The organism is Variovorax sp. ZS18.2.2 (assembly GCF_024701975.1).
In the GTDB taxonomy this organism is placed as follows: domain Bacteria; phylum Pseudomonadota; class Gammaproteobacteria; order Burkholderiales; family Burkholderiaceae_C; genus Variovorax.
Map to the genome: position 1 here is coordinate 287093 of NZ_JANLNM010000007.1, position 85166 is coordinate 372258.

At 67.1% G+C, this 85166-nt stretch carries 80 protein-coding genes (1 of these 80 cut by a window edge); 44 read left to right on the top strand and 36 right to left on the bottom strand.

The features are described 5' to 3' along the window. The 4 genes from NU688_RS25045 to NU688_RS25060 form a co-directional block, all read left to right on the top strand. A protein-coding gene (locus NU688_RS25045; protein WP_257863527.1) for an ABC transporter permease crosses the window boundary here: on the top strand, positions 1–287 show its 3' portion. It extends 514 nt beyond the left edge of the window; only the last 287 of its 801 coding nucleotides appear in the window; its start codon lies off the left edge, out of view; it ends in the stop codon at positions 285–287. Continuing rightward, positions 277–1338 (top strand): ABC transporter ATP-binding protein, encoded by a 1062-nt coding sequence (locus NU688_RS25050; RefSeq protein WP_257863528.1) that lies wholly within the window; start codon positions 277–279, stop codon positions 1336–1338. Before NU688_RS25045 ends, NU688_RS25050 begins: the two co-directional genes overlap by 11 nt. After that, positions 1335–2192 carry a phosphodiesterase gene (locus NU688_RS25055; RefSeq protein ID WP_257863529.1) on the top strand — a complete coding sequence of 286 codons (858 nt, stop codon included), beginning with the start codon at positions 1335–1337 and terminating at the stop codon, positions 2190–2192. Before NU688_RS25050 ends, NU688_RS25055 begins: the two co-directional genes overlap by 4 nt. Before the next feature lie 63 nt (positions 2193–2255). Then, entirely contained in the window at positions 2256–3917 is a 1662-nt protein-coding gene (locus NU688_RS25060; protein WP_257863530.1) for a Na/Pi cotransporter family protein, read from the top strand. A gap of 55 nt (positions 3918–3972) precedes the next feature. On the opposite strand, the gene NU688_RS25065 is transcribed toward NU688_RS25060, so the two are convergent. From NU688_RS25065 to NU688_RS25085, 5 genes are all read right to left on the bottom strand, one after another. Continuing rightward, positions 3973–4287 (bottom strand): hypothetical protein, encoded by a 315-nt coding sequence (locus tag NU688_RS25065; RefSeq protein ID WP_257863531.1) that lies wholly within the window; start codon positions 4285–4287, stop codon positions 3973–3975. Positions 4288–4432: 145 nt separating this feature from the next. Then, positions 4433–5431, bottom strand: a complete 999-nt coding sequence (locus NU688_RS25070; RefSeq protein ID WP_257863533.1) for a bile acid:sodium symporter family protein — start codon at positions 5429–5431, stop codon at positions 4433–4435. Positions 5432–5620: 189 nt separating this feature from the next. Then, positions 5621–6019: a response regulator gene (locus NU688_RS25075; protein ID WP_257863534.1), complete on the bottom strand. Its 399-nt coding sequence runs from the start codon at positions 6017–6019 to the stop codon at positions 5621–5623. 128 nt (positions 6020–6147) lie between these two features. Then, positions 6148–7131: a quinone oxidoreductase gene (locus NU688_RS25080; protein WP_257863535.1), complete on the bottom strand. Its 984-nt coding sequence runs from the start codon at positions 7129–7131 to the stop codon at positions 6148–6150. Positions 7132–7189: 58 nt separating this feature from the next. Further along, positions 7190–8326, bottom strand: a complete 1137-nt coding sequence (locus NU688_RS25085) for a hypothetical protein (protein ID WP_257863536.1) — start codon at positions 8324–8326, stop codon at positions 7190–7192. Between NU688_RS25085 and NU688_RS25090 the strand changes: the two genes are divergently transcribed. Further along, positions 8325–9239, top strand: a complete 915-nt coding sequence (locus NU688_RS25090) for a DMT family transporter (protein WP_257863537.1) — start codon at positions 8325–8327, stop codon at positions 9237–9239. The genes NU688_RS25085 and NU688_RS25090 overlap by 2 nt on opposite strands. A gap of 33 nt (positions 9240–9272) precedes the next feature. Here NU688_RS25090 and NU688_RS25095 read toward each other — a convergent pair whose 3' ends face one another. Genes NU688_RS25095 through NU688_RS25115 form a run of 5 tightly spaced genes read right to left on the bottom strand, consistent with a single transcriptional unit; the run spans position 9273 to position 15406 of the window. Further along, complete coding sequence (locus NU688_RS25095) at positions 9273–10979, bottom strand: DUF5672 family protein (protein WP_257863538.1); 1707 nt, start codon at positions 10977–10979, stop codon at positions 9273–9275. 29 nt (positions 10980–11008) lie between these two features. Continuing rightward, entirely contained in the window at positions 11009–11803 is a 795-nt protein-coding gene (locus NU688_RS25100) for an SDR family oxidoreductase (protein WP_257863539.1), read from the bottom strand. Positions 11804–11814: 11 nt separating this feature from the next. After that, the gene (locus NU688_RS25105; protein WP_257863540.1) at positions 11815–12780 is read right to left on the bottom strand and encodes a DMT family transporter; all 966 of its coding nucleotides are present in this window, start codon (positions 12778–12780) and stop codon (positions 11815–11817) included. A gap of 21 nt (positions 12781–12801) precedes the next feature. Next, positions 12802–14415, bottom strand: a complete 1614-nt coding sequence (locus tag NU688_RS25110) for a gamma-glutamyltransferase family protein (protein ID WP_257863541.1) — start codon at positions 14413–14415, stop codon at positions 12802–12804. A gap of 13 nt (positions 14416–14428) precedes the next feature. Next, entirely contained in the window at positions 14429–15406 is a 978-nt protein-coding gene (locus NU688_RS25115; RefSeq protein WP_257863542.1) for a tripartite tricarboxylate transporter substrate binding protein, read from the bottom strand. A gap of 97 nt (positions 15407–15503) precedes the next feature. Here NU688_RS25115 and NU688_RS25120 point away from each other — a divergent pair, with 97 nt between their 5' ends. Then, positions 15504–16427: a LysR family transcriptional regulator gene (locus NU688_RS25120; RefSeq protein WP_257863543.1), complete on the top strand. Its 924-nt coding sequence runs from the start codon at positions 15504–15506 to the stop codon at positions 16425–16427. 48 nt (positions 16428–16475) lie between these two features. Here the strand turns inward: NU688_RS25120 and NU688_RS25125 are convergent, their stop codons facing one another. From NU688_RS25125 to NU688_RS25155, 7 genes are all read right to left on the bottom strand, one after another. Beyond that, a complete protein-coding gene (locus NU688_RS25125) occupies positions 16476–17987 on the bottom strand; it encodes a tripartite tricarboxylate transporter permease (protein WP_257863544.1) in 1512 nt (503 codons plus the stop codon). Between the two features lie 7 nt (positions 17988–17994). Continuing rightward, complete coding sequence (locus tag NU688_RS25130) at positions 17995–18483, bottom strand: tripartite tricarboxylate transporter TctB family protein (RefSeq protein ID WP_257863545.1); 489 nt, start codon at positions 18481–18483, stop codon at positions 17995–17997. A gap of 110 nt (positions 18484–18593) precedes the next feature. Continuing rightward, the gene (locus tag NU688_RS25135; RefSeq protein WP_257863546.1) at positions 18594–20390 is read right to left on the bottom strand and encodes a GspE/PulE family protein; all 1797 of its coding nucleotides are present in this window, start codon (positions 20388–20390) and stop codon (positions 18594–18596) included. After that, the gene (locus NU688_RS25140; RefSeq protein WP_257863547.1) at positions 20387–21169 is read right to left on the bottom strand and encodes a spermidine synthase; all 783 of its coding nucleotides are present in this window, start codon (positions 21167–21169) and stop codon (positions 20387–20389) included. Before NU688_RS25140 ends, NU688_RS25135 begins: the two co-directional genes overlap by 4 nt. Positions 21170–21173: 4 nt before the next feature. Further along, entirely contained in the window at positions 21174–21701 is a 528-nt protein-coding gene (locus tag NU688_RS25145) for a DNA-deoxyinosine glycosylase (RefSeq protein WP_257863548.1), read from the bottom strand. 86 nt (positions 21702–21787) lie between these two features. Further along, complete coding sequence (locus NU688_RS25150; protein WP_257863549.1) at positions 21788–22246, bottom strand: hypothetical protein; 459 nt, start codon at positions 22244–22246, stop codon at positions 21788–21790. A gap of 130 nt (positions 22247–22376) precedes the next feature. After that, the gene (locus NU688_RS25155; protein WP_257863550.1) at positions 22377–23237 is read right to left on the bottom strand and encodes a TatD family hydrolase; all 861 of its coding nucleotides are present in this window, start codon (positions 23235–23237) and stop codon (positions 22377–22379) included. Positions 23238–23325: 88 nt separating this feature from the next. On the opposite strand from NU688_RS25155, the gene NU688_RS25160 reads away from it, so the two are divergent. The 4 genes from NU688_RS25160 to NU688_RS25175 are packed head-to-tail and all read left to right on the top strand — an operon-like array spanning position 23326 to position 27389. After that, positions 23326–24330 carry a S1C family serine protease gene (locus NU688_RS25160; RefSeq protein ID WP_257863551.1) on the top strand — a complete coding sequence of 335 codons (1005 nt, stop codon included), beginning with the start codon at positions 23326–23328 and terminating at the stop codon, positions 24328–24330. 20 nt (positions 24331–24350) lie between these two features. After that, positions 24351–25376, top strand: a complete 1026-nt coding sequence (locus tag NU688_RS25165) for a MoxR family ATPase (protein WP_257863552.1) — start codon at positions 24351–24353, stop codon at positions 25374–25376. Next, on the top strand, positions 25357–26355 hold the full coding sequence (locus NU688_RS25170; RefSeq protein WP_257863553.1) for a DUF58 domain-containing protein: 999 nt from the start codon (positions 25357–25359) through the stop codon (positions 26353–26355). Before NU688_RS25165 ends, NU688_RS25170 begins: the two co-directional genes overlap by 20 nt. Further along, complete coding sequence (locus tag NU688_RS25175) at positions 26352–27389, top strand: VWA domain-containing protein (protein WP_257863554.1); 1038 nt, start codon at positions 26352–26354, stop codon at positions 27387–27389. Before NU688_RS25170 ends, NU688_RS25175 begins: the two co-directional genes overlap by 4 nt. 1 nt (position 27390) lies before the next feature. Here NU688_RS25175 and NU688_RS25180 read toward each other — a convergent pair whose 3' ends face one another. Then, entirely contained in the window at positions 27391–27966 is a 576-nt protein-coding gene (locus NU688_RS25180) for a TetR/AcrR family transcriptional regulator (RefSeq protein ID WP_257863555.1), read from the bottom strand. A 132-nt stretch (positions 27967–28098) separates the two neighbouring features. On the opposite strand from NU688_RS25180, the gene NU688_RS25185 reads away from it, so the two are divergent. After that, on the top strand, positions 28099–28902 hold the full coding sequence (locus tag NU688_RS25185) for an SDR family oxidoreductase (protein ID WP_257863556.1): 804 nt from the start codon (positions 28099–28101) through the stop codon (positions 28900–28902). Here NU688_RS25185 and NU688_RS25190 read toward each other — a convergent pair. Both NU688_RS25190 and NU688_RS25195 read right to left on the bottom strand, forming a co-directional pair. Next, the gene (locus NU688_RS25190) at positions 28884–29534 is read right to left on the bottom strand and encodes a TetR/AcrR family transcriptional regulator (RefSeq protein ID WP_257863557.1); all 651 of its coding nucleotides are present in this window, start codon (positions 29532–29534) and stop codon (positions 28884–28886) included. The genes NU688_RS25185 and NU688_RS25190 overlap by 19 nt on opposite strands. Positions 29535–29599: 65 nt before the next feature. After that, a complete protein-coding gene (locus NU688_RS25195) occupies positions 29600–30202 on the bottom strand; it encodes a phenylacetic acid degradation protein PaaY (RefSeq protein ID WP_257863558.1) in 603 nt (200 codons plus the stop codon). 149 nt (positions 30203–30351) lie between these two features. Between NU688_RS25195 and NU688_RS25200 the strand changes: the two genes are divergently transcribed. From NU688_RS25200 to NU688_RS25290, 19 genes are all read left to right on the top strand, one after another. Further along, positions 30352–31155: an enoyl-CoA hydratase-related protein gene (locus NU688_RS25200; protein WP_257863559.1), complete on the top strand. Its 804-nt coding sequence runs from the start codon at positions 30352–30354 to the stop codon at positions 31153–31155. Between the two features lie 3 nt (positions 31156–31158). Further along, positions 31159–31602: a hydroxyphenylacetyl-CoA thioesterase PaaI gene (paaI, locus tag NU688_RS25205; RefSeq protein WP_257863561.1), complete on the top strand. Its 444-nt coding sequence runs from the start codon at positions 31159–31161 to the stop codon at positions 31600–31602. 19 nt (positions 31603–31621) lie between these two features. Continuing rightward, entirely contained in the window at positions 31622–32932 is a 1311-nt protein-coding gene (paaK, locus tag NU688_RS25210; RefSeq protein ID WP_257863563.1) for a phenylacetate--CoA ligase PaaK, read from the top strand. Between the two features lie 28 nt (positions 32933–32960). Next, complete coding sequence (locus tag NU688_RS25215) at positions 32961–35405, top strand: penicillin acylase family protein (protein WP_257863564.1); 2445 nt, start codon at positions 32961–32963, stop codon at positions 35403–35405. A gap of 44 nt (positions 35406–35449) precedes the next feature. Continuing rightward, positions 35450–36457 (top strand): 1,2-phenylacetyl-CoA epoxidase subunit PaaA, encoded by a 1008-nt coding sequence (gene paaA, locus NU688_RS25220; RefSeq protein ID WP_257863566.1) that lies wholly within the window; start codon positions 35450–35452, stop codon positions 36455–36457. Continuing rightward, positions 36454–36753, top strand: coding sequence for a 1,2-phenylacetyl-CoA epoxidase subunit PaaB (paaB, locus tag NU688_RS25225; protein ID WP_013539788.1), 300 nt, complete (start codon positions 36454–36456; stop codon positions 36751–36753). Before paaA ends, paaB begins: the two co-directional genes overlap by 4 nt. A gap of 21 nt (positions 36754–36774) precedes the next feature. Then, complete coding sequence (gene paaC / locus NU688_RS25230) at positions 36775–37554, top strand: 1,2-phenylacetyl-CoA epoxidase subunit PaaC (RefSeq protein ID WP_257863568.1); 780 nt, start codon at positions 36775–36777, stop codon at positions 37552–37554. Then, the gene (paaD, locus tag NU688_RS25235; RefSeq protein WP_257863569.1) at positions 37551–38078 is read left to right on the top strand and encodes a 1,2-phenylacetyl-CoA epoxidase subunit PaaD; all 528 of its coding nucleotides are present in this window, start codon (positions 37551–37553) and stop codon (positions 38076–38078) included. Before paaC ends, paaD begins: the two co-directional genes overlap by 4 nt. Before the next feature lie 10 nt (positions 38079–38088). Further along, on the top strand, positions 38089–39174 hold the full coding sequence (gene paaE / locus NU688_RS25240) for a 1,2-phenylacetyl-CoA epoxidase subunit PaaE (protein WP_257863570.1): 1086 nt from the start codon (positions 38089–38091) through the stop codon (positions 39172–39174). A gap of 158 nt (positions 39175–39332) precedes the next feature. Then, entirely contained in the window at positions 39333–40481 is a 1149-nt protein-coding gene (locus NU688_RS25245; RefSeq protein ID WP_257863571.1) for an ABC transporter substrate-binding protein, read from the top strand. Positions 40482–40660: 179 nt separating this feature from the next. Beyond that, positions 40661–41689 (top strand): branched-chain amino acid ABC transporter permease, encoded by a 1029-nt coding sequence (locus tag NU688_RS25250; RefSeq protein ID WP_206177578.1) that lies wholly within the window; start codon positions 40661–40663, stop codon positions 41687–41689. Continuing rightward, entirely contained in the window at positions 41686–43587 is a 1902-nt protein-coding gene (locus NU688_RS25255; protein ID WP_257863572.1) for a branched-chain amino acid ABC transporter ATP-binding protein/permease, read from the top strand. The genes NU688_RS25250 and NU688_RS25255 overlap by 4 nt, the downstream gene beginning before the upstream one ends. Then, the gene (locus tag NU688_RS25260) at positions 43584–44333 is read left to right on the top strand and encodes an ABC transporter ATP-binding protein (protein ID WP_257863573.1); all 750 of its coding nucleotides are present in this window, start codon (positions 43584–43586) and stop codon (positions 44331–44333) included. The genes NU688_RS25255 and NU688_RS25260 overlap by 4 nt, the downstream gene beginning before the upstream one ends. 23 nt (positions 44334–44356) lie before the next feature. After that, positions 44357–46408: a phenylacetic acid degradation bifunctional protein PaaZ gene (paaZ, locus tag NU688_RS25265; protein ID WP_257863574.1), complete on the top strand. Its 2052-nt coding sequence runs from the start codon at positions 44357–44359 to the stop codon at positions 46406–46408. Continuing rightward, on the top strand, positions 46408–47166 hold the full coding sequence (locus NU688_RS25270; RefSeq protein WP_257863575.1) for an SDR family NAD(P)-dependent oxidoreductase: 759 nt from the start codon (positions 46408–46410) through the stop codon (positions 47164–47166). Before paaZ ends, NU688_RS25270 begins: the two co-directional genes overlap by 1 nt. 30 nt (positions 47167–47196) lie before the next feature. Next, entirely contained in the window at positions 47197–47757 is a 561-nt protein-coding gene (locus tag NU688_RS25275) for an isoprenylcysteine carboxylmethyltransferase family protein (protein ID WP_257863576.1), read from the top strand. Positions 47758–47780: 23 nt separating this feature from the next. Continuing rightward, entirely contained in the window at positions 47781–48056 is a 276-nt protein-coding gene (locus tag NU688_RS25280) for a hypothetical protein (RefSeq protein ID WP_206177572.1), read from the top strand. A 53-nt stretch (positions 48057–48109) separates the two neighbouring features. After that, positions 48110–48913, top strand: coding sequence for a CPBP family intramembrane glutamic endopeptidase (locus NU688_RS25285; protein WP_257863577.1), 804 nt, complete (start codon positions 48110–48112; stop codon positions 48911–48913). Between the two features lie 138 nt (positions 48914–49051). Next, complete coding sequence (locus NU688_RS25290) at positions 49052–49522, top strand: hypothetical protein (RefSeq protein ID WP_257863578.1); 471 nt, start codon at positions 49052–49054, stop codon at positions 49520–49522. 120 nt (positions 49523–49642) lie between these two features. Here the strand turns inward: NU688_RS25290 and NU688_RS25295 are convergent, their stop codons facing one another. Further along, the gene (locus tag NU688_RS25295) at positions 49643–50251 is read right to left on the bottom strand and encodes a flavin reductase family protein (protein ID WP_257863579.1); all 609 of its coding nucleotides are present in this window, start codon (positions 50249–50251) and stop codon (positions 49643–49645) included. A 117-nt stretch (positions 50252–50368) separates the two neighbouring features. Here NU688_RS25295 and NU688_RS25300 point away from each other — a divergent pair, with 117 nt between their 5' ends. Further along, positions 50369–52000, top strand: coding sequence for a SulP family inorganic anion transporter (locus NU688_RS25300; protein WP_257863580.1), 1632 nt, complete (start codon positions 50369–50371; stop codon positions 51998–52000). Between the two features lie 54 nt (positions 52001–52054). Continuing rightward, positions 52055–52993, top strand: a complete 939-nt coding sequence (locus NU688_RS25305; RefSeq protein ID WP_257863581.1) for a class I SAM-dependent methyltransferase — start codon at positions 52055–52057, stop codon at positions 52991–52993. Here the strand turns inward: NU688_RS25305 and NU688_RS25310 are convergent. Further along, positions 52968–53924 carry a helix-turn-helix domain-containing protein gene (locus NU688_RS25310; RefSeq protein ID WP_257863582.1) on the bottom strand — a complete coding sequence of 319 codons (957 nt, stop codon included), beginning with the start codon at positions 53922–53924 and terminating at the stop codon, positions 52968–52970. The genes NU688_RS25305 and NU688_RS25310 overlap by 26 nt on opposite strands. A gap of 184 nt (positions 53925–54108) precedes the next feature. Between NU688_RS25310 and NU688_RS25315 the strand changes: the two genes are divergently transcribed. The 6 genes from NU688_RS25315 (at position 54109) to NU688_RS25340 (ending at position 60116) form a co-directional block, all read left to right on the top strand. Next, a complete protein-coding gene (locus tag NU688_RS25315) occupies positions 54109–55299 on the top strand; it encodes an amino acid ABC transporter substrate-binding protein (protein WP_257863583.1) in 1191 nt (396 codons plus the stop codon). Between the two features lie 4 nt (positions 55300–55303). Further along, positions 55304–56182: a branched-chain amino acid ABC transporter permease gene (locus NU688_RS25320; RefSeq protein WP_257863584.1), complete on the top strand. Its 879-nt coding sequence runs from the start codon at positions 55304–55306 to the stop codon at positions 56180–56182. Next, entirely contained in the window at positions 56179–57114 is a 936-nt protein-coding gene (locus NU688_RS25325) for a branched-chain amino acid ABC transporter permease (protein ID WP_257863585.1), read from the top strand. The genes NU688_RS25320 and NU688_RS25325 overlap by 4 nt, the downstream gene beginning before the upstream one ends. After that, positions 57107–57859 (top strand): ABC transporter ATP-binding protein, encoded by a 753-nt coding sequence (locus NU688_RS25330; protein WP_257863586.1) that lies wholly within the window; start codon positions 57107–57109, stop codon positions 57857–57859. Before NU688_RS25325 ends, NU688_RS25330 begins: the two co-directional genes overlap by 8 nt. Positions 57860–57920: 61 nt before the next feature. Continuing rightward, positions 57921–58631, top strand: a complete 711-nt coding sequence (locus NU688_RS25335; protein ID WP_257863587.1) for an ABC transporter ATP-binding protein — start codon at positions 57921–57923, stop codon at positions 58629–58631. Between the two features lie 33 nt (positions 58632–58664). After that, a complete protein-coding gene (locus tag NU688_RS25340; RefSeq protein ID WP_257863588.1) occupies positions 58665–60116 on the top strand; it encodes an aldehyde dehydrogenase in 1452 nt (483 codons plus the stop codon). Between the two features lie 14 nt (positions 60117–60130). On the opposite strand, the gene NU688_RS25345 is transcribed toward NU688_RS25340, so the two are convergent. From NU688_RS25345 to NU688_RS25385, 9 genes are all read right to left on the bottom strand, one after another. After that, on the bottom strand, positions 60131–60466 hold the full coding sequence (locus NU688_RS25345; RefSeq protein ID WP_257863616.1) for a DUF3325 domain-containing protein: 336 nt from the start codon (positions 60464–60466) through the stop codon (positions 60131–60133). A 4-nt stretch (positions 60467–60470) separates the two neighbouring features. Beyond that, positions 60471–62150 carry a PepSY domain-containing protein gene (locus NU688_RS25350; RefSeq protein WP_257863589.1) on the bottom strand — a complete coding sequence of 560 codons (1680 nt, stop codon included), beginning with the start codon at positions 62148–62150 and terminating at the stop codon, positions 60471–60473. Positions 62151–62174: 24 nt separating this feature from the next. Beyond that, a complete protein-coding gene (locus NU688_RS25355; protein ID WP_257863590.1) occupies positions 62175–62471 on the bottom strand; it encodes an iron uptake protein in 297 nt (98 codons plus the stop codon). Positions 62472–62580: 109 nt separating this feature from the next. After that, on the bottom strand, positions 62581–63210 hold the full coding sequence (locus NU688_RS25360) for a hypothetical protein (RefSeq protein WP_257863592.1): 630 nt from the start codon (positions 63208–63210) through the stop codon (positions 62581–62583). Then, positions 63210–64796, bottom strand: a complete 1587-nt coding sequence (locus tag NU688_RS25365; protein WP_257863593.1) for a VWA domain-containing protein — start codon at positions 64794–64796, stop codon at positions 63210–63212. The genes NU688_RS25360 and NU688_RS25365 overlap by 1 nt, the downstream gene beginning before the upstream one ends. Further along, positions 64793–66037, bottom strand: coding sequence for a toxic anion resistance protein (locus NU688_RS25370; RefSeq protein WP_257863594.1), 1245 nt, complete (start codon positions 66035–66037; stop codon positions 64793–64795). The genes NU688_RS25365 and NU688_RS25370 overlap by 4 nt, the downstream gene beginning before the upstream one ends. Before the next feature lie 20 nt (positions 66038–66057). After that, the gene (locus NU688_RS25375) at positions 66058–67182 is read right to left on the bottom strand and encodes a hypothetical protein (RefSeq protein ID WP_257863595.1); all 1125 of its coding nucleotides are present in this window, start codon (positions 67180–67182) and stop codon (positions 66058–66060) included. Between the two features lie 69 nt (positions 67183–67251). Further along, positions 67252–68544 (bottom strand): aminotransferase class V-fold PLP-dependent enzyme, encoded by a 1293-nt coding sequence (locus NU688_RS25380; protein WP_257863596.1) that lies wholly within the window; start codon positions 68542–68544, stop codon positions 67252–67254. A gap of 4 nt (positions 68545–68548) precedes the next feature. Then, positions 68549–69451, bottom strand: coding sequence for an amino acid ABC transporter substrate-binding protein (locus tag NU688_RS25385; protein WP_257863597.1), 903 nt, complete (start codon positions 69449–69451; stop codon positions 68549–68551). A gap of 144 nt (positions 69452–69595) precedes the next feature. On the opposite strand from NU688_RS25385, the gene NU688_RS25390 reads away from it, so the two are divergent. Together NU688_RS25390 and NU688_RS25395 are read left to right on the top strand one after the other, a co-directional pair. After that, on the top strand, positions 69596–70522 hold the full coding sequence (locus tag NU688_RS25390) for a LysR family transcriptional regulator (protein ID WP_257863617.1): 927 nt from the start codon (positions 69596–69598) through the stop codon (positions 70520–70522). Between the two features lie 234 nt (positions 70523–70756). Beyond that, complete coding sequence (locus NU688_RS25395) at positions 70757–73930, top strand: GH92 family glycosyl hydrolase (RefSeq protein WP_257863598.1); 3174 nt, start codon at positions 70757–70759, stop codon at positions 73928–73930. A 41-nt stretch (positions 73931–73971) separates the two neighbouring features. Here the strand turns inward: NU688_RS25395 and NU688_RS25400 are convergent, their stop codons facing one another. After that, positions 73972–74538, bottom strand: coding sequence for a shikimate kinase (locus NU688_RS25400; protein WP_257863599.1), 567 nt, complete (start codon positions 74536–74538; stop codon positions 73972–73974). Between the two features lie 287 nt (positions 74539–74825). Here NU688_RS25400 and NU688_RS25405 point away from each other — a divergent pair, with 287 nt between their 5' ends. Next, complete coding sequence (locus NU688_RS25405) at positions 74826–76355, top strand: FAD-binding protein (RefSeq protein ID WP_257863600.1); 1530 nt, start codon at positions 74826–74828, stop codon at positions 76353–76355. 18 nt (positions 76356–76373) lie between these two features. Beyond that, positions 76374–77633 (top strand): beta-propeller fold lactonase family protein, encoded by a 1260-nt coding sequence (locus NU688_RS25410; protein WP_257863601.1) that lies wholly within the window; start codon positions 76374–76376, stop codon positions 77631–77633. 51 nt (positions 77634–77684) lie between these two features. Here NU688_RS25410 and NU688_RS25415 read toward each other — a convergent pair whose 3' ends face one another. Beyond that, complete coding sequence (locus NU688_RS25415) at positions 77685–79931, bottom strand: hypothetical protein (RefSeq protein WP_257863602.1); 2247 nt, start codon at positions 79929–79931, stop codon at positions 77685–77687. A 573-nt stretch (positions 79932–80504) separates the two neighbouring features. Between NU688_RS25415 and NU688_RS25420 the strand changes: the two genes are divergently transcribed. Both NU688_RS25420 and NU688_RS25425 read left to right on the top strand, forming a co-directional pair. Then, positions 80505–81311: a nuclear transport factor 2 family protein gene (locus tag NU688_RS25420; RefSeq protein WP_257863603.1), complete on the top strand. Its 807-nt coding sequence runs from the start codon at positions 80505–80507 to the stop codon at positions 81309–81311. Then, positions 81298–81603 (top strand): antibiotic biosynthesis monooxygenase, encoded by a 306-nt coding sequence (locus tag NU688_RS25425; RefSeq protein ID WP_257863604.1) that lies wholly within the window; start codon positions 81298–81300, stop codon positions 81601–81603. The genes NU688_RS25420 and NU688_RS25425 overlap by 14 nt, the downstream gene beginning before the upstream one ends. A 78-nt stretch (positions 81604–81681) precedes the next feature. Here the strand turns inward: NU688_RS25425 and NU688_RS25430 are convergent, their stop codons facing one another. From NU688_RS25430 to NU688_RS25440, 3 genes are all read right to left on the bottom strand, one after another. Then, entirely contained in the window at positions 81682–83160 is a 1479-nt protein-coding gene (locus NU688_RS25430; RefSeq protein WP_257863605.1) for an amidohydrolase family protein, read from the bottom strand. Further along, a complete protein-coding gene (locus NU688_RS25435; RefSeq protein WP_257863606.1) occupies positions 83157–84074 on the bottom strand; it encodes a MurR/RpiR family transcriptional regulator in 918 nt (305 codons plus the stop codon). Before NU688_RS25435 ends, NU688_RS25430 begins: the two co-directional genes overlap by 4 nt. A 10-nt stretch (positions 84075–84084) precedes the next feature. Next, a partial coding sequence (locus tag NU688_RS25440; protein ID WP_257863607.1) for an alanine racemase occupies positions 84085–85166 on the bottom strand: 1082 nt, incomplete at its 5' end.

An 85166-nucleotide genomic window follows, 5' to 3' on the forward strand; every position in this document is an offset into this window, starting at 1 on the left:
CCAACTTCCGCCAGCGCTTCATGGGCATCCTCGTGCCGGCCGTGTTCCCGGCCATCGTGGCCGGCAGCCTGATGGTGTTCACGCTCTCTGTGGGCGAATTCAACCTCACCTGGATGCTGCACACGCCGCTCACCCGTACGCTGCCCGTGGGGCTGGCCGACAGCTACGCCTCGATGCGCATCGAGGTCGGATCGGCCTACACGCTGGTCTTCTTCGCAGTGATCCTTCCCGTGCTGTGGGGCCTGCAGTACCTTGCCAATTTGATGCAGAAACGCCATGGAACTTGAACGCATCCCCATCGACATCGCGAACTGCGCGAAGACCTACGCCGACGGCACGCGCGGCCTGCAAGCCACCGACCTGCACGTCGAGGCCGGCGAGGTGCTCGCACTGCTTGGCCCCTCGGGCTGCGGCAAGACGACGTTGCTGCGCCTGATCGCGGGGCTGGAAGCGCCCGATGCGGGCAGCCGCATCGTCTTCGGCGACCAGGACGTGACGCAGCGCCCGGTCGAGCACCGCGGCGTGGGCATGGTGTTCCAGAGCTACGCGCTGTTTCCGCAGATGACGGTGGCGGCCAATATCGGCTATGGCCTCCGCATCCGCGGTGTGTCGCCCGATGAAGAGAAGCGCGCCGTGGGCGAACTGGTCGACCTCGTGCGCCTGAACGGACTGGAGAACAAGCGCCCCGCCGAACTCTCCGGTGGCCAGCGCCAGCGCGTGGCCCTCGCGCGCGCCGTGGCCGTGCGCCCGCGCGTGCTGCTGCTGGACGAACCGCTGGCGGCACTCGACGCCAAGCTCAAGGAGTCGCTGCGCGACGAACTCGCCGAGCTGCTGCGCCGCCTGCACATCACCGCCATCCACGTGACGCACGACCAGCAGGAGGCGCTCGCCATCGCCGACCGCCTCGCCGTAATGCGTGCCGGCCGCATCGTGCAGGTGGGCCGCGGCGAAGACCTGTACCGCGCGCCCGCGCACCCCTTCGTCGCGGAGTTTCTCGGCAGGGTCAACCGGCTGGAGCGCGCGCCCGAGGCCATCGCGCAAGGCGTTGTCCGACTCGGCGGAAGCACCCTGCCTTGCCCGCCCGCGTGGCGGAGCCATGCGATGCTGTTGGTGCGCCCCGAAGACGTCGAAGTGAGCGCACCCCGGCCCGACTGGGGCGCCGCCACCGTCGAGCGCCGCACCTTCCTCGGCGACCGCGTGCAGCTTCAGCTGCGCGTGCAAGACCAGCCCCTGCTGGTGGCCGACGTGGGACGCGACAACCCCTTCGGTCCGGGCGATCCGGTGGGCCTTCGCGTCCACCCCGATCGCCTGATGACGTCGCAGGAGCCCAGTGCATGACGACAACAGCAACGCAAGACACTTTTCTGGTCCAGCTGACCGACCTCCATATCCGTGAGCCGGGCCGGTTGGCCTATGGCCGCATCGACACCGCGCCGTATCTCCAGCAAGCCGTGCAGTCAGTGCTCGCCCTGCCGCAGCAGCCCGATGCCGTCGTGATCACTGGCGACCTGACCGACTTCGGCCGCGCCGCCGAATACGAACACCTCGCGCGCCTGCTGGCGCCGCTCACCATGCCGGTCTACCTGATGCCCGGCAACCACGACGACCGCGACCAGTTGCGTCGGAGCTTTCCCGGCCATGCGTATCTCGGCAGCGGCGACGACACGGACGGCTTCATCCAGTACGCGGTGCGCGTCGGCGCGCTGCGGCTGCTGACGCTCGACACCTGCGTGCCCGGCGCGAGCCACGGCACGCTGTGCGAAAAGCGCCTGGGCTGGCTCGAAGCCCAGCTCGACGCCTGCCGCGGCGAACCCGTCGTGGTCGCGATGCACCACCCGCCCTTCACGACACTGATCGGCCACATGGACGATATCGGCCTGCTGCAAGGCGCCGACGCGCTCGAAGCGCTGATCGCGCGCCACCCCTATGTCGAGCGCGTGATCTGCGGTCACCTGCACCGCGCCATCGATGTGCGTTTCGGCGGCACCGTCGCGTCGACTTCACCGGCACCGGCGCACCAGGTCTGCCTCGACCTGGCGCCCGGCGCGGCCTCGGCCTGGACGCTGGAGCCACCCGCTTTCCGCGTGCATGCCTGGTCGCCTCGCAGCGGCCGCCTCGTCACCCATCTGGCGGCCTCCGGCCGCTTCGAAGGCCCTTTCCCCTTCCACGACAACGGAGCGCTGATCGACTGAGTTGCCACTTGTGGAAAATGGGGTCGAAACGAACCAAAACGAAAAGGACAGAACCCGACACCCATGAAGCATCTCCTGAATCTGCTCGCGGCCGTCGCACTGCTGGTGTGGGGCACCCATCTGGTTCGCACCGGGGTGCTGCGCGTGTTCGGCGCCAACCTGCGCAAGATCCTCGTGCAGAGCATGCGCAATCGTTTCACGGCCGCCCTCTCGGGCATCGGCGTGACGGCGCTGGTGCAGTCGAGCACCGCCACCTCACTCATGACCTCGTCCTTCGTCGGGCAGGGCCTGGTCACGCTGCCGGCGGCGCTGGCGGTGATGCGGGGAGCCGACGTGGGCACGGCGCTGATCTCGGTGCTGTTCTCGGCGGACCTGTCATGGCTCTCGCCGATGTTCATCTTCGTGGGGGTGGTGCTGTTCATCACGCGCTCGGCCACCGTGGCGGGCCGCGTGGGGCGGGTGCTGATCGGCCTGGGGTTGATGCTGCTGGCGCTGCAGCTGGTGGTGGAAGCCACCGAGCCTCTGTTTTCCTCGCCCGCCGTGCGCGCACTGCTAGCGTCGCTCAACAGCGACGTGCTGCTGGAGATCACCATCGGTTCGGTGCTGGCGATCGTGGCCTATTCGAGCCTCGCGGTGGTGCTGCTGGTGGCGGCCATGGCCACGTCGAACGTGGTGCCGCTGGACGTGGCGCTCGGCCTCGTGCTCGGCGCCAACCTCGGCAGCGGCCTGCTCGCGGTGCTGACCACGGCCAAGTCGGCGGTGTCGGTGCGGCAGGTCACGGTCGGCAACCTGCTCTTCAAGGCGCTGGGCGTGGCGGTCGTCGCGCCCTTCATCGGCCTGTGGATCCGCTACGTGCAGCCCGAGCTGCCGAACCAGACGCACGGCGTGGTGCTGTTCCACCTGGCCTTCAACGTCGTGATCAGCATCGGCTTCATCGGCCTCACGCAATGGGTTGCGAAGCTGGTGACGCGGATGTTGCCCGTGCCGCAGCAGCCCGCCGGCACCAGCCGACCGCACCACCTCGATCCGTCGGCGCTTTCCACGCCGTCGCTCGCGATTTCGAATGCGGCACGCGAAGCGCTGCATCAGGCCGACATCGTGGAGACCATGCTGATCGGCGTGCTCGACGTGATCCGCAACAACGACACGCGGCTGTCGCAGGAGCTGCGGCAGCTGGACGACACGGTGGACGAGCTGTACTCGGCCATCAAGTACTACATGACGCGCATCTCGCGCGAGGCGCTGGGCGAAGAGGAAAGCCGGCGCTGGACGGACATCATCAGCTTCACGATCAACATGGAGCAGATCGGCGACATCATCGAGCGGGTGATCATCGATGTGGAAGACAAGAAGATCAAACCGCAGCGCAATTTCTCGGAGGCCGGGATGGCGGAGATCGTCGAGCTGCATGGGCGGCTTGTGGCCAACCTGCGGCTGAGCATGAGCGTGTTCCTGAACGGGAATGTGCGGGATGCGCAGAAGCTTCTTGAAGAGAAGGCGCGGTTCCGCGACTTGGAGCGGGCCTATGCGACGACTCATCTGGACCGGTTGTCGGACCGGACCACTCTCAGCATCGAGACGAGTTCGCTGCACATCGACCTGATCAGCGATTTGAAGCGGATCAATTCGCACATCTGCTCCATTGCCTATCCGATCCTGGAGTCGGCTGGGGCTCTGGCGCCCAGCCGGCTGCGCGAATCGCGGCTTGGGAAGATCGAGAGCTAGTCTTCTTGGAGCCTGAGGCCGGGCCTCACCCGGCGGGCTGACCCGCTTGCGCGCGCTAGATCTCCCACAGGGACTGGTAGTTCGTGATCGGGCGCTCGAACTGCACGCCAATGGCTACGAATTCAGATGCCAGGGCCAGCATCGGCGCCAAGGTTTCCATTTGCTTCGCATCATCGAGCGTTGCCCAGACGCTGATGTTGACCATGGTGTTCGAAGCTGGGTCGGCGCCCGCCCAGAAATGAAGGCGGCCTTGCAACGCCTTGATGGCAGGAACCAGCGATGCCTGTGCCTGCTCCAGCCTGTCGCGAACCGTCGCGTAGTTTTCGGCCGGGAAAGCGCCGCGGGAAAGTCTCAACACGGGTAATTGCATGTGAACATCTCCTGCATGTTTGAACCGTTGGCACAACCCGGCAACCGGTTAAATCGTATTCGAATTGGGTCAGGATTTGGGCCCACTTTTGGGCGCGCTGCCCGCGCAAGCCACCCGCCGGAGGGAGGCCCGGGCTCGACAAAACCTACTCGGCTGTCTTCAAGACCGCAGTGCCAACCCGTCCCCGCCGCGCATACCGCTGGGCCAGCACAGCGCAAACCATCAGCTGCATCTGGTGAAACAGCATCAAGGGCAACACGATGGCCCCCACAGCGTGCGAGGGAAACAGCACTTTCGCCATAGGAATCCCACTGGCCAGGCTCTTCTTGGAGCCGCAAAAGACGATGGTGATCTCGTCCTCCCTGTCGAATCCCAGCTTGCGCGCCATCAGCGTCGTCAGGGCCAACGCAAGCCCCAGCACCACCGCGCAGGCCACGAGCAAGCCGACCAGCGCGTGCGCAGGCACCTGCCGCCAAAGCCCCTCGATCACGGCCGCACTGAACGCCGTGTAGACGACCAGCAGGATCGACCCCTGGTCCACGAACTTCAGCACCGCCGCACGACGCTGGATCCATTTGCCGATCCACGGCCTCAGCAGATGCCCCACCAGGAACGGCACCATCAACTGCAGCAGGATGCGCCCGATCGACCCCAGCGACGAACTCGCATGACCGCCGTTCGGCAGCACCACGAGATTGACCAGCACCGGCGTGATGAACACCCCCAGCAGCGTCGACGCCGACGCACTGCAGATCGCCGCCGGCAGGTTCCCCCGCGCCATCGCCGTGAACGCAATCGCCGACTGCACCGTGGCAGGAAGCACGCAGAGGTACAGCACCCCGGTGTAGAGCTCGGGCGTCATCAACGGCAGCAGCAACGGCTTGAGCGCCAGCCCCAGCAGCGGAAACAGCACGAAGGTGCTGCCGAACACCAGCAGGTGCAGCCTCCAGTGCGTGATGCCGTTCATGATCGCCTCGCGCGACAGCTTGGCGCCGTGCAGGAAGAACAGAAGGCCGATGGCGACGGTCGTCACCCGTTCGAAGATGTGCGCTACATCGCCGCTCGCGGGCAGCAGGCTGGCCAAGGTGACGACAGAGAGAAGCGCGAACGTGAAGTTGTCAGGAAGAAAGCGGGAGCGGGACATGACGGGAAAAGCGCGCCCCACGACGCGACCCGTGCGGCAAACAGCAGATTCAGCAGATGGATGAGTGATTTCCGCGCATGAATCTCGTCGCCAATTTGCGGAGCCCGGCGCGTGCTCCTCGCGCCCTGTAGAGAGTGATTTTCGGCGAAGACCCGCATCGCCTGCCGGCCGGCGCCCGAATGCCCCGCCTCAGTGTGCAGTCGGCGAGCTGAACCGCTCCTGACGGCGGCGCTGGCAGTAGTCGATCAGGTCGTCGATCTCGGTGGCCTTGTCGAACACGGCGTCGGCGCCCAGGTGCGCGCACTTGCGCCGGATCTCGGGCGTCGCGTAGTTGCTGAGCACCACGATCTTCTGCGCCGGGTTGCGTTGGCGGCAGGCCTCGAGCACCCGGAAACCGGTGCCGTCCTTCAGGAACAGATCGACGATGGCCAGGTCCCACAGCGCCGGGTTGCGCGTGAGCCAGTTCGAACCTTCGGCCTCCGTCTCGGCCTCGCCGACCGGATCGACACGGGCCACCTCGCGCAGCGTGCCCACCAGGCTCTCGCGGATGGTGGGGTTGTCTTCGACGATGAAGGTGCGAATGTTCATGACCGGCTTGCCTCCTTGCTTAGGGCACAGCCTACAAAGTGCACTCGTCACAAGTCGAAGGCATGACACCCCACCGCGGGTAGGACAAGACTGGCTGCACGGCCGCGCTCACTATCCAACCCCGAGTTTCAGAGCGTGAGGATCGTGCAGCCCGTGGTCTTGCGCGCTTCCAGGTCGCGGTGCGCCTGCTGCACGTCGGCCAGGGCGTAGCGCTGGTCGATCGGGATCTTCACCGCGCCGCTCGCGACCACCGCGAACAGATCATCCGCCATCGCCTGCGTGGCTTCGCGCGTGGCGATGTGGGTAAAGAGCGTGGGCCGCGTCACGTAGAGCGAGCCCTTGGAGGCCAGCGTGCCCAGGCTGATCGGCGGCACCGGGCCCGAGCCGTTGCCGAAGATCGCGAGCAGGCCGAAGGGGCGCAGGCACTCGATGGAGCCCTCGTAGGTGTCCTTGCCCACCGAGTCGTACACCGCCTTCACGCCCTTGCCGCCGGTGATCTCCTTCACGCGGGCCGCGAAGTTCTCGGTGCTGTAGTTGATGGCATGCGCCGCGCCGTGGTCGAGCGCGAGCTTGCACTTGGCGTCGCTGCCGGCGGTGCCGATCAGCTGCAGGCCCAGTGCCTTGGCCCACTGGCAGGCGATGAGGCCGACACCGCCGGCCGCCGCGTGGAACAGGATGAAGTCGCCGGGCTGCAGGCCTTCGGCGGGCAGCGTCTTCTTGAGCAGGTACTGCGTGGTCAGGCCCTTGAGCATCATGGCTGCGCCGGTCTCGAAGGAGATGGCGTCAGGCAGCTTGCAGACGGTCTTGGCCGGCATGACGCGCGCCTCGCAGTAAGCGCCGGGCGGCTGGCTCGCATAGGCGGCGCGGTCGCCTGCCTTCAGGTGCACGACGCCCTCGCCCACCGCCTCGACCACGCCCGAGGCCTCCATGCCGAGCTGCAACGGCATCTGGAACGGATAGAGCCCGCTGCGCTGGTAGGTGTCGATGAAGTTCAGGCCCACGGCCTTGTGGCGGATGCGGATCTCGCCGGGGCCGGGGTCGCCGACTTCCACGTCGACGATCTTCAGTTCTTCGGGGCCGCCATGGCGGTCGATACGGACAGCTTTGCTCATAGAGTGATTCTCGGAAAGGAGGGTGGAGCGGACAGTAGCGAAAAAACCGGCCCGGGTCTCAGGCAGGGATTTTCAGCGCGTCGTTCAGAAAATCGCGGTACCGGTCGGCCAGGTCGGCGTTCGTCTGCGCCAGCACGAGGTGGAGGAAATCGATGGTGTTCTCCAATGTGAGCCAGTCGTTGTTCAGGATGACCGTGGTCAGTTGCCGCAGGACCTCGCCCTCGATGCCGAGCGCGGGCAGATCGCTCTGCTGAAGCTGCGCGATCGCGATCTTGATGTTCGTCTCGAACACGAACTGGGCACAGGCCTGGCGCCCGGTGGCATCCGCCACCGGCGAATATTTCCCGAGAAAGAAGCAGGCCCCTTCGGCTGCGGTGAACAGCAGTTGCAGATGGCTCACGATCGGCGGCAAGCCCAGCGCCGCGTAGTGGGCGATGGAGTCGTTGCCGCCCGTCTCGTGCATCCCCTCGGCCGCATACAGGATCTGGCCGACCGCGGCGTTGCGCACGCTGCCGCTGCAGACCATCGCGTAGCTGAACCACCAGTCGTGAAATGGCGCCTCGATCGGGCACGCATTCAGGAAGGCGACCGTGCCTTCGAGGTTGCGCTTCCTGAAGACCGAATAGAACAACAGGTTGTAGCCACCCCAGCAGTTGTGGTTCTCGACCAGCCGCTCGACAGGCGAGGCCTGGTCGAGCTGCGGTGACGTCTGGGGCACCGTCAGGATGGACCCGCCCTTGTTGACGATGTACGAGGTGTAGGCGGCAGAGACGCCGGGGTCTTGCCGCAGGATCTCGTGCGCGCGCACCATGTAGTCGTCCGAGATGTAGTCGTCGTCGGCATGGAACATCAGGATTCCGGAGGCCGACTTTCCGAACAGGTCCAGCAGGTTCATCTGCCCGGAGATGCGCTGCGGCCGGCAATGGATGTCGATCAGCTCGGGGCTCCATTCGGCCAGGCGCCAGAGGAATTCGTGCTTCTGCGGGTTCTGGCTGTTGTCGCCGATGATCAGGCGCATGCGCCCTTCGCTGCCCGCCACCAGGGCCGCCAGCCCGGCCAGCACGCGGCGGGCCTTCGCGTCGTTGCGGTAGGTGGGGACCAGGATGGTCAGCGCGTCGGAAGTCATCTGCGTGATCGTGCCACGTTTGGCGCCGGCCGAAGCATGCCCGCGATGCCCGTTAGAGTCGGCGTCCATGCAGACACAGCGCCTCACGCCCCTCACCGTTTTCCTGCTGATCGTGCCGCCGCTGCTGTGGGCCAGCAATGCCGTCGTTGGCCGGCTGGTGCGCGAGCTGGTGTCGCCGCTGACGCTGAACTTCGTGCGCTGGGTGATCGCGTTCGTGCTGCTGCTGCCGTTCGCGGCATCGGTGCTGCGCAGCGACAGCCCGCTCTGGGCGCACTGGAAGCGCTACGCCGTGCTCGGCCTCCTGGGCATCGGCCTGTACAACGCCTTCCAGTACCTCGCGCTGCAGACCTCCACGCCGATCAACGTCACGCTGGTGGGCTCCAGCCTGCCGCTGTGGATGCTCGCCACAGGCACGCTCTTCTTCGGCGCGCGCGTCAGCGGGCGCGAGATCGCGGGTGCGCTGTTGTCGATGCTCGGCGTGCTGCTGGTGCTGAGCCGCGGCGAGTGGCGGCAGTTGCTCGGGCTGCGGCTGGTGCCGGGCGACCTGTACATGATCGCCGGCACCATCGCCTGGGCTTTCTACAGTTGGTTGCTGGCACGCACGCATGAGCCGAAGCAGGTGCGTCAGGACTGGGCCGCCTTCCTGATGGCGCAGCTGGTGTTCGGCCTCGCGTGGTCGGGCGCGCTGGCTGCCGGCGAGTGGACGCTGACCGATGCCCACATCGACCTCGGCTGGCCGCTCGTCGCCGCGATGGCGTTCATCGGCATCGGCCCCGCGGTGGTGGCTTATCGCTGCTGGGGCACCGGCGTGCAGCGCGCGGGGCCGCAGGCGGCGAGCATCTTCATGAACCTCACGCCGCTGTTCGCGGCGTTGCTGTCGGCGGCGTTCCTGCGCGAGGCGCCGCACTGGTATCACGGTGCGGCGTTTGTGCTGATCGTGGCCGGCATCGCGGTGGCGTCGCGGCCCCGAACCAGCGCTTGACCGCACTGCCGGCATGCCGCGCTCGCCGCAGCATCAAGCGGCGGGTTCGATGAACAGATGGCTCAGGCTCGGCTGCGATAGCAACCAGACCGGCGCGTTCTCGCGCTCCACGATGCGCCAGACGAATCCGGGCCGGCTGAAAAGATCACCGCCTGCAGCCACGAGCGCCGGGATATCCATCGATTCGAGGAATGCCGCCGTGTTGTATTCCTGGTGCGAGAAGGCACCTATCTTGCGCCGCACCGCTGCATCGTCCATGAGAAAGGAGAGATGCCACCCGGCCCCGCGGATGATGCACGCAGGTACGGCGCCACGACTCACCTCATAGCGCAGGCGATCCGGCGTGGTGGTTGCCAGCCGCGCACCCGTGGCGGCCACCCCCCAGACAGCCACGGCTTCCGGCCCCTCGACGTTGCAGTAATTGGCATAGAAGTAATACATGTCGAGCACGAACCCGTAGGTGTCGAGCGTGCGCTCGTCGCGCATGCGCTTCACCACGGTGGCACGGGGTATCTCGTCCACGTCGCACATCAGGATCAGATCATCGGGCCCGGCGTCGTGCAGACCTCTCAGCACCGCATTGCGCTGGAAAGTCTCGCGCGACCACGCGTCGCCTTCGAGCGGGAGATCGTCGACGACCACGTGCCGGATTCTCGGCAGGAAACGCGCAATGCGCGGATCGCTCGGGTCGAAGCTCACCGGCTTTTCGAGCCCGCTGAAAGTGCGAGTTCCCTCGACGATCACAAACCAATCGACGACCTCGTCTAGCTCGTGCAGCCGGATCGCCAGCACATCGGCCTCACCGTTGTAAAGAGCGCAGTCGTACACCCTGCGCGGCGCGGCATCCGGTGCCACGGGCTCGGGCGCGAACTCGATGCGGTAGCCATTGCGCTCGAACATCTGCAGGATGTCGCGCTCGCCATACCAGGCATCGAGCTGCGACAGCGGAATCAGCGAACGCAGCGTGAGCGGCGAAAGGCTCGCCAGTTGCCGCACCTTCGCGTGATGCCCGAACAGCAGCATCGCGTTGTAGCCGTGGTGCAGCTGCGGCCCCGCGTGTTCGATGGAGAAGCTGCGCGCCATTTCCAGCGGCGCAAAGCGCATGCCGACCGCTTCGAGCGCGGGACGCAACACGCCGCTGAGCTGCACGTCCTCGAGCAGCGCGTTGTGCTGCCAGTGCATCTTCAGCGGATCGCCTTCCACCGCATCGGGCGGCGGAATCTCGACGCGGATGTGCGGGTGGTCGACCAGCGCCCGCATGAAGCGCCGGCTGCGCAGGCTGAAGCCGCCGTTCTGGATTGGCGTGACGACGTGGCCGGGCTTCTGCAATTCATCGGCCCACTCGAAGCGGTTGCGCCAGTATGTGCCTTCCGGCGTGTCGATCTTCGCGAGATGGATCGGTGCGCCGATGTAGTCGAAGTCCAGGAATTCGTCGCGCCAGTTGTCCGCATTGACGACCCAGCCGTCTTCCTGCACCACCAGCGCGAATTCGGTCTGCACCACGCGCCAGAGCGCGAACATCATGAACCAGCCGTACTCGTGGTAGTTCAGCGACGCGATCGGCACATGCGCAATGCCCGGTGCCAGGTTGGCGGGCGCCTGCGGGCTGCACAGCAGCGCACGCGCACCGGGCATTTGTGCCTGGCTGTGCTGCAGCGCCATCGCCGCGCCGCGCGCGTCGGGCAGCCCGGTGACCGACACCAGCGTTATTTTTTTGAAAGACCTGTTGTTGTTGCTCACGATGCGCCTCCCTTCGCCCGTGAGCCCGCTCAGTACGTGCCGGGGTAGGCGCCGCCGTCGGCCAGCACGTTCTGGCCGGTCATGTAGCCGGCCTGCAGACTGCAGAGAAACGCGCAGATGGCGCCGAACTCGGCCGGTGTGCCGAAGCGCTTGGCGGGAATGTTCTTCTTGCGGGCTTCCCACACGGTGTCGAAGTCCTGGCCGGTCTTCTGCGCCGCGCCGGCCATCGTGCCCTTGAGGCGATCGGTGTCGAAGGAACCGGGCAGCAGGTTGTTGATGGTCACGCCCTGTGCCGCGATGGCCGTGCGCGCCACGCCGGCCACGAAGCCGGTGAGGCCGCTGCGCGCGCCGTTCGAGAGGCCGAGGATGTCGATGGGCGACTTCACCGAGCTCGAGGTGATGTTCACGATGCGGCCGAAGCCACGCTTGGCCATCCCATCGACCGTCGCCTTGATGAGCTCGATCGGCGTGAGCATGTTCGCGTCGACCGCCTTGATCCAGGCCTCGCGGTCCCAGTTGCGGAAGTCGCCGGGCGGCGGGCCACCGGCATTGGTGACGACGATGTCGAAGTCATGGCCCAGCGCGAACACGGCCGCGCGGCCGGCTTCGGTGGTGATGTCGGCCGCCACGTGCTTGACGAACGGAGCGCCCGATGCGCTTGCCGCTTCAGCCAGCTTCTTCGCAGCCGCTTCCAGCACCTCGGCGCCGCGCGCCACGATCACCACGTTGACGCCTTCGCGCACCAGCGCCTCGGCGCAGCCGTAGCCCAGCCCCTTGCTCGCGCCGCACACCAGCGCGGTCTTGCCCGCAATGCCCAGATCCATGTTTGTTGCTCCTAACGTGCAGGGGCTTCGCGCCCCTTGCGTGTGAAAACGAAGATGCCCGCAATCACGAGCACCGTGCCGGCCGCGATCCATGCGGTGAACGGCTCATCGAGTATGACCACCCCCATGAGGATGGTCGACAGTGGCCCGATCATGCCGGTTTGCGCCGCCACCGCGGGGCCGATGCGCTCGATGGCCATCATGACCATCAGGACAGGCACCGCCGTGCACACCGTGGCGTTGAGCACCGACAGCCAGATGACCTCGGGCGCGAGCTGCATTGCCACACTGATGGGCCGCGTGAGCACGAACTGCAGGATGCACAGCACGCAAGCCACCGTGGTGGCCAGGCCCACGAGCCGCAGCGACCCGAGCCGCTTGACGAACTCGCCGCTGTAGACGAGGTAGCCCGCGTAGCTCACCGCGCTCAGGAACACGAGGAACGCGCCCCAGGCCGCCGCGCCGCCGCCCTTGCCGCCGCCACCAGTCCAGAGCTCGTGGCCGAACACCAGCAGCACACCGGCATAGCTCACGACCATGCCCAGCACCTGCGGGCGCGTGGCGCGCCGCCGGTACAGCAGCCAGCCGAACAGCAGCACCAGCGTGGGGTTGAGATACAGGATCAGCCGCTCGAAGCTGGCCGAGATGTAGGCCAGCCCCGCGAAGTCGAGAAAGCTCGCGAGGTAGTAGCCCGAGAAGCCCAGGCCAACCACACCGAGCCAGTCTCGAAAGGTGAGCGCCGGCTTGCCGCGCCCCGCCCACCAAGCCATCACCGCGAACAGCGGCAGCGCAAAGAGCATGCGCAGCATGATGAGCGTGATGGCGTCGACGCCGTAGCGGTAGGCCAGCTTGACGATGATCGCCTTGCCGCTGAACGCGATGGCGCCCAGCGAGGCGAGGATGAGGCCGGGCGCAATGCTCTTTGCGCCGTCTGGGGAAGAAAGGGGGATGCCGGTCTGTGCGGCGGTCTTGGTCATCCCCCGATCATCGCGCGCCCGTTAAAACCCTGCCGCCACGCCGTCGCGGCGCGGGTCGCTCGCGGCCACGTAGCCCTCGACCGACGGGTCGCCCGCGCGCCAGATGAACTGGCCGGCACCGAAGTCCTGGTAGGAGTCGTCGATCACGTCCAGGTGATGGCCCAGGTCGCGCAGGCCCTGCACGGTGTTCGGGTTCATCGCGGCCTCGACGTTGATCTCCAGCCCCGCATTGAAGCGCCAGCGCGGTGCATCGCAGGCGGCCTGCGGGTTCTGCTTGTAGTCGAGCATGCGCACCAGCGTCTGCATGTGGCCCTGGGGCTGCATGTTGCCGCCCATCACGCCGAAGCTCATGACCGGCTGGCCGTCCTTGGTGAGGAAGGCCGGAATGATCGTGTGGAACGGCCGCTTGCCCGGCGCCACCACATTCGGGCTCTCGGCCTTCAGGCTGAAGCCATGGCCGCGGTTCTGCAGGCTGATGCCGAATTCGGGCTCCACGCAGCCCGAGCCGAAGCCCATGTAGTTGCTCTGGATGAAGCTCACCATCATGCCGCTCTCGTCCGCCGCGGTGAGGTAGATGGTGCCGCCCTTGACGGGGTTGCCGGCCTTGAAGTCCTGTGCCTTCTTCACGTCGATGAGGCGGGCGCGGGAGGCGAGGTAGGCGTCGTCGAGCAACTGCTCGGTGGTCACTTCCATCGTCTTGCGTTCCGACACGTAGCGGTACACATCGGCGAAGGCCAGCTTCATCGCTTCGATCTGCAGATGCTGCGATTGCACCGAGTCGACCGGCAGCGAGGCGATGTCGAACTTCTCGAGGATGCCGAGCGCGATCAGCGCTGCGATGCCCTGGCCGTTCGGCGGAATCTCGTGCAGCGTGTGACCGCGGTAGTCGCGCGAGATCGGCTTGACCCACTCGGGCTGGTAGGCCGCGAGGTCGGCCACCGTGAGCGAGCCGCCCTGCTCTTTCGAAAACTTCGCAAGCGCCTCGGCGATCTCGCCGGTGTAGTAGGCCTCGCCCTTGGTCCGGGCAATGGCCTTGAGCGCACGCGCCGCCGCGGTGAAGCGGAACAGCTCGCCCACCTCGGGCGCGCGGCCCCAGGGCAGGAAGGTCTGGGCAAAGCCGGGTTGCGAACCCAGCAGCGGCGTGGCCGCGGCCCACTTGCCCTGCACCACCGGCGGCACGAGATAGCCGCGCTCGGCGATGTCGATGGCCGGTGCCAGCAGGTCGGCGAACGGCAGCTTGCCGAAGCGCTCGCTCATCGCGACCCAGCCGCGCACCGCGCCCGGCACCGTGACCGAGTCGATGCCGCGCATCGGCGGCGTGGCGGCGTCGGCGCCGTACTTGGCCTTGAAGTACTCGGGCGTCCAGGCCTTGGGCGCCGGGCCCGAGGCGTTCAGGCCGTGCAGTTCCTTGCCGTCCCACAGGATGCAGAAGGCATCGCTGCCGAGGCCGTTGCTCACGGGCTCGACCAGCGTCATGACGGCCGCCGTGGCGATGGCCGCATCGACGGCATTGCCGCCCTGTTGCAGGATGCGCAGCCCCGCTTGCGAGGCGAGCGGGTGCGAGGTCGACACCACGTTGCGCGCGAAGATCGGGATGCGGGTCGAGAGGTAGGGGTTGTTGAAATCGAAGTTCATTTCGGTGCTCTCGTTATTCGTTGGTGATCTTGCGTTCGACCACGATTTTTTTCCATTTGGCGGCGTCGATGGCCACCATCTTCGCGAACTGTTCGGGCGTGCCTGCAACGGCGGGCTCGATGCCCAGGCGCGCAAGCTTGTCCTTCACTTCCGGATCGGCAAGGGCTTCGTTCGCCGCCTTGTTGACGCGCGCCACGATGTCGGCCGGCAGGTTCTTCGGGCCGTAGAAACCAAACCAGGTGTTCGACTCGTAGCCCGGCAGCGTGTCGGCAATCGGCGGGAGTTCGGGTGCGAGCGGCGAGCGCTTGAGCGTCGTCACGCCCAGGGCGCGAAGGCGGCCATCGCGCACATGCGGCATGCCGGTGGGCAGCGAATCGAACAGCACGTCGATCTTGCCGCTGATCAGGTCGGGAATGGCGAGCGCCGTGCCCTTGTAGGGAATGTGCGTCACGAACACGTCGGCCTGCGCCTTGAAGAGCTCGGCCGTGAGCTGCACGATGGTGCCGTTGCCGCTCGATGCGTAGTTGAGCTTGCCGGGGTTCTTCTTCGCGTAGTCGATCCACTCGCGCACGGTCTTGGCGGGCGAGGTGACCGGCACCAGCATGATGCTGGGCGCATCGCCCACATGGCCGATGGGCGTGAAGTCGCGCACCGTGTCGTAGGGCAGTTTCTGCATCACGGCCGGGCCGATCGAATGCGTGCTGGTGGTGGCCAGCAGCAGCGTGTAGCCGTCGGCCGGCGCCTTGGCCGCCTGGTCGGAGCCGATGGCGCCGCCGGCGCCGGGCTTGTTGTCGATGATCAGCTGGGTGCCGAGCTTCTCGCCCATCTTCTGCCCGAGCGTGCGCGCGAAGAGGTCGGTGGCGCCGCCCGCGGGGAACGGCACGATGAGGCGGATCGGCTTGTTCGGGTACCCCTGGGCCAGGCTGGCGGACGACGCGGCCATGCACAGCAGCGCAACGGCGGCCCCTTGCAGGAACTGGATTCTTTTCATGGTGCTGGATTCTGGCCCCGTGGAGAAACCTCGCATGCTATGCAGCCGCCGCGCATCAAGCCAGATAATTCGGCTTATTCAACTATGAGCGCTGCTTATGACAAAGAACGCCACGGAAGAGGTCTCGCTGCAGCAGCTGCGGGCGCTGGCCGCGGTTGCCGAATCGGGCAGCTTCACGCTGGCGGCGGAGAGCCTGCAGCTCACGCAGCCGGCCATCAGCCACCTGGTCAAGCGCATGGAAGAGCAACTCGGGCAGCCGCTGATCGTGCGGGGCCGCCGCATCCAGCTCACGAGCGCGGGCCAGGTGATGGTCGAGACGGCCGTGCGGGCGCTGCGGATGATCGACGAGTCGGTCGGCGCCTGCCGCTCGCAATCGCAGCTGCGCGAGGGGCGCGTGGTGCTGGCCGTGGGCCACCTCACGGCAGGCGCCCTGCTGCCGCCGATGCTCGGCCGCTTCTCGCAGAAGCACCCGACGCTCGCGACCACGCTGCTCGACAGCACGGCCGAGCAGATGATCTCGCGCATCCTTTCACAGGAGGCTGACCTGGGCTTCGGCTCCGACATCGGGCAGAAGCACTCGGAGCTGGCGACCGAGCCGCTGTTCACCGAACGCATGGCCCTCTTCGTGCGCGACGACCATCCGCTCGCGCAACGCGTGGTCGTCGATGCGAAGCACCTTGACGCGCTGCCCTTCATCCACGTCAACCCCGACGCCAACATCTGGCGCGCGGTGAGCCGCCAACTGTCGAGCGTGGCGAACGTGTACCCGCAGGTGGTGCATCACGTGTCGATGCTGTCAACGGCCTTCGGTCTCATCCAGGCAGGCGCGGGCGTGGCGCTGCTGCCGCGCTATGTGGAAGTGCTGATGCCCGGCAACCTGCGCGCGGTGGCGGTGACGCGTCCCACGCTCGAATACCCGGTCGTCGCGGTGCGGCTGGCCAAGCATCCGCTCAGCCCGGCCGCGCTGGCCTTCCTGGCGATGGCACGGCAGCACATGAAGCCGCCGCGCGCCAGCAAATGAAAACGGCGCCCGAAGGCGCCGCTTTTCCAAAGAGAGCCGAAGCCCCGTTTATTCCTCGACGAAGGCTTCCTCGCGCTTCGACTTCACCGCAGGCAACAGCACGATCACCAGCAGCAATGCAGCCGCAGCCAGCAGGCTCGCGGAGATCGGACGCGTGACGAACACGCTCCAGTCGCCACGCGACAGCAGCAGCGAGCGGCGCAGGTTCTCTTCCATCATCGGCCCGAGGATGAAACCCAGCAGCAACGGCGCAGGCTCGCAACCCAGCTTGAAGAAGGTGTAGCCCACCAGACCGAAGATGCCCACCATCCAGATGTCGAAGGTGTTGTTGTTGGTCGAGTACACGCCGATCGCGCAGAACAGCACGATCGCCGGGAACAGGAACTTGTACGGCACCGACAGCAGCTTGATCCACATGCCGATCAGCGGCAGGTTCAGGACGATCAGCATCGCGTTGCCCAGCCACATCGAGGCGATCAGGCCCCAGAACAGCTCGGGGTTGCTGGTCATCACCTGCGGACCCGGCTGGATGTTGTGGATGGTCATCGCACCCACCATCAGCGCCATCACCGCGTTGGGCGGAATGCCCAGCGTCAGCAGCGGGATGAAGGAGGTTTGCGCACCGGCGTTGTTGGCCGACTCGGGAGCCGCCACGCCGCGGATGTTGCCCTTGCCGAAGGGCACTTCGCCCGGCTTCAGCTTGGTCTTCTTCTCGATCGTGTAGGCCGCGAAAGCCGCCAGCAGCGCACCGCCGCCGGGCAGGATGCCCAGCGCAGAACCCAGCGCCGTGCCGCGCAGAACGGCAGGCACCATGCGCTTGAAGTCTTCCTTGGTCGGGAACAGGCCCGAGACCTTGGCGGTGAACACTTCGCGCTCGTCGTCGGGGCGCGAGAGGTTGGCAATGATTTCGCCGTAACCGAACACGCCCATGGCGATGGCCACGAAGCCGATGCCGTCGGTGAGTTCAGGAATGTCGAAGCTGTAGCGCGCGACACCCGAGTTCACGTCGGTACCAACCAAACCCAGCAGCAGGCCCAGGACGATCATCGCGATGGCCTTGAGCAGCGAGCCCGAAGCCAGCACCACGGCGCCGATCAGGCCCAGGATCATCAGCGAGAAGTACTCGGCAGGGCCGAACTTGAAGGCCAGCTCGGTCAGCGGCGGCGCGAAGGCGGCCAGGATCAGCGTGCCGACGCAACCTGCGAAGAACGAGCCGAGGCCCGCTGCCGCAAGCGCCGGACCCGCACGGCCCTTGCGCGCCATCTGGTAGCCGTCGATCACGGTCACCACCGAGGACGATTCGCCCGGCAGGTTCACCAGGATGGCGGTGGTCGAACCGCCGTATTGCGCGCCGTAGTAAATGCCGGCCAGCATGATCAGCGCCGAGACGGGCGGCAGCGCATACGTGGCGGGCAGCAGCATCGCGATGGTCGCGACCGGGCCGATGCCCGGGAGCACGCCGATCAGCGTACCCAGGATGCAGCCGGCCAGGCAGTACAGCAGGTTGGTGAACGTGAACGCGACACCAAAGCCCAGAGAGAGGTTGTTGATCAGATCCATTTTTTTCTCAGCCCGTGATGAAGGTCGGCCAGACCTGGATCTGCAGCTTGAGCGCCCAGATGAATGCAACGTAGCTGCCAATGGCAAGCACCGTGGCCAGGATCAGCACGGTCGGCAGCTTGAACTCGTGGCCCGCGAGGCTGGAGATGAGCACCAGCGCATAGATCGCGATGATCATTCCCATGGCCGGCACGCCCAGGCTCGGCAGGCCGCCCAGCAGGATGCCGAACGCGAGGTTGGCGCCCAGGATGAACACCACCTGCTTCCAGGCCCACTTGCCGATCTTTTCACCGTCGGTGGTTTCAACGGTGAGGCCGCTGAACATGATCCCGAGGCCGATCAAGGACATGAGGATGCCGAGCATCAGCGGGAAGTAACCAGGACCCATGCGGGCGCCGCTGCCCACGCTGTAGGTGGTGGCGCCCCAGGCGAACCCCACACCCACGACGGTGAACATCAGTCCCGAGAAAAAGTCTTTCTGACTTTTGATTTTCACGAACAGTCTCCTCGAACAAGTTTCGATGCGGGATTGTCCGGTCAGCTTGCGGTCAGGCGGATGTGGATTTCACTAACCGAACGGTTAGGGTTAACCCAAATGGCAACACATCACTCCAGGGGTGGCGTGGCGCTCAGCACCTCTTCGACGGTGGTCACGCCCTCAGCCACGCGCAGTGCGCCGGCCAGGCGCAGGGGCCGCATGCCGTCGATCACGGCCTGGCGCCGGAGGCCCGTGAGGTTGGGCTCCTTGGTGACCTTGTCCTTGAAGGGCTCGGTCACGCTCAGCAGTTCGTACAGGCCCATGCGGCCCATGTAGCCCGTCATGCGGCAATCGACGCAACCCACCGGCTTGTAGGCGCGCACCGAGCCCGTGATCTGCCAGGGCTTGACGATGGCCTCGAGGCTTTCGCGCGTGACCGTGTCGTCGGGCTGCTTGCAATGCGGGCACAGCGTGCGCACCAGCCGCTGCGCGAGCACGCCGAGCATCACGGCGGTGATGAGGTACGACGGCACGCCCAGTTCCATCATCCGCGTGATGGCGCTCGGCGCATCGTTGGTGTGCAGCGTGCTGAACACGAGGTGGCCGGTGAGTGCGGCCTGCACCGCCATCTCGGCGGTGGCGAGGTCGCGGATTTCGCCGACCATGATGATGTCCGGGTCCTGCCGCATCAGCGCGCGCAGGCCCTCGGTGAAGCCGAAGTCCAGCTGCGGCTGCACCTGCGTCTGGTTGAACGAAGGCTCGATCATTTCGATCGGGTCTTCCACCGTGCTCACGTTCACTTCTTCGGTCGCCACGCGCTTCAACGTGGAGTACAGCGTGGTGGTCTTGCCCGAGCCCGTCGGGCCGGTCACGAGGATGATGCCGTTGGGCCGCGTGACGAGCTGTTCCCAGCGCTGCGCATCGTGCTGCGCGAAGCCCAGCGCATCGAGGTCTTTCACCGCGGTGTCCGGGTCGAAGATCCGCATCACCATCTTCTCGCCGAAAGCGGTCGGCAAGGTCGACAGGCGCATTTCGACTTCGTCGCCGCGCATGTTGCGGGTCTTGATGCGGCCGTCGAGCGGACGACGCTTCTCCACCACGTCCATGCGGCCCAGCAGCTTGATGCGCGCGACCATCGCGTTCATCACGCCCATGGGCATCTGGTAGGCGGGGTGCAGGATGCCGTCGATGCGAAAGCGGATCACGCCCTGCTCGCGGCGCGGCTCCAGGTGGATGTCGCTTGCGCGCTGGTCGAAGGCGTACTGCCAAAGCCAGTCGACCACCTGCACCACGCTCTGGTCGTTGGCGTCGAGCTGCTTGTTGCTCTTGCCCAGCTCCACCAGCTGCTCGAAGCTCGCGCCGCCGGTGTTGCCGCCGGCCTTCTGCGCGGCGCGCACCGACTTGGCGAGCGCGAAGAACTCGGCCGTATAGCGCTGGATGTCGGTGGGGTTGGCCACCACGCGCCGCACCGTGCGCTTGGACTGGCGCTCGACCTCGGAGATCCAGTCGGTGAGAAAGGGCTCGGCCGTGGCCACCACCACCTCGTTGGGCAGCACCTGCACCGGCAGCACCTTGTGGCGCTCGGCGTAGGCCGCGCTCATGGTGTCGGCCACCTTGCCCACGTCGACCTTCAGCGGATCGATGCGCAGGTAGGTGAGGCCGGCGCGGCCGGCGAGCCATTGCGTGAGGGCTTCGAGGTCGAGCGGCTTGTTGTCGCTCTCGCGCGTCATCGCCACGTTGGCCAGGCGAACCAGCGGCGCCTGGCGGCTCTCGGCCTGCGCGCAGCGCGCGATGGTGCGCTTGGCCTCCATCGGGGAAATGACACCGTCGGTGGCCAGCCATTCGATCAGGCGGCGCAGGTCGAGCGGGCCTTCGTGGCGGGCGCCCAGGGGGGCGGGGGCGGAAACGGCGGGAACAGCGCTCATGAGCCGGCAGGTCGGGTGATGGAAGTATTCAGGGGCTTGAACACCCGCAGCCACTTCGGCGCGGGCAGACTCCAGCGAGTCTGGATCGTTTGCGCGCGCTCGGCAAGCACCTCGCGCTTCGGACGGCTCGGCGTGCGCTGCGCCAGCACCACCGTGTTGCCTTCGCGCGTCGGCTTGAAGGCCCAGACGGCGTCGGCGCCGAACGCGGCGGCGATCTTCTCCAGGCTGCGCTCGTAGCTCGAGGAGCGGCCGAAGAGGTTGACCGTCATGCAGCCGTCTTCGGTGAGCAGCGCGCGGCAGTCGGCGTAGAAGTCTTCGCTGTCGAGCACCGGCGCGGCGGCTTCATGGTCGTACAGGTCGACCTGCAGCGCATCGACGGTGCCGTGCCACTCGGGCTTGCGGATCTCCACCGCGGCATCGGCGATCACCACGCGCAGCTTCGGATCGTCGGCCGGCAGCTTGAACCAGCCGCGGCAGGCCGACACCACCTGCGGATTGAGCTCGACCGCCGTGGTGCGCATGCGCAGCGTCTTGCGGCTGAACTTGGTGAGCGTGGCGGCGCCGAGGCCCAGTTGCATTGCGTGGCGACTGGCGACGGTCTTGCCGTCGACGAACAGCAGCCAGGCCATCATGCGCTGCACGTATTCGAGTTCGATCTCGAACGGCGCATCGAGCTTCATCGAGCCCTGGACCCATTCGGTGCCCAGGTGCAGATAGCGGATGTCGCCCCAGTCGGAAAAATTGACTTCGGGAAGGACGGGGGTGGTGCGCGTGGCCATCGGATCAGGTGAGTTTGTGGGCGTCGAAGACCTCGCGCCAGGCCGCGAGCTTGCGCTCGAAGCGCCACGACGCATTGGCGGGACTGGTGGAAGGCAAGGAGTAGACCGGCACGCCGAGAGTGCGCGTGTGGCGTGCGTGCTTGAAGCTCTCGCCGCCGTTGTGCGCAATGGCGGCGAGCTTCGGCAGCTTCAGGCCGGCGATGTCGTTCGCGACCGGTGCGCGAATCGCCGAATCGAGGCTGCCTTCGCGTTCGCAGGCCGCGTACACGTCCCACACGCCCAGGCCGCGATCGAGCAGCCACGCCTTCTTCTTTACGTAGCTGTCTGCGCCAGTCGGCAGCGGGTGGTCGGGCCAGACGGCTTGCAAGATCTTCCAGAACTGGTTTTGGGGATGCGCATAGTACTGCTGCTGTTCGAGCGAGCGCACACCCGGAAAGCTGCCGAGGATCAGCACGACGGTGGCGGGCGAGACGATGGGCGCGAGGCCTGTGAGCACCAGGGTGTCGGGGTCGGGTGCGGCGGATCGGTTCATGGGCTGCATCTTGGCACTGTCGACGCCCACAAAAAAACCCGCCGAGGCGGGTTCTTTCGAGAGCGAGGACCGGAGCCCCGGCTTGCTTACTTCTTGGCGGCTGCGTTCTCCGCGGTGCCGGGGATCTTCTCGCCGATGGCAGCACCGGTGCTGCGCATGCCGTCGGCCGTCTTGTGGCCGGCAGTCTCAACGGCGTCGCCGGTCTTCACGGCTGCGTTCTTCGTTGCAGTGGTCGCCTTCTTGGTGGTTTTCTTGGTCGCGCTCCAGGCCTTCTTGGTGCCGCGCTCGGTCGCGTTCGCGGCCTTCTTGGTGGTGCTCTTGGTGGCGTCCCAGGCCTTCTCGGCGCCGGCTTCGGTGGCGTTCACCGCCTTCTTGGTGGTGTTCTTGGTGGCGTCGTAGGCGTCCTTGCCGGCTTCCTTCACCTTCTCGGTGGTGGTGGGTTCGGCCGTGGCGGGGGCTGCGGTCTGCGCCACGGCGGACACGCCGATGGAGGCGAGCGCCAAGGCGAGCACGACAGGCATGGTGCGAACAAAAGATGTTGTCATGGAAGACTCCTTTTTGAGTGGAATGTTGGAGTGACGGACTTGCCACTGTGCAAGCAACGCCCCTTCGAACTTCAAGGATGACAGCAAAAAGTCGCCCCATGCCGCCCCAACCGCAACTCGGGACCTTGGCCTACGCGGGGTGCGGCGCGCGCTCCGACAAGGCCATCAGACTTTCGAGCTTCGGCAGCGTTTCGACCGCATTCCGGGTGGTGGCTTCGGCCAGCGCATCGATGCCGATGCCGCGCAGTCCGGCCACCACTTCGGCGATACGCGGCAGCTCGCCCGGCTCGTTGCGGCCCTGCGCTTCACCGGCATCACGTTGCGCCTGCGTGCGGTAGAGCCAGTGCGGCTGGATGTCGGGCGCATCCGTCTCCATCACGATCGCGGCCAGCGGCAAGGTGGCCGCGAGCCGCCGCAACTGCAGCGCGCGCTCGAAGGTCACCGCGCCGCCGAAGCCGAGCCTGAGCCCGAGCTCGATGCAGGCGTTGGCCTGTTGTTCGCTTCCATTGAACGCGTGCGCAATCCCTTGCCATGGCCGTCCGCCCGCCGTCTGCCGCAAATGCTTGAGCACCTTGTCGACCGAACGCCGCACATGGATGAGCACGGGTAACCCGTGCTTGCGTGCCAGTTGCAACTGAGTGTGAAAAAAACGCTCCTGCTTCGGGCCGTCCAGGCCTTCGACGAAGTAGTCGAGCCCGATCTCTCCGACCGCCACGAGCCGTGGGTCGCCCTGCCGCGCGGTCAGTTCCGCATCGAGCACTTCGAGGTCGGCGTCCTCCGCCTGGCCCGTACAAAGTGGGTGGATGCCCAGCGCGTAGGCATCGCCCTGCTTGTGCGCCAGCTCGCGTACGGTTTCGAAGTTGAAGACGGCCACGGCCGGAATCACGCACAGGGAAACCCCTTGCGCCGCGGTGCGGGCGCGGATCTGCGGCATCTCCGCACCGAATTCGGGCGCGTCCAGGTGGCAGTGGGTATCGACAAACGAAGCCATCGCGCCATGATGCCCGAAGGGATGCGCAGGCGCGGAAAGCGTGCTACTGTGAACTCCTTCACGCGTCTTTTTTGCCGGAGGTTCTCCGATGCGCAGGCCCGCTTTCTACAGCCGTTCGCCCCGCACGCCGCCGCCGGCCGCAGAACAAGCGGCCGATCTGGCGGATGCCGCGGCATCGCCGGACACGGCAGGCGCAGGTGGCGCCGTGCAGCCACCGCTGGCCCACGCCGGCTGGCAACCCGGGCGCAAGAGCTTCGCCCTCCTCCTCGTGCTGTGCGCGGCGCTGGTCACCGGCGGCACCGTGTGGTGGCCGCGCCAGGGCAAGGCGATCACGCAGAAGGACATCGATGCAGCGGTGCTGCGCACGATGCAGACCGCCACCCTCCCCTCGCCCGCCGCAAGAGCGGCCGACATCATCCGGCCCTCGGTCGTTCGCGTGGTGGGCTACGGCACCGAGAAGGCCACGCCCGAGGCCAAGACCCAGAAGCGCGGCCGCAACATGGCCAAGGGCAAGCCGCCCGAAGCGCCGCTCGACGGCACGGCGCCCGGCGAAGTCGAACGCGGCGTCGGCACCGGCGTGGTCATCGTCGACAAGGGCGTGATCCTGACCAACCTGCACGTCGTCGCAGGCGCCGAGAAGATCAAGGTCACCTTCGCCGACGGGCTCGAAGCGGTGGCCGTCATCACCGGCGTGCAGCCCGAGAACGATCTGGCGGTGCTGCAGGCGCAGAAGATTCCCGACGACCTGATCCCCGCCGCGATGCGCTCCACCGCCGACCTGCGCCCTGGCGACCAGGTCGCGGCCGTGGGCTTTCCGTTCGGCATCGGGCCTTCGGTGTCGGCCGGCGTGGTGTCGGGCCTGAAGCGCTCGTTCCGCTCGCCCGAGGGCAAGCAGGAGCTGGGCAACCTGATCCAGTTCGATGCGGCCGCCAACCCCGGCAACTCGGGCGGCCCGCTCATCAACATGGACGGCGAGGTGCTGGGCATCGTCACCGCCATCCTCAACCCGACGCAGCAGCGCACCTTCATCGGCATCGGCTTCGCGGTGCCCATCGAGAACGCGGCCTCTGCGGCAGGTTCGCCGCCGTTCTGATTTCTTCGAAAGCCCTTCGCATGAGCACAGAGAACCCGACCTCCTCCTCCTTTTCCACGGCGCCTGCCACTGCCGAGCTGATGGAGCAGATCCTCTACGAGGTCAAGCGCGTGGTCGTGGGCCAGGACCGCTTTCTCGAGCGCGTGATGGTCGCGATGCTCGCGGGCGGCCACCTGCTGGTCGAAGGCGTGCCGGGCCTGGCGAAGACGCTCACCATCAAGACGCTGGCCGAGACGGTGCGCGGCCAGTTCAAGCGCATCCAGTTCACGCCCGACCTGGTGCCGGCCGACCTGGTCGGCACGCGCATCTACAACCAGAAGACGGGCGAGTTCAGCACCTCGCTGGGCCCCGTGTTCGCCAACCTGCTGCTGGCCGACGAAATCAACCGCGCGCCGGCCAAGGTGCAGAGCGCGCTGCTCGAGGTGATGCAGGAGCGCCAGGTCACCATCGCCGGCGAAACGCACAAGGTGCCGCGCCCCTTCCTCGTGATGGCGACGCAGAACCCCATCGAGACCGAAGGCACCTACCCGCTGCCCGAGGCGCAGGTCGACCGCTTCATGATGAAGGTGCTGGTCGACTACCCGAGCGACGAGGAAGAGTTCGTCATCGTCCAGCGCGTGATCGGCCCGCCGGTGGAGGCCCGCCCGGTCGCCACCACCGACCAGCTGGCGGCGCTGCAGGCCGAAGCGCGGCGCGTGTACGTCGACCCCTCGCTGATCCAGTACGCCGTGAAGCTCGTCTCGGCCACCCGCACGCCCGAGAAGCACGGCCTGAAGGACATGCGCCGCTTCATCACCTTCGGCGCGAGCCCGCGCGCCAGCATCAGCCTCACCGAGGGCGCGCGTGCGCTTGCGCTGCTGCGCGGCCGCAGCTATGCGCTGCCGGAAGACATGACCGCGCTGGTGGCCGATGTGCTGCGCCATCGCGTGACGCTTTCCTACGAAGGCCTGTCGGAAGGCCTGACGCCCGACAGCCTGATCGAGAAGATCATGCGGGCCATCCCCGCTCCACCCAAACCGCTCGAACATGAAAAGCTGGTGGCGTAAGGCCCCCGCGGCCGCGAACGACGAACGGCTCGCAGCGGAAGCCGGTGGGGCCGAACGTGCGCTGCGGCGGCTCGAATGGACGGTCATCCGCCGCCTCGACGGCCTGCTGCAGGGCGACTACCGCACGCTGATGCGCGGCAGCGGGCTCGACCTGGCAGACCTGCGCGAATACCAGCACCACGACGACGTGCGCCACATCGACTGGAACGTCACCGCACGGCTGCAGACGCCGCACGTGCGCGTCTTCACCGAAGACCGCGAGATGGCCGCCTGGTTCGTGCTCGACCTGAGCCGCTCGGTTGACTTCGGCTCGGGCCTGAAGGCCAAGCGCGAGATCTCGGCCGGCTTCGTCGGCGTGCTCGCGCGACTGCTCACGCGGCATGGCAACCGGGTCGGCGCGCTGGTCTACGGCAACGACCTCGAAGCCGTGATCCCGCCGCGCAGCGGCCGGCGCCATGTGCTGCACCTGCTGCACGCGATGGAGCGCCGTGCCGACAAGGCGGACGGCCCCGCGCAGAAAGGCATGACCCGCCTGGACGACCTGCTGAAATCCGCCGCAACGCTGATGCCCCGCCGCTCCACCGTCTTCGTGGTATCCGATTTCCTCAGCGAACCCGGCTGGGAACGCCCGCTCGGGCAGCTGGTGCAACGGCATGAAGTGATCGCCGTGCGCCTCTTCGATCCGCTCGAACTCGAACTGCCCGACCTCGGCCTCGTGCCGCTGCGCGACGCCGAGACCGGCGAGCAGCTCTGGGTCGACACCCACGATGCCGGTTTCCGCAAGCGCTTTGCGCGCCTGGCCACCGAGCGCGAGGCGGCGCTGCGCGCCTCGCTCGCCAAGGCCGGCGTCGACGCCCTGGAGCTTTCGACCAGCGACGATCTGGTGGAAGCCATCGTTCGTTTTGCCGACCTGCGCAAGCGCCGTACGCGCGTCGGCGGAGGGTCGGTCCCGGGCAGCGTGAAGGCGGTGGCAGCATGACTTTTCTCTGGCCTCAATTCCTCTGGTTGCTGGCGGCCTTGCCGCTGCTGGTGTTGCTCTATATCTGGCTGATCCGCCGCAAGAAGAAGCTGGCAGTGCGCTATGCGAGCCTCTCGATCGTGCGCGAGGCCATGGGCGCCGGGCAAAGCTTCAGGCGCCACGTTCCGCCCTTGCTGTTCCTGCTGGCCATGGCCGCGATGCTGGTGGCCGCGGCGCGGCCGATGGCGGTGGTGATGCTGCCCTCGAACCAGCAGACCATCATCCTTGCGATGGACGTCTCGGGCAGCATGCGCGCGGCCGACGTGCTGCCCAACCGGCTGGTGGCGGCGCAGGAAGCGGCCAAGAGCTTCATCAAGGACCTGCCCCGAACCGTGAAGGTGGGCATCGTCGCCTTCGCGGGCAGCGCACAGGTGGCGCAGTTGCCCACCACCAACCACGACGACCTGGTGACCGCCATCGACAGCTTCCAGCTGCAGCGCGCGACCGCCACCGGCAACGCCATCGTGGTGTCGCTGGCCACGCTGTTCCCCGATGCCGGCATCGACGTCGAGCAGTTCAGCGCGCCGAGTCGCCAGCGCGGCACGCCGATCGACCAGACCGAGAAGAAGCTCAAGGACTTCACGCCCGTGGCGCCCGGCTCCTTCACCTCGGCCGCGATCATCATGCTGACCGATGGCCAGCGCACCACCGGCGTCGATCCGCTCGATGCGGCCAAGGCCGCGGCCGACCGCGGCGTGCGCATCTACACGGTGGGCGTGGGCACGGTCGATGGCGAAACCATCGGCTTCGAAGGCTGGTCGATGCGCGTGCGGCTCGACGAGGAAACGCTCAAGGCCGTCGCCAACAAGACCAATGCCGAATACTTCTACGCGGGCACCGCGAACGACCTGAAGAAGGTCTACGAAACGCTGAGTTCCAAGCTCACCGTGGAGAAGAAGGAAACGGAAATCTCGGCGCTGTTCGCGCTCGGCGCGGCGGTGCTCACGCTGCTGTCGGCGGGGCTGTCGCTGCTCTGGTTCAACCGGATTCTGTAGCTCAGGCTTTCGGCGCGGACTGCAGGCCGGCCAGCACCTCGCGCAGGATTTCTTCGGACAAGGCCTCGTCTTCCACGGCGCGGGCCAGCACCACGCCGCCGTACATCGACGCCAGCATGCGGATCGCATCGCCCCGGGCGTTCTTCTTCGTGCGCCACGGAAAATTTTTGGTGAAGCGGTCGATCACCGACTTGAGATAGGTCGTCAGCGGCACGCTGATGCCCCCGCTGCTCTGCGTTCCCGACTGCGCCGCGAACGCCGCCACGAGGCAGCCATCGGCGCGGCCGTCGCGGTGGTCGGGGCTCAGGTAATCACGCACATAGGCGCGCATGCCTTCGGGCGTTTCGCCGGCCGCATCGAGGTCGGCGAGCGCGGCGTTCCCGGAGTGGTCGATGCACGCCGCCATCAGCGCCTCTTTCGAGTCGAAGTGGTTGTAGAAGGGCCCGTGCGTGAGGCCCGTGGCTTTCATGATCTCGCTCACGCTCACGCCGTCGAAGCCGCGCTCCTTGAAGAGGCGCGAGGCCTCGGCAAGGATCTTCTGGTGCTTTTCGGCGGTTTCTGCTGCGGGGTATCGCATGTGACCTCTTTCTGTTCCGGGGTACTTCAGGACCTCGATTGACGTTAAGCATGATACTCATCATGCTTCGCCACTTCAAACATGATGGTCATCATGCTTTGAGTCAAACAATTACTTTTGAATGGATTCCCAATGAGCGAACAAGCAACCCTCGGCACCGCCGTCGTCACAGGCGCATCGGCCGGCCTCGGCAAGATCTACGCGGACCGCCTGGCCCGCCGCGGCCACGATCTCGTGCTGGTGGCGCGCCGCACGGACCTGCTGGAAGAAGTCGCAGCAGCCCTCCGCGCCAAGTACGGCGTGAAGGTGCAGACGCTGGCGGCCGACCTGGCCGCTGCCGGCGACCTCGAGCGCGTCGTCAAGGCCGTGTCCACCGATGCCTCGATCACGCTCCTGGTCAACAACGCCGGCCTTTCGACGCTCGCGCCCGTCGCGCAGACCACGACCGCACAGCTGCAAAGCATGCTCGACGTGAACATCAACGCCCTCGCGCAGCTGAGCCACGCCGCGCTGACCGCCTTCAAGGCGCGCAACCGCGGCACGCTGGTGAACATCGGCTCGGTGCTGGGCTTCCACACGCTGCCGATCAGCAGCATCTACAGCGGCACCAAGGCCTTCGTGGTCGCGTTCACGCGCGGGCTGCAAGACGAAGTGGCGGGCACCGGCGTGAAGGTGCAACTGGTGCTGCCAGCGGCGACGGCTACCGACATCTGGGAACTCTCGGGCGTGCCGATGTCGGCACTGGCCGAAGGCACGATCATGGCGGCCGAAGACTGCGTGGACGCCGCCCTGGCCGGCCTCGACCTGGGCGAGCCGATCACGCTGCCGTCGGTGAACGAGGCGAGCCTGCTCGCGACCTTTGTCGATGCGAGCGCCAAGCTGTTCGGCGCCTCGCAGACCAGCAAGCCGGCGACGCGCTACCTGGCGACGGCCTGATCGGGTTCAGTCTCGGCCTTGGTCGTCGCGTAGTCCGGTGACTTCACAGCGCCGATGCCACCCAGGAACAGATCGGCCACGATCGGCGCAATCGCCGCGTGGTCGAGTTTTCCGCCGGGCTTCATCCAGGTGAACATCCAGTTGATCATGCCGAACAGCAGCATGGTCAGCGGCTTGGCGAGGTCGTCGCTCGGCGCGCCGGGCCGCAGCGCCGACACCGCGCGCGCGAAGCCCGCGACCACCTCGCGCTCCTTGTCGAGCACGCGTTCGCGGTCTTCCTCTTCGAGAAAGCGCACGTCGTCGGTCAGCACGCGGTGCGCGTCCTGCGCGCCGGCGTATTCCTCGACGATGCGGTAGATGAAGCGGCGCAGGCGCTGTTCATCGGTGTGCGTCGAGGCCTCCTCTTCGGCCACCAGCGCCGCCAGCTTCGACACGTGCGTCTCGGCGATGCTGATGAGGAGGCTGCTCTTGTCCTTGTAGTAGTGATAGAGGGTGGCCTTCGAGAGGTTGCAGGCCTCGGCCACCTGGTTCATCGACGTGGCGGGATAGCCCCGGCGCGCGAACAGCTGGGCGGCCTGCGCGAGGATCAGTTCGCGCTGGTCGTCGTAGGTGGCGGATCTTCCACGCGGCATCGGGTCAGGTTCCTGGATGAATGGGTTGAGGGCAGTGCGTGATCTTGCATGAAGCGAGCAGCGGGTCAGCCGCGCCGCGTGGCAATGAGCGAACGCACGTCGGTGGCCGGCAGGCGCGGACGGTCCGCTTCCATCTCGGCGAGCGGCGCCACTTCGCGCAGGCTCTCCAAGCTGCGCACCGTGAGCGCCTGGTACACGTGCGTGCCTTCGAGCTTCCAGGCGATTTCATCGTCGCTGAGCTCGCGCTTGACCTTCGCCGGAATGCCCGACACCAGCGAACGCGCCGGCACCTTCATGCCGGCCGGAACGAAGGCGCAGGCAGCCACGATGGCCTTCTCGCCGATCTCGGCCTCGTCCATCACCACCGCATTCATGCCCACCAGCGCATCGCGCCGCACGATGCAGCTATGCAGGATCGCGCCGTGGCCGATGTGGCCGTTGACCTCCACCACCGTGTCGTTGTCGGGAAAGCCGTGGATGCAGCAGTGGTCCTGCACGTTGGAGCCCTGCTCCAGCACGATGCGGCCGAAATCGCCACGCAGGCTCGCGCAGGGGCCGACATAACAGTTCGGGCCGACGATCACGTCGCCGATCAGCACGGCGCTGGGGTGCACGTACGCACTCGGGTCGACAACGGGAATCACGCCGTCGATGGAATAGCTGGGCATTCGGTCGGTCTCCTTTTTTCGGGGTCTCAGGGTTTGCCCTGAATCAACCCACTTGTGCAGCGATTGAGGTCGATCCTAAAATCAACCGAACGGTCGGTCAATAGTGTTTGCGAGCCGATTCGTACCCACACAAGGATGAGAGACACCCCATGTCGGAACCTTTAGTTCTCACCAGCAACGCCGGAGCGGTGCGCACGCTGAGCCTCAACCGCCCCGCGGCGCTCAACAGCTTCACGACGCAAATGCATGCGGAGTTGATGGCCGAGCTCGAACTCGCAGCCGGGGACGACAGCGTTCGATGCGTCGTTCTCACCGGCGCCGGGCGCGCCTTCTGCGCCGGGCAAGACCTCGCCGATCCCGCCGTCGCACCCGACCCCACGCCCGGCGCCGCGCCCAAGGACCTGGGCCGCATGATCTCCACTTATTACGCCCCGCTGGTCGCACGCCTGCGCTCGATGCCGGTGCCGGTGGTCGCAGCCGTCAACGGCGTTGCCGCCGGAGCGGGCGCCAACCTCGCGCTGTGCTGCGACCTCGTCGTGGCCGGCCGCTCGGCCAGTTTCATCCAGGCCTTCACCAAGATCGGCCTCGTGCCCGACACCGGCGGCACCTGGCTGCTGCCGCGCCTCGTGGGCCCGGCGCGCGCGCTCGGCATCGCGCTGCTCGGCGACAAGCTCCCCGCCGAAGAGGCCGCACGCATCGGCCTGATCTGGCAGTGCGTGGACGACGCGGCGTTGCCCGACACCGCCGCCGCGCTCGCCTCGAAGCTCGCCGCCATGCCGACCCGCGCCCTCGTCGCCACCCGTCAGGCCATGGCCGCTGCGCAGAACACAGACCTCGATACGGCCCTGGCCGAGGAAGCCCGCCTGCAGCGCGAGATGGGCAACGCCAACGACTACCGCGAAGGCGTCGAAGCCTTCCGCGCCAAGCGCGCGCCCGTGTTCAAGGACCGCTGAGCCATGACCGAATCCACCCGCACGCCCCAGCAGACGGCCGAGTACGTCCGCGACGGCATGCTCGCCAACGACAACGCCACCAACGGCCTGGGCATGCGCATCGTCGAGGTCGGCCCCGGCCAGGCCACCATCGAGATGCGCGTTCGCCCCGACATGCTCAACGGCCACGCCACCTGCCATGGCGGCTTCATGGCCACGCTGGCCGACTCGACCTTCGCCTTCGCCTGCAACTCGTACAACGAGCTGACCGTGGCCTCGGGCTTCTCGATCGACTTCATCGCCCCCGCGCGCGAAGGCGATGTGCTCACCGCGCGCTGCCACGAGGTCTCCAAGGCCGGCCGCACCGGCGTGTACGACACCGAAATCACCAACCAGCGCGGCGAGCGCATCGCGATGTTCCGCGGCCGTTCGTACACCGCCAAAGGCCGCCCCGCCGTCCCTGCCTGAAGAAGAGACAAGACCCACCATGACCGCCCGACACCCCGCCCCCGGCGAACTCGACCCCATCGAAACCGCGAGCCGCGACGAGATCGCCGCGCTGCAGCTCACGCGCCTGCGCGCCACGCTGCAGCGCGCCTACGACAACGTGCCGCACTACCGCAAGGCCTTCGATGCGAAGGGCGTGCATCCGGACGATCTGAAGTCGCTCGCCGACCTGTCGAAGTTTCCGTTCACGGTGAAGAGCGACCTGCGCGACAACTACCCCTTCGGCATGTTCGCCGTGCCGCGCGAAAACGTGGCGCGCATCCATGCCTCGTCGGGCACCACCGGCAAGCCGACCGTGGTCGGCTACACGCTCAAGGACATCGACACCTGGGCCAACCTCGTCGCCCGCTCCATCCGCGCGGCGGGCGGCCGGCCCGGCGACATGGTGCACGTGTCGTACGGCTACGGCCTCTTCACCGGGGGCCTGGGCGCGCACTACGGCGCCGAACGCGCGGGGTGCACGGTCATCCCCATGTCGGGCGGCCAGACCGAGAAGCAGGTGCAGATCATCCAGGACTTCAAGCCGAACATCATCATGGTCACGCCCAGCTACATGCAGGTGATCATCGAGCAGTTCGAACGCCAGGGCCTGAGCGCCAAAGACAGCTCGCTCAAGATCGGCATCTTCGGCGCCGAGCCGTGGACCGAGGCGATGCGCCGCGACATCGAGGCCAAGGCCGGCATCGACGCGGTCGACATCTACGGCCTCTCCGAAGTGATGGGCCCCGGCGTCGCGAGCGAATGCGTCGAGAGCAAGGACGGCCCCGTGATCTGGGAAGACCACTTCTACCCCGAGATCATCGACCCCGAAACCGGCGAGCTGAAGGCCGACGGCGAAGAAGGCGAACTGGTCTTCACGTCGTTGAGCAAAGAGGCGATGCCGATCATTCGCTACCGCACACGCGACCTCACGCGCCTCCTGCCGCCCACCTCGCGTTCGTTCCGCCGCATGGGCAAGATCGTCGGGCGCAGCGACGACATGATGATCATCCGCGGCGTCAACGTCTTCCCCACGCAGGTGGAAGAAATCGTGCTCGCGCACAAGTGCCTCTCGGGCCTCTACCAGGTGCACGTGAGCCGTGCCGACAAGCTCGACCAGGTCGAGGTGCACTGCGAGCTCAACCCCGCCGACGCCGCTTCGGCGGACCGCACCGCCATCGGCGAATGGGTGCAGCACCGCGTGAAGACGCTCATCGGCATTTCCACGCGCGTGGTGGTGCACGCGCCCAACGAGATGGAACGCACCCAGACCGGCAAGGCGCGCCGCGTGATCGACACGCGTCCGCGTTGAACCCATCGCCTCCTACAAAAAAACCTCGATGACATTGAATTTCCGACCGATCGCCCTCGCCTGCATCGCCCTCGCGCTGGCCGGCTGCGCCGCCACGACGCCTGCGCCCGGCGGCAAGGTCACGATCAAGCGCGATGCCTACGGTGTGCCGCACGTGTATGCCAACGACGTGCGCGGCCTGTTCCACGGCTTCGGCTACGCGGTCGCCGAAGACCGCCTGTTCCAGATGGAGATGGCCCGCCGCGCGGTGCTCGGCACGGTCTCCGAAGTGATGGGCCCGGCCTACGTCGCGCTCGACAAGGGCAGCCGCGCCGGCTTCACGCCCGAATCCATCCGCGCGCAAATGGCCCGCCTGTCGCCCGACGACAAGGCGATCTTCGATGGCTATGCCGCGGGCTTCAATGCGCGCGTCAACGAAGTGCTGGCGGCACAGGCGACCCTGCTGCCCAAGCAATTCAACGACGCCGGATTCAAGCCGAAGGCCGATTGGACAGGCTACGACGTGGCCATGATCTGGGTCGGCACCATGGCCAACCGCTATTCGAACGTGAGCAGCGAAGTCGCCAACCTGCGCCTCTTGGAGCAACTGCGCAAGGCCCGCGGCGATGTCGCCGGCCGCCAGCTGTTCGACCAGATCCGCTGGGTGGAAGATCCGCTCGCGCCCACCACCGTGCCGCGCACCGGCGCGCGCGCCCAGGCTGCCGTGCAGCAACCGGCCGGCGACGACGCCGTCGCGCGCCTGGCCCCCGTCTCGCCCGAACTGCTGGTCGCGCGCAACGACATCGACGCGGCCCAACGCGGCGTGGCCGAGCCGTGGACCCGCCCGATCGCCAGCAACCTCTGGATCGCCGGTCCGTCGAAGACCACCGACGGCAGCACCGTCTTCATCAACGGCCCGCAGTTCAACTGGTTCAACCCGTCCTACGTGTTCGGCATCGGCCTGCACGGCGCCGGCTTCGACGTGACGGGCAACACGCCGTTCGCGCACCCGGTCGTGCTCTTCGGCACCAACGGCAAGATCGCCTGGGGCGCCACCGCCGGCCCGCTGGACGTGAACGACATGTACCAGGAGAAGCTCAACCCGGCCAACCCGCACGAGTACCAGTTCAACGGTGCGATGCGCGCGATGAGCAAGCGCACCGAAGTCATCAAGGTCAAGGGCCAGCCCGACCAGAGCGTGGACGTGTACGCCACCGTGCACGGCATCGTCACCAACTTCGACCTGCCCAACGGCACCGCCTATTCGATGAAGCGGAGCTGGGACGGCTACGAACTCGAATCGCTGCTCGGCTGGATCCACTCGATGCAGGCGAAGAACTGGGACCAGTGGCTGGCGCAGGCCTCGCGCGTGGCCATCACCATCAACTGGTACTACGCGGACACCGAGGGCAACATCGGCTACGTCTCGCCCGGCCGCCTGCCGATCCGCCCGGCCACACAGGACATCCGCTTGCCCGCCGTGGGCGACGGTTCGATGGAATGGCTCGGCATCCGCCCCTTCAGCGAAGACCCCAAGACCTTCAACCCGGCGCAGGGCTACGTCGCCAACTGGAACAATCAGTCCGCACCAGGCGCGGTGAGCGACGGCGGCAACTATTCCGTGGTCGACCGCGTGCGCGAATTCACCGCGCGCCTGGAGGCCAAGCCGAAGCTCACGCCGGACGAACTGTGGGCGCTCAACCGCACCACCGCCTACGCCGACACCAACGCGCGCTACATGGTGCCCTTTGCCATCGAGGCCACGCGCAACCTGCCGGCCGCCGACCCGGCGCGCCGTGCGGCGCAGATGCTGGCCGACTGGAACGCCCTCAACGAAGACCCGGCCGAACGCGGCGTCTACGACAGCCCCGCCACCACGCTGATGATGAACTGGCTGCCCATCCTCTACAAAAAGGTGCTGGCCGACGACCTGCCGCCCGAGGTGTTCGCGGCCTATGCGGGCAACGGCTATGCGGGCGACACGCAGGTGGCCAGCATCCGCCCCGGCAACGGCATGAAGCTGGTCTACAACGCATTGCTCGGCGCCAGGGCCGGCGTGCCGCAGACCTACGACTTCTTCAATGGCGAAGACAAGAACGCGGTGCTGCGCGCCACGCTCACAGAGGCCATGGCCGAACTGGCGAAGCGCTACGGCAGCGACACCGCGAAATGGCGCACGCCGGTCGTCAGGCACGCCTTTCTCACCAGCAACTTCATCGGCGCGCCGCAGGCGGGTGCCGACGAACTGCTGACATTGCCGAGCTTCATGAACCGGGGCTCGCAGAACGACAAGGTGGTGCTCGGTGCGCGCGGCGTCACGCTGTGCACCGCCGCGCCGCCCGGCCAGAGCGGCTTCGTCGCGCCCGATGGCCGCAAGTCGGCGCACTACGCCGACCAGATGACGCTCTTCAAGGACTTCCGCTGCAAGAGCGAGGCGCTGACGCCCGCCGACGTGGACCGCCAGGCCGAATCGACCAAGCAGCTGAGCTACTGACCGCAGCCCGGCACACCACCCATTCACCCGCAAGGAGAACCACGATGTACACGCAAGCCATGGACACCATGGGCAAGGACGCAGGCGACGGCAAGAAGGCCGTGCGCTCCGCCGAGGAGATGCGGCTCGAGGAGCGCTTCGACGCGCAGATCGATGCCGGCGACTTCATCGAAGCCAAGGACTGGATGCCCGAGCACTACCGCAAGACGCTGGTGCGCCAGATCAGCCAGCACGCGCACTCCGAGATCGTCGGCATGCTGCCCGAGGGCAACTGGATCAGCCGCGCGCCCACGCTGAAGCGCAAGGCCATCCTGTTGGCCAAGGTGCAGGACGAAGGCGGCCACGGCCTCTACCTGTATGCCGCCGCCGAGACGCTGGGCACCTCGCGCGACCAGATGTTCGATGCACTGCACAGCGGCAAGGCCAAGTACAGCTCGATCTTCAACTACCCCACGCTCACCTGGGCCGACATGGGCACCATCGGCTGGCTGGTCGATGGCGCGGCCATCATGAACCAGGTGCCGATCTGCCGCTGCTCGTACGCACCGTATGCGCGCGCCATGATCCGCATCTGCCGCGAGGAGAGCTTTCACCAGCGCCAGGGCTACGAAGCCCTGCTCACCATGATGACCCACGGCACCGACGCGCAGAAGGCGATGGTGCAGGACGCGGTCGACCGCTGGTGGTGGCCCTCGATCATGATGTTCGGCCCACCCGACGACCAGTCGCCCAACTCGGCGCAGTCGATGCGCTGGGGCATCAAGCGCTTCAGCAACGACGAGCTGCGCCAGAAGTTCATCGACGCCGCCGTCGAGCAGGCCGCCATCCTCGGCGTGACCCTGCCCGACCCCGACCTGAAGTGGAACGAAGAGCGCCAGGCGCACGACTTCGGCACGATCGACTGGAGCGAGTTCTGGCGCGTGGTGGGCGGCGACGGCCCCTGCAACCGCGAGCGCCTGCAGGCGCGCGTCGACGCCTGGGATGACGGCGAATGGGTCCGCGAAGCCGCGATGGCCCACGCCAACAAACAACCAATGAAGGAGGCCGCATGAGCGCCGATACGACCAAGCAAGAATGGCCCCTGTGGGAAGTGTTCGTGCGCAGCAAGGCGGGCCTGGACCACAAGCACTGCGGCAGCCTGCACGCGGCCGATTCGAAGATGGCGATCCAGATGGCGCGCGACGTGTACACGCGCCGCCAGGAAGGCAGCAGCATCTGGGTGGTGCGCTCCGAGCAGATCGTGGCGAGCGATCCGGGCGAGAAGGACATGTACTTCGATCCGGCGGAAGACAAGGTCTATCGCCATCCGACCTTCTACGCGCTGCCCAAGTCCGTGGACCACATGTGAGCGGCCATTGACGGGACCATCATGCAAGCATCGATCGAACTGAACCGCACGCCCGCCGTGCAATACCTGCTGCGCATCGGCGACACGTGCCTGGTGCTTGCGCAGCGCCTGGGCGAATGGTGCGGGCACGCGCCCGTGCTGGAGGAAGACATCGCGATGGCCAACATCGCGCTCGACCTCGTCGGGCAAGCGCGCGGCCTGCTCACGCATGCCGGCAAGCTCGAGGGAGAGGGCCGTGAGCACGACGAAGACCAGCTCGCGTACCTGCGCAACGAGCGCGACTACTTCAACCTCACGCTGGTCGAGCTGCCGCGCGGCGACTTCGCCTTTGCCGTGCTGCGCAACACCATGGTCGCCACGCTGCTCAAGCTGCTGTGGCAACGCCTGGCCGCATCGAGCGACGCCGAAGTGGCCGCGATCGCCGGTAAGGCCGTGAAGGAAGCGCGCTACCACCAGCAGCACTCGGCCGACTGGGTCGTGCGCCTGGGCGACGGCACCGACGAATCGCGCCGCCGCACCGAGAAGGCGTTGAAGCAGCTCTGGCTCTACGTGCCCGAACTCTTCGAGAGCGATGCGGTGGACGCTGAAGCCAGCGCCAGCGGCCTCGGCCCGGCATGGAGCGAACTGCGCGAGCCCTGGCTCGCCGAGATGCAGCAGGTGCTCGACGCGGCCGGCCTCGCGATGCCACAGGAAGCCGCGTTCCGCAGCAACGGCAAGCAAGGCGTGCACAGCGAACACATGGGCTACATCCTCACCGAGATGCAGCACCTGCAGCGCAGCTTCCCCGGAGGCGTGTGGTGAACACCGTGGTGGCATCGCGCGTCGATGCGGCGTGGGCCGTGCTGCACACCGTGCTCGACCCCGAGGTGCCGGCCGTGTCGGTCTGCGACCTGGGCATCGTGCGCGAAGTGATCGAGCATGACGACGGCCTCGAGATCGTGCTCACGCCGACCTACTCCGGCTGCCCCGCGACCGAAGCCATCGAACACGACGTGCTGGCCGCCATCGAACAGGCCGGCCTGGGCCGCGCACGCGCCACGCTGCGCCGCGCGCCCGCATGGAGCAGCGACTGGATCAGCGACGAAGGCCGCGCCAAGCTCAAGGCCTATGGCATCGCCCCGCCGGCCCATCTCACGCCCGAAGTCGCGGCCAACACCGCGATGCCGATCAAGCTCTTCGGCCGCATCGCCGGCGAACGCATCGCCTGCCCGCGCTGCGCGAGCGAGCGCACCGAGCGCCTGTCCGCTTTCGGCTCTACCGCCTGCAAGGCCCTCTATCGCTGCATGGCCTGCCGCGAACCTTTCGAACATTTCAAGCCGATCTAAGGCGCCCCCGATGAGTACCCTTTTCCACCCCCTGCGCGTGAAGGCCATCGAGCCCGATACGCACGAGGCCGTCATCGTCTCGTTCGAGGTGCCGGCCGACCTGCAGGAAGTCTTCGGCTTCACGCAGGGCCAGTACCTCACCTTGCGCCATGACATCGACGGCCAGGACCTGCGCCGCTCCTATTCGATCTGCGCGGGCCTGGACGACGGCGAGCTGCGCGTCGGCGTGCGCAAGGTGCGCGGCGGCGTGTTCTCCAACTGGATCAACGCGAGCCTGCAACCGGGCGACACGCTGCAGGTGATGGCGCCGCAAGGCCGCTTCTTCGTGCCGATCGAGCCGGCTTCGGCCCGGCACCACGTCGGCATCGCGGGCGGCAGCGGCATCACGCCGATCCTCTCGATCATGAAGACGGTGCTGGCGCGCGAACCCGCGAGCCGCTTCACGCTGATCTACGGCAACCGGCAACTGCAGTCCACGATGTTCAAGGAAGAAATCGAGGACCTGAAGAACCGCTACATGACGCGCCTCGTGCTGCTGCACGTGTTCTCCGACGAGCACACCGATTCGCCGCTGGGCTTCGGCGTGATGAACCGCGAGAAGATCGGCGAGTTCCTGCAGTCGGTGGTGCCCGCGAAACGCATCGACCACGTCTACGTGTGCGGCCCGTTCCAGATGAACGACGAGGCCGAGGCCGCGCTGCTCGCGGCCGGTGTGCCCGAGGACCGCATCCACATCGAACGCTTCGGCGTGGCCTTGCCCTCGGCCACGCAGGTCGGCGCCGTGGTGCACGAACCGCAGCCGGGCGATGCCAAGCAGGCCCGCATCACCATCGTGCGCGACGGCCTGCAGCGCGAGATCACTTTCACCGAAGGCCAGCCCAGCATCCTCGACGCCGCCTCGGCCGCCGGCCTCGAAGTGCCGTTCTCGTGCACCTCGGGCGTGTGCGGAACCTGCCGCGCCAAATGCGTGGACGGGGAAGTCCGCATGGAAAGAAACTTCGCGCTCGACAAGAATGAAGTGGCCGCCGGGTTCGTGCTGACCTGCCAGGCCCACCCCCTCACCGAGCGTGTCACCCTGTCCTTCGACGAGCGCTGAATATGAAGCACACCCCCAGGCTTGCCCACTGCGTGTGGCCTCCTACCCCCTCGCCGGGGGCAACGCCAGCGGCCCGGCGAAGCCGGTTCCGCGGCATTTCTCGATAGGCCCCAGCGCTTTTTTGCAACCACCATTAACCAACCCAGAGACAAGCCCAAATGAAATTCTTCTTCAAGCCCCTTCTGATCGCCGCGCTGTGCGCCACCGCCGCCGCGGCCTGGGCCGACGTCAATGTCGGCGTGACGGTGTCGGCCACCGGCCCGGCCGCCTCGCTCGGCATTCCCGAGAAGAACACCATCTCGCTGATGCCCAAGACCCTCGGGGGCCAGAAGATCAACTACATCGTGCTCGACGATGCCTCCGACACCACTGCGGCCGTGGCCAACACCCGCAAGCTGATCGCCGAGAACAAGGTCGACATCGTGCTGGGCTCCACCACCACGCCCAACTCGCTCGCGATGATCGACGTGGTGAGCGAAGCCAAGGTGCCGATGATCTCCATCGCCGCCTCGGCTCGCATCATCGAGCCGATGGACGCCAAGAAGAAGTGGGTCTTCAAGACGCCACAGAACGACATCATGATGTCGCTCGCCATCGCCGAGCACATGGCCGCCAACGGCGTGAAGACCGTCGCCTACATCGGCTTCTCCGACGCCTACGGCGAAGGCTGGTCGGAAGAATTCGCCAAGGCTGCGGCACTCAAGAAGATCACCGTGGTTGCCAACGAGCGCTTCTCGCGCAGCGACACCTCGGTGACCGGCCAGGCGCTGAAGATCATGGCCGCCAAGGCCGATGCGGTGCTGGTCGGGGGCTCGGGCACGCCGGCCGCGCTGCCGCAGAAGACGCTCAAGGAGCGCGGCTACACCGGCAAGATGTACCAGACGCACGGCGTGGCGAATGCCGACTTCCTGCGCGTGGGCGGCAAGGACGTGGAAGGCACCTTCCTGCCGGCCGGCCCGGTGCTCGTGGCCGACCAGCTGCCCGCCAGCAACCCGGTGAAGAAATCAGCCATGACCTATGTGACTGCCTACGAGGCCGCGTACGGCAAGGGCACGGTCTCGACCTTCGGCGCGCACGCCTGGGACGCCGGCCTGCTGATGAGCTCGGCCGTGCCGGTCGCGCTCAAGAAGGCACAGCCGGGCACGCCTGAATTCCGCGCCGCATTGCGCGATGCGCTGGAGCAGACCAAGGATGTGTCGGGCGCGCACGGCGTGTTCAACATGACCGAGAAGGACCATCTGGGTCTGGACCAACGCGCCCGCGTGATGGTGAAGATCGAAAACGGCGCCTGGAAATACCAACCCTGATGTCTTTGCCTTGCTCCCTCCCCCTCTGGGGGAGGGCTGGGGTGGGGGCACGACGGCATTGACGTACGCGCAGCCGTGACTGCGGGGACCGCCCCCATCCCAACCTTCCCCCAAAGGGGGAAGGAGCCATGCGGTGCAGCGACTGATTCGATAAACGGGCCAAGCCCGAAGGTTTTCTTATGGATTTGCAGATCGCCCTGTTGTTGGGGCAGGACGGCATCGTCAACGGTGCCGTCTATGGATTGATGGCGCTCGCGCTCGTGCTGGTGTTCTCGGTCACGCGCGTCATCTTCATTCCCCAGGGCGAGTTCGTCGCCTTCGGGGCCCTCTCGATGGCCATGCTGCAGGCCGGCCGCGTGCCGGCCACGCTGTGGCTGCTGCTCGCGCTCGCGGTGATGGTGCTGATCGTCGAGTTCTGGCGCTGGAAGCGCGGCGCGGTGGTCGACTGGGCCTCGGCGCTCGCCTGGTGCGTGGTGCTGCCGCTGGCTGCCGCCGCGCTGGTGCTGCTGCTCAAGCCCACCTCGATGGCGGGTCAGACGCTCACCACGCTGATCCTCATCATGCCGCTCGGCCCCCTGCTCTATCGGCTGGCCTACCGGCCACTGGCGGATGCCAACGTGCTGATGCTGCTGATCGTCTCGGTCGCGCTGCATGGCGTGCTGGTCGGCCTCGGCCTGCTGTTCTTCGGCGCCGAGGGCTCGCGCACCACGGCCTTCTCGGACGCGCGCTTCGACATCGGCGGCATCCCGGTCAGCGGGCAATCGCTGGTGGTGGTCGGCGTCACGCTGCTGCTGGTGATCGCGATGTTCCTGTTCTTCGGGCGCTCGATGGTCGGCAAGGCATTGCGCGCCACCGCCATCAACCGCGTCGGCGCACGGCTCTCGGGCATTCCGACCGAACTGTCGGGTGACCTGAGCTTTGCGCTCGCGGCGCTGATCGGTGCGGTGTCGGGCCTGCTCATTGCGCCCATCACCACCGTGTACTACGACACCGGCTTCCTGATCGGCTTGAAGGGCTTCGTCGCGGCCATCGTCGGCGGGCTCGCGAGCTATCCGCTGGCGCTGGTCGGCGCGCTGCTGGTGGGGCAGCTCGAAGCCTTCGCCTCCTTCTGGGCCAGCCCGTTCAAGGAAGTGCTGGTCTTCACCCTGATCATTCCCGTGCTGTGGTGGCGTTCGCTGCGCAGCCATCATGTGGAGGACGAGGAATGAGCCCGTCTTCGAACCCTGTCGCTGTGAATGCGCCGCCCGCCGGCAAGCCGCTGGTCACGCCGCGCCAGCTCACCCTGATCTTCGTCGTCGCGCTCGCGCTGGCCTGGGGCTTCCTGCCCGAGTTCACCGTGTCCGTGCTGAGCAACATCGGGCTCTATGCGCTGGTCGCAGCCGGGCTGGTGATGCTCACCGGCGTGGGCGGCATGACCTCCTTCGGCCAGGCCGCCTTCGTCGGCATGGGCGCGTACGCCACCGCGTGGATCTGCACCTCGCCCACCGCCGCCGCATGGCTGGGCGGCGCGGTCAGCCCCGCATTGCTGCCATGGGCCGGCCTGCTGCTCGGCCTCGCCTTCACCTTCGCGCTGGCCTGGGTGCTGGGCGCAGTCACGCTCAAGCTGCAGGGCCACTACCTGCCGCTGTGCACCATCGCCTGGGGTTTGAGCCTCTACTTCCTGTTCGGCAACATGGAGTTCCTGGGCGGGCAGACCGGCATCACGGGCGTGCCGCCACTGGTGGTCGCCGGCGTGTCGCTCGCCACGCCGCGTGCGCTGGGCGTGGTGATCTGGGCCGTGCTGCTGCTCGCGCTGTGGGCCATGCACAACCTGCTCGATTCGCGCGAAGGCCGCGCCATCCGCGCGCTCAAGGGCGGGCGGCTGATGGCCGAGTCGATGGGCGTCGACACCGCACGTCATCGCATCAAGCTCTTCGTGCTGGCCGCGCTGCTCGCGGCGGTGTCGGGCTGGCTCTATGCGCACCTGCAACGCTTCGTGAACCCGACGCCCTTCAACCTGAACATCGGCATCGAACTCCTGTTCATGGCGGTGGTCGGCGGCGCGGGGCACCTGTGGGGCGCGGTGCTCGGCGCGGCACTCATCACGCTGCTGAAGGAAAAGCTGCAGGACGTGCTGCCCGCGCTGCTGGGCACGAGCGGCAACTTCGAAGTGATCGTGTTCGGCTTGCTGATGCTGTTCGTGCTGCAGCGCTTTGCGGACGGGCTCTGGCCCACGCTCTCGCGGCTCGCGAGCCGCTGGGTGCGCAACGAGGCGCCGAAGGCGGCGCCCGCCGCATCGAAAGCCGCGCCTGCGCAACTCGCTCAGCGCACGCTGCCCGCATCGGGCGAACTGCTGCTCGAAGCCAGCGACGTGAGCAAGCGTTTCGGCGGCCTCGTCGCCAACAACGCGATCTCGATGACGCTGAAGGCCGGCGAGATCCATGCGCTGATCGGCCCGAACGGCGCGGGCAAGAGCACCTTCTTCAACATGATCTCGGGCGTGGACGATCCGACCTCGGGCGTGGTGCGGCTCTCCGGCCAGTCGATGGCGACCAAGCCCTCGCGCGCCTTCGCCGCACTCGGCCTCGGCCGCACCTTCCAGCACGTGCGCCTGCTCGGGCAGCGCAGCGTGGTCGAGAACGTCGCGCTCGGCGCCCACCTGCGTGCCAGGCGCGGCTGGCTCGCCGCGATGCTGCGGCTGGACCGTGCCGAAGAAGCCGCGCTGATGGCCGAAGCACGCCGCCAGATCGAACGCTGCGGCCTCGGCGCGCATGCCGACACGCCGGCCGCATCGCTTTCGCTCGGCCAGCAGCGCGTGGTCGAAATCGCGCGCGCCCTCGCCGGCCAGCCCTCGGTGCTGCTGCTCGACGAACCTGCCGCGGGCCTGCGCCACCTGGAAAAACGCGCGCTTTCCGTGCTGCTGAGCCAGTTGCGCGCCGAGGGCCTGGGCATCCTCGTGGTGGAGCACGACATGGAGTTCGTGATGAACCTGGCCGACCGCATCACGGTGCTGGAGTTCGGCACCGTCATCGCCACCGGCACGCCGGCCGAGGTGCAAGCCAACCCGCGCGTGCTCGAGGCTTACCTCGGCGGCGCCGACGACGAACTGCTGGAAGACGCACGATGACCGCTCCCCTGCTCCAACTCGAAGACTTCTGCGTCGCCTACCGCACCGTCGAAGCGGTGCACAGCATTCGGCTGCATGTGAACGAAGGCGAGATCGTCACGGTCATCGGCCCCAACGGCGCGGGCAAGACCACGCTGCTGTGCGCGGCGATGGGCCTGCTGCCTTCCACCGGCGCGCTCACGCTCGCGGGCCAACGCATCGCGCGCCCCGGCGTCGAGACCATGGTGGCGCGCGGCGTGGCCCTCGTGCCCGAGCGGCGCGAGCTGTTCGGCGAGATGTCGGTCGAAGACAACCTGCTGCTCGGCGGCTTCTACCAGTGGCGCAAGGGCAAGCGCGACCAGCGCGCGCGCATGGAGGAGGTGTTCGATATCTTCCCGCGCCTGCGCGAGCGCAAGCCGCAGATGGCCTCCACGCTCTCGGGCGGCGAACGCCAGATGCTGGCCATCGGCCGCGCGCTGATGGCGCGGCCGCGCCTCCTGATGCTCGACGAACCCTCGCTCGGCCTCGCGCCGCTGGTGGTGCGCGAAGTGCTGCGCGTGGTCTCGCAACTGCGAAGCCATGGCGTTTCGGTGCTGCTCGTGGAGCAGAACGCGCGCGCCGCGCTGCAAGTGGCCGACCGCGCCTATGTGCTGGAGATGGGCGCCGTGGCGCTCGAAGGCAATGCGCGCGAGCTGCTGCACGACCAGCGAATCATCGACACCTACCTGGGCATCGGCAACCGCAACGCGGAACCTGCCGTCGCCTGAACCCCGGACGCTCAAGGACTTTCATGACCACCCTACAAAGCTACATCGCCGGCCGCTGGATCGGCAAAGAGAGCGCGCAGCAACTGCGCAGCGCCATCAACGGCCAGCCCGTGGCCAGCACGCACGCCGAAGCCATCGACTTCGCCGAAGCGCTGCAGTACGCACGCCGCACCGGCATCCCCGCGCTCATGAAGCTCGACTTCCAGCAGCGCGCCGAACGACTGAAGGCGCTGGCCAAGTACCTCGCCGCGAACAAGGAAACGCTCTATGCGATCTCGGCCCATACGGGCGCCACACGCGCCGACAGCTGGATCGACATCGAAGGCGGCGCCGGCACGCTGAGCGCCTACGCCGGCATCGGCTCCAACGAGCTGCCCTCAGGCAACCTCGTGCACGAAGGCCCGGCCTTCCCGCTCGGCAAGAAGGGCGGCTTCGCGGGCACGCACATCCTGGTGCCGCGCGGCGGCGTGGCGGTGCACATCAACGCCTTCAACTTTCCGGTGTGGGGCCTGCTGGAGAAATTTGCGCCCAGCTTCCTCGCGGGCATGCCGTGCATCGGCAAGCCGGCCTCGGCCACCAGCTACCTCACCGAGGCTGCGGTGCGGCTCATCGTGCAGTCGGGCATCCTGCCCGAGGGCAGCCTGCAGCTGGTGATCGGCGGCACGGGCGACCTGCTCGATCGCCTCGAAGGGCCGGACGTGGTCACCTTCACCGGTTCGGCCGATACCGCGGCCAAGCTGCGCGTGCATCCGAACCTGGTGCGCCAGTCGATCCCGTTCAACGCCGAGGCCGACTCGCTCAACTGCGCGATCCTCGCGCCCGATGTGACGCCCGACGACGAGGAGTTCGATCTCTTCGTGAAGGAAGTGGCGCGCGAGATGACGACCAAGGCAGGCCAGAAGTGCACCGCGATCCGCCGCGCGATCGTGCCGCGCCAGCACCTCGATGCGGTGGCCGAGCGCCTGCGCGCGCGGCTCGCGAAAACGGTCATCGGCGATCCGTCGCGTGAAGAGGTGCGCATGGGCGCCCTCGCCTCGCATGCGCAGCAGGTCGATGTGGCCGAGCGCGTGGCCACGCTGCTGCAGGGCGCCGAGCTGGTCTACGGCGAGCGCGACGGCTTCTCGCCCGTGGGCGACGGCGTGAGCGAAGGCGCCTTCTTCGCGCCCACGCTGCTGCTGAGCCGCAAACCCCTCGAACACGATGCCGCACACGACGTCGAGGCCTTCGGCCCCGTCAGCACGCTGATGCCTTATGACGGCATCGACGAAGCGTTGGCGCTCGCCGCTCGCGGCCGCGGCAGCCTCGTCGGCACGCTGGTCACGCGCGATCCGGCCGTCGCGGCCAAGGCCATTCCTGTCGCTGCCGCATGGCACGGTCGCCTGCTGGTGCTCGACCGCGAAGCCGCCACCGAATCGACCGGCCACGGCTCGCCGCTGCCGCAGCTCAAGCACGGCGGCCCCGGCCGCGCGGGCGGCGGCGAAGAACTGGGCGGCCTGCGTGCCGTGAAGCACTACCTGCAGCGCGCCGCGGTGCAGGGCTCGCCCACCATGCTGGCCGCGATCACCGGCGAGCACGTGCGCGGCGCGGCCGTGCGCGAGAGCGATGTGCATCCGTTCCGCAGCTACTTCGAAGACCTGCGCATCGGCGACTCGCTGCTCACCCACCGCCGCACCGTCGGCGAGGCCGACATCGTGGCCTTCGGCGGCATCTCGGGCGACTATTTCTACATGCACTTCGACGAGGTCGCGGCGAAGGAGTCGCCCTTCGGCAAGCGCATCGCGCACGGCTACTTCGTGCTGTCGGCGGCCGCGGGCCTGTTCGTCTCGCCCGCGCCGGGCCCGGTGCTCGCCAACTACGGCCTGGACACGCTGCGCTTCGTCAAGCCCGTGGGCATCGGCGACACCATCCGCGCGCGCCTGACCTGCAAGCGCAAGATCGACCGCAACAAGAAGGATGCGAGCGGCCAGGGTCAGGGCGTGGTGGCCTGGGACGTGGAGGTGACGAACCAGGATGGCGACGTGGTCGCGAGCTACGATATCCTGACGCTCGTCTCCAAGAAACCAGAAACCACCTGATGTTCGATCTCACGGGAAAAGTCGCGCTCGTCACCGGCGGCAACGGCGGCATCGGCCTTGGCATGGCGCAGGGCCTCGCGAAGGTCGGTGCGCGCGTCATCGTCGCGGCGCGCAATGCACAGAAATCGGCCGCCGCGGTCGAGGCGCTGAAGGCCTTGGGCAGCGACAGCTTCGCGCTCGAAGTTGATGTGAGCGACGAGGCCTCGGTGCAGAAGGCTTTCGACGACGCGGCCGCGCGCTGCGGCCGGCTCGACATCCTCGTGAACAACGCCGGCACCACGGTGCGCAAGCCCGTCGACCAGCTCTCGCTGGACGAGTGGAACAAGGTGCTGGGTACCAACCTCACGAGCGCCTTCCTCTGCAGCCGCGCCGCGCACCCGCATCTGAAGGCGGCCGGCGGCGGCAAGATCATCAACATCGGCTCGATGATGTCGATCTTCGGCGCGCCCTATGCGCCGGCCTATGCGGCGAGCAAGGCGGGCATCGTGCAGCTCACCAAGTCGACCGCGCTCTCGTGGGCGGCCGACAACATCCAGTGCAACGCGATCCTGCCCGGCTGGTTCGAGACCGAGCTCACCGATGGCGCCCGCACACAGATTCCGGGCTTGTATGACCGCGTGGTGGCCCGCGCCGCTGCCGGCCGCTGGGGCCAGCCGGCCGACATCGCCGGCACCGCGGTGTTTCTCGCGAGCCCCGCGTCCGACTACGTGACGGGCACGGCCATTCCGGTCGACGGCGGGTTTTCTATCTCTGGCTGAAGACGGGCGGCCCGTGTAGATTCGGCCGCCATGCTCTTCTGGTTCCAGATCTTCCTTCTCGTCGCCGGCACCGCCGCCCTGCTCTATGTCTCGCGCGGGCCGCTGACACAGCCCGGCTCGCACGGCTTCTACCGCTTTTTCGCGTGGGAATGCATGCTGGTGCTGATCGTCGTGAACCTGCCGGTGTGGCATGTCGATCCGTTCTCGGCCACGCAGATTCTTTCCTGCATATTCCTGGCGCTGTCGATCTGGCTGCCGATCCACGCGGTGCGCCTGCTCAAGGCACAAGGCAAGCCGAGCGATGCGCGCAATGACGACCCGGCTCTCTATGGTTTCGAAAAGACCTCCTCGCTCGTGACCTCCGGCGCCTTCCGCTACATCCGCCACCCGATGTACACCGCGCTGATGCTCCTGGCCTGGGGGGCTTTCCTCAAGCAGTTCACCTGGCTCACGCTGGCACTGGTGCTGGCGGCCACGCTGCTCTTGGTGCTGACGGCGCTGCGCGACGAGAAGGAATGCATCGCGCATTTCGGCGACACCTACCGCGACTACATGCGCGGGACGCGGCGCTTCATTCCGTTCGTGGTGTGAAAGCCGCCACCGTACATCGGGTCATGCTGGCACTCTGGGCCGCGGTTGCGCTCGCCTCCCTGGGTGGATGTGTGCTGGCGCCTGCCGTCGTGCGCGCCTCGCAGCAGCCGTATCACAACAGGATGGATGCGCTGGAAGAGCGCTACGTGCAACTCCGGGCCGAGCGCAAGAACCTGGTCGCGGCGCTCGAAGGCATCTCCCCGGAAGAAGGCGCGCCGCAGAGGGAGCGGCTGGCGGCGGTGAACGCTGAAATCCGGGAGGTTGCCTTGCAGCTCGATCTGCCTGTCTCCAACAAGTAGCTGCCGGCCCGAAGGTAATATCCGCGCCTCTTCCCCGGCGCCCCGACCTCTTCATGTCCTCCCCGAAACGCACGGCCTTTCCCTCCGCCGTGCAGGCCATCCTGCTGTTCGTGGCGCTGTTTCTCTGCGAACTCGTAGTCGGCGCGGCGCTCCGGGACGCCAACGGCTGGCTCGGGCTGAACCGCATGCAGCTGGGCGTACTCTCCACGGTGCTGAGCAATGGCTGCGTGTTCGCAGTGGTCATGCACTACCAGCAGCTCACCTACCGCCAGCTCTTTCACCAGTCGCCCATTTCGGCACCGGCCACGCTGATGCTGGTGGTGCCGCCGGTGCTGCTGCTCGTGCCCGCGCTGATGGTGACGGTGATGGCCGCGCTCAACCTGCTGATGTACGTTGCGCCGCTCTCGCCGTGGGAAGAATCGCTGTTCAGCCGCATGGCCGACGGCAGCGTCGCCGCCACGCTGGCGGTGTGCGTGGTGGCGCCGCTGCTCGAGGAGATGCTGTTCCGCGGCATCGTGCTGCGCGGCTTCCTGCAGCGCTATGCGCGCTGGCATGCCATCGTCGGCTCGGCCGTGCTGTTCGGGGCCGCGCACCTGAACATCTACCAGTTCCTCGTCGGGCTGGTGCTGGGCACGGTGCTCGGCTGGCTCTATGAGCGCACCCGCTCGCTCATTCCGTGCATCGCGCTGCATGCCGCCTACAACACCGGCACCATGTTCGTCGGCGACTGGCCCACGGATGCGTCGAGGGCGGACGCGGTGTGGACTTTGTTGCTGGTCGTAGTAGCGGCCGTTGTGGGCACGCTGGCCCTGCGGCGCCTGCTGGTGACGCCGGGGGCGGGCGGGCGTGGGCCCTGAGCCGCCAGGGCTGGCTAGCTAGTGCCCCTCCCGTTCCGTCTGGTGCACTTCACTGATATCGCTGCCTTGCAGGGTGCCTCGAGGTTGGTGCAGCGCCATACTACAACCGTCTAGATCGACTTCTCAACGGCGGGAAAGATGAAGCGTTTTTTGTATTCGTTCGTTCTTGTCGCTCTCGCAGGATGTGCGAGCAGCGGACCTATTGAAATACTCACAGAAGGTCTTGGAAGCAACCAAATAGCAACGCTAAATCCCGCACCGATGCCTGCCTCGGTGATCATGAGTATTGACGGAAGAAGGCCGGAAAACTGCTTTACCAATTGTTCGTTTTATCGTCCTGTGCGCATTCCTGCTGGCAAGCACAAAGTGAAGCTAGACCTGTACTTGCCGGGCCTTGCAAGCGATGAAAGCATGCCGAGCATTCCGACAGATCGGGTCGCAGAGGCACAGAAAACAAAATTAACGCTTGGGTCTCTATTCGTTTCGACCTTTTATATAGACGAACAGGAGTTCACATTCGACGCTGAGAAAAGCTATCAGCTAAGGTACGGATACATCAGCAAAGACCGCGAACCTTATCTGTGGTGGGAGGTAACTGAGCCACGTTAGCAGGAGGCAATACCCATCGGCTCCAAAAATTCCTCGGCAAGGATTTCGCCGGGGTGCGGGTACGGTACTTGGCGCGCCATGGACACTCCTTTTGTTCAGGCGGCCTTCGTCAGTCCATACCTAAAGCCGCAACGGTGGCAGCGGCCGCGCATCCACCGCCTCGCCATCGACAATGAAGTGCCCGCCCGCCACATGGTGCAACGTGCGCAGTTCGTCATGGCCGGTGAAGTTCCAGCGCCCGTTCTCGAACACGCGCGCGTCGGCCTGTGCGGCGATCACTTCACCGAGAAAGAGGTCGTAGCGCTCCTGGATCAGCGGCTCGGGCAGCAGCCGGCATTCGAGCCAGGCGGCGCAGCCTTCGAGCAACGGCGCATCGGTGGCGGTGCCCGCGAAGGTCTGAAGGCCATAGGCTGCGAACTTGTCGTGCCCCGAGGTCTCGACGATCTCGCGGCCCGAGCTGTTGCCCAGTGCTTCGGTCAGGTCGAGCTGCGCGCGCGTAGGCACCTGCAGCGCGAAGGTGCCCGCGCCTTCGAGCAGCACGCGCGTCCAGGTGCTCTTGTCGAGCACCACGGCCACCTTGGGCGGATCGAAGTCCAGCGGCATCGCCCAGGCGGCGGCCATGATGTTGCGTTGCCCGCCATGTGCGGCGCTCACGAGAACAGTGGGGCCGTGGTTGAGCAGGCGATAGGCCTTGGCCAGCGGGACGGGGCGGCGGTGGGAGGCGTTCATGCGCGACAGCCTATCAAAACCGATGCCGCCGGCGATGTCAGGCCGCGGTCTGCCGGAACCTGCTAGCGTGGGCGCCGTTCACGTTCAGTCACCCGCTGCTGCAGCCCAGGGAGATCGATGTCCGCACCAGTCCGCCAGGCAAGCCCCACCGCCCGCCGCCCCGGCATCGCCGACCTCGTGGCGGGCCTGTCCATCGCGGGCCTGCTGCTGCCCGAGGCCGTGGCCTATTCGGGCATCGCGGGGCTGCCGCCGCAGGCCGGCGTGATCGCGCTCTTCGCCGGGCTGCTGGTCTATGGCCTCTTCGGCAGCAGCCGCTTCGCGATCGTTTCCGCGACCTCGTCCTCGGCCGCCGTGCTGTTCGCGGCCACGACCTCGATCCCGGGTGTCGATGCCGCGACACGGCTGCTGCTGGGCGCGGGCATCGTGCTGCTGGCCGGCGTGTTCTTCGTCATCGCGGGCATCGCGAAACTCGGCGCCGTCTCGAGCCTGATCGCCAAGCCGGTGCTGCGCGGCTTCGCACTCGGCCTCGCGCTGACCATCGTGGTCAAGCAGTTGCCCAAGGTGCTGGCGGTGCAGCCGGCACACAGCGATTTCTTCCGGCTCGTGGCCGGCCTCGCCGCCGAATGGCGGCACTGGAACCTCGCCGGTGCGGCCATGGCACTGGTCGCGCTCGTGCTGCTGCGCGGCCTCGCGCGCTGGCGCGCGGTGCCGGCGGCGCTGCTGGTGATCGTGGGCGGCATCGTGCTCGACGTGAATGGCCTGTGCCACGCCTGGGGCGTGGCGGCGGTCGGGCCGATCTCGCTCGACTTCTCGCATCCCCGCGTGCCCGAGCTCGACCGCGCCCAGTGGCTCAGCCTGGGCGAGCTGGCCTTCGCGATGGCGCTGATCCTCTATGCGGAGTCCTACGGCTCGATCCGCACCTTCGCGATGCGCCACGGCGACAGCGTCTCGACCAACCGCGACCTGCTCGCGCTGGGCGGCGCCAACCTGCTCTCGGCGCTGTTCCAGGGCATGCCGGTGGGCGCCGGCTACTCGGCCACCTCCGCCAACGAAGCCGCGGGCGCGCAGAGCCGTGCGGCCGGCATCGTGGCCGGCCTCGTGGTGCTGGTGGCCGTGCTCACGCTGCTGCCCTGGATCGCCCACACGCCCGAGCCGCTGCTGGCGGCCATCGTGATCCACGCGGTCGGCCACACGCTGAACCCCGCGGCGCTGCGGCCGTACTTCCAGTGGCGGCGCGACCGGCTGGTGGCGCTGGTGGCAGTGGCCGCGGTGCTGCTTCTCGGCGTGCTCGATGGCCTGCTCGCCGCCATCGGCGTGAGCCTGTTGCTGCTGTTGCGCGGCTTCTCGCGCACCACCGTGAGCTGGCTCGGCCGGCTGGGGCAGAGCCACGACTATGTCGACACCGGCCGCCACCCCGAGGCGGTGGTGCCGCCGGGCGTGCTGATCGCGCGGCCCGAGGTGCCGCTCTTCTTCGGCAATGCGGACGCAGTGTTCGCCGCGATCCGCACCCGCATCGACGCGACGCCTGCCCTGCAACGCATGGTGCTGAGCCTGGAAGAGTCGCCCGACCTGGACGCCACGGCCATCGAGGCACTGACCGATTTCGCCGCCTATGTGCGCGTGCGCGGTGCGCACCTGTCGCTCGCGCGCGTGAAGGACGAGGTGCGCGACCTGCTGGCCAAGGTCGATTGCCCCGATCTGCCCGCAGCGGTCTATGCGCCGTGGAGCGTGGACGACGCGGTGCAATGAGCCGTTCAAGAGATTGCGCGATACTTCGCGCCCCCAAACCCCGGAGTCCTGCCCGTGAACCCAACGCAAGCCAGCTACACCGCCCTCGCCACCTCGCTCATGCGCGCGCTTCACACGCGCGGCGATCCCGCGCCGCTGCTGGACGATCCGTGGGGCGACCGCCTGGTGCCCGAGGCCGTGAAGGCCGGCTTGCGCGAGCGCGCGATGGCACGGCTGGACCCCGCCGTGCGCGCCGCGGCCGCCGCATCGCCCGACAAGGTGCTCGATGGCGCACTGCGCGCGAACGCGGGATACGCCGAGGTGATCCTGCGCAGCCGCTACACCGAGGACGCGCTGAAGGCGGCGGTGGCGCGTGGCGTCACGCAGTACGTGCTCATCGGCGCCGGCTTCGACAGCTTTGCCTGCCGCCGCCCGGCCTGGGCCGAAGGCTTGCACATCTACGAAGTGGACCACCCGGCCACGCAGCAGCTCAAGCGCGCGCGCCTCCAGCAATGCGACGTCGCCGAATCCGATACGGTGCATTTCGTGGCGGCGGACCTGTCCGAGGAGACGCTGCAGTCGGCCCTCGCGCGCTCGTCCTTCCAGCCGACGCAACCCACCTTCTTCGCCTGGCTCGGCGTCACCGTGTACCTGACGCGCGAGGCCAACCTGGCGACGCTGCGCGCCATCGCTTCCAGCGCACCAGCCGGCAGCGAACTGGTCTTCACCTACATCGACGAAGCGATCCTGCGCGCCGACGCCGTGGGCGACGAGCGGTTCAACCAGTTGCGCAGCGATGTGTCGTCCGTCGGGGAGTCCTTCCTCTCGGGCTTCGACCCCGCGACGCTGAATACGCTGCTGCAAGGCACCGGCCTGCTGCTGGAGGAAGACCTCGGCGGAGACCAGTTCGTCGCCCGGTACGACGCCGCGGGCGTCAACGGCCTGCGGGCGGCCGGCGCGGCGCACATCGCGCACGCGCGCGTCGTCGTCAGCGCAGCGCCGCCTGCCGCCTGAACTCGCTCGGGCTTCCGCCCGTGTGGTCGCGGAACACGCGGCTGAAGTGCGAGAGGTTGCTGAAGCCCGAGGCCAGCGCGATGTCGGTGATCGAGCGCGCCGCGTTCGCCGGATCGAGCAGATCGCGAATGCTGGCCGCGAGCCGCTGGTGAAGGATGTAGCCGGTCAGCGTGTCGTCGTCGCCCGCGAAGGCACTGTGCAGCAGGCGCTTGCTGCAGCGCAGGGCCAGCGCCATGCCGTCGATCGACAGCGCCGGGTCGTGCAGGTTCTGCGCCACATGGCGATGGATGCGGTCCTTCAGCGCCTCGCGCTGGGTGCGCGGCGTGCCCTGGCCCGCGAGTTCCATCAGCGAGAGCCGCACCAGCTGGATCAGCAGCTCGCCCGCGCCGCGCGCGGCGGCTTCGCTCATGAAGGGCAGCTCAAGGTAGGTGTTGCGCATCGTCTCCAGCGCCACGCGCGAGATGCCGCTGTCGCCGCCGATGCGGCGCGCCACGAGGTCGGCGAGCGGCAGCGCGGGCGAGGCGATCTGATCCTTGGGCAACATCACGATCAGGTGATCGCTGCGCTCGGGGTTCTCCACGTGGTAGTCCATGGTGGTGTCGTAGAGCGTCCATCCGCCCGAACGCACCGCGGCCGCGCGGCCGCGCTGCGTGACCTCGGCCGAGCCCTGCCAGGGCGCGACGATCTTCAAGTAGGGCGCATCGCTCAGGCGCGCCATCTGCGGCGTGCGCAGCACGCGGTGGCGATTCGCCTCGAGCCGCGTGAGGATCACGTCGCCCGCATGCGAGGCGGCGATGTGGCCGTCGAACTCGCTGTCGCCGTACAGGTCGGAGTCGAGGCCGCCGAAATGCCGCCACACCCACTCGCACCACTGCGGCCCGCGCTCCTTCGGCGGGATCGGGTCGGTGGACAGCAGCAGGGACTCGGTCATGGGCGGCAGCGAAAGATGGCAGCGCATTGTGAAGCGCCGGGCGGACATCCGGACTTTCGGGTTAACCACTAGGCGACTGCACGCTGCGTCAAGTGCTTTGTGCGCGGCAGGCACAGCACGCGAAGGCCGCCGTTCCTACGATGGCGGCAGCGGGCGCGCACCGACGCCCGGAAGGAGACTTCTGATGTTTCACGCCACACGCCGCCGCTGGATACAAGGGGCGGCCACCGCCCTGGGCACCGCTGCCGTCGCCCCGCGCCTGTTCGCGCAGAGCGGCCCCGTCCGCATCGGCTACGCCATTGCGCGCACCGGCCCGTGGGCGGCCGGCGCGCAGGTCAGCCAGGAGCCCAACTACCTGCTGTGGGCCGAACAGGTCAATGCCGCGGGCGGACTCTCGGTGAAGGGCGCCAAGCGGCCAATCGAGCTGATCGGCTACGACGACCGCAGCGAGACCGAGACCTGCGTGCGCACCTTCGAGAAGTTGATGGGCAGCGACAAGGTCGACCTCGTGCTGCCGCCCTGGGGGTCGGGCGCCAACTTCGCGGTCGCGCCGCTGGCCAACCGCTTCGGCTATCCGCTGCTCGCGCCCACCGCGCTCTCGCGCAAGCTCATCGACATGCGCCTCCCCTTCTTCTTCTCGCTGCTGCAACAGCCCGACAAGATGATGGGCGCCCTGGTCGACATGCTGGTGGCGAACAACGTGAAGACCATCGCCATCGTCTACATGGACGACCTGTTCGGCCTGGAGAACTTCGCGGCGCTCAACAACGCGCTGAAGAAGACCCAGATCCAGGTGCTCGACCGCAAGAGCTACCCGCTCGGCGTGAAAGACCTCGCGCCCGTGCTGCGCACCATGAAGGACCTGAACCCCGACGCCTTCATCGGCATCACCTACCCGCCGGACACCATCCTTGCGAGCCGCCAGGCGCGCGAGGTGGGCTTCAACCCAAAGTTCTTCTACGCCTCGGTGGGCACCGCCTTCCAGCTCTACAAGAACGTGATGGCGGCCAACACCGAAGGCGTGATCGGCATGGGCTCCTGGAACAGCAAGACCAGCCCCGAGGCCAAGGCGTATTTCGATGCGCACACGAAGAAGTTCGGCAAGGAGCCCGACCGCTGGGCCAGCGGCCATGCGTGGGCGGGCCTGCAGATCCTGCAGCAGGCGGTGGAAAAGGTGGGCCTGGACCGCAAGGCGCTGCGCGAGCAGATCGCGAAGAACGAGTTCAAGACCATCCTCGGCCCGATCCGCTTCGAAGGCAGCGAGAACGCGTCGATCCCGGGCACCGTCGCGCAGTGGCAGGGCAACGACTTCGAGGTGGTCTGGCCCAAGGACCGCGCCACCGCGCAACTGATGCCGAAGCCGGCCTGGAAATAACAGCGTGTCGTTCTCTGGATGGGCCGAGCTCCTCGCCGGTGGATTGATCACGGGCGGCATCTATGCGCTGGTCGCCATCGGGCTGAACCTGCAGTACGGGCTGATGCGCATCATGAACATCTCGCACGGCGAGTTCCTGATGCTCGGCGCGTTTCTCACCTGGTGGGCGCACACGGCGCTGGGCATTTCGCCGCTGGTCTTCATGCCGGTCGCGTTCGCGCTGCTGATGGCGCTGGGCATGGCGGTGCACTGGCTGTGCTTCCGGCAGGTGGCGGCGCGCGCGCCGAACGTCGATGTGTTCGAGGCGCGCAGCCTGATGGTGGGCTTCGGGCTGATGTTCCTCGTGCAGAACACGGCGCTGCTGATCTGGGGCGGTGACCTGCGCGGCTACGACTACCTGGCCGAGCCGGTGCAGTTCGGCGAGATGCGCTTCACCGCCAACAAGTTATTGCTGTTCGGCGTGGCGCTGGCGCTCAGCGTCGTGCTCATCGCATTGCTCAAGCTCACGCTGCTGGGCAAGGCAGTGCGTGCGCTGATGCAGTCGCCCACCGGCGCGCAACTCGTGGGCATCAACACGAAGCGGCTGCATCCGCTGATGTTCGGCATCGGCCTCGGCCTCTCGGGCGTGGCCGGCGCGCTGCTGTCGATGACCTACGAGATCTCGCCCTCGATGGGCGAGCCCTACACCGTGACGGCGCTGATCGTCATCACCCTCGGCGGCTTCGGCAGCATCGCGGGCAGCCTCGTCGGCGGCCTGCTGCTGGGCGTGGTGGAAGCGCTGGGCATGTACTACACGAGCCCCTCGCTCAAGATGCTGCTGTCGTATGCCGTGTTCATCGGCGTGCTGATCTGGCGGCCCAACGGACTGTTCTCCCGCAAATGATTTCACTCATTCAAAACAAGCCCTGGTGGGTGCTCGCCATCGGCCTCGTGCTGGCGGCCGCCGTGCCGTGGGTCGCGTCCGAATTCATCGTCTCGGTGGCGCTCGGCTGTCTGATGTACATCGCGCTGGCCACAAGCTGGTCGCTGTTCTGCGGTGCCACGCGGTATCTCTCGCTCGCGACCTCGGCCTTCTTCGGGCTCGGCGCGTATGCGAGCGCCACGCTGCTAGAGGTGCTGCCGTGGCCGCTGGTCATCCTGAGTGGCGCGGCCATCGCGAGCGCGGTGGCGGTGCTGATGGGCGCGGCGGTGCTGCACCTGCGCGGCACGTATTTCGCGGTGCTGACCTTCGGCATGACGGAGCTGATCCGCCATGCGGTGACCTTCGTCGAGAAGCAGGTCTCGGGCACGGTGGGGCGCGTGCTCACCGTGGTGCCGTCGAACGAGACGGTGTACCTCACGGTGCTGGCGATCGCAGGTGTTGCGATTGCCACCGCCCTGCTGGTCAAGCGCAGCCGCTTCGGCCTCGCGCTGGCCGGCATCGGCGCCGACGAGCAGCGCGCGCAGACACTCGGCGTGGACACGCGCCGCGTGAAGATCGCGGGCTTCGCGCTCACCGCCGCCTTCGCAGGTGCGGTCGGCGCAGCCATGGCGGTGCGCTGGACCTACATCGAACCGGCTGCCGTGTTCAGCCCCTTCATCGGCTTCCAGACCGTGCTGATCGCGATGATCGGCGGGGCCGCCAGCATCGGCGGACCGGTGGCCGCGGCCATCGTCTTCAGCCTGCTGTCGGAGACGCTGCGGCTGCAGCTGCCCTACGGCTACATGATGGTGCTCGGGCTGCTGCTGATCCTGTGCGTGATGTACCTGCCCAACGGCCTCGCATCGCTCTGGCAGCGCAAGGTGGCGGCATTGCGGGGGCACGGCCATGACTAGCGCGCAGCCTCTTCTCGAAGCCCGCGAACTCACCGTGCGCTTCGGTGGACTCACCGCGGTCGATGCGGTGAGCGCGACGCTGCATGCGGGCGAGCTGGTCGGCATCATCGGGCCGAACGGCGCGGGCAAGACGACCTTCTTCAACGCGATCTCGGGCGTGGTCATGCCGACTTCGGGCCGCTTGCTGGTCGAAGGCGATGTGGACCTCACGCGGCGCGGCCCGCATCTCTACGCCGCCCACGGCATCGCGCGCACCTTCCAGACGCCGCGCGTGATGGCCGACATGACGCTCGAAGACAACGTGCGCTTCGGCATGCAGTTCGCGGGACGCCATCGCACGCCCATCGCGGGGCTGGGCAGCACGGGCGAAATTCTCGACATGCTGGGCCTCGGCCACCTCGCGAAGAACATCGCGGCCGAAGTGACGCCCTCGCAGCAGCGGCTGCTCGAGATCGGTATGGCGCTCGGCACCCGGCCGCGCGTGCTGCTGCTCGATGAAGTGGCGGCGGGCCTCACCGAAGCGGAGGTCGATGCGATGGCACGGCGCATCCGCAAGCTGCGCGACGAGCACGGCCTCACGGTCGTGTGGATCGAGCATGCGGTCACCACGTTGCTGAAGTACGTCGAGCGTGTGCTGGTGCTGCACCAGGGCCGCAAGATCGCGGACGGAACGCCCGCTGAGGTTGTGCGCAATGCCGAGGTGGTCGAGGCTTATCTCGGCGACGAGATGGAGGCCACCGCATGAGCGCCGCGCCGGGCCGCCCCAAGCAAGCTCGCACCGCGGTGCGAAGCACGAAGGTACTTCAATGACCGCCTCGCAACTCACCGTGCGCGGCCTGTCCGCGGGCTACCACGGCTTCCAGGTGATCCAGGACATGAGCCTCGACGTGCTGCCCGGCATCACCGTCGTGCTCGGGCCCAACGGCGCGGGCAAGACCACGCTGCTGAAGGCGCTGGCGGGGCTGTTGCCGCGCATGGGCGATGCGGTGCTTGACGACGCGGCACTGCCTTCGGGCGACGCCACCGCCTGCGTGCGCCGCGGCCTCGCACTGGTCGCCGAGGGCCGCCAGCTCTTCCCGCAGATGACCGTCACCGAGAACCTCGAACTCGGCGGATGGCTGCTGCCCGCGCGCCTGCGCACCGAGCGCCTCGCGCGCGCCTTCGACGACTTCCCGCGCCTGAAGGAGCGCGCCACGCAACTCGCCGGCACCATGAGCGGCGGCGAGCAGCAGATGGTGGCAGTCGCCCGCGCCATGATGAGCGCCCCTCGCCTCCTGATGCTCGACGAGCCTTCGCTCGGCCTCGCGCCGCGCATGGTCGACGAGTTGCTTGCCATCGTCCGCCGCATCGCATCGCAGGGCGTGACCGTGCTGATGGTCGAGCAGAACGTGCGCAAGGCCCTGCAGGCGGCCGACCGCGGCTACGTGCTCGAACGCGGGCGCGTCGTCGCCTCGGGCGAGGCGCGGGCGCTGCTCGATTCCGACGTGGTGCGGCAGGCCTACCTGGGCGTCGCCTGACGCCTTCACCTTCTTTCTCAAAGGACACACTTCATGACCGACGTTTTCATGTTCATCGACGGCGAGCACCGTTCTGCTTCGGGCGGCGCCACCTTCGAGCGCCGCAACCCGCTGGACGGCGGCGTTGCCACCCGCGCGCCCTCGGGCACGCCGGCCGATGCCGTCGCGGCGGTAGAGGCGGCACAGCGCGCCTTCGCCACCTGGTCGCAGACCGGCCCCGGCGAGCGCCGCGCGCTGCTGCAGAAAGCGGCGCATGCCATCGAGGCACGCGCCGATGCCTTCATCCAGGCCATGGCGCGCGAGACCGGCGCGTCGGCCCAGTGGGCGGGCTTCAACGTGCACCTCGCGGCCGGCCTGCTCACCGAGGCCGCGTCGCTCACCACGCAGATCAGCGGCGAAGTGATTCCATCGGACGTTCCCGGCAGCCTCGCCATGGGCGTGCGGCAAGCAGCGGGCGTGGTGCTCGGTATCGCGCCGTGGAATGCGCCGGTGATCCTCGCCACGCGCGCCATCGCCACGCCGCTCGCCTGCGGCAACACCGTGGTGCTCAAGGGCTCGGAGCTGTGCCCCAAGACGCACGCGCTCATCATCGAAGCGCTGAACGAAGCCGGCCTGCCGAAGGGCGTCGTCAACTTCGTGACCAATGCGCCCGCCGATGCTGGCGCCGTGGTCGAAGCCATGGTTGCGCACCCCGCAGTGCGCCGCATCAACTTCACGGGCTCCACGCGCGTGGGCCGGCTCATCGCCCAGACCTGCGCCAAATACCTGAAGCCCGCCGTGCTCGAACTCGGCGGCAAGGCGCCGCTGGTGGTGCTGGACGATGCCGACATCGACGCCGCGGTGAACGGCGCGATCTTCGGCGCGTTCGCCAACTCCGGGCAGATCTGCATGTCGACCGAGCGCATCGTGGTGGACAACGCCATTGCCGATGAATTCGTCGCGAAGTTCGCCGCGCGTGCGCAAAGCCTGCCGCTCGGCGACCCGCGCGAAGGCCCTGTCGTGCTGGGTTCGGTGGTGGACATGAGCACGGTCGCGCGCTGCAACGCGCTGATCGACGACGCGCTCGCCAAGGGCGCGAAGCTGGTCTGCGGCGGCAAGGCGACCAGCACGCTGATGCCCGCGACGGTGCTCGACCATGTGACCGCGGCCATGGAGATCTACCGTGAGGAGTCCTTTGGCCCGGTGAAGGCGGTGGTGCGCGTGAACGGTGTGGAAGAAGCCGTCGCCACCGCGAACGACAACGAGTTCGGCCTGTCGTCCGCCGTGTTCGGTCGCGACGTGGCGCGCGCGTGGAACGTGGCGCGCCGCATCGAGGCCGGCATCTGCCATGTCAACGGCCCGACCGTGCACGACGAAGCGCAGATGCCTTTCGGCGGTGTCAAGTCATCGGGCTACGGTCGCTTCGGCGGCAGGGCCGGTGTCGAGGCCTTCACCGAACTGCGCTGGCTCACGGTGCAGACGACGCCGCGGCACTACCCGTTCTGAGTCGCGGCCTCGGGCTACGACCGACCGGATTCTTCCGGCGCGGTGGTCGCGGGAATCCACATCACCAGGGGGCGGAGCCAGCGCGGGCGCCAGCTCAGCGTGAACGTCACGACCAGCGCCGAGCCGGCGAGCGTCATGAACCAGACCAGCGAAGCCATCGAGACATGGTCCGCGCCAAGGCACAGCACGAGCGACCCGAGCACGCAGGCCGCCCCGAGGATGCGCAGGAGCCGGACCATGCGCGGAGCGCACTGCGCATCGGTGCGCACCTGCTCCCAGTGCACATCCATCGACAGCGCGAGAAGGCCGGCACCGGCAACGCTTGCGACCATGGCGGCGAGCAGAAGCATGGCGTCAGGCACGGGCGGCCGAGGTGTGGGTGCCGGGCGCGAGTCGCGCGGAGGCGGCCGTCGCCGCTTCGGCACGGCGCTTGAGCATGCGCGCTGCCACCACGGCCAGCGCGGCGCTCGCGATGAGGGAAAGATCGACGCCCGCCACCGGCCAGTAGCCGGTGCCGAGGGTGCGAAGCAGATGGTCGCCCGTGGTGACCCAGTTGAGCAGCACGGCCGCCACGGCCAGCACGGCGGCGGCCCAGCATTGCTCGGCCCAGGCGGGCGACAGGCGGCCTTCGGCGGTGGGCGCGGTGCGCCAGATGCCGTGGGCGAAGGCCAGCAGCCAGGCGCCCAGGAAGACGCCCTTCTCCCAGCCGCCGCGCAGCGGCAGGCTGTCGGGCAGCAGGCGATTGGCCACGAGCATGGCGAAGGTCGCGACCAGGAGGCCGGTCACGGTGGCGACCGCGCAGGCATCCACCCAGCGCGCGCCGCTCACGCCCTGCTTGGCATGCTGGCGCTTACGCTTTTCCACGAAGAAGATGAAGCCGGTGGCGATGCACGCGCAGCCCGACAGCCCGCCGAGCACGTACAGCCAGCGCAGCAGCCAGTGCTCGAAATGCTGCAGGTGCAGGCCGGTCAGGAAGTCCACGATGCCGGCCACGACCGTCGGCGGCGGGTCTTCGCGGATCAACTCGCCCGTGGACCCCTTGAAATGGATGCCTTCGCCGGTGAGGGTGACGCGATCGCTGCCCGCGCGATAGACGCTCACGTAGGCATTGGCATCGTTCACATGCTGCACCACGAGCATGCCGACCTCGCCCGCCGCGTCGCGGGCGGCCCAGCGTCGCTTGGCCTCGGCCACCATCGCATCCACCGACGCCAGCGTGCCGGGAACGCCGGCGCGGTCATGCGGCAGCCCGGTCTTCTGCGCGTCGAGTTTCTCGTGCAGCTCGTGCAGCGGCTCCAGCTGGGTGTGCGTGACCGGGAAGTAGACCCCCGCGAAAACCACCAGGCCCGACAGCGCGAAGATGAAGTGGAAGGGCAGCGCCACCACGCCCGTCAGGTTGTGAAGGTCGAGCACGCTGCGCTGCGTGTGCTTGGCCGGACGGAAGGTGAACAGCTCGCGGAAGATCTTGCGGTGCATCACCACGCCGCTCACCAGCGCGACCAGCATCACGAGTGCCGCGAGGCCGACGATCCAGGTGCCCAGGTTCATCCAGTCGAGGTGCAGGCTGTAGTGCAGCGGGTAGAAGAACTCGCTGCCGAGCTTGAGCCGGTCTTCGGGCAGCGCCTTGCCGACGCGCGGGTCGATGGTCCGCTGGCCGAACACGCCGTCTTCAGGATCCTTCGCGTTGGGCAGCGTGAAGTTCGCATACAGGCTCAGCACCGGATCGCGATGGGTGGTGTAGGCGGTCCACTGCTTGGGGCTGAAGCTCTGGGCCATCGGCCCGTTCACGCGGCTGCGCGCCTCGTCGATGCTCTGCGCGGTGGGCTTGATGTCCTGGAAGATGGGCAGCAGCATGCGATCGAACGACGGCATCGGCTGCGGATCGAAACGGGTCTCGGGGATCGCCCAGCGATCGATCTCGCGGTCGAACACCGACAGCGAGCCGAAGAAGAAGACGACCATCAGAACGAAGCCCAGCGTCAGGCCGAACCAGGTGTGCAGCCAGGCCATGGACAGCCGGAAGTTCTGAAACACGGGAAAGCTCCTAGGGGAAAAGGGTCAGAGCAGGGCCAGCTGCACCAGCGAGGCCGCACCCGTCATGACGAGGCCGCCTCCCAGCAGCACGAGCCACACGCGCGCGATGCTGCCCGCGGCAAAGGCCCAGAGGAATGCGACCAGGAATACGAGGAAGGCCAGCATGCTGCTGAGCGACTCGGCATCATGAAACGGCATGCCCGCACTGAACAACAGGCCGACGCCCAGGGCGATGAACCCCCAGCAGAAGACGTAGCCACCCAGCACGCCGGCAGCGATGCGGGAGACGACGTGGACGGCGGATGCAGCGCTACGGGCCATGGCTTGGGTCGGACGGATGGGAGAGTTGAGTCAGATGCGAATTGCTCGCATTATCCCCGAGGCGCCCGGCCATCCGCCCGAACAACCCTATGCCCCGTCGCGAGACGGTCTACCCCGCGAGGAAATCCGGCTGGCGAAACTTCTTCTCCAGGAACTGCCCGTTGGCCACCAGCGCGGCCGCATCGCTGGAAGCCACGTTCGCCACGATCTCGCGCAGCTTGCCGTCGAGCAGCCCCAGCTGTTCGCCCAGCAGCTGCCGCGCGGTCTTGCCGTCCTTCACCGCATGGGTGATGCGGAACGCGGGCGGCAGCGCCACGTAGTTGGCCAGCGTCTCTGGCAGGTAGCGCAGCACGGTCTCGCGCACGGTGAAGAGGTCATCGCCATTCGAACGCGCGCTCACCAGGCGGGGCAGCACCTCGCCGACCGAGCCGCGCACGCTGTCCAGGCTCTTGCGCATGTCTTCGGTGAGGTGCGGCTGCGCCTGCGCGACCACGCGGTCCAGGCGCTCCAGCGTCTGCTCCACGCTCAGCGTGTCCTCGATGCGGCGCTCGAGTTCGGGCGCCTTGCGGCCCAGCAGACAGCCCGCGACATACAGGCCGGCGGTGATCCACAGCCACCCCCGGTCGATGACGCCCGCGAACAGCAGCGCCGGCCCCAGCAGTGCCAGCGCGCAGCCCAGGATGTTGGCGTTGCCGTAGAGAAACAGCAGCGCCCGCAGTTTGAGCGAACGCTCCGGCATCACTGGTAGCCCCGGATTTCCTTGAACACCTGGCCGAGCTGGAGCTTGCGGCCATCGAACTCGCGGCCACCCGAGAGCTGCGCGATCTCCTGCATCTCCGACGCATTGGCCTCGCCGAACAGGATCGGGAAGATGCGCGCCGGCAGCCCGCTCGCGTAGCGGTCGCGGAACTCGTGCACCTTCAGGCCCGCGTTGTTCTCGCCGTCGGTCAAAAGCACGATGCTCACGAAGCGGTCGGGCTCGCGCTGCTGCTCCTTGCGCGCGAGGTCCTCGGCGGCGGCGAGCGCGGAGTAGATCGCGGTGCCGCCGTCGGCCACCATTGCATCGGCCAGGCGACGCAGTTCGGTGCGGGCCGCGTCGATGCCATCGCCTTCGAAGCGCACCCAAACAGGCGGCGACACCTGGCTCGCGAAGGTGATCAGCACCACGCGCTCGCGGCTCTGGAAGGCGCTGTAGCGCGCGCTCGCGGTGGTGGCCGCGTCGGCACCCGAGAGCAGCTTGAGCGCCTCGCGCATCGAGGCCAGGCGCTTGCCCTGCATCGAGCCGCTGAGGTCGAGCACGAAGATCGAGGTGGCGGGCTTGCGCCACTGCGACTGGTAGGTGCCGAGCACCGCGTCGATCACTTCCAGCCGGTTGGGAAAACCCAGCTCGGCCACGGCGGTGGTGGGCAGTTCCTTCGATGCGGCCACCTCGGGGTTGGCTGGGCGGAGGAACGCGGCGGACAACGCATCGCGCTGGAACGGCGCGGCCTTCAGCGTGGCCACCAGCTGCGTGTAGGCCTCGCGCTTGCCGGCGTTCAGCAGCATCAGCGGGTAGTCGGCCGAGATCATGCCGTCGCGCGGGTAGATCAGCGCGAGCTGGTCGGCCGCGGGCAGCTTCTCGTTGGCGCGCAGGATCACGGCCTCGTAGTTCACCATCGCATCGATGGCGGACGGGTCGTTGATGTACGCCTCGGCCAGCCAGCCCGAACTGCCCGCGGTGAGCTTCTGGCCGGAGAGGAAGGCCTTGAGCGTCTTCTCGTCCACGTCCTGCGCGCCGAGGTCTTCGGTCTTACCGGCCAGCGCCGAGGCCACCGCGAAGAGCGCGCTCATGCCGGTGTTGGAACTGGTGGCGTTGGTCATGCCGTAGCGCAGTTGCCCGGCGCCCGCGGCCTTGGCGATTTCGGCCCAGCCGGGCGGGCGCTTGTTCCAGCCCAATTGCGCGGCCTTGGCCTTCTTCACCCCGAGCGCGATGCGCGAGTAGAAGAGCTTGTCGCGTGCGAGCGGCTTGGCCTGCAGCGCGAGCGCCGGATAGGCGCCGTTGGGCGGCAGGATCGCGTCGAAGCGTTCGCCGGCGTTGATGCGCTCGACGATATCGAGCGTGCCCGCATACGAGAGCTTCACCTCCACGCCCGCCGCTTTCGCGGCATCGACGATGGGGCCTTCGAGGTCCTTCAGCTCCGAGCCCGCGAGGATGGTGAAGGCGGCATCCGGAATGGCAGCCGGCGTGCTCTTCGCGGCCTGCGAATCGTCGTCGCCGCAAGCCGCGAGGCTCATGGCCACCGCAACGATGGCCAGCAGCCAACGCCAACGAATCCGCAGGCTCACAGCGCGACCTCGCCGCGCGGCGACTGCAGTACTTCGGTGGTTTCCTGGCGGCGCACGCGGTCCAGGTAGGTGCGGCTCCTGGCGACTTCGTCGGTCAGCGTGTCCACCGTGGTCTGCATGGAATCGAGTGCCTTGCTCTTGAAGTCGGCGATGGTGTCCATCGTCTGGTAGATGTTGGCGAAGGCCTGCTGCAGCTTGGCGATCTCGATGGTGCTCGAGGCGGCCTGCTGGTGGATGGCGCTGCTCTGGTCGCGCAGCATCTCGCTGGTGCTGGCGATCAGGTTGCCGGTGGTGGCGTTGAGCGCGGTGATCTGGTCGAGCACCAGCTTCTGGTTGGACAGCGCCTGCGCCACAATCACCGCGGTGCGCAGCGCGGCGACCGTGGTGGTGGTCGCGCGGTCGACGCCCTTCATCAGCTCCAGGTTGTTCTTGCGGATCATGTCCAGCGCGAGGTAGCCCTGGATGTTCACCGCGAGCTGCGTGAGCAGGTCGGTCACCTTCTGGCGCGAATAGAACAGCATTTCTTCGCGCACCACGCGGGCCTTTTCGGGGTCGCTCGCATCGAGTTCGCGCGCCTTGGCGTCGAGCTGGCCGTCCAGCGCCTTGCCGATGTGCACGTATTTCTCGAGCCGCTCCATCAGTGTCCAGAGGTTGACCTTTTCCTGCTCGATGGCGGTGTTGTCGCGCAGCAGTTCGTCCTTGCCGCGCTTGAGCGATTCGATGATCGCGTTCAGGTGCGTCTGCGACGACTGGTAGCGCTCGAAGTACGCGACCAGCTTGTTGCCCAGCGGAATGAGGCCCAGCAGCTTGCGCGCGGAGAACAGGTCGCCCTGTTTCGATGGGTCGAGGTCTTCCACCTGGTGGCGCAGGTCGATGAGCGACTGGCCGATCTGCGCGCCCTTGTCGAACAGGCCATTGCGCAGCGATCCCACGGGCCGCTCGAGCATGCGGTTCGAAACCGAGGCCGAGGCCTCGATGTCCTTGTTGCCCATCGAGTGGATGCGCTCCACCGCTTCCTTGAACTGCGGATGCTGGCTGTCGTGCGCGGTGATGTCGTCGATGAAGCGCGCCACCTGCGCGTCGAGCTCGGCCACGTCCTCGGGCTTCAGGCGCACCTTGCCGCTGGCCGATTCCACCGGCACCGGCACGACGGCGGCGGGCGGCTCCAGCGTGAAGGCCTGCGGGGGTTGGAGATCGATCGGCGCAGGCGCCGTGGTGGTTGCGGTGACGGGCGCGTTCATTGGAAGTGTTCCTTGGTTCATTACTTGAAGCGGGCCTCGATGGCCGTGATCATTCGCTCGAGCCATTCGAAGCTGGGCGGATCGATCACGTCGACCAGCACCTCGGGCACCTTCACGCCGCGCTGCGCCCAGGCCTCGGGTCCCTTGGTGTCGCCGCCGGTGCGGTAGCCGTATTCGTGCGCGAGTTCGCGCAACGCCGGGTCGTTCTCCAGCGCCGCGCCCAGGCGCGCGCCGCCGGGCGTGTAGGGCACGAGCACGTGCTTGGAGAAAACCGTGGGCTTGGGGTAGAGCAGCACCATGTCGCTCTTGAGGCGGTCGGGGTTCTTGAGCCAGAACTCGACCATCTGCGATTCGTAGGCCACCAGCAGCGGCGCCTTGCCCATGCCGAGCGCGAGGTAGTCCTCGAACGGCCCGGAGGACGACTGCTCCTGGAAGCCCTGGCGCAGGAACAGCGGCGCGACGATGGGCAGCACGCGGTCGACGTCTTCCTGGCTCTGCACGATCTGCTGGCTGTTGGCCAGGTAGCTCGCGAGCGCCAGGTACATCGCGGCCGAGTTGGAAGTGCGCACGTCGGTCGAATTGATCAGCAGCGACTTGCTGGTGGAAAACGCGCCGCTCGCCTTCAACTCCTTCCAGCGCGCGCCCTTCTCGATCATCGCCATCAGGCCCGGCAGGTCCACGACGTAGTAGAAGTCGCCCTGCTTGGCGGCGATGCCGTTGGCCACCAGGATCTCGGCGATGGGCCGCCAGCTCGCCAGAACGATGGGCGTGTAGAACGGATTGAAGACGTTCGGCGCCTTGGCCAGCGCCTTGAGCTGCGCCGCCGCGGGCGCGCCCGAGGGAAAGCCGAAGTCGAGCTTGCTGGCGTCGTAGCGGCTGGCAATGGCCCGCGAGCCGGCCTTCTCCACCGTGACGGTGATGCCCTGCGCGGCCAGTGCCTTCTGCACGCGCGGGTCGGCGAAGAAGGTTTCTTTCTCGGAGCCGATCAGGCCACGCAGCGTGACCTGCTTCTGCTGCTCGATGCGCGCCGCCTCGGCGGTGGCCGACTCATCGTGCAGGCGGGTGTTCGAATACCAGACCCCGGAGCCGACCGCGGCCAGCAAGACCACGGCCAGCACCGGCGCGATCAGTTTTCGAATTTCCAAGTCTCATGCTCCTCTGACCCTCTGTAGCGGGGCTGAGAAACATCCTACTGACGCAATATGACAGCGCTGTCACAAAACGGTCGCAATCTCCTGCGTGACTTTGAGGAAGCGCTCAACGTCGGCCATCGAATGGCAATGCAGCGGCGAGACGCGCACCGTGCCTTCCAGCCCGAAGGACTCGAGCATCCGCTTCGAATAGATGCTCGTCGCCACGCGCTCGTACACCGTGACGCCGCGCTTGCCGTACTCGACCACCGCCTGCGTGCAGTCGATGCGGTCGAAGCCGATGCCCAGGATCAGGTCGCGCTTGGTGAGGTCTTCATGGTCGAGGAACACCTCGACGCCGCGCATCTCGCGCAACCCGGTTGCATTGCCGGTGCCGTCGAGCAGCGCGGCGAGCAGCGCGCGCTCGTGCAGTTCGATGCGCCCGATGCCCTCGACGAACAGCGCACGTCGCTCCTCGGCATCTGTGAATTGGCCGCCGATCCAGCAGACGTAGTCCACGATCTCCGTGAGCGCAGCGAACTGCCACGGCGCGGAACTGCCCAGATCCCAGAAGTCCGGCTTCTTGCCCACGAGCTTGTGGTGCGGCAGCACGGCCGCGCGGTCCGACACCCACGAGAGCCCCGAGCCGCGGCAGCCGAAGAACTTGTAGGGCGCGAGGTTGATGCCGTCCACCGGCGTCTTCTCAAGGTCGATGAGGCCGTGCGGCGCATGCTGCACCGCGTCCACGAGGATGTAGAGGTCGGGCTTGATGGCGCGCGCGCGGCGCACGATCTCGGCCATGTCGAGCTTCGCGCCCGAGATGTTCGAGGCATAGATCACGTTGAGGAGGCAGGTGTCCTTGTCGACTAGACGAACGATCTCTTCGACGTCGATGCCGCCTGTCACCGGGTTGCTCTTCGCCACGCGCAGCTCGCGGCCGAGCCGGCCGGCGTAGAGGCTCATCGCGTCGAAAGCCGAGGGATGCTCCAGCACCGTCGTGACCATGTTCGTGCCCGGCACGTTCTCGGTCACCGCGCGCACCATGTCGAACATGGCGCCAGATGCGGTGAGCGAGGCATACACGCTGCCGCCCTTCGCGTTGAGGATGGTGCGCAGGTCGTCGCCGGCCTTCGCCTGGATCTGCTGCAGCTCGACGGCGGTCGCGTGGATGCGCTCGGCGTTGTCGGGAATCGCATCGACCTGCGCGAAGCGCTCGGCCGCGGCCTTGAGCCGGAACGAGCCACCGGCGTTGTCGAAGTAGAGGCGTTCGCGGCCGTGGTGGTCGCGGTCCACGAGCAGAAAGCGCGCCTTCACCTCGCGCATCAGCGCATCGGCAAACGCCAGGCCGCGGGGGTGGTTTTCAAGCGTGGTCGGCATGTGCTCAGACGCCCTTGTTGTTCGGGTTCTTGTAGATGTCGCGCACCGCGTCGGACATCGGGAAGTTCAGGTTCGCGTTCTTCGGCGGAATCGGCGACATGAACCACTTCGTGTAGAGCTGGTCGATGGCGCCCGACTTCATGAGACCGGTGACCGTTTCGTCGACCAGCGCCTTGAACTGCGGATCGTCCTTGCGCAGCATGATCCCGTAGGGCTCCTGGCGCAGCGACTCCTTCAGCAGCTTGTACTCGCCCGGGTTGGTGGCGCTCGCGACCATGCCGGCTAGCTGCACATCGTCGAGCACGTAGGCGTCGGCGCGGCCGGTCGAGAGCAGCAGGAAGCCGTCGGAGGTGTCCTTGCCCGCGATCTCGTTCACTTCGATCGTGCCGCTCTTGCGCGCGCCGCGCAGCAGCTGGATCGAGGTGCTGCCCGAGACGGTGGCGACGTTCTTGCCGTTGAGGTCGGCCAGCGCATTGATGCCCGAACTCTTGCGCACCGCAGCGGTGATGTTGGTCACGAAGTGGCTCGGCGCGAAATCGACCTGCGCCTGGCGCTGCGTGGTGTTGGTGGTGGTCGCGCAGTCGAGGTCGACCGTGCCGTTCTGCAAGAGCGGAATGCGGTTGGTCGAATTCAGCATCGTGTAGCGCACCTCGATCTTCGCCAGACCCAGCTTGGCCTTCACCGCATCGACGATCTTCAGGCAGATGTCGTTGGTGAAGCCGATGGGCGCGCTGTCGGCGCTGAGCTTGTAGGAGAACGGGATCTGGCTGTCGCGGGCGCCGATCTGGATCGTGCCGCTCTCCTTGATCTTCTGCAGCGTGCCGGCGTCCTGGGCGCTGGCGGCGCCGCAGGTGAAGGCGAGGGTGAGTCCCAGGGCAAGGACAGGAGGCAGCTTGAAGAAGTCCATGGCGTGTATTCCTTGGTTTGCAGTGAAGGGTGAGCTGGGCGAATCTTCTGCGCCTCGATGAATTTCCAAAAGCGATTTTTTGTGATCGAATTGCATGAACAAAAGCGTTCTTTTGGAGCGCCTGCAGAGGAGACCCGCACCGTGATGACCTTCAAGCAACTCGAAGCCCTCTACTGGATCGGCCAGCTCGGCGGCTTCGCACAGGCCGCGAACCAGCTGCACACCTCGCAGTCCGCCGTGTCCAAGCGGGTGCATGAGCTGGAGCTGCTGTTCGACACCGAACTCTTCGATCGCAGTCAGCGCAGCGCGCGTCTCACCGAAAAGGGCGAGGAGATGTTCGTGCTCGCCAAGAAGCTGCTGGAGCAGCGTGATGCGGCGGTCGAGCAGTTCGGCAAGCCCGGCGTGGTGGAGCGCCGCATCCGCATCGGCGTGACCGAGCTCACCGCGATGACGTGGCTGCCGCGCCTGGTCGGCCTGATCCAGCAGCACTACCCCAAGGTGATCCTGGAGCCCGACGTGGACGACAGCCTGCAGCTGCGCGACAAGCTCCTGGTCGACGCGCTCGACGTGGTCATCGTGCCCGACACCTTTGCCGACTCGCGCATGCAGAGCAAGGTCATCGGCAAGGTCAAGAGCGCCTGGATGTGCAAGCCCGGCGTGGTGCAGACGACGGGCACCGTGCGCCTGCACGACCTCGCGCGGCACCGCATGCTGGTGCAAGGCAACAACTCGGGCACCGGGCGCGCCTACGACGCGTGGATGAAGGACCAGGGCGTGCAACCGTCCAACGTGATCGTGGTGAGCAACCTCGTGGCGCTCACGGGGCTCACCGTGTCGGGGCTGGGCGTGAGCTACCTGCCGCGCGAATGCCTCTCGCCGCTGGTGGCGGCCGGCATGCTGTCGGTGATCGAGGTCACGCCGCCGCTGCCGGTGGTGCGCTACGTGGCGATGCACAAGGGCGAGCACCGCAGCGCGCTCACCTCGTCGATCGTGATGCTGGCGCAGGCGTGCTGCGACTTCACGCGGATGTTCCAGGCGCAGGCGGACGAGGAAGAAACGCCAGCACGCTGAGCGCCTACGGGCGCTTCTCCCCTTTCCTTGTTGCGTAGCGAACGCCGTGTTCGCTACGGGAAATGCACATGCATTTCCGTGGCAATGCCTTCCTACACTGCCTCGCGCATGGTGGGTTCGTGCGTGTTGCACAAGGGGAGACAAATGAGAATGAAAGCAGTGTGTCGGCTCGCGCTGACGATGGCTCTGACGTCCTTGGCCGCATGCGGCGGCGGCTCGGACAAGACGCAATTCATGGCAGTGCCTGTTGCCGTCAACGGGACAGCGGGTGCCGCAGGGGAGGCGGGTCCCGCTGGCGCCACAGGTCCAGCCGGTGCCGAAGGCCCCGCTGGCAACACGGGCCCCGCCGGTGCCACAGGTCCCGCCGGTGCCACAGGTCCCGGTGGTGCCGCAGGCCCCGGTGGTGCCGCAGGCCCCGGTGGTGCCACAGGTCCCGGTGGTGCCACAGGTCCCGGTGGTGCCACAGGTCCCGCTGGTGCCACAGGTCCCGCCGGTGCCACAGGTCCCGCTGGTGCCACAGGTCCCGCTGGTGCCACAGGTCCCGCTGGTGCCACAGGTCCCGCTGGCGCCACAGGTCCCGCTGGCGCCACAGGTCCCGCCGGTGCCACAGGTCCCGCCGGTGCCACAGGTCCCGCTGGTGCCACAGGTCCCGCTGGTGCCACAGGTCCCGCTGGCGCCGACGCGTTCATCAAGCAGTCCCTGGCCGGCTACGTGAACACCTTGCGCGGCGCGAATTCCAACGGCGACTTCACGCGCGGCAATACCTTTCCCGCGGTGGCCGTGCCTTTCGGCTTCAATTTCTGGACGCCGGTGAACCGCGACGACTCCAACTGGTTCTATCAGTTCTACGAGGACGAAGCGAACAAGGTGCTTCTCGACAGGATCATGGGCTTTGGCGTCGTGCACATGCCGAGCCCGTGGATCGGCAATCGCCAGACGATGCAGATCATGCCGATCAGCAAGACCGACAGCAAAGGCGTTCTCATCACCGGCAAGTCCGACCGCTCGGAGAGCTTCCAGCGCAAGAACGAGATCGCCAAGGCGCACTACTACAGCCTGGTCTTCGACAACGGGCAGCGCACCGAGATCACGCCGACCGACCATGCGGCGTACTTCCGCTTCACCGCACCCGAGAAGCAGCAGAACATGACGGTGCTGTTCGACCTCTTCGCGGGCGGCGGCAACCTGCAGGTCGACCAGGCCGGCAAGACGATCTCGGGCAAGGCCGACTATGTGGGCGACAAGAACGCACCACCGCTCTTCTTCTACGCCGTGTTCGACGCAGAAATCGCCAAGGTGCAGGGCGGAGCGCGCTTCCCGTCGTGGGTGCAGTTCGACACGCAGAAGACCGGCAAGACCGTCGGCATGCGGATCGCCACGTCGTTCATCAGCGTCGACCAGGCGAAGGACAACCTCGCCCAGGAGATCGCCGCGAAGAGCTTCGACGAAGTCAAGCAGTTGGCCGGGGCCGCCTGGGACGACAAGCTCAACACGGTGCAGGTCGAAGGCGCGAGCGAAGACCAGAAGGTCACGCTCTACTCCAACCTGTACCGCAGCTTCCTCTACCCGAACTCGGCCTGGGAGAACGTGAAGGGGAAGGCGATGTACGTCAGCCCCTACGATTCGTCGCTGCCGCTCAAGCCCGGAAAGATCTGGGTCAACAACGGCTTCTGGGACACCTACCGCACCACCTGGCCGCTCTACACGCTGCTGCTGCCCAAGGAAGCGGGCGAGATGCTCGACGGCTTCGTCAACGCCTACAAGGACGGCGGCTGGGTGCCACGATGGTCCGGCCCCGACTACCGCGACAGCATGGTGGCGACCAGCTCCGACGTGATCTTTGCGGACGCGTACCTCAAGGGCGTGCGCAACTTCGACGCCGACGCGGCCTACGCCTCGATGCAAAGGAACGCATCGGTCTACAGCAGCGAAGGCAGCAAGGGCCGCAAGGGCATGGAGAAGTCGATCTTCTATGGCTACACGCCCACGGAGATCGGCATCAACGACCCGGCGCCCGGACACGTGGCCTGGTCGCTCGAAGGCAGCCTGAACGACTTCGGCCTCGCGCAGATGGCGAAGGCACTGAACAAGCCGGACGACGCCGCCTACTACGGCAGCCGCGCCTTGAACTACGCCAACCTGTTCTCCTCCGAAACCTCGGGCACCTGGGCGGGCGGCTGGTTCCGCTCGAAGAACAGCGCCGGTGCATGGGACGACAACGTCGGCCAATGGGGCAACGTCACGCCCTACAGCTGGGGCTACGGCTACACCGAGGGCAACGCCTGGTCCTATGCCTTCCTGACACCGCAGGACGGCCAGGGCCTGGCCAACCTGTACGGCGGCAGGGCTCAGTTGAAGTCGCGCCTCGACGCCTTCTTCTCGGCCCCGACCTATCTGGATGGCGGGAGCTACGGTCGCGTGATCCACGAGGTCAAGGAAGCCCGCAGGGCCAGCGAACTCGCGAAGGTGGGCCAGTACCAGCACTCCAACCAGACGGTGCACCACTCGCTCTACATGTACAACTACGCGGGCACGCCTTCGGAGGGACAAAAGCATCTGCGCAACGTGATGGACAAGCTCTACACCTCGGGCCTCGACAAGAACGGCATTCCCGACGGCAGCGGCTACATCGGCGACGAGGACAACGGCGAGCAGTCGGCGTGGTACGTCTTCAGCGCCATGGGCTTCTACCCGGTCAGCATGGGCCGGCCCGAGTACGCGATCGGCGCGCCCTACTTTCCGAAGATGGTCGTGAGCCTGCAGAACGGCAAGCGGATCATCATCAGCGCGCCCGGCGTGAGCGACACCAACCGCTATGTGCAGAGCCTGCGCCTGAACGGCAAGGACATCACGCGCAGCTACCTGCTGCACTCCGAGATCGCCGACGGCGCCACGCTGGAATTCGTGATGGGCGCCCGGGCCTCGGCGTGGGGCACGGGCGAGAACGATGCGCCGACATCGATCACGCAGGGCAATGCCAAGCCCGCGCCGCTGCTGTCGCTGCTGCCGACCAAGACCTACGACGTGTCGGCGAAGACAAGCGACACGCTGCCGAACCTGTTCGACCGGGATTCCGGCACGAATTGGACGAGCGGCGCCGACGGCACATGGATCGAAGCGTCGCTGCAGGCAGGCAAGTCTTCGAGCGTGGTCAAGGTCTACACGCTGACATCGGGCAACCAGGGCGCAGCGCAGGACCCGAAGAGCTGGCGGCTCAAGGCCTCCAACGACGGCACCACCTGGGTCACGCTGGACGAGCGCAAGGGCGAGAGCTTCCTGTGGCGCCGGCAGACCCGGCCGTTCGCCATCAAGGACAACGCGCAGGCCTATGCGAAGTACCGGCTCGAGATCGATGGCCCGGGCGCGGTCACCGTGTCGGAGTTTGAACTGCTGGCGCAGGCGAAGTGATCGTTCCGGTGCCGATGGGCGTGACGCGCGCGAAAGGCACGTCAGCGGCAGGCACCGGATTCATCCAACCGCTCGCGCACCATCCCTTCGATGTGCGCGGCCAACTGCTCCGGTGTTCTGCCGCTGTCGAACCGCGCGCACCGCAGCGCCATGAACAAGGGAAAGCGATCGCGTATGCGCGCCTCTTCGCTCGCCCGGTTGCCTGCCAGGTACGGCCGCGCCAGTTGTCTTTGCACGATGGCCTCGACGCATGCTTCCAGATCGAAAGACGGCAACAGGAGCGCCGTCAGCGCGTCGTGCGCGATGGCCTGTCGAAGCACCGCGTATTGCGGGTCCATCGTTGCAGCATAGGTCATGAAACCGGACGAAAGCGCGAAGACGGTGGGTGCCGTGCGTGCGTCCATCACCTCGCGATAGACATCCACGTTGCGCAGCGCGTAGCCCGCATACCCATGGACCGCCATGTACGCGGCGACATCGCCTTCCCGCGCGATGAATTCCCGATCCAGATCCATGAAGCGCCAGCCGAGCCGGCCTGCCAGCAAAGGGCCGACCGTCGTCTTGCCGGCGCCGCCGGGGCCGATGAGGTGAACGACGGAATGGGGCACCGCTGTGTGCATGAGAAGTGAAAGGAAGAACGCGCGTGAAGGGCGCGCACATCCTATCGAGCCTGCATGCGGCATCGTCTTTGCACCCAGTGATCTCGCATCGCCCTGATGAAAAGTTATTTCAAATCACGCAGAAATATGCGTGAATATGGCGATTCACCGGCAATTTGCCTCAAATTTCCAAGAAATAAGAAAAAGTCTTTCATTTTCGGCATTACCCAAGGCAAAGCAGACCTTCTCCTTCCTCAAGCTCCCACCGTCGCAAACACCTCCACCAGAAAGTGCCCATGACCATCACCGTGACCCGCCAGGATGCGCGCTACAACACCCTGAAAAAGGGCTTCAACTTGCGATGGCCTTCCACGGAGTCGGATGCGGCTTCACGCATCGAGCTGGCGGAGACCCCGGGCGATGCCGCGGCCGCGTTGCAGCGCATCGTCGACGCGGGTCTGCGCCCCACGCTGCGCAGCGGTGGCCATTGCTATGAGGACTTCGTCTCCAACAACCCCGACGGCGCGATCCTCGACCTGAGCCTGCTCAGCGGCGCAAGCAGCGGCAAGGCCGACGGGCGCTACCGCATCGGCCCCGGCACGCAAAACTGGAACGGCTACCTCGAGCTCTACAAGCAGAGCAACGTCACGCTCCCCGGCGGCTCCTGCTATTCGGTGGGCGCGGGCGGGCACATCTGCGGCGGCGGCTACGGCCTGCTGTCGCGCCTGCAGGGCCTCACGGTCGACTGGCTCTCCGCGGTGGACATCCTCACCGTCGATGCGCGCGGCAAGGTCGTCCCGCGCACCGTGGATGCAACCCGCGAGCCCGAGCTGTTTCGCGCCTGCCGCGGCGCGGGCGGCGGCAACTTCGGCGCGATCACCAACTACGTGTTCGACACCCTGCCGACGGCGCCGCGCGAAGTGGCGATCGCGGTGGTCGCGTTCGACTGGGCCACGATGACGCCCGCGCGCTTTGCCGAGCTGCTCTCCATCTACGGCGACTACTGGGCCACGCGCGGCAAGTCGCCCGACACCTGGGGCATGTTCTCGCTGCTCAAGCTCACGCACCGCTCGTCGGGCCAGATCGTGATGCTCACGCAGTTCTGCAACCCCGACGGCACCTGCAACGACCTGACGGTGCTCAACGATTTTCTCGACCGCTTTCGCGCCTGCACGCCGGTGCCGCTGAAGGGCCGCGCACCGGGCGTGGGCCCGGCACCGGAGCGGGGCGCCGGGCAACTGCTGTGCTCCAAGCCGCACACCGTCACGCGCTACGACTGGCTCACCGCCACGCAGTACCTCAACGGCTCGGGCGAGAACCAGCGCGGCAAGTACAAGTCGGCCTACATGAAGCAGAACTTCACCGCCCGCGAAGCGCAGCGCATCTACACGCACCTCACGCGCACGATGCCCGGTGTCGACCTGAGCCAGTCGCTGGTGCAGGTCGATTCCTATGGCGGCGCGGTCAACAAGCCCGAGCGCATCGGCGACACCGCCGTGCCGCAGCGCGCATCGATCATGAAGCTGCAGTACCAGACCTACTGGCGCAGCGCGGCGGACGATGCGGGCCACCTGCGCTGGATCAGCGACTTCTACCGCGACGTGTACGGCACGCCCGACGTGCCCGAGCGCTATGCCGGCACGCCCTACCCCGGCGAGCGCTACGAAGGCTGCTACATCAACTACCCCGACAACGACATGCTGGCGTACCCGTTCTGGTCGCAGCTCTACTATGGGGACCAGGGGCTCTATGGCTTCCTGCAAAAAGTGAAGCGGCGCTACGACCCGAACAACATCTTTCACCATGCCATGTCGGTGCGGTCCTGAACGAGAGGAAGGAAACCCATGACACACAACGCCAACCTTCCCGGCCAGAACCGCCGCGCCGTGATGCAGTGGATCGGCGGCGCCTCCGCCCTTGGCGCACTGACACCGCTGGTCCCGGCCGGCGCCCAGACCCCGGACACCGGTGCGGCCACGGCAACCGCCAACACAGCACCCGCACCCCGTTTCGCCTACGTCGGCACCTACACCTTCGACGCCCCCGGTGGCACCGCCGGCGGCCCGGCATCGAAGGGCATCTACGTGCTCGCCATCAGGGACGGCGGCTGGACGCCCGTGCAGACCGTGGCGAGCGCGAACCCCTCGTTCCTCGCGGTGCACCCCAGTCGGCGCTTCCTCTACGCGATCAACGAAATCGACACCTACCAGGGCCTGCCCACCGGCACGGCCGAGGCCTATGCGATCGATGCGAACGACGGGCGCTTGACGCTGCTCAACCGCCAGCCGCTCTCACTCTCGGGCGTGATCCCCGCGCACCTGGCCGTCTCGCCCGATGGCCGCGCCCTCGCCGTGGCGCTGTATGGCGGCGGCGCCTACAACGTGCTGCCCATCGAGGCGGACGGCAGGCTCGGCAAGGTCTCGGGCATCGAGAAGGAAACCGGGTCCGGCCCCGACACCGAACGGCAGGAGTCGCCGCATCCGCACATGGTGCTGTTCGATGCCTCGGGCCAGCGCCTGCTCGCCACCGACCTCGGCACCGACCGCATCAACGCCTTCACGCTCGCCGACGGCAAGCTGGCCGTGCTCGGCCGCACGCCGGTGTCGCCCGGCAGCGGACCGCGCCACCTCGCACTGCATCCGTCGCAGCGCTTCCTGTACCTGGTGAACGAACTCGACGCCACGGTCGCCTCTTTCGGCTATGACGCGGCGAGCGGCAAGGTCGGGGAACAGCGCCAGCGCGTCTCGACCGTGCCCGATGGCTACAGCGGCCAGAAGAGCGCGGCAGCGCTGGTGATGCATCCCTCGGGGCAATATCTCTATGCGACCAATCGGCGCCTGAAGTCGGACCACCCGATGGCCGACAGCATCGCCGCGTTCCGCATCGACGCGGGCAACGGCGCGCTGACACCGCTGCAACACTGGAGCGAAGGCCTGCGCTTTCCGCGCGCGCTGGCGATGCCGCCGGGGGGCAGCCATCTCTACGCGCTCAGCCAGAAAGGCGACACCATCCTGCGCCTGCGCATCGACGCTGCGAGCGGCAGGCTGGACCAGCCGGTGCAGGTGGCGCAGGTGCCTACGCCGGTGTGCCTGGTGTTTGTCTGAGAACAAGGACCCGGGAGCGTTCAGCTCCCAGGCCCCGGCCTCGTCGCCCTCTCAGTTCATTCGCTGCAACTGCACATCATTGACCGCCACGCTGCCCGAGGCCTTCGGGAAGCGGAGCGTCACCTGCCGGATGTGCCCGATGTCGACGTTGCGCAGCGTGAACGCCTTGAGCGGTATCGCCACCATGTTCAGCAGCGGCCTCGTGACGCCGGTGTCGGCATAGATGGCATCTTCCGGCGCGTCGACCAGGGGGATGCTGCCGTTTCGTTTGCGTGCGATGCCGTAGAGCGCATCGGTGAAATCGCTGCCCTTCACCGTGCCCGAGCGGCCCTGCGTGTCAGTCATCGACACCTCCACCTCCTGGCCGATCGACGCCACGACAGCCATGCGGAAACTCAGTGTGTCGAAACCGCTTGCCGAAAGATCGCCCGTGTTGACCTGCATGCTGGCGCCAGCCTTGCTCCATTGCAGTTGAGCCTGGTCGGTGATGGACCAGATCAGTTGCTGATCTGCCGGGAAGTAGTCCCGATAGGGATAGTTGTCGCCAGGCCCGTACAAGGATTGCGCGGACAGGCCCGTGGACGTGTCCGTGCACGAGGCAGGTCTGCTGCTGAGGATGCCGAAGGCGGGCAAGTCAAAGCCAAGGGTCAGAAACTTGCACTGGATCGCCTGCTGAAATCCGTCGAACGCGGCCGAAAGGCCGAGCGGATTCTTCGCCGCGCTGTCCGCGTTGCGGAAATCCTGCAGCAGCTTGCGACTGCCCGCGGGCTGATGGATGGTCACGACGACGCGCTCGTCGCAGCTGCTCTCACCCGCAGGGCAACCCGCCGCGGGAATGGGCGCCTGCCCCTTCCAGTAAGGCGCGTACTGGACCTCGTCGCCCACGAAGTAGCGCATGAAGGACTCGATCAGGAAAGCGCCGTTGCGTCGTTGATCGGGCGCGGAGATGCGCAGCGTTTCGATCAGTCCGGGCTTGTTGCAATAGAGCGAAGCGGTCGAGGATTCCGCGTCGTCGTCCTCCGACCAGTAGCTGTTGTAGAAGTTGTGATTGGCTCCCCGGACGGCAAGCTGGAACTTGGGTGCGCTGTCGTCCGGTGCTGTGTAGCGGCTGTCGTCGAATATCTGGGCGCCCGGCATGGTGTAGACATCGCCGTCGCACATGGGCAGCAAGGTCGCGAAAGGAACGTGCGTGACCCCCGACAGGCGCCTGGCGTTGATGGGCGCCAGCGAGAACACTGCACGTATCTTGTGCGGTGCCTCGGTGCTGGAAGGCAGCACGATGCCCGACTGCTGCAAGGCATCCTGCGAGTTCGCCGTCGTGAGCCAATTCGTGCTGTCGTTGTTGATGGGCCTGAGTGGGACCGCCTTCGCCAGCGCATCCCGCAGACGGACCTCGACCGCATCCAGCGCCGCGATCTGGGCATCGAGCACGGCCTGGGCATTGCTGGCCGGGCCCTGCAGGTCCTGCACGGCCTGCGTGAGCGCGGAGATGACGGACGCGGGTGCAACCGGCACCAGCGCCTGCGCATTTTTCAGTGCGTCCTTCGCGGCCTTGAGCTTCGCAGCCGCGGCGGCGGCTGGAATCCTGGCGCTGTCTACCGCAGCCTTGGCTTTCACCTGCTCGGCCTCCGCCTCCGAAACCCCCAGGCGAAGCGCTCGCGCCGTCTGGACGTCCTGGAAGCTGATGCCGACGCGCTGCTTGTTCAGTTCGACCGCATAGGCCACCGCTTCGGCACCGCGCGAGTGCCCCAGGATGCCCACCCGGTCGAGGTCCAGCTTGCCCTTCAACTCGGCCCGCTCGACGCCATTGAAGACCCCGGTCGCATTGCCTGCGCGCAGGATGTCGAGGGTCATCATCAGCAACTGGCCGCGGGCCAGTGCGCCGGCATCCGAGGCATTGCTGTTGTTCAGGCCGTTGATCTTCCCTGCGTCGATGGAAACCGCGACATAGCCGTTCTCCGCCAGGTCGCGTTGCAGGTAGTCGTAGCCCTTGGCGTTGTTGAGTTCGGAAGAGTCATGCATGCCATGCAGGAACACCACCACCGGAAAACCGCCGGATGGAGACATCTGCGGCTTCGACGCGCCGCCCGATGCAACCGGCGCGCCGGGATAGCGCACCGTGCCACGCAACGGCACGGTGTAGATCACGTCCTTGTACTTCGCGTCGGCCACGGCGGTGGCGCCGAGTTCGTAGACGATCTGTTCCGAAGCCACGAAGCTGCCCTTCTCGCCGAAAGGCACGGTGTGCGAAAAGCGCGTGAGCACCGAAGGATCCTCGGGCACCGGCATCACCGTCACGGGGATGGGCTCGGAAGGAACCGTGGAAGCAGGGGGTTCGGCAGAAGGCGGGGCCGCCGTGGCCACTGCGGGCATGAAAGACGGTGCACCACCGCCACCGCCGCCACACCCGGTTAACAACAACGCGAAAACAAAGAACAACGCACACGACTGCCGTGTGCCCTTCACACTCCGAAGCTTCATTTTTTCTCTCCCTGACTCAGACATGGATGAGAGCTTGCCGATCGCGCAGCGAAAGGCGGGCTCTGCCGGATGTCCACATGCTCGGGAGTGCGCGTGCGAAGAGAAACCGCGCCGGGTGTTGCCTCCGGTCGTCAGCTCATGTGCCCCTCCCTGACAAGAGACGAGACCGGTTCAGCAGTATTCATGCCAGGCGAGTGCACATCCATTCCCGCGCGCGAGCACCTTCGCTTCGGCTTCACGCCGCCGTACGCCGGCCCGCCATTCACGATGGAGTTGATGGCCGCTGCGGCGGCGTGACCTCGGTTCGAGGCGCAGTTCCGCTGTCGCACTTTCAGCGCCTCTGGTAAGAGGCGTCGGATACTCCCGGCGGGCCGTTCCGCATCTGCGCGAATGTCTCTTGCCTTTCAACCTATCGATACGGGAGCGCTTTCAATGACAGATAACAAACGAAAGATCGTCGAACTTCTCAAAAGCATCGAGACTGGCGACCCCAGCCCTGTCGCCTACATCGACGCTGCCAAATACATTCAGCACAACCTGGCTGTGGGCGATGGCCTGGCCGGTTTCGGCGCGGTGTTGCAGCAGCTGCCCAAGGGCTCGGCCCGGGTCAACACGGTGCGCGTGTTCGAGGATGGCGACTACGTCTTCGCACACACCGACTACAACTTCTTCGGCCCGAAGATCGGCTTCGACGTATTCCGTTTCGAGAACGGAAAGATCGTCGAGCATTGGGACAACCTGCAAGAAACGGCACCAGCACCCAACCTGAGCGGCCACACCATGGTCGACGGCCCGACCGAGGCCGTCGACCTTGGCGCCACCGAAACCAACAAGGCACTGGTGCATGCTTTCGTCACGGACATTCTGGTCGGCGGCAAGGTCGACCTGCTCCCCGGGTACATCGAAGGCGACAGCTATGTGCAACACAACCCGAACATCGCGGATGGCCTGAGCGGACTGGGTCGCGCGCTGGAAGCGATGGCCAAGGCAGGCATCACGATGAAATACGAACGCATTCATCGCGTGCTGGGTGAAGGCAATTTCGTGCTGGTCGCCAGCGAGGGAGAGCTCGCCGGGCGCGCAAGTGCCTTCTATGACCTGTTTCGTGTCGAGCAAGGAAAGATTGCGGAGCACTGGGACACCATCGAAACCATCGCGCCGCGCGCAGACTGGAAACATGAAAATGGCAAGTTCTGAACCCCAGGTGATCGAGGTCGTCACGCTCAAGGTCAAAGCGGGTGTGAGCCTGGAGGCATTCCGCGAAATCGATGCCGCCGTGGGTCGAGAGCATGTGGCGCAGCAACCCGGATTCATTTCGCGCGAGTCGGCCAGCAGCGGCGAGAGCGATTGGCTGGTGATCGTGCACTGGCGTTCGGCAGAGGACGCCGACGCGTCGATGGCCAGTTTCGGCAATGCGGCAGCAGCCAAGCCCTTCATGGACAGCATCGACGCCACGAGCATGCACATGAAGCGCTACGTGCGAGATTGATGAGAGCGATGCGCGCGGGCAGTTGTGCCCGTGCGCATCAGATGCTCAAGCGCGGCGCGGTGGTCGACGGGGAAACGCTCAGCTTCCGCGCGTGAGCATCCGCCCCGCGCGCGCAAGCACCTTCGCTTCGCCTTCGCCGCCGCGATAGGCGAGCACGCCGTTCACGAACACGCGTTCGACGCCTTCGCTCACGCCGTGCGGCTTGTCGTAGGTCGCGGTGTCGGTGATGGTCTCGGGGTCGAACACCACCACGTCGGCCATCGTGCCGACGCGCAGCAATCCGCGATCCGCGATGCGCAGGTTGCGCGCGGTCATGCCGGTCATCTTGTGCACGGCCTGTTCCAGCGTGAACAGGCGACGCTGGCGCCAATACCGCGCGAACACGCGCGGGAACGCGCCCCAGAGGCGCGGATGCGGGTGGCGGTCGTGCGGCAGGCCGTCGCTGCCGATCATCGTGAGCGGGTGCGCGATGACGCGCTCCACGTCTTCTTCCTGCATCTGGAAATAGCAGGCGCCGCCGGGCTTCAGGCGCAAGCAGGCCTCCTGTTCGGTGGTGCCCCATTCGCGCGCGATGTCGGAGACGAGGCGCCCGGTCATCTCCGGATGCGGGTCGGACCAGGTCAGCAGCACGTCGATGACGCCATCCACCAAGTCCTCGCGCAGCACGGTGGAGCCGGCCACGTAGGGGTACACGTCCATCGCGATCTGCTGGCGCTGCGCGAGCGACTCGATCAGCGGCAGCGTCTCTTTCGTACGGCCCCAGTTCGCGGGACCGGCGCACTTGTGGTGCGAGATGACCAGCGGCACGCCGGCATTGAAGGCCGAGTCGCCGGCCTCGTGCAGCGCTTCGATGATCTGCTGCATCTCGCTGCGCAGATGCGTGGCGTACACGCCGCCGTGGCGCGCGACAACGCGCGCGAGCGCGGTCACTTCCTCCGCCGGTGCGGCAAAGGCTTCTTCGTAGAACAAGCCCGACGACATGCCGTGCGCGCCATCGGCCATGCAGCTGTCGAGCAGCGCCTCCATGCGCGCGAGTTCGTCGCCGCTCGCGGGCCGGTCGAGCGCCTGCATCGTCGCGAAGCGCAGCGTGGTGTGGCCGACGAGCGCGGCCACGTTGAGTGCGGGCTGTGTCGCATCGACAGCTGCGCGGTACTCGGCCATCGTCGCGTGCTTGAACGAATCGGCGCCCAGCAGCGTGAGCGGCGGCTTCGATTGCGGCGTGCGGTACGGCGCGAGCGAGATGCCGCAGTTGCCCGTCACCACCGTGGTGATGCCCTGCGACACCTTGGGCAGGCACAGCGGGTCGCGCAGCACGATGGCGTCGTCGTGCGTGTGCGCGTCGATGAAGCCGGGTGCAATCACCTTCGCACGGCAATCGACGATGTCGAGATCGGCAACGCTCAAGCCCTCGGGCAAACGCCCGCGCAGGCCTTCGCCGAGCGCAAGGATGCGGTCGCCTTGCAGCAGCACGTCACCGGGCCACGAGGGTCCGCCCGAACCGTCGACCACGAGGCCGGCTTCGAGCAATACGGCTTTCACGGCTTTGGGGTCGCTCACGATGCGCGTCCTCCTTTTTCGTCGTTGATGCCGCCGCCGTCCCAGCTTTGCAGCGGGTGCGTGGCGGCGTCGATGCCATGGCGCTGAAAGGCTTCGCGTGCGCGCTGCAGGCGCTGCACCGCGGGTTCGCCGCGTCGTTGCGCGACCAGCACCGTGAGAATTTCGATGGCGGTGAGGTGCGTGAGGTACGCATCGATGCCCACGTGCATCACCGCGTCGTCGGGCACAGAGAGGCCCAGCAGGAAGTCGGCCTTGGCCGCGAGCGCCGTGCCGGGCCGCGTGAGCGCGACCACCTTGGCGCCCTGCCCGCGCGCGATGTCCACCGCGTCGAGCAGCGAGGGCATGCCGCCCACGTGCGAGATGGCGATGACCACGCCGCCCGGCCGCTGCGCCGCGCCCGCCACCTGCTGCAGGTGGTAGTCGGCCCAGGCGTTCGCCGAGAGGCCGAGCCGGAACAGCCGCGCCTGCAGGTCGTTGGCCATGAACCACGAGGTGGCGCCCGCGCCGTACAGGTCCACATGCGGCGCGGCCGCGATGGCGGCCACGGCGCCGTCGAGCACCTGCATGTCGAGCTGGCCGCGCACGCCCGAGACCGAGGCCGCGGCGCTGCGCGCGATCTTGCCGACCACTTCGTCGGCCGCGTCCTCGATGTTGACGCGGCGGTGCAATGGCGAACCGCCCAGCGCCAGCTCCTGCGCGAGCGCGAGCTTGAATTCGCGCAGGCCCGCAAAGCCCAGGTCGCGGCAGGTGCGCATGATGGTGGGCACCGAACTGCGCGAACGCTCGGCCAATTGCTCGAAGCTCTCTTCGAGTGCACGGTCGGGGTCTTCGAGGATCAGGTCGAGAATCGCGCGCCGCGTGGCCGGGGCGCTGCTGCGCAGTTCGGCGATTTTCTTGAGCAGGGAGGGCGTCATCGGTGCGCGTTCAGAAGTGCATGGCGACGGCGTCGCTCACGCGGTAGTTCTCTTCAACCACGGGCATCCAGTGCCATTTGTCGAAGGTGGTGCAGGGGTGCGAGATGCCGAGGCCCACGCGGTCGCCGACCTTGGGTGCATCCGCTTCCTCGCTGACATCCCAGCGCAGGTAGGCGTGCTGGTCGTTGAGCGCGGTGATCTTCCAGCCGGCGGGCACGGCCTGCGCTTCGAGCGCGCCGCGTGCCGCGCGTGCAATGGGCACGGGCATCGAGAGGTCGAACGAGATGTCGCGCTTGCCCACGGCAAGGATGGCAAGGCCCGGCTCGGGGCGCGATTGCACCGTGGCCCAGACTTCCATCGCGGGGCGCAGGCTTTCGCCGCAATCGCAGCCCAGGCGCTCGTCCACCGCGTTGACCATGCGCTTGTAGAAGCCGTGGTCGTGTGTGACATAGCAGCCCGAGCGCAGCAGGCCGCGCACCGGCGAACCCAGCGCGGGCTTCAGGCGCCCGGCCACGAGATCGAAGATGGCCGAGCCACCGGCCGAGACCAGCACCTCGTCGGTCTCGAAGAGCTTCTGCGTATCGCAGTGACGCGCGATGGCTTCCACGCGGTCCATCAGCGTGTTGGCATAGGCGGTGTCGGGCTCGCTCACGCCGGTGGCGCCCTGCCCTTCGTAGGTCTCGATGCCGACGAGCTTGACCGCATCGCTTGCGCGCAGGCGCGTGGCGAGCGTCACGGCTTCTTCATGCGTGCGGCAACCGGTGCGCGCGCCTTCGACGCCGATCTCGATCATCACGTCGAACGGCACGCTCGCGGGATGGCGCTTGGCCCAGTCTTCGATCAGCCCGAGCTGCGCCAGCGAATCAACGAGGAACACGATGCGCAGCCCGGCATTCGCGCTCAGCAGCAACTGGATGCCCGCCAGGTCTTCATCGCTCACCACCTGGTTGGCAATGAGCGTGCGGCGCGCCCCGGCCGCCACGCCCACGGCCAGCTGCGTGACAGTCGCGAAGGTCAGGCCCCAGGCGCCCGCATCCAATTGCCTCTGGAAGAGCTGCGGCGACATCGTGGTCTTGCCGTGCGGCGCAAGGT

Excerpts from the sequence above, each read along its gene's own strand:
- paaZ (WP_257863574.1), top strand. The coding sequence starts at position 44,357 with ATGACCACCCTACAAAGCTACATCGCCGGCCGCTGGATCGGCAAAGAG.
- NU688_RS25405 (WP_257863600.1), top strand. The coding sequence starts at position 74,826 with ATGACCATCACCGTGACCCGCCAGGATGCGCGCTACAACACCCTGAAA.
- NU688_RS25385 (WP_257863597.1), bottom strand. The coding sequence starts at position 69,451 with ATGGACTTCTTCAAGCTGCCTCCTGTCCTTGCCCTGGGACTCACCCTC.
- NU688_RS25380 (WP_257863596.1), bottom strand. The coding sequence starts at position 68,544 with ATGCCGACCACGCTTGAAAACCACCCCCGCGGCCTGGCGTTTGCCGAT.
- NU688_RS25115 (WP_257863542.1), bottom strand. The coding sequence starts at position 15,406 with ATGAAAAGAATCCAGTTCCTGCAAGGGGCCGCCGTTGCGCTGCTGTGC.
- NU688_RS25055 (WP_257863529.1), top strand. The coding sequence starts at position 1,335 with ATGACGACAACAGCAACGCAAGACACTTTTCTGGTCCAGCTGACCGAC.
- NU688_RS25300 (WP_257863580.1), top strand. The coding sequence starts at position 50,369 with ATGTCCGCACCAGTCCGCCAGGCAAGCCCCACCGCCCGCCGCCCCGGC.
- NU688_RS25125 (WP_257863544.1), bottom strand. The coding sequence starts at position 17,987 with ATGGATCTGATCAACAACCTCTCTCTGGGCTTTGGTGTCGCGTTCACG.
- NU688_RS25310 (WP_257863582.1), bottom strand. The coding sequence starts at position 53,924 with ATGACCGAGTCCCTGCTGCTGTCCACCGACCCGATCCCGCCGAAGGAG.
- NU688_RS25335 (WP_257863587.1), top strand. The coding sequence starts at position 57,921 with ATGACCGCCTCGCAACTCACCGTGCGCGGCCTGTCCGCGGGCTACCAC.
- NU688_RS25190 (WP_257863557.1), bottom strand. The coding sequence starts at position 29,534 with ATGCCGCGTGGAAGATCCGCCACCTACGACGACCAGCGCGAACTGATC.
- NU688_RS25080 (WP_257863535.1), bottom strand. The coding sequence starts at position 7,131 with ATGAGCAAAGCTGTCCGTATCGACCGCCATGGCGGCCCCGAAGAACTG.
- NU688_RS25345 (WP_257863616.1), bottom strand. The coding sequence starts at position 60,466 with ATGCTTCTGCTCGCCGCCATGGTCGCAAGCGTTGCCGGTGCCGGCCTT.
- NU688_RS25120 (WP_257863543.1), top strand. The coding sequence starts at position 15,504 with ATGACAAAGAACGCCACGGAAGAGGTCTCGCTGCAGCAGCTGCGGGCG.
- paaE (WP_257863570.1), top strand. The coding sequence starts at position 38,089 with ATGAGTACCCTTTTCCACCCCCTGCGCGTGAAGGCCATCGAGCCCGAT.
- NU688_RS25285 (WP_257863577.1), top strand. The coding sequence starts at position 48,110 with ATGTCCTCCCCGAAACGCACGGCCTTTCCCTCCGCCGTGCAGGCCATC.
- NU688_RS25245 (WP_257863571.1), top strand. The coding sequence starts at position 39,333 with ATGAAATTCTTCTTCAAGCCCCTTCTGATCGCCGCGCTGTGCGCCACC.
- NU688_RS25435 (WP_257863606.1), bottom strand. The coding sequence starts at position 84,074 with ATGACGCCCTCCCTGCTCAAGAAAATCGCCGAACTGCGCAGCAGCGCC.
- NU688_RS25315 (WP_257863583.1), top strand. The coding sequence starts at position 54,109 with ATGTTTCACGCCACACGCCGCCGCTGGATACAAGGGGCGGCCACCGCC.
- NU688_RS25355 (WP_257863590.1), bottom strand. The coding sequence starts at position 62,471 with ATGGCCCGTAGCGCTGCATCCGCCGTCCACGTCGTCTCCCGCATCGCT.
- NU688_RS25270 (WP_257863575.1), top strand. The coding sequence starts at position 46,408 with ATGTTCGATCTCACGGGAAAAGTCGCGCTCGTCACCGGCGGCAACGGC.
- NU688_RS25135 (WP_257863546.1), bottom strand. The coding sequence starts at position 20,390 with ATGAGCGCTGTTCCCGCCGTTTCCGCCCCCGCCCCCCTGGGCGCCCGC.
- NU688_RS25215 (WP_257863564.1), top strand. The coding sequence starts at position 32,961 with ATGACATTGAATTTCCGACCGATCGCCCTCGCCTGCATCGCCCTCGCG.
- NU688_RS25160 (WP_257863551.1), top strand. The coding sequence starts at position 23,326 with ATGCGCAGGCCCGCTTTCTACAGCCGTTCGCCCCGCACGCCGCCGCCG.
- NU688_RS25195 (WP_257863558.1), bottom strand. The coding sequence starts at position 30,202 with ATGCCCAGCTATTCCATCGACGGCGTGATTCCCGTTGTCGACCCGAGT.
- NU688_RS25105 (WP_257863540.1), bottom strand. The coding sequence starts at position 12,780 with ATGACCAAGACCGCCGCACAGACCGGCATCCCCCTTTCTTCCCCAGAC.
- NU688_RS25295 (WP_257863579.1), bottom strand. The coding sequence starts at position 50,251 with ATGAACGCCTCCCACCGCCGCCCCGTCCCGCTGGCCAAGGCCTATCGC.
- NU688_RS25140 (WP_257863547.1), bottom strand. The coding sequence starts at position 21,169 with ATGGCCACGCGCACCACCCCCGTCCTTCCCGAAGTCAATTTTTCCGAC.
- NU688_RS25325 (WP_257863585.1), top strand. The coding sequence starts at position 56,179 with ATGATTTCACTCATTCAAAACAAGCCCTGGTGGGTGCTCGCCATCGGC.
- NU688_RS25075 (WP_257863534.1), bottom strand. The coding sequence starts at position 6,019 with ATGAACATTCGCACCTTCATCGTCGAAGACAACCCCACCATCCGCGAG.
- NU688_RS25175 (WP_257863554.1), top strand. The coding sequence starts at position 26,352 with ATGACTTTTCTCTGGCCTCAATTCCTCTGGTTGCTGGCGGCCTTGCCG.
- NU688_RS25110 (WP_257863541.1), bottom strand. The coding sequence starts at position 14,415 with ATGAACTTCGATTTCAACAACCCCTACCTCTCGACCCGCATCCCGATC.
- NU688_RS25390 (WP_257863617.1), top strand. The coding sequence starts at position 69,596 with ATGACCTTCAAGCAACTCGAAGCCCTCTACTGGATCGGCCAGCTCGGC.
- NU688_RS25360 (WP_257863592.1), bottom strand. The coding sequence starts at position 63,210 with ATGCCGGAGCGTTCGCTCAAACTGCGGGCGCTGCTGTTTCTCTACGGC.
- NU688_RS25185 (WP_257863556.1), top strand. The coding sequence starts at position 28,099 with ATGAGCGAACAAGCAACCCTCGGCACCGCCGTCGTCACAGGCGCATCG.
- NU688_RS25165 (WP_257863552.1), top strand. The coding sequence starts at position 24,351 with ATGAGCACAGAGAACCCGACCTCCTCCTCCTTTTCCACGGCGCCTGCC.
- NU688_RS25410 (WP_257863601.1), top strand. The coding sequence starts at position 76,374 with ATGACACACAACGCCAACCTTCCCGGCCAGAACCGCCGCGCCGTGATG.
- paaI (WP_257863561.1), top strand. The coding sequence starts at position 31,159 with ATGACCGAATCCACCCGCACGCCCCAGCAGACGGCCGAGTACGTCCGC.
- NU688_RS25260 (WP_257863573.1), top strand. The coding sequence starts at position 43,584 with ATGACCGCTCCCCTGCTCCAACTCGAAGACTTCTGCGTCGCCTACCGC.
- NU688_RS25070 (WP_257863533.1), bottom strand. The coding sequence starts at position 5,431 with ATGTCCCGCTCCCGCTTTCTTCCTGACAACTTCACGTTCGCGCTTCTC.
- paaB (WP_013539788.1), top strand. The coding sequence starts at position 36,454 with ATGAGCGCCGATACGACCAAGCAAGAATGGCCCCTGTGGGAAGTGTTC.
- paaK (WP_257863563.1), top strand. The coding sequence starts at position 31,622 with ATGACCGCCCGACACCCCGCCCCCGGCGAACTCGACCCCATCGAAACC.
- NU688_RS25200 (WP_257863559.1), top strand. The coding sequence starts at position 30,352 with ATGTCGGAACCTTTAGTTCTCACCAGCAACGCCGGAGCGGTGCGCACG.
- NU688_RS25155 (WP_257863550.1), bottom strand. The coding sequence starts at position 23,237 with ATGGCTTCGTTTGTCGATACCCACTGCCACCTGGACGCGCCCGAATTC.
- NU688_RS25395 (WP_257863598.1), top strand. The coding sequence starts at position 70,757 with ATGGCAGTGCCTGTTGCCGTCAACGGGACAGCGGGTGCCGCAGGGGAG.
- NU688_RS25340 (WP_257863588.1), top strand. The coding sequence starts at position 58,665 with ATGACCGACGTTTTCATGTTCATCGACGGCGAGCACCGTTCTGCTTCG.
- NU688_RS25280 (WP_206177572.1), top strand. The coding sequence starts at position 47,781 with ATGCTGGCACTCTGGGCCGCGGTTGCGCTCGCCTCCCTGGGTGGATGT.
- NU688_RS25090 (WP_257863537.1), top strand. The coding sequence starts at position 8,325 with ATGCAGACACAGCGCCTCACGCCCCTCACCGTTTTCCTGCTGATCGTG.
- NU688_RS25330 (WP_257863586.1), top strand. The coding sequence starts at position 57,107 with ATGACTAGCGCGCAGCCTCTTCTCGAAGCCCGCGAACTCACCGTGCGC.
- paaC (WP_257863568.1), top strand. The coding sequence starts at position 36,775 with ATGCAAGCATCGATCGAACTGAACCGCACGCCCGCCGTGCAATACCTG.
- NU688_RS25180 (WP_257863555.1), bottom strand. The coding sequence starts at position 27,966 with ATGCGATACCCCGCAGCAGAAACCGCCGAAAAGCACCAGAAGATCCTT.
- NU688_RS25085 (WP_257863536.1), bottom strand. The coding sequence starts at position 8,326 with ATGGACGCCGACTCTAACGGGCATCGCGGGCATGCTTCGGCCGGCGCC.
- NU688_RS25100 (WP_257863539.1), bottom strand. The coding sequence starts at position 11,803 with ATGGATCTGGGCATTGCGGGCAAGACCGCGCTGGTGTGCGGCGCGAGC.
- NU688_RS25250 (WP_206177578.1), top strand. The coding sequence starts at position 40,661 with ATGGATTTGCAGATCGCCCTGTTGTTGGGGCAGGACGGCATCGTCAAC.
- NU688_RS25275 (WP_257863576.1), top strand. The coding sequence starts at position 47,197 with ATGCTCTTCTGGTTCCAGATCTTCCTTCTCGTCGCCGGCACCGCCGCC.
- NU688_RS25420 (WP_257863603.1), top strand. The coding sequence starts at position 80,505 with ATGTCTCTTGCCTTTCAACCTATCGATACGGGAGCGCTTTCAATGACA.
- NU688_RS25170 (WP_257863553.1), top strand. The coding sequence starts at position 25,357 with ATGAAAAGCTGGTGGCGTAAGGCCCCCGCGGCCGCGAACGACGAACGG.
- NU688_RS25050 (WP_257863528.1), top strand. The coding sequence starts at position 277 with ATGGAACTTGAACGCATCCCCATCGACATCGCGAACTGCGCGAAGACC.
- NU688_RS25060 (WP_257863530.1), top strand. The coding sequence starts at position 2,256 with ATGAAGCATCTCCTGAATCTGCTCGCGGCCGTCGCACTGCTGGTGTGG.
- NU688_RS25370 (WP_257863594.1), bottom strand. The coding sequence starts at position 66,037 with ATGAACGCGCCCGTCACCGCAACCACCACGGCGCCTGCGCCGATCGAT.
- NU688_RS25145 (WP_257863548.1), bottom strand. The coding sequence starts at position 21,701 with ATGAACCGATCCGCCGCACCCGACCCCGACACCCTGGTGCTCACAGGC.
- NU688_RS25150 (WP_257863549.1), bottom strand. The coding sequence starts at position 22,246 with ATGACAACATCTTTTGTTCGCACCATGCCTGTCGTGCTCGCCTTGGCG.
- paaA (WP_257863566.1), top strand. The coding sequence starts at position 35,450 with ATGTACACGCAAGCCATGGACACCATGGGCAAGGACGCAGGCGACGGC.
- NU688_RS25065 (WP_257863531.1), bottom strand. The coding sequence starts at position 4,287 with ATGCAATTACCCGTGTTGAGACTTTCCCGCGGCGCTTTCCCGGCCGAA.
- NU688_RS25425 (WP_257863604.1), top strand. The coding sequence starts at position 81,298 with ATGGCAAGTTCTGAACCCCAGGTGATCGAGGTCGTCACGCTCAAGGTC.
- NU688_RS25255 (WP_257863572.1), top strand. The coding sequence starts at position 41,686 with ATGAGCCCGTCTTCGAACCCTGTCGCTGTGAATGCGCCGCCCGCCGGC.
- NU688_RS25290 (WP_257863578.1), top strand. The coding sequence starts at position 49,052 with ATGAAGCGTTTTTTGTATTCGTTCGTTCTTGTCGCTCTCGCAGGATGT.